This window comes from Lichenibacterium dinghuense (assembly GCF_021730615.1).
Taxonomy (GTDB): Bacteria; Pseudomonadota; Alphaproteobacteria; order Rhizobiales; family Beijerinckiaceae; genus Lichenihabitans; species Lichenihabitans dinghuensis.
In genome coordinates this window covers 1-112,124 of sequence record NZ_JAJLMN010000001.1, presented here as the reverse complement: position 1 = coordinate 112,124, position 112,124 = coordinate 1, and the positions used below count along the sequence as shown (strand labels likewise).

109 protein-coding genes and 2 tRNA genes (1 of these 111 running past the window's edge) are annotated in these 112,124 nt (G+C 73.0%); 52 read left to right on the top strand and 59 right to left on the bottom strand.

Annotated elements, in window-relative coordinates; all coding sequences use genetic code 11:
* The 8 genes from L7N97_RS30095 to L7N97_RS00520 form a co-directional block, all read right to left on the bottom strand.
* On the bottom strand, positions 1-24 hold the 5' portion of the coding sequence (locus tag L7N97_RS30095; protein ID WP_237476439.1) for a glycosyltransferase family 9 protein. The gene continues 1,527 nt to the left of window position 1, outside the view; 24 of the gene's 1,551 nt are visible here — the first part of the coding sequence; it begins with the start codon at positions 22-24; its stop codon lies off the left edge, out of view.
* Positions 25-66: 42 nt separating this feature from the next.
* Positions 67-900, bottom strand: a complete 834-nt coding sequence (locus L7N97_RS00550; protein ID WP_237476438.1) for an ABC transporter ATP-binding protein — start codon at positions 898-900, stop codon at positions 67-69.
* Positions 901-915: 15 nt separating this feature from the next.
* Positions 916-1,767: an ABC transporter permease gene (locus L7N97_RS00545; RefSeq protein WP_237476437.1), complete on the bottom strand. Its 852-nt coding sequence runs from the start codon at positions 1,765-1,767 to the stop codon at positions 916-918.
* Positions 1,768-2,005: 238 nt separating this feature from the next.
* Positions 2,006-2,371, bottom strand: a complete 366-nt coding sequence (locus L7N97_RS00540) for a tRNA-binding protein (protein WP_237476436.1) — start codon at positions 2,369-2,371, stop codon at positions 2,006-2,008.
* Positions 2,368-3,099 (bottom strand): TetR/AcrR family transcriptional regulator, encoded by a 732-nt coding sequence (locus L7N97_RS00535; RefSeq protein WP_237476435.1) that lies wholly within the window; start codon positions 3,097-3,099, stop codon positions 2,368-2,370. Before L7N97_RS00535 ends, L7N97_RS00540 begins: the two co-directional genes overlap by 4 nt.
* Positions 3,100-3,271: 172 nt before the next feature.
* Complete coding sequence (gene proC / locus L7N97_RS00530) at positions 3,272-4,099, bottom strand: pyrroline-5-carboxylate reductase (RefSeq protein ID WP_237476434.1); 828 nt, start codon at positions 4,097-4,099, stop codon at positions 3,272-3,274.
* Positions 4,096-4,596, bottom strand: a complete 501-nt coding sequence (locus tag L7N97_RS00525) for a type III secretion system chaperone family protein (protein WP_237476433.1) — start codon at positions 4,594-4,596, stop codon at positions 4,096-4,098. Before L7N97_RS00525 ends, proC begins: the two co-directional genes overlap by 4 nt.
* A gap of 213 nt (positions 4,597-4,809) precedes the next feature.
* Positions 4,810-5,634 (bottom strand): response regulator, encoded by an 825-nt coding sequence (locus L7N97_RS00520; RefSeq protein ID WP_237476432.1) that lies wholly within the window; start codon positions 5,632-5,634, stop codon positions 4,810-4,812.
* 252 nt (positions 5,635-5,886) lie between these two features.
* On the opposite strand from L7N97_RS00520, the gene L7N97_RS00515 reads away from it, so the two are divergent.
* Positions 5,887-6,090 (top strand): NepR family anti-sigma factor, encoded by a 204-nt coding sequence (locus L7N97_RS00515; RefSeq protein ID WP_237476431.1) that lies wholly within the window; start codon positions 5,887-5,889, stop codon positions 6,088-6,090.
* 139 nt (positions 6,091-6,229) lie between these two features.
* A complete protein-coding gene (locus L7N97_RS00510; protein ID WP_237476430.1) occupies positions 6,230-6,847 on the top strand; it encodes a DUF2939 domain-containing protein in 618 nt (205 codons plus the stop codon).
* Positions 6,848-6,863: 16 nt separating this feature from the next.
* Here L7N97_RS00510 and L7N97_RS00505 read toward each other — a convergent pair whose 3' ends face one another.
* The 5 genes from L7N97_RS00505 to L7N97_RS00485 form a co-directional block, all read right to left on the bottom strand.
* On the bottom strand, positions 6,864-8,183 hold the full coding sequence (locus tag L7N97_RS00505) for an ATP-binding protein (protein ID WP_237476429.1): 1,320 nt from the start codon (positions 8,181-8,183) through the stop codon (positions 6,864-6,866).
* A gap of 103 nt (positions 8,184-8,286) precedes the next feature.
* On the bottom strand, positions 8,287-9,018 hold the full coding sequence (locus L7N97_RS00500) for a response regulator transcription factor (protein ID WP_237476428.1): 732 nt from the start codon (positions 9,016-9,018) through the stop codon (positions 8,287-8,289).
* Positions 9,015-9,581: a MarR family winged helix-turn-helix transcriptional regulator gene (locus L7N97_RS00495; RefSeq protein WP_237476427.1), complete on the bottom strand. Its 567-nt coding sequence runs from the start codon at positions 9,579-9,581 to the stop codon at positions 9,015-9,017. The genes L7N97_RS00500 and L7N97_RS00495 overlap by 4 nt, the downstream gene beginning before the upstream one ends.
* A 98-nt stretch (positions 9,582-9,679) precedes the next feature.
* Positions 9,680-10,375, bottom strand: a complete 696-nt coding sequence (locus L7N97_RS00490) for a GNAT family N-acetyltransferase (protein WP_237476426.1) — start codon at positions 10,373-10,375, stop codon at positions 9,680-9,682.
* An 8-nt stretch (positions 10,376-10,383) separates the two neighbouring features.
* A complete protein-coding gene (locus tag L7N97_RS00485) occupies positions 10,384-11,940 on the bottom strand; it encodes a helicase HerA domain-containing protein (RefSeq protein WP_237476425.1) in 1,557 nt (518 codons plus the stop codon).
* Positions 11,941-12,080: 140 nt separating this feature from the next.
* On the opposite strand from L7N97_RS00485, the gene L7N97_RS00480 reads away from it, so the two are divergent.
* Complete coding sequence (locus L7N97_RS00480) at positions 12,081-12,281, top strand: hypothetical protein (protein ID WP_237476424.1); 201 nt, start codon at positions 12,081-12,083, stop codon at positions 12,279-12,281.
* Here the strand turns inward: L7N97_RS00480 and L7N97_RS00475 are convergent.
* Positions 12,230-12,529 (bottom strand): hypothetical protein, encoded by a 300-nt coding sequence (locus L7N97_RS00475; protein WP_237476423.1) that lies wholly within the window; start codon positions 12,527-12,529, stop codon positions 12,230-12,232. The two genes, L7N97_RS00480 and L7N97_RS00475, sit on opposite strands and share 52 nt — an antisense overlap.
* 171 nt (positions 12,530-12,700) lie before the next feature.
* Complete coding sequence (locus L7N97_RS00470) at positions 12,701-13,804, bottom strand: extracellular catalytic domain type 1 short-chain-length polyhydroxyalkanoate depolymerase (RefSeq protein ID WP_237476422.1); 1,104 nt, start codon at positions 13,802-13,804, stop codon at positions 12,701-12,703.
* A 320-nt stretch (positions 13,805-14,124) separates the two neighbouring features.
* Between L7N97_RS00470 and L7N97_RS00465 the strand changes: the two genes are divergently transcribed.
* On the top strand, positions 14,125-14,985 hold the full coding sequence (locus L7N97_RS00465; protein ID WP_237476421.1) for an SDR family NAD(P)-dependent oxidoreductase: 861 nt from the start codon (positions 14,125-14,127) through the stop codon (positions 14,983-14,985).
* Positions 14,982-16,685 (top strand): hypothetical protein, encoded by a 1,704-nt coding sequence (locus L7N97_RS00460; protein ID WP_237476420.1) that lies wholly within the window; start codon positions 14,982-14,984, stop codon positions 16,683-16,685. The genes L7N97_RS00465 and L7N97_RS00460 overlap by 4 nt, the downstream gene beginning before the upstream one ends.
* Before the next feature lie 16 nt (positions 16,686-16,701).
* On the opposite strand, the gene L7N97_RS00455 is transcribed toward L7N97_RS00460, so the two are convergent.
* The 6 genes from L7N97_RS00455 to L7N97_RS00430 form a co-directional block, all read right to left on the bottom strand.
* On the bottom strand, positions 16,702-17,721 hold the full coding sequence (locus L7N97_RS00455) for an alpha/beta fold hydrolase (protein WP_237476419.1): 1,020 nt from the start codon (positions 17,719-17,721) through the stop codon (positions 16,702-16,704).
* A gap of 37 nt (positions 17,722-17,758) precedes the next feature.
* Positions 17,759-18,514 carry a hypothetical protein gene (locus L7N97_RS00450; protein ID WP_237476418.1) on the bottom strand — a complete coding sequence of 252 codons (756 nt, stop codon included), beginning with the start codon at positions 18,512-18,514 and terminating at the stop codon, positions 17,759-17,761.
* 120 nt (positions 18,515-18,634) lie between these two features.
* Positions 18,635-18,760, bottom strand: a complete 126-nt coding sequence (ykgO, locus tag L7N97_RS00445; protein ID WP_012590802.1) for a type B 50S ribosomal protein L36 — start codon at positions 18,758-18,760, stop codon at positions 18,635-18,637.
* A gap of 110 nt (positions 18,761-18,870) precedes the next feature.
* Positions 18,871-19,488: a 2,3-bisphosphoglycerate-dependent phosphoglycerate mutase gene (locus tag L7N97_RS00440; RefSeq protein WP_237476417.1), complete on the bottom strand. Its 618-nt coding sequence runs from the start codon at positions 19,486-19,488 to the stop codon at positions 18,871-18,873.
* Between the two features lie 22 nt (positions 19,489-19,510).
* The gene (gene dapB / locus L7N97_RS00435) at positions 19,511-20,317 is read right to left on the bottom strand and encodes a 4-hydroxy-tetrahydrodipicolinate reductase (protein ID WP_428981040.1); all 807 of its coding nucleotides are present in this window, start codon (positions 20,315-20,317) and stop codon (positions 19,511-19,513) included.
* Between the two features lie 107 nt (positions 20,318-20,424).
* The gene (locus L7N97_RS00430) at positions 20,425-20,703 is read right to left on the bottom strand and encodes a BolA family protein (protein ID WP_237476415.1); all 279 of its coding nucleotides are present in this window, start codon (positions 20,701-20,703) and stop codon (positions 20,425-20,427) included.
* A gap of 103 nt (positions 20,704-20,806) precedes the next feature.
* On the opposite strand from L7N97_RS00430, the gene L7N97_RS00425 reads away from it, so the two are divergent.
* The 5 genes from L7N97_RS00425 to L7N97_RS00405 all read left to right on the top strand — a co-directional run bounded on the left by L7N97_RS00425 (position 20,807) and on the right by L7N97_RS00405 (position 25,957).
* On the top strand, positions 20,807-21,436 hold the full coding sequence (locus L7N97_RS00425; RefSeq protein ID WP_237476414.1) for a J domain-containing protein: 630 nt from the start codon (positions 20,807-20,809) through the stop codon (positions 21,434-21,436).
* 106 nt (positions 21,437-21,542) lie between these two features.
* Positions 21,543-22,520, top strand: a complete 978-nt coding sequence (gene cobS, locus L7N97_RS00420) for a cobaltochelatase subunit CobS (RefSeq protein WP_428980941.1) — start codon at positions 21,543-21,545, stop codon at positions 22,518-22,520.
* Between the two features lie 47 nt (positions 22,521-22,567).
* On the top strand, positions 22,568-23,062 hold the full coding sequence (locus L7N97_RS00415; RefSeq protein ID WP_237476412.1) for a DUF29 domain-containing protein: 495 nt from the start codon (positions 22,568-22,570) through the stop codon (positions 23,060-23,062).
* Between the two features lie 40 nt (positions 23,063-23,102).
* Positions 23,103-25,001: a cobaltochelatase subunit CobT gene (gene cobT / locus L7N97_RS00410; RefSeq protein WP_237476411.1), complete on the top strand. Its 1,899-nt coding sequence runs from the start codon at positions 23,103-23,105 to the stop codon at positions 24,999-25,001.
* A gap of 11 nt (positions 25,002-25,012) precedes the next feature.
* Positions 25,013-25,957, top strand: coding sequence for a glutathione S-transferase family protein (locus tag L7N97_RS00405; protein ID WP_237476410.1), 945 nt, complete (start codon positions 25,013-25,015; stop codon positions 25,955-25,957).
* Between the two features lie 107 nt (positions 25,958-26,064).
* On the opposite strand, the gene L7N97_RS00400 is transcribed toward L7N97_RS00405, so the two are convergent.
* From L7N97_RS00400 to L7N97_RS00390, 3 genes are read right to left on the bottom strand one after another with little or no spacing between them, the layout of a single operon-like run.
* Positions 26,065-27,993 carry a pilus assembly protein gene (locus L7N97_RS00400; protein ID WP_237476409.1) on the bottom strand — a complete coding sequence of 643 codons (1,929 nt, stop codon included), beginning with the start codon at positions 27,991-27,993 and terminating at the stop codon, positions 26,065-26,067.
* The gene (locus L7N97_RS00395) at positions 27,990-28,649 is read right to left on the bottom strand and encodes a TadE/TadG family type IV pilus assembly protein (RefSeq protein WP_237476408.1); all 660 of its coding nucleotides are present in this window, start codon (positions 28,647-28,649) and stop codon (positions 27,990-27,992) included. Before L7N97_RS00395 ends, L7N97_RS00400 begins: the two co-directional genes overlap by 4 nt.
* Positions 28,643-29,251, bottom strand: a complete 609-nt coding sequence (locus L7N97_RS00390; protein WP_237476407.1) for a TadE/TadG family type IV pilus assembly protein — start codon at positions 29,249-29,251, stop codon at positions 28,643-28,645. Before L7N97_RS00390 ends, L7N97_RS00395 begins: the two co-directional genes overlap by 7 nt.
* Before the next feature lie 497 nt (positions 29,252-29,748).
* On the opposite strand from L7N97_RS00390, the gene L7N97_RS00385 reads away from it, so the two are divergent.
* Complete coding sequence (locus L7N97_RS00385; RefSeq protein ID WP_237476406.1) at positions 29,749-31,605, top strand: ABC transporter ATP-binding protein; 1,857 nt, start codon at positions 29,749-29,751, stop codon at positions 31,603-31,605.
* A gap of 6 nt (positions 31,606-31,611) precedes the next feature.
* On the opposite strand, the gene L7N97_RS00380 is transcribed toward L7N97_RS00385, so the two are convergent.
* The 9 genes from L7N97_RS00380 to L7N97_RS00340 all read right to left on the bottom strand — a co-directional run bounded on the left by L7N97_RS00380 (position 31,612) and on the right by L7N97_RS00340 (position 41,215).
* On the bottom strand, positions 31,612-32,745 hold the full coding sequence (locus tag L7N97_RS00380; RefSeq protein ID WP_237476405.1) for an NAD(P)/FAD-dependent oxidoreductase: 1,134 nt from the start codon (positions 32,743-32,745) through the stop codon (positions 31,612-31,614).
* Between the two features lie 61 nt (positions 32,746-32,806).
* Positions 32,807-33,982 (bottom strand): NAD(P)/FAD-dependent oxidoreductase, encoded by a 1,176-nt coding sequence (locus tag L7N97_RS00375; RefSeq protein WP_237476404.1) that lies wholly within the window; start codon positions 33,980-33,982, stop codon positions 32,807-32,809.
* Between the two features lie 9 nt (positions 33,983-33,991).
* Positions 33,992-35,545: an FAD-dependent oxidoreductase gene (locus L7N97_RS00370; RefSeq protein ID WP_237476403.1), complete on the bottom strand. Its 1,554-nt coding sequence runs from the start codon at positions 35,543-35,545 to the stop codon at positions 33,992-33,994.
* Positions 35,542-36,801: a cystathionine gamma-synthase family protein gene (locus L7N97_RS00365; RefSeq protein ID WP_237476402.1), complete on the bottom strand. Its 1,260-nt coding sequence runs from the start codon at positions 36,799-36,801 to the stop codon at positions 35,542-35,544. Before L7N97_RS00365 ends, L7N97_RS00370 begins: the two co-directional genes overlap by 4 nt.
* A 4-nt stretch (positions 36,802-36,805) precedes the next feature.
* Positions 36,806-38,041: an aromatic ring-hydroxylating oxygenase subunit alpha gene (locus tag L7N97_RS00360; RefSeq protein WP_237476401.1), complete on the bottom strand. Its 1,236-nt coding sequence runs from the start codon at positions 38,039-38,041 to the stop codon at positions 36,806-36,808.
* Between the two features lie 192 nt (positions 38,042-38,233).
* Complete coding sequence (gene trxA, locus L7N97_RS00355) at positions 38,234-38,569, bottom strand: thioredoxin (RefSeq protein ID WP_237476400.1); 336 nt, start codon at positions 38,567-38,569, stop codon at positions 38,234-38,236.
* Between the two features lie 79 nt (positions 38,570-38,648).
* The gene (locus L7N97_RS00350) at positions 38,649-39,329 is read right to left on the bottom strand and encodes a CoA transferase subunit B (RefSeq protein ID WP_237476399.1); all 681 of its coding nucleotides are present in this window, start codon (positions 39,327-39,329) and stop codon (positions 38,649-38,651) included.
* Between the two features lie 52 nt (positions 39,330-39,381).
* Positions 39,382-40,119: a CoA transferase subunit A gene (locus L7N97_RS00345; RefSeq protein ID WP_237476398.1), complete on the bottom strand. Its 738-nt coding sequence runs from the start codon at positions 40,117-40,119 to the stop codon at positions 39,382-39,384.
* A gap of 100 nt (positions 40,120-40,219) precedes the next feature.
* Positions 40,220-41,215: a DMT family transporter gene (locus tag L7N97_RS00340; protein ID WP_237476397.1), complete on the bottom strand. Its 996-nt coding sequence runs from the start codon at positions 41,213-41,215 to the stop codon at positions 40,220-40,222.
* A gap of 226 nt (positions 41,216-41,441) precedes the next feature.
* Between L7N97_RS00340 and L7N97_RS00335 the strand changes: the two genes are divergently transcribed.
* The 4 genes from L7N97_RS00335 to L7N97_RS00320 all read left to right on the top strand — a co-directional run bounded on the left by L7N97_RS00335 (position 41,442) and on the right by L7N97_RS00320 (position 44,780).
* On the top strand, positions 41,442-42,377 hold the full coding sequence (locus L7N97_RS00335) for an aminotransferase class IV (protein WP_237476396.1): 936 nt from the start codon (positions 41,442-41,444) through the stop codon (positions 42,375-42,377).
* Positions 42,377-43,123, top strand: coding sequence for a sulfotransferase-like domain-containing protein (locus L7N97_RS00330; RefSeq protein ID WP_237476395.1), 747 nt, complete (start codon positions 42,377-42,379; stop codon positions 43,121-43,123). Before L7N97_RS00335 ends, L7N97_RS00330 begins: the two co-directional genes overlap by 1 nt.
* Before the next feature lie 74 nt (positions 43,124-43,197).
* Positions 43,198-43,836: a nucleoside triphosphate hydrolase gene (locus L7N97_RS00325; RefSeq protein WP_237476394.1), complete on the top strand. Its 639-nt coding sequence runs from the start codon at positions 43,198-43,200 to the stop codon at positions 43,834-43,836.
* A gap of 134 nt (positions 43,837-43,970) precedes the next feature.
* Complete coding sequence (locus tag L7N97_RS00320; protein WP_237476393.1) at positions 43,971-44,780, top strand: HpcH/HpaI aldolase/citrate lyase family protein; 810 nt, start codon at positions 43,971-43,973, stop codon at positions 44,778-44,780.
* Positions 44,781-44,793: 13 nt separating this feature from the next.
* Here L7N97_RS00320 and L7N97_RS00315 read toward each other — a convergent pair whose 3' ends face one another.
* On the bottom strand, positions 44,794-45,030 hold the full coding sequence (locus L7N97_RS00315) for a hypothetical protein (protein ID WP_237476392.1): 237 nt from the start codon (positions 45,028-45,030) through the stop codon (positions 44,794-44,796).
* A 104-nt stretch (positions 45,031-45,134) separates the two neighbouring features.
* Here L7N97_RS00315 and pucL point away from each other — a divergent pair, with 104 nt between their 5' ends.
* A complete protein-coding gene (pucL, locus tag L7N97_RS00310; protein WP_237476391.1) occupies positions 45,135-45,971 on the top strand; it encodes a factor-independent urate hydroxylase in 837 nt (278 codons plus the stop codon).
* A gap of 96 nt (positions 45,972-46,067) precedes the next feature.
* Here pucL and L7N97_RS00305 read toward each other — a convergent pair whose 3' ends face one another.
* Positions 46,068-47,651 carry a gamma-glutamyltransferase gene (locus L7N97_RS00305; protein WP_237476390.1) on the bottom strand — a complete coding sequence of 528 codons (1,584 nt, stop codon included), beginning with the start codon at positions 47,649-47,651 and terminating at the stop codon, positions 46,068-46,070.
* 395 nt (positions 47,652-48,046) lie between these two features.
* Here L7N97_RS00305 and L7N97_RS00300 point away from each other — a divergent pair.
* Positions 48,047-48,136: transfer RNA gene (locus L7N97_RS00300), tRNA-Ser, on the top strand.
* A 30-nt stretch (positions 48,137-48,166) separates the two neighbouring features.
* Here L7N97_RS00300 and L7N97_RS00295 read toward each other — a convergent pair.
* The gene (locus L7N97_RS00295; RefSeq protein ID WP_237476389.1) at positions 48,167-49,303 is read right to left on the bottom strand and encodes an OpgC family protein; all 1,137 of its coding nucleotides are present in this window, start codon (positions 49,301-49,303) and stop codon (positions 48,167-48,169) included.
* 181 nt (positions 49,304-49,484) lie between these two features.
* Between L7N97_RS00295 and L7N97_RS00290 the strand changes: the two genes are divergently transcribed.
* The 5 genes from L7N97_RS00290 (at position 49,485) to queF (ending at position 53,170) form a co-directional block, all read left to right on the top strand.
* Complete coding sequence (locus tag L7N97_RS00290) at positions 49,485-49,727, top strand: hypothetical protein (protein ID WP_237476388.1); 243 nt, start codon at positions 49,485-49,487, stop codon at positions 49,725-49,727.
* 58 nt (positions 49,728-49,785) lie between these two features.
* Entirely contained in the window at positions 49,786-50,745 is a 960-nt protein-coding gene (locus L7N97_RS00285) for an aldo/keto reductase (protein ID WP_237476387.1), read from the top strand.
* Positions 50,742-51,494, top strand: coding sequence for a sulfite exporter TauE/SafE family protein (locus tag L7N97_RS00280; protein WP_237476386.1), 753 nt, complete (start codon positions 50,742-50,744; stop codon positions 51,492-51,494). The genes L7N97_RS00285 and L7N97_RS00280 overlap by 4 nt, the downstream gene beginning before the upstream one ends.
* A gap of 252 nt (positions 51,495-51,746) precedes the next feature.
* Positions 51,747-52,625, top strand: coding sequence for a glucosamine kinase nucleotide-binding domain-containing protein (locus L7N97_RS00275; RefSeq protein WP_237476385.1), 879 nt, complete (start codon positions 51,747-51,749; stop codon positions 52,623-52,625).
* 86 nt (positions 52,626-52,711) lie between these two features.
* Positions 52,712-53,170 carry a preQ(1) synthase gene (gene queF / locus L7N97_RS00270; protein ID WP_237476384.1) on the top strand — a complete coding sequence of 153 codons (459 nt, stop codon included), beginning with the start codon at positions 52,712-52,714 and terminating at the stop codon, positions 53,168-53,170.
* Here the strand turns inward: queF and L7N97_RS00265 are convergent.
* The 5 genes from L7N97_RS00265 to tpiA all read right to left on the bottom strand — a co-directional run bounded on the left by L7N97_RS00265 (position 53,152) and on the right by tpiA (position 58,144).
* Complete coding sequence (locus L7N97_RS00265; protein WP_237476383.1) at positions 53,152-54,099, bottom strand: lysophospholipid acyltransferase family protein; 948 nt, start codon at positions 54,097-54,099, stop codon at positions 53,152-53,154. The genes queF and L7N97_RS00265 overlap by 19 nt on opposite strands.
* A gap of 53 nt (positions 54,100-54,152) precedes the next feature.
* Positions 54,153-54,995, bottom strand: a complete 843-nt coding sequence (gene kdsA / locus L7N97_RS00260) for a 3-deoxy-8-phosphooctulonate synthase (protein ID WP_237476382.1) — start codon at positions 54,993-54,995, stop codon at positions 54,153-54,155.
* 73 nt (positions 54,996-55,068) lie between these two features.
* Complete coding sequence (gene pyrG / locus L7N97_RS00255; protein WP_237476381.1) at positions 55,069-56,697, bottom strand: CTP synthase; 1,629 nt, start codon at positions 56,695-56,697, stop codon at positions 55,069-55,071.
* A 159-nt stretch (positions 56,698-56,856) separates the two neighbouring features.
* Positions 56,857-57,264 (bottom strand): preprotein translocase subunit SecG, encoded by a 408-nt coding sequence (secG, locus tag L7N97_RS00250; protein WP_237476380.1) that lies wholly within the window; start codon positions 57,262-57,264, stop codon positions 56,857-56,859.
* Positions 57,265-57,388: 124 nt separating this feature from the next.
* The gene (gene tpiA, locus L7N97_RS00245) at positions 57,389-58,144 is read right to left on the bottom strand and encodes a triose-phosphate isomerase (RefSeq protein WP_237476379.1); all 756 of its coding nucleotides are present in this window, start codon (positions 58,142-58,144) and stop codon (positions 57,389-57,391) included.
* Positions 58,145-58,255: 111 nt separating this feature from the next.
* Between tpiA and L7N97_RS00240 the strand changes: the two genes are divergently transcribed.
* The 3 genes from L7N97_RS00240 (at position 58,256) to trpE (ending at position 63,438) form a co-directional block, all read left to right on the top strand.
* The gene (locus tag L7N97_RS00240; RefSeq protein WP_237476378.1) at positions 58,256-59,884 is read left to right on the top strand and encodes an adenylate/guanylate cyclase domain-containing protein; all 1,629 of its coding nucleotides are present in this window, start codon (positions 58,256-58,258) and stop codon (positions 59,882-59,884) included.
* A 114-nt stretch (positions 59,885-59,998) separates the two neighbouring features.
* Entirely contained in the window at positions 59,999-61,906 is a 1,908-nt protein-coding gene (locus tag L7N97_RS00235) for a peptidylprolyl isomerase (protein WP_237476377.1), read from the top strand.
* Complete coding sequence (gene trpE, locus L7N97_RS00230; RefSeq protein ID WP_237476376.1) at positions 61,906-63,438, top strand: anthranilate synthase component I; 1,533 nt, start codon at positions 61,906-61,908, stop codon at positions 63,436-63,438. The genes L7N97_RS00235 and trpE overlap by 1 nt, the downstream gene beginning before the upstream one ends.
* Positions 63,439-63,555: 117 nt before the next feature.
* On the opposite strand, the gene L7N97_RS00225 is transcribed toward trpE, so the two are convergent.
* Together L7N97_RS00225 and L7N97_RS00220 are read right to left on the bottom strand one after the other, a co-directional pair.
* A complete protein-coding gene (locus L7N97_RS00225; RefSeq protein WP_237476375.1) occupies positions 63,556-63,849 on the bottom strand; it encodes a hypothetical protein in 294 nt (97 codons plus the stop codon).
* Positions 63,846-66,422 carry an HWE histidine kinase domain-containing protein gene (locus L7N97_RS00220; RefSeq protein WP_237476374.1) on the bottom strand — a complete coding sequence of 859 codons (2,577 nt, stop codon included), beginning with the start codon at positions 66,420-66,422 and terminating at the stop codon, positions 63,846-63,848. Before L7N97_RS00220 ends, L7N97_RS00225 begins: the two co-directional genes overlap by 4 nt.
* A 157-nt stretch (positions 66,423-66,579) precedes the next feature.
* Here L7N97_RS00220 and L7N97_RS00215 point away from each other — a divergent pair, with 157 nt between their 5' ends.
* From L7N97_RS00215 to L7N97_RS00190, 6 genes are read left to right on the top strand one after another with little or no spacing between them, the layout of a single operon-like run.
* Positions 66,580-67,203, top strand: a complete 624-nt coding sequence (locus L7N97_RS00215; RefSeq protein WP_237476373.1) for an anthranilate synthase component II — start codon at positions 66,580-66,582, stop codon at positions 67,201-67,203.
* Entirely contained in the window at positions 67,203-68,237 is a 1,035-nt protein-coding gene (gene trpD / locus L7N97_RS00210; protein WP_237476372.1) for an anthranilate phosphoribosyltransferase, read from the top strand. The genes L7N97_RS00215 and trpD overlap by 1 nt, the downstream gene beginning before the upstream one ends.
* 3 nt (positions 68,238-68,240) lie before the next feature.
* The gene (trpC, locus tag L7N97_RS00205; protein WP_237476371.1) at positions 68,241-69,038 is read left to right on the top strand and encodes an indole-3-glycerol phosphate synthase TrpC; all 798 of its coding nucleotides are present in this window, start codon (positions 68,241-68,243) and stop codon (positions 69,036-69,038) included.
* Complete coding sequence (gene moaC, locus L7N97_RS00200; protein WP_237476370.1) at positions 69,035-69,514, top strand: cyclic pyranopterin monophosphate synthase MoaC; 480 nt, start codon at positions 69,035-69,037, stop codon at positions 69,512-69,514. The genes trpC and moaC overlap by 4 nt, the downstream gene beginning before the upstream one ends.
* Complete coding sequence (locus L7N97_RS00195; protein WP_237476369.1) at positions 69,514-70,764, top strand: molybdopterin molybdotransferase MoeA; 1,251 nt, start codon at positions 69,514-69,516, stop codon at positions 70,762-70,764. Before moaC ends, L7N97_RS00195 begins: the two co-directional genes overlap by 1 nt.
* Before the next feature lie 43 nt (positions 70,765-70,807).
* Positions 70,808-71,584 (top strand): SDR family NAD(P)-dependent oxidoreductase, encoded by a 777-nt coding sequence (locus L7N97_RS00190; RefSeq protein ID WP_237476368.1) that lies wholly within the window; start codon positions 70,808-70,810, stop codon positions 71,582-71,584.
* A 14-nt stretch (positions 71,585-71,598) separates the two neighbouring features.
* Here L7N97_RS00190 and L7N97_RS00185 read toward each other — a convergent pair whose 3' ends face one another.
* Positions 71,599-72,027 (bottom strand): MarR family winged helix-turn-helix transcriptional regulator, encoded by a 429-nt coding sequence (locus tag L7N97_RS00185; RefSeq protein WP_237476367.1) that lies wholly within the window; start codon positions 72,025-72,027, stop codon positions 71,599-71,601.
* Positions 72,028-72,102: 75 nt separating this feature from the next.
* Between L7N97_RS00185 and L7N97_RS00180 the strand changes: the two genes are divergently transcribed.
* Complete coding sequence (locus L7N97_RS00180) at positions 72,103-73,902, top strand: chloride channel protein (protein WP_237476366.1); 1,800 nt, start codon at positions 72,103-72,105, stop codon at positions 73,900-73,902.
* Here L7N97_RS00180 and L7N97_RS00175 read toward each other — a convergent pair.
* The 3 genes from L7N97_RS00175 to L7N97_RS00165 all read right to left on the bottom strand — a co-directional run bounded on the left by L7N97_RS00175 (position 73,872) and on the right by L7N97_RS00165 (position 76,664).
* Complete coding sequence (locus L7N97_RS00175; RefSeq protein WP_237476365.1) at positions 73,872-74,366, bottom strand: MaoC family dehydratase; 495 nt, start codon at positions 74,364-74,366, stop codon at positions 73,872-73,874. The genes L7N97_RS00180 and L7N97_RS00175 overlap by 31 nt on opposite strands.
* A 64-nt stretch (positions 74,367-74,430) precedes the next feature.
* Positions 74,431-75,642, bottom strand: coding sequence for an FMNH2-dependent alkanesulfonate monooxygenase (gene ssuD, locus L7N97_RS00170; protein ID WP_237476364.1), 1,212 nt, complete (start codon positions 75,640-75,642; stop codon positions 74,431-74,433).
* Positions 75,643-75,728: 86 nt separating this feature from the next.
* Positions 75,729-76,664 (bottom strand): sulfonate ABC transporter substrate-binding protein, encoded by a 936-nt coding sequence (locus L7N97_RS00165; protein ID WP_237476363.1) that lies wholly within the window; start codon positions 76,662-76,664, stop codon positions 75,729-75,731.
* Between the two features lie 137 nt (positions 76,665-76,801).
* On the opposite strand from L7N97_RS00165, the gene ssuC reads away from it, so the two are divergent.
* Together ssuC and L7N97_RS00155 are read left to right on the top strand one after the other, a co-directional pair.
* Positions 76,802-77,647, top strand: coding sequence for an aliphatic sulfonate ABC transporter permease SsuC (gene ssuC / locus L7N97_RS00160; protein ID WP_237476362.1), 846 nt, complete (start codon positions 76,802-76,804; stop codon positions 77,645-77,647).
* Between the two features lie 56 nt (positions 77,648-77,703).
* Positions 77,704-78,420, top strand: coding sequence for an ATP-binding cassette domain-containing protein (locus L7N97_RS00155; protein ID WP_237481973.1), 717 nt, complete (start codon positions 77,704-77,706; stop codon positions 78,418-78,420).
* Positions 78,421-78,445: 25 nt separating this feature from the next.
* Here L7N97_RS00155 and L7N97_RS00150 read toward each other — a convergent pair whose 3' ends face one another.
* The 6 genes from L7N97_RS00150 to L7N97_RS00125 form a co-directional block, all read right to left on the bottom strand.
* Positions 78,446-79,039: an IS630 family transposase gene (locus L7N97_RS00150; RefSeq protein WP_237476361.1), complete on the bottom strand. Its 594-nt coding sequence runs from the start codon at positions 79,037-79,039 to the stop codon at positions 78,446-78,448.
* Positions 79,040-79,062: 23 nt separating this feature from the next.
* Positions 79,063-79,506, bottom strand: a complete 444-nt coding sequence (locus tag L7N97_RS00145; RefSeq protein ID WP_255721583.1) for a helix-turn-helix domain-containing protein — start codon at positions 79,504-79,506, stop codon at positions 79,063-79,065.
* Positions 79,507-79,569: 63 nt separating this feature from the next.
* Positions 79,570-81,555: an acetyl-CoA carboxylase biotin carboxylase subunit gene (locus tag L7N97_RS00140; protein ID WP_237476359.1), complete on the bottom strand. Its 1,986-nt coding sequence runs from the start codon at positions 81,553-81,555 to the stop codon at positions 79,570-79,572.
* Positions 81,556-81,560: 5 nt separating this feature from the next.
* Positions 81,561-83,168, bottom strand: coding sequence for a carboxyl transferase domain-containing protein (locus tag L7N97_RS00135; RefSeq protein WP_237476358.1), 1,608 nt, complete (start codon positions 83,166-83,168; stop codon positions 81,561-81,563).
* A gap of 68 nt (positions 83,169-83,236) precedes the next feature.
* Positions 83,237-83,620 carry a HesB/IscA family protein gene (locus L7N97_RS00130; RefSeq protein ID WP_237476357.1) on the bottom strand — a complete coding sequence of 128 codons (384 nt, stop codon included), beginning with the start codon at positions 83,618-83,620 and terminating at the stop codon, positions 83,237-83,239.
* A gap of 77 nt (positions 83,621-83,697) precedes the next feature.
* The gene (locus L7N97_RS00125; protein ID WP_237476356.1) at positions 83,698-85,998 is read right to left on the bottom strand and encodes a ComEC/Rec2 family competence protein; all 2,301 of its coding nucleotides are present in this window, start codon (positions 85,996-85,998) and stop codon (positions 83,698-83,700) included.
* A 114-nt stretch (positions 85,999-86,112) separates the two neighbouring features.
* Here L7N97_RS00125 and gltX point away from each other — a divergent pair, with 114 nt between their 5' ends.
* The 4 genes from gltX to L7N97_RS00105 all read left to right on the top strand — a co-directional run bounded on the left by gltX (position 86,113) and on the right by L7N97_RS00105 (position 90,148).
* Positions 86,113-87,540 carry a glutamate--tRNA ligase gene (gene gltX / locus L7N97_RS00120; protein WP_237476355.1) on the top strand — a complete coding sequence of 476 codons (1,428 nt, stop codon included), beginning with the start codon at positions 86,113-86,115 and terminating at the stop codon, positions 87,538-87,540.
* A gap of 145 nt (positions 87,541-87,685) precedes the next feature.
* The gene (gltA, locus tag L7N97_RS00115) at positions 87,686-88,975 is read left to right on the top strand and encodes a citrate synthase (RefSeq protein ID WP_237476354.1); all 1,290 of its coding nucleotides are present in this window, start codon (positions 87,686-87,688) and stop codon (positions 88,973-88,975) included.
* Between the two features lie 52 nt (positions 88,976-89,027).
* A complete protein-coding gene (locus L7N97_RS00110) occupies positions 89,028-89,450 on the top strand; it encodes an HIT family protein (protein WP_237476353.1) in 423 nt (140 codons plus the stop codon).
* Positions 89,451-89,491: 41 nt separating this feature from the next.
* Complete coding sequence (locus L7N97_RS00105) at positions 89,492-90,148, top strand: HAD family hydrolase (protein ID WP_237476352.1); 657 nt, start codon at positions 89,492-89,494, stop codon at positions 90,146-90,148.
* Between the two features lie 8 nt (positions 90,149-90,156).
* Here L7N97_RS00105 and L7N97_RS00100 read toward each other — a convergent pair whose 3' ends face one another.
* Both L7N97_RS00100 and rsmI read right to left on the bottom strand, forming a co-directional pair.
* A complete protein-coding gene (locus L7N97_RS00100) occupies positions 90,157-90,537 on the bottom strand; it encodes a YraN family protein (RefSeq protein ID WP_237476351.1) in 381 nt (126 codons plus the stop codon).
* The gene (gene rsmI / locus L7N97_RS00095) at positions 90,534-91,481 is read right to left on the bottom strand and encodes a 16S rRNA (cytidine(1402)-2'-O)-methyltransferase (RefSeq protein ID WP_237476350.1); all 948 of its coding nucleotides are present in this window, start codon (positions 91,479-91,481) and stop codon (positions 90,534-90,536) included. Before rsmI ends, L7N97_RS00100 begins: the two co-directional genes overlap by 4 nt.
* A 138-nt stretch (positions 91,482-91,619) precedes the next feature.
* On the opposite strand from rsmI, the gene L7N97_RS00090 reads away from it, so the two are divergent.
* A complete protein-coding gene (locus tag L7N97_RS00090; protein WP_237476349.1) occupies positions 91,620-92,843 on the top strand; it encodes a penicillin-binding protein activator in 1,224 nt (407 codons plus the stop codon).
* A 256-nt stretch (positions 92,844-93,099) separates the two neighbouring features.
* Here the strand turns inward: L7N97_RS00090 and cpdR are convergent, their stop codons facing one another.
* On the bottom strand, positions 93,100-93,480 hold the full coding sequence (gene cpdR, locus L7N97_RS00085; RefSeq protein WP_129227240.1) for a cell cycle two-component system response regulator CpdR: 381 nt from the start codon (positions 93,478-93,480) through the stop codon (positions 93,100-93,102).
* A 289-nt stretch (positions 93,481-93,769) separates the two neighbouring features.
* Here cpdR and L7N97_RS00080 point away from each other — a divergent pair, with 289 nt between their 5' ends.
* From L7N97_RS00080 to uvsE, 6 genes are all read left to right on the top strand, one after another.
* Positions 93,770-94,696: an N-formylglutamate amidohydrolase gene (locus tag L7N97_RS00080; protein ID WP_237476348.1), complete on the top strand. Its 927-nt coding sequence runs from the start codon at positions 93,770-93,772 to the stop codon at positions 94,694-94,696.
* 242 nt (positions 94,697-94,938) lie between these two features.
* Positions 94,939-95,748, top strand: a complete 810-nt coding sequence (gene hisN / locus L7N97_RS00075) for a histidinol-phosphatase (RefSeq protein WP_237476347.1) — start codon at positions 94,939-94,941, stop codon at positions 95,746-95,748.
* Between the two features lie 39 nt (positions 95,749-95,787).
* On the top strand, positions 95,788-98,646 hold the full coding sequence (locus L7N97_RS00070; RefSeq protein ID WP_237476346.1) for a rhamnan synthesis F family protein: 2,859 nt from the start codon (positions 95,788-95,790) through the stop codon (positions 98,644-98,646).
* 55 nt (positions 98,647-98,701) lie between these two features.
* On the top strand, positions 98,702-99,583 hold the full coding sequence (locus tag L7N97_RS00065; protein ID WP_237476345.1) for an SDR family NAD(P)-dependent oxidoreductase: 882 nt from the start codon (positions 98,702-98,704) through the stop codon (positions 99,581-99,583).
* A gap of 124 nt (positions 99,584-99,707) precedes the next feature.
* Complete coding sequence (locus L7N97_RS00060; RefSeq protein WP_237476344.1) at positions 99,708-101,042, top strand: MFS transporter; 1,335 nt, start codon at positions 99,708-99,710, stop codon at positions 101,040-101,042.
* Between the two features lie 105 nt (positions 101,043-101,147).
* Complete coding sequence (uvsE, locus tag L7N97_RS00055) at positions 101,148-102,272, top strand: UV DNA damage repair endonuclease UvsE (RefSeq protein WP_237476343.1); 1,125 nt, start codon at positions 101,148-101,150, stop codon at positions 102,270-102,272.
* 24 nt (positions 102,273-102,296) lie between these two features.
* Here the strand turns inward: uvsE and L7N97_RS00050 are convergent, their stop codons facing one another.
* Positions 102,297-102,764: a Fur family transcriptional regulator gene (locus tag L7N97_RS00050; RefSeq protein ID WP_237476342.1), complete on the bottom strand. Its 468-nt coding sequence runs from the start codon at positions 102,762-102,764 to the stop codon at positions 102,297-102,299.
* Between the two features lie 147 nt (positions 102,765-102,911).
* On the opposite strand from L7N97_RS00050, the gene L7N97_RS00045 reads away from it, so the two are divergent.
* From L7N97_RS00045 to L7N97_RS00020, 6 genes are all read left to right on the top strand, one after another.
* Positions 102,912-103,787, top strand: a complete 876-nt coding sequence (locus L7N97_RS00045; protein ID WP_237476341.1) for a metal ABC transporter solute-binding protein, Zn/Mn family — start codon at positions 102,912-102,914, stop codon at positions 103,785-103,787.
* A gap of 14 nt (positions 103,788-103,801) precedes the next feature.
* A complete protein-coding gene (locus L7N97_RS00040; protein ID WP_237476340.1) occupies positions 103,802-104,626 on the top strand; it encodes a metal ABC transporter ATP-binding protein in 825 nt (274 codons plus the stop codon).
* Complete coding sequence (locus L7N97_RS00035; RefSeq protein WP_237476339.1) at positions 104,613-105,476, top strand: metal ABC transporter permease; 864 nt, start codon at positions 104,613-104,615, stop codon at positions 105,474-105,476. Before L7N97_RS00040 ends, L7N97_RS00035 begins: the two co-directional genes overlap by 14 nt.
* An 88-nt stretch (positions 105,477-105,564) precedes the next feature.
* A complete protein-coding gene (locus tag L7N97_RS00030) occupies positions 105,565-106,692 on the top strand; it encodes an ATP phosphoribosyltransferase regulatory subunit (protein ID WP_428981039.1) in 1,128 nt (375 codons plus the stop codon).
* Entirely contained in the window at positions 106,689-107,660 is a 972-nt protein-coding gene (gene hisG, locus L7N97_RS00025; protein WP_237476337.1) for an ATP phosphoribosyltransferase, read from the top strand. Before L7N97_RS00030 ends, hisG begins: the two co-directional genes overlap by 4 nt.
* Before the next feature lie 71 nt (positions 107,661-107,731).
* On the top strand, positions 107,732-108,499 hold the full coding sequence (locus L7N97_RS00020) for an endonuclease III domain-containing protein (RefSeq protein WP_237476336.1): 768 nt from the start codon (positions 107,732-107,734) through the stop codon (positions 108,497-108,499).
* 127 nt (positions 108,500-108,626) lie between these two features.
* Here the strand turns inward: L7N97_RS00020 and L7N97_RS00015 are convergent, their stop codons facing one another.
* Entirely contained in the window at positions 108,627-109,739 is a 1,113-nt protein-coding gene (locus tag L7N97_RS00015) for a 2'-deoxycytidine 5'-triphosphate deaminase (RefSeq protein WP_237476335.1), read from the bottom strand.
* A 1,028-nt stretch (positions 109,740-110,767) separates the two neighbouring features.
* On the opposite strand from L7N97_RS00015, the gene L7N97_RS00010 reads away from it, so the two are divergent.
* Positions 110,768-110,854, top strand: a tRNA-Leu gene (locus L7N97_RS00010).
* Positions 110,855-111,190: 336 nt separating this feature from the next.
* Here the strand turns inward: L7N97_RS00010 and L7N97_RS00005 are convergent.
* Positions 111,191-112,124: DEAD/DEAH box helicase (locus L7N97_RS00005; RefSeq protein ID WP_255721581.1), on the bottom strand; the 934-nt coding region annotated here is incomplete at its 5' end.

Below are 112,124 nucleotides of genomic sequence, written 5' to 3'. Positions count from 1 at the left end.
CAGGCTGTCCAGGAGGTGGAGCACCGGAGACCTCCATCCGGCACGGGTCGCACGGGCCGCCCTCGCTCAGTCCGCGAGGGCGGCGGGCACGATCTCCCCGGCTTCGGCCGGCTCGACACCGTCCTCTCCCGCCGACGCAGTGCGCTCGGCGACCCGCTCGACGCCGTCGATGTAACGCGACCAGACGTCATCGACCGAGCCCTCGCCCACGATCGTTCCGGCCTCGAGCATCACGGCGCGATTGCAGTAGGATCGCAGCGAGCCGACATCGTGGGATGCAAGCACGAGGATCTTGGCTTTGTCCAGCATGGCGTCGAGGCGGGCCTTGGCGCGCGCGGCGAACCCCGCGTCCCCGAAGGAGATCATCTCGTCGAAGAGCAGGATGTCCGGGTGGCGCGTCGTCGAGGTCGCGAAGGCGAGCCGCATGCGCATGCCGGACGAGTAGGTCCTCATCGGCAGGTGGAGGTAGGGGCCGAGTTCGGAGAATTCCGCGATCTGGGGGATGGCGCTGCGCGCCTCCTTCAGCGACATGCCGATGAACACGCCGCGCTGGATGATGTTGTCGGCGCCGGTCAGCTCCGGATCCATCCCCATCTCCATGTCGATGAGCGACGAGACGGTGCCGTGGATGTCGGCATAGCCGCTCGACGGCTCGTAGGAGCCGGCGAGGACGCGCAGCAGCGTGGACTTGCCGGCGCCGTTGTGCCCGATGAGGCCGAGACGGTCGCCGGGCCTGAGCGACAGGTTGAGGTGCCTCAGCGCCTTGACCGTCACCGTATCGTTGACGTCGGTCTCGACCTGGCCGCCGACGCGGCGGATCAGCGTCGTCTTGAGCGAACGGCCGCGGGAGTTGAAGATCGGGATCTCGACCGATGCGTCGACGAGTTCGATGGAAGCCACGTCAGTCGCCTCAGCTCACAGCCAGTAAACGATACGGGAGCGGTACTTGGCGAAGCACGGCCAAGCCACGACGGCGAGCACGCCGAGGGCGATGAAGACCGAGAGGTAGGTCTGCGGTTCCGGCGTTCGGCCGAGCAGCGGTTCCGACACGACCCGCAGGAAAGAAGCGAACGGGTTCAACACCTCAATGTAGACCTTGTTGGCCCCGAGCTGCTCGATGTGCCACATGATCGGCGTGACGAAGAACGCGAGCTGCAGGAGGTTGCCGATGATCTGCGGCATGTCGCGGAAGCGCGTGCAGAGCAGGGCGAGGCACACGGAGGCGAGGAAGACGCCGACCAGCACCAGCACGAGGCCCGGGATGGCGAGAAAGGCCACGGGGCTCGGCGCGTAGAGGAAGATCAGGAAGATCAACGGGATGATGATGAGGTTGTGGGCGAAGGCCATCAGGTTGCGCACCATCACGCGCATGATGAAGGTAGACTTCGGCAACGCTTCCTGGCGGAGGTAGGGCGCGGCTTCGATGAAGGCCTGGCAGCTCTCGGAGATCGACGTCGAGATCAGCGTCCAGATCGTCATGTTGACGGCGAGATACGGGATGTAGTCGCGGATCTCCTGATGGAACAGGCCGCCGTAGACCGCACCGATGCCGCCGACGAAGAAGGCCATCGACAGGGTGATCCAGAACTGGCCGAAGCGGGAACGCTTGTAGCGCAGGCGGATGTCGCTGACGCCCAGCAGCGCCCAAACCTGCCAGCCCCTGAAGCAGCGGCTGAGATCCTGTCCGGCCAGGCGCCACTCTCGGACCCAGGCCCGCTCCGGCGAGGGCGCGGTCTGAAGGGCCGGCAGGGCTTCTGTACTACGCATCCTGGCTCCGCGACGTGATCGACCCGACGCGTTCCGGCGGCCCGATGGCGCGCGCAGGACTATCGGAACTGAACTCGGAGCGTCAAGGCGAGCCCGGGACGGGCCGATCCTCGCGTCCGGGATGAGGCCCCGTCATCCGCGATGAATGGCTCGGAATCAAGGCGGTGACCCGCCCGCCGACCTATGGACCGCTTCGATCGACCGGCCCGCGGGCCGGTTCTGCCGGCCGAGGATCGCGTCAGAACAGGCGACCGCCGTTCGGGACCGGCCCGGCTGGCACGGCCAGGACCACCTCGCCGTCCGCGTCGGGGAAGCCGAGCGTCAGCACCTCCGACATGAAGGGACCGATCTGCCGCGGCGGGAAATTGAGCACGGCGCAGACTTGCCGGCCGACGAGGTCGGCCGGATCATAGTGCCGGGTGATCTGCGCCGATGACTTCCGCGAGCCGATCGCGGGGCCGAAGTCGATCACCAGCTTGATCGCCGGCTTGCGCGCCTCCGGAAAGGGGGCGGCCTCGACGATCGTGCCGACCCGGATGTCGAGGCGGCGGAAGTCGTCGTAGGCGACGGGCGGCTCGAGGGGCTCGCCGCCCTCCGCGCTCAAAGCGCCGTCTCGGCGTCGATGTCGCGGGCGCGCCCCGGGCCGCGCGATTTCGTCGATCGGCGGCGGGCGTCCATCATCGCGCGGCCCACGATCCGCAGGGGCGACACGAGACGGTCGAGGTCGTCGAGCCGGGCCACCCAGGTCTCGCCCTTGCTGAGCTCGCGGTCGAGCGCCGCCATGGTCTTCGCCAGGCCCGGATCTTCGTCCTCGAACCAGGCATCGAGCACCCGGCTCCAGGACACGGCCATCCCTTGCAGCTTCAGGGCCGCCATGTTGCCCTCGACGTCGACGCCGGCAGCGGCCAGCATGAAGCGCATCGAGTTCACGACCACCCCGTTGAGCGCCGCCGCGGTGAGCGGGTCGCGCCGCACGTGGTCCATCACGCCCTGCAGCCCGAGCTTGTAGGGCGCGAGAGCGTCGAGGCGACGCATCAGGACGTCGAAGACGCGCTCGCGCGGCGCCTCGTCGGCGAGGACCTGGCTCTCCTGCTTGAGCACGATGTGGTCGATCTTGCGAGCCAGCCCGGCCAGCACGGCGCCCTTCGACGGAAAGGCGTCGCGGAATTCCGACAGGGACACGCCCGCGCGGGTCGCGACGTCGGTCAGGCCGAAGTCGTCCCATTCCCGCTCGGCCGACAGCTCCATCAGCGCCTCGATGATGCGATCCTTGGTCGACGGCTTGGCGGGCTTGGGCGTCGCGTCGGGGCTGACGGAATCGTCGGCGGTCATGACCATCTCCTTCTCGCCCCTTCGGGGCGGCGGGCGTGAACGCGCCGGACGGCGCGCGGGTCCCATCGCGGCCTTAACTGGGGTCGACCGCGGCTTTCGGGAGGGGGAACGGCCGGCGACCAATGCGCGCGACACCCGCGGGGCCCGACCGGGGCCGGCCGCGTCTCCGGGTTCAGCCCGCGAGTTCCCGCGCGCGGCGGTGGGCGGCTTCGGCGGCGCGGACGAGCAGCGGTTCCAGCGCGCCATCCGCCATCAGCACGGCCAGGGCCGCCGCGGTGGTGCCGCCCGGCGAGGTCACGTTCTGCCGAAACGCGGCCGGCTCGACGTCCGGGCTGCGATGGAGGAGTTCGCCCGCGCCTTCCACCGTGGCGCGGCCGAGACGGGCGGCGAGGCCGGGGGCGAGCCCGAGGCTCTCGCCCGCCTTGGCCAGCGCCTCGGCGAGCAGGAACACGTAGGCCGGCCCGGAGCCCGAGATCGCCGTGACGACGTCGATCTGGTCCTCGCATTCCAGCCGCTCGACCGCGCCGACGGCGCCGAGCCAGCGCTCGACCCGCGCCACCGCGGCTTCGGACAGCCGCCCGTCGCCGGCGAGGCCCGTGATGCCGCGGCCCACGGAGGCGGGCAGGTTCGGCATGGCGCGGAGGCACCCCGCGGCGCGGGGGAACTTCGCCGCGAGATCGGCGAGCGTCCGCCCGGCGAGGATCGAGACGACCGCCGTCCCGGGACCCGCCCAAGGTTCGATGGCCGGCGCGGCGCCGTCGAGCGCCTGCGGCTTGACGGCCAGCACCAGCGTGTCGACCGGCCGCACGTCCGTGACGTTCAGGGCCACGCCGCGGTCGCGGCACAGCGCCGCGAGGGCCTCGGACGGGGCGGGGTCCAGCACCGCGATGCGCGAGCCCGCGACGCCCTGGGCCAGCCAGCCGTCCAGCATGGAGCCGCCCATGCGGCCGGCGCCGACGAGCAGAACGGTGTCGGCCGCGCTCTGCTGGCCGGCGCTCATGCTTCGCCCTGGGTTTCGAACATCGCGCCGTCCAGCGCTTCGCGGGCCGATCGCCCGGCCCAGAGCACGAACTGGAAGGCCTGGAAGTACCGGTCGCAGGCCGTCACGGCCATCTTGAGGATGGCTTCGCACTGGCGGCCGTCGGGATCGGCACCGCCGGACATCAGCAGCGAGTGCCGGAACATGACGACGTTCTCGCGGCTCCAAAGGTCGAAGTGGCCGATCCAGAGCTGTTCGTTGATCATGGCGACGAGCGCCTGGATCTCGGGCCGCCGGCGATCCGGCACCTTCAGGTCGAAGGCGCAGCCGACGTGCAGCACTTCGAGGTCCGACAGCCAGGTGAAGGCGACGTGGTAGTCGGCGGACTTGCCCTCGACCGAGATGGAGATCTCGTCCTCGTCCTCACGGTCGAAGGACCACTCGCGCGACGAGGCCAGACGTTCCACGACGTCCACAGGGTGCTCGTCGCGGGATGGCTCGAAGGGCAGAAGCGACATGCGGCGGACTCATCGGCTTTGGGCATCGAGGATGACGGCGCTGGCTTGCCCCGCGCTATCCCCTTCCGTCCGACCGGTGCCGCCTCGAAGGGCGGGATGTTCGGTCGAATCACCCTCCTCCCGACTATAGACGCGGGGGCTGGCCAGATGAACCTGGGGGGCGCCGCGGCGCCCGACATGCCTGCGGATAAGCGACGCAGCCTGTGGAGAAGGTCAGGCCCGCGCGGAAGCGGCAGGCGCGCTCGCCCGGCGGTGCGACTTGCGGTCGAAGAACAGCACTTGGCTGATGACCGCGCGGAGCGTCTCCACGGAGAAGGGCTTGGCGATCAGGAACGCCGGCTCGGGCGGCGCGCCCGTCAGGAAGCGCTCGGGGTAGGCCGTGATGAAGATCACCGGCACTTCGAAGGCGCCGAGGATCTCGTTCACCGCTTCGAGGCCGGAGGAGCCGTCCGCCAGCTGGATGTCGGCGAGGATCAGGCCGGGCTGATGATGCTGCACCGCCTTCAGCGCCTCGCGATGCGTCCGGGCGACGTCCACGACCTTGTGGCCCAGGTCCTCGACGACGTTCTGAAGGTCGAGGGCGATCAGCGGCTCGTCCTCGATGATGAGGACGTCGGTCGAGATCTGGGCGGCGATCTCGGAATTGGCCTCGTCGAGCAGCGCGCGGGCTTCCTCGGCCGTGCAGCCGACGGTGCGGGAAACCTCGGCGAGGTCGAAGCCTTCGAGCGCGGTGAGCAGCAGCACGACGCGCGGCATGATGGAGATGGCTTCGAGACGGCGGGTGGTGCCGATCTCGTCCGTCGACACGGCCGCGGCGTCGGTCAGCGTGTTGACCGACACGGAACGCCACAGGTTCAGGAACAGCTTGTAGAGGCTGCAGCGCACGTCCGCGCCGGCATCGAGGTTGCTGGGGTCGGCGACGATCGCTTCGAGCGTCTCCACGACGTAGGCGTCGCCGCCCTTCTGGCTGCCCGTCAGAGCCCGCGCGAAGCGCCGCAACTGCGGGAGGTGCGGGGCGATCGCCTGGGAAATTGACATTCTCACCTCAGTCCAAAAGCACGGCGTAGACCGCTGCGCGGGATAACGCGTGGCGTCTAATTCAGTTTCCGGAGCGGGAACATTAATTTTGGTAAGGCGTTCTCGATCCGCGGCGGCGGCGGCAGGCACTCAGTCCGGCCGTGCTTTCTGCGGGCCGGAGACTATTCCGCGACATGCGGGATCGCAAGCCGGAGGGCATCATGGGCCAGGGCGAGTAAATCGACGATGAAGCGAGACGAAGACGAAGGTGCCATGACGTCGAGCGACGATCCCGTCGACCCCGCGAAGGTCGGCCCCGAGGGCGCGGCCGCGGCGGGCCGGCCCGGCACGACCGACGTCCAGGCCTACATCGGTCGGCAGCTTCGGGCCGTGTACGACGACGTCGTGAAGCAGCCGATTCCCGACCGCTTCCTCGCCCTGATGAAGCAGCTCGAAGAGGGCTCCACCGAGACGTGACGGCCGGCGCCGTCGCCCGCGCGTCGCAGCCGGGCCGGGGGCGCCGTGACGATCGGCCCGGCGCATCGCGGGCCCGGGCCTTGTTTCTTCCACATCCGTCCTGCACGGCGTCGGGCCCTGGATGATGGAAGGACGCGCGATGCGGCGTTGGCTGGCGGTGATGGGGCTCGTGGTGTCGATCGGCCTCGCCTATTGGGCGTGGCCGCTGGTGGGGGCGGCGCAGCTCGCCCGCACGGCGCGCAGCGGCGACGCCGCTGCGGTGTTCGACCGCGTCGACGTGGACGCGCTCCGGCGATCACTGGCCCGGCAGATCGCGAACGCCTACCTCGACGTCTCCGGCAAGGGCAAGAAGATGGGCGCCTTCGGGCGCAGCCTCGCCGGTTCCGCCGTCACCACCGTGGCCGACCCCTACGTAGCGCAACTGCTCACCCCCGAGAACGTGATGGCGCTGCTGGCCAAGGGGCACGTGAACGAGGTGAACCTCGGCGGACGCCCGGTGTCGATCAAGGGCGACCTGCCCGACTTCTCGAGCCTGCTCGACGACCATCTGCTGTCCGCCGTGACGGGGTCCTACTTCGACCAGCTCAAGGACTTCGTGATCCCGGTCGACGGCGGCCACGGGGCCGACGACCAGTACGGGGTGCACATGCACCTCGTCGGGCTGACCTGGAAGCTCGGCGGCCTCGACCTGCCGACGCCGCTGCTCGACCAGATGGCCCGCTCCATCCTGGCCGGGGAGCCGCCGGCCGCGCTCTGAAGCGGTGGGGCGACTCTCAGACCGGAACCCGCACCGTCGCGCGCAGGCCGCCGAGCGGGCTCTCGCCGAGCTGGATGTCGCCGCCGTGCGAGCGCGCGATGTCGCGCGCGATGGCGAGGCCGAGGCCCGTGCCGCCCCGGTCCTGGTTGCGCGCCGCGTCGAGCCGGAAGAAGGGACGGAAAACGTCCTCGCGCTTGTCGGCTGGGATGCCCGGCCCGTCGTCGTCGATGTGGACCGTGAAGAAGCGGTCGTCGCGCCGCGCCGTGATCTCGATGCGGTCCCCGTGGCGGCCGGCGTTGCCGACGAGGTTGGCGAGGCAGCGCTTGAAGCTGTCCGGCCGCACGATCACCCCGGTCTCGCCGGAGATCGTGACGCCCGTCGCGTGGCCGTGCCGCTCGGCGTCCGAGCGGAGCTCCTCGAGCAGGCCCCGCATGTCGCTCATCACCGAGGCTTCGCCCGCGTCGCCGCGCGCGAAGGCGAGGTAGGCTTCGAGCATGCGGCCCATCTCGTCGATGTCGCGGTGCATGGCCTCGGCGTCCGGCCCGTCGTCGAACAGCTCCAGGCTCAGCTTGAAGCGCGTCAGCACGGTCCTGAGGTCGTGGCTCACCCCGTTCAGCATGGTGGTGCGCTGCTCCACCGCCCGCTCGATGCGCCGCCGCATCTCCAGGAAGGCGTAGCCGGCGCGGCGGACCTCCGTGGCGCCGTTCGGCCGATAGTCGATGAAGCGGCCCTTGCCGAGATTCTCGGCCGCCACCGCGAGGCGCAGGATCGGTCGGATCTGGTTGCGGAGGAAGGCCGTCGCGACCACGATCAGCACCGCCGAGGTGCCGACCATCCAAAGGATGAAGATGTAGGAGTTCGACGCGTAGGCGGCCGACCGCCGGGCGATGACGCGCAACACCGCGCTTCCGAGCTGCACGCGAATCTCGATGAAGTTCGAGCGCCCCACCGTGTCGATCCAGAAGGGCAGGCCGATCTGCTTGCGGATCTCGCCGGACAGCGAGCGGTCGAGGAGCTGCAGGAAGGGCTTGGGCAGCGCCGGCGGCAGCGGCTGCGGCGGCAGGAAGTCGACGTCGAGCCCGAGGCGGTTCGAGGCGACGCGCTCCAGCGCCTCGGTGCTCTCGCCCTTGGGCAGGGCCTGATACAGGTCGATGGTGGCGGCGACGTCCTGCACCAGCGCCTGGCTCAGGCGGAACGTCACCGACTGCCAATGCCGCTCCAGGAAGAAGTAGCTCATCACGCACTGCAGCAGCAGCATGGGCACGATGAGGATGAGGAGGGCGCGGGAGTAGAGGCGCTTCGGCAGGGCATCCGCGACGGCCCGCGCGGCCCGCACGCTCCAGCGCCGGCGCTTCGGTTCGGGCCTCGACGACGGCGTCGCTGGCCCGGCGGCGGGCGCGGGGGCGGCCTCGCTGTCCGAGAAGCGCGCCGCCGTCAGATCACGGATCGAGGAGGAGGCGATAGCCGAGTCCCCTCACGGTTTGAAGGTAGGCGGGGTTGGCGGGGTCGCTCTCGATCTTGCGCCGGAGCCGGTTCACCTGCACGTCGACGGTCCGCTCGTTGCCGCCCTCGGCCGCGGCGAGGCCCGCCAGGTCCTCGCGCGACACGGTGGCGCCCGCGGCGGCGCTGAGCAGGTTCAGCATGTCGCGCTCGCGCTCGGTCAGGCGGATCTGCTCATCGCCCTGGCGCAGCTCGCCGCGCTCGGGGTGGAAGGCGAAGGGGCCGAAGCGCGCGACGTTGCCCGGCCGCGGCGCGCGGGGCGCCGCCCGCCTCAGGATCGACGCGATGCGCAGCAGCAGCTCGCGCGGCTCGTAGGGCTTGGCGAGGTAGTCGTCGGCCCCGGCCTCCAACCCGCGCACGCGGTCGTCGGCGCCGTCGAGCGCGGTCAGCATCAGGATCGGGACCTCGGAGGTGCGGCGGACGTCGCTCGCGAAGTCGACGCCCGTCTCGCCCGGCATCATCACGTCGACGATCAGGAGGTCGAAGGCGAGCGAGCGCAGGTGCCCGCGCGCCTCGGCGGCCGTCCCGGCGAGGGTGACGCGGTAGCCGTTCCGCCCGAGCACGCGCGACAGGAGTTCCCGGATGCGCCGGTCGTCGTCGACGAGCAGGAGGTGAGCGGCGTCGTCGGCCAGCGGCGCGGCATCGCGCCCGTCGGGCGGAGCGCCGGTCACGCCGCGCGCTCCCGCTGGACGGGAAGGGCCCCGGCGTCGCGCGGGGCCTCGTCCGGACCCCGCCCTCCACCGAACACCAACCCGACCACGCGGTCGCGCTCGGCGGCGTCGATCATGCCGAGCAGGAACTGCACCGCCTGGCCGCGCACCTCGGGGGGCAGGGGCGACAGGGCGCGCTCGAAGCGCGCCGAATGGAGGTGGGCGAGGTCGACGGCGAGGCGTCCGCCCTTCGGCGTGACGTGGAGCGTGCGCCGCCGGCGGTCGCTCGTGCCCGTGCGGACCTCGATGAAGGCGCCGTCGATGAGGTCCTTCATCACGCGGTTGAGGCTCTGCTTGGTGATCTTCAGAATGTCGAGCAGCGTCGCCACGGTCAGGCCGGGGTTGCGATCGACGAAGTGGAGCACGCGGTGGTGCGCGCGGCCGAAGCCCAGCCCTTCGAGCTGGCGATCGGCGTCGGCGGTGAAGTCGCGGTAGGCGAAGAAGAACAGCTCGATGAGGTCGTAGAGCGGCGGCGTTTCCGCGTCCGCCTCGATCGCCGCCCTCCTCACCTTCTTGTCAGCCAAGGGATGGCCCCCGCGCGGCGCGATACGTCAGCATCTATGACTGATTCCAGGCCAGACCTCGTCCGTCAAGCGGATCGGACCCGGGCCGGGTGAGGGCGTCAGGCCGACGCCTGCCGCCTCAGCTCCGCCAGGCCCCGGCGCTGCCGCGCCGCGCCGTCGAAATTGTCGGGCGAGAGCCACAGCGCGAAGGCGCGGCGCGCCGCGGGCCACTCGCCGTCCGTCATCGCGTACCAGGCTGTGTCGCGGCTGCGGCCCTTCACGATCATGTGCTGGCGGAACACGCCCTCGAAGGTGAAGCCGAGCCGCTCGGCCGCGGCGCGCGAGGGCGCGTTCAGCGCGTTGCACTTCCACTCGTAGCGCCGGTAGCCGAGGGCGTCGAAGGCGTATACGGCCAGCAGCGCCATGGCTTCCGTGGCGGCCGGCCGGCGCTGCAGCGCCGGCGCGAACAGGACGTTGCCGACCTCGATCGCGCGGTGGACGAGGTCGTGCCGCATCAGCGACGCGTAGCCGACCGCCTCGCCCGCCGCGCGGTCGACGATGGCCCAGAACAGGGGGTCGGCGGAGGCGGCCTTGGCGGCGATCTCGGCAACCAGGCTCGCCTCGTCGGGGTAGGGGCCGTCGAACAGGTAGTCCCAGACCGCGTCCGCCCCGTCCACGGCCCGCCACAGCGCGGGGCCGTGGCGGGCGGCGTCGAGGGGCTCCAGCCGCACGAAGCGGCCCTCGAGCACCTTCCGCTCCGGGCGGCGGGCCGGGGAAGCGTCGACCTCGGGGCCGATCGGGCGGGCGTCGGTCATCGGGGTCCCTATTCGGCTGCGGAGCGTTCGGGGAGGCCGAACAGGTCGGGCGCGGCGGGCGCCTCGTCGGGCACGCGGGCCGGCGCGTTCGGGTCGCCGGGGGCGGTCTCCCACCCGAGCTCGGCCACCACGGCGACGCGGTTGCCGGACATGTCGCTGCGCGTCACCACGAGGTCGCCCTTGTCGAGGTGCTTGACCCGCGAGCGTGCCCGGCCGGCGGAATGCATGCCGCAGCGGCGCGCGACCTCGTTGTCGGAAGGGCAGGGGGCGCCGGTGAGCGCGGCGCCCGCCATGATGAGGTAGACGGCCTGCAGGTCGTCCGGGATCGCGCGGGCGATCGCCAGGGCGCGGTCCCATTCGGCGTTCTCGGCCGTCTCCGCGTCGAGCCCGGCGCGCGCCGCGTTGATGTGGAGGCGGAACTCCGCGGGCGCGACGGCGCCGAGCTTGCCGATGCGGCACCGCACTTGGAAGTCGCCGAACAGCACCGGCTCGGGGCGGAAGAAGCTGTCCCCGTCCGCCATGATCTCGCGCGCGATGGCCTTGAGGGCCCGCTCGCGCTCCTCGGGCGGCAGGGCCGGGACCTCCTCGGCCGGCGCGGGCGCGGGCCGGTTGCGCACGATCTCCTCGAGGATCTGGTTGACGGAGGGCGGCGGCGGGGCCGCGGCGCGGCGCTCGGCCGCGTTGGCGCGCGCCGGCCCGACCGGCACCGGCGCGAGGATGAGGTCGCGCGCGTCGGCCCCGGCGGGCTCGGGCAGGGGGGTCAGCTTCGGCGTGCCGCCGCGCGGCGCCGTCTCGACGCCGCCGACCTTGATGGGCAGCGGACGGCGCGACAGCGCCGGGCCGAGCGCCACGAAATGCCCGCGCTGCAGCTCGCGGAACACCTCGGCCTGCCGCCGCTCCAGCCCGAGCAGGTCGGCGGCGCGGGCCATGTCGATGTCGAGGAAGGTGCGGCCCATCAGGAAGTTGGTGGCCTCGGCGGCGACGTTCTTGGCGAGCTTGGCCAGACGCTGCGTGGCGATGACGCCGGCGAGGCCGCGCTTTCGGCCGCGGCACATCAGGTTGGTCATGGCGCCGAGCGACAGCTTGCGCGCCTCCTCCGACACGTCGCCCGACACCGCGGGGGCGAAGAGCTGCGCCTCGTCGACGATGATCAGCGCCGGGAACCAGTGGTCGCGGTCGGCGTCGAACAGCGCGTTGAGAAAGACCGCCGCGGCGCGCATCTGCATCTCGGCGTCGAGCTTCTCCAGCGTCAGCACGGCCGAGATGCGGTGCTGGCGGACGCGGGCCGCGATGGTTTCGAGCTCCGCCACGGAGCGGTCGCCGTCCACCACCACGTGGCCGAAGCGTTCGGCGAGGCCGACGAAGTCGCCCTCGGGGTCGACCACGACCTGCTGCACGTACGGCGCGCTCTGCTCCAGCAGGCGGCGCAGAAGGTGCGACTTGCCCGAGCCGGAGTTGCCCTGGACGAGGAGGCGGGTCGCGAGCAGCTCTTCGAGGTCGAGCAGGGCGGGCCCGGGGACGGCGCCCGACGCGGCCGTGGCGCCCATGTCGATTTCGATCTTCATCGCCGTCAGTCTAGCGCGAATCCGCCGCGCCGGGCAGGGTGCGGCGCGACGCGTCCCCAGGTGCCGGATGTCGCCGGCATCGCCCCGTCAACGCTCCATTAAAATCTCATCCGCAATCTGCCTTCCAGGAGGGCGCGCCGATGAGCCTGTTGACCAGCATCCTCGCCTCGGGTCTGCACCCCGCACCGTCCACGCTCGCCGCCGGCTTCGCGCTGCTGCTCGGGCTCTGGCTCTTGGTGGCCGAGGAGGCCGAATTCCGGCGGGGACGCGCGGACAAGGCGGACCCCGGTCATCCGGCCGCGGCGGCCAGCGCGCCGCGCATGTCGTCCAGCACGGCCTGACCCGAGCGCGCCGCCTCGCCGGGATCCAGAAAGACGTCGCTGCTGGAGCGCACGGGGTCGACGTGCCCGAACCGCCGGATCTGCCAGGTGAAGGCCCGCGGCGCGGCCACGGCGCGGACCACGACCATGACGAGCTGATGGAGTTCCGGGAACTGCGCCCGGTGCTCCCGCTTGCGCCGGCGCGCGACGGCGGCAGCCTCCCGCGCGGCTTCGGTGAAGTGGCGCTGGGTCTTATCGATGACCGGCATGTCCTCAGCCCCTCGTGTCTGGCGTCGCTCGGGCCGAGCCCGGCCGGGACCGCCATCCCCGCGGCGACGCGAGCCGCCCCGCCGCCCATTGGAGCCGGTCCGGCGGGGCGCCTCATTAACATGTGATCAGGGGGCGGGGCGCCCGGCGCGCCGCGGCGCTCGGGCGGATCGTCAGCTCGCGGAGGGGACCGCCGTCCCGACGTGTTCCGAGAAGAAGCGCAGCATCTCGCCGGACGCGTCGGGCCCCTGCGGGTCCGTGTAGGACCCCGCCGAGCTGCCGCCCGACCACACGTGGCCGACGCCGTGCACCGTCCACTGTTCCGCGAGGGCACGTCCCGCCGCGTCGAGATACCGCGCGCGACGATAGGCGCGGCCGCCCGGCACCGCCCCGGTCTCGACCTCCACGTCGACGCGGGCCGCGTGGAGCGCCTGGCGGGCGACCTCGTCGGCGTTGACGGGATGGACCGTGGAGTCGTGGTCGCCGTGGAACACGATCACGGGCACCGCCGCCGAGCCTCCCACGCCGAGCGGCCCCGTGCCCGCTCGCATCGCGGCAAAGGCCGAGTTGACGTCGTGCGCGGCCCCGCAGGCCAGGCCCGAATGGACGCCGACCGCGGCGAAGAGGTCGGGGTAGCGCTGGCCCATCGTGGCGGCGAGTGCGCCGCCGGCCGACAGCCCGGCCACGTAGACCCGGTCGAGATCGACGGCGTGGCGGTCCATCACGTCGCGGGTGATGCCCGCGATCAGGGCCGGCTCGCCGCGGCCGCGCTGCTGATCCTCGTCCTTGAACCAGTTCCAGCACCGCTGCCCGTTGGCGGCGGACGACTGCGCCGGGTAGCAGACCAGGAAGCCGTCGCGCTCCGCCCAGTCGTTCATGCGCGTCCCGACGGCGAAATCCTCCGGCGATTGCGAGCAGCCGTGCAGCATGACGACGAGCGGCAGCGGCACGCCGGCCTCGGCGCAGGCCGGCACGTAGAGCCTGAAGCTGCGGCTGCCCGCCGGCCCGGCATGGCGCGACTCAGCGAAGCTGCCGCGGGCCGGAGGAGGCAGGACCGGTGCAGCGGCCGTGAAGGGGTTGAAGGCGCCGAGGTTCTCCAACGCGTCCTGGAAGTCGGACATGAAACCGTCGAACAGGTTCGCCGGACCCTGGCGGCGCGCCGGCGCGGCGGCGTCCCCCGCGAGGGTGCGCGTGGTCGCGGTCGCAGCCTCGCCGGCCCGGCCGGCCCGCATCGACCGCGCGGCACCGATCATCCCGGCCCGAAACAGCTGCGCCATGGGTCCTCGTTCCGTTGCTCCATCCTGGCGGACGGACGATGGGCCGCATCCGGCGCCCGGCCGCATGCGATGGGTCCGCGCCTGAGCGGCCGTCCTCCGCACCGCCGCGACCGATCGCGGTCCGGCGCGGGACAAGAGTTCTTGCTGCACTGCACAATGGCTGGAGGAGGGCGGCATTGCAATGAGGCTAAAGGGGGGTGGTTACCAGCTCTTCCCGGACGGCAGGGCTCGGCCCGGCTCGATCCAGCGCACTTGACGCGCCGTCCCGCCTTTCCCAAACGGGTCGGCAGGACGCGACGTCCGCTTCCGAGGAGGCCGCCATGCAGCATCACCCCGCCATCGCGCCCGGGCGCACCGCCGTCGTCACGGGCGGGGCCAGCGGCATCGGCCTGGCGGCCGGCAAGCGGCTGGCGGGTCTCGGCATGAACGTTGTGCTGGCCGACCTCGGCGGCGACCGCCTCGACGCGGCGCGGAGCGCCGTGGCCGAAGCGGCCGCCGCCGCGGGCGCGGTCGACCCGTCGGTTTCCGTGCGCGCCGTGCCGACCGACGTGGGCCGCATGGACGACGTCCGCGCCCTTCGAGACGCGGTCCACGCGGCCTTCGGCGACGTGGCGCTGCTGATGAACAACGCCGCGATCAGCCCCGTCGGCAAGCCTTGGGAGGACTACGGCAACTGGCAGCGCCTCCTCGCCACCAACCTGTGGGGCGTGATCAACGGCGTTCAGGCCTTCGCGCCCGCCATGGTGGCGGCCGACCACCCGGCCGCCATCGTCAACACGGGCTCGAAGCAGGGCATCACCACCCCGCCCGGCAACGCCGCCTACAACGTCAGCAAGGCGGGCGTGAAGGCCTTCACCGAGGCCACGGCCTACGAGCTCCGCCAGGCGCGGAACCCGGCCGTGACGGCGCACCTGCTCATCCCCGGCTTCACCTACACGGGGCTGACCGGCGCGCCCGAGAAGCCGGCCGCGGCCTGGACCGCCGAGCAGGTCGTCGACTTCATGCTCGACGCGATGGCGAGCGGCGACTTCTACATCCTGTGCCCCGACAACGACGTCGACCGGGCCACCGACGAGAAGCGCATGGCCTGGGCCATCGGCGACATCATCGAGAACCGGCCGGCCCTGTCGCGCTGGCATCCCGACTTCGAGGACGCTTTCGCGCGCCACATGGCGGAGTGAGCACCTCGTCCGTCTCGGGCCGCCGGGGTCCGGCAGGCCTGATCGCCGCCGCCGTCCTGCTCTGCGCGGCCGGCGCCGGCACGGCGGCCTTCACGCTGCTGACGGTCTACCGCCTCCACGTACCGCTGCCCTACTGGGACGAGTGGTACACCGTGATCCCGTTCCGCCGCTATGCGGAGGGGACCTACGGGCTGGCGGACCTCGCGGCGCAGCACAACGAGCACAGGATCCTCTTCCCGCGCCTGTTCTTCTTCGCCGACGAGCTGCTGTTCGGGCTGTCCGGCCTGCTGAACGCCACCGTCACCCTGCTGCTGCAGGCCATCAACGCCGCGCTGCTGATCGCCTGGATGGCGCGCAACGTGCGCTCGCCCCTGCACCGCGCGCTGCTGTCCGGCTTCGTGGTGCTGGCCCTGTTCACGCTGCGGCAGGAGCAGAACTTCACCAACGGATTCCAGCTCCAGTTCGTCGGCGTCTTCACCGCGGCGGCCCTGGCGGGCTCGGCCTACGCGGCGGCGCTGGACCGCCTGGGGGACGGACGCCGCGGGAGCGCGCCCTTCTTCGCCCTGGCGGCGCTCGGCTGCACCGTCGCGGCCTACACCATGGCCAACGGCGTGCTGGCCGGCGGGGTACTGGCCGCCGCGGCGGTGCTGCGGCGCGCGCCCTGGCGGGTGCCGGTCGCCACTGCGGTGCTGGCGGCGGCCCTCGGGGCGCTCTTTTTCCACGGCTACCAGCCCGGCGGCGACAGCCAGCCGCTGTCGCAGGCGCTCGCCCATCCGATCCCCTACCTGCGATACCTCGCGGCCTACCTGGGCAACCCTCTGGGCGAGCAGATCGGCGCCGACCAGTGGCTCGGCGCGGCGGGGCTGCTGCTCGCCGCCGGCGCCGCGTGGCGGACCTGGTCCGGGCGCGCGCGGGACGGAGCCAGCCTGAAGCTGCTCATCCTGGCGGGCTTCGTGCTGGCGAGCGCGGGCGCGACGGCCTACGGCCGCATCGCGCTCGGCACCGACCAGGCCACCGAGAGCCGCTACGCCACGCCCGCGCTGCTGTTCTGGTGCGCGATCGTGCTGTTCTGGTTCCCGGTCGCGTTTCCCCCGGCCGGGCCGGTGCGCCGGCGCGCCGCGGCCGTCGGCCTCGGCGGGATCGTCGCCGTGCTGGCCGCGGCGTCGCTGTTCTTCGAGGCGACCGCGTGGCCGGCGCTGGCCGAGCGCTCGACCGCCCTGCGCCGCATGTCGGACAGCCTCGTCTCCGGGCTCTACGACGCGGATGCCGCCGGCACCTACGAGATCACCCCGGCGGACGAGATCGCGCGCGACGCTGCGTTCCTGCGCCAGCATCGGCTCGCCGCCTTCGCCGACCCGGACACGGCCGCGCTGGGGCGACCGCTCGCCGTGCTCGGACGCGTCGCGGCGCCGGGCGGCTGCGCGGGCTCGGTCTCGGCGCGGGCCGACGCAGCGCTCGGCGCGGGCGGCGTGAGGCTGCAGGGGACGGCGCGGGACGAGTCGACGCGCCGCGCCCCGCGCCGCGTCATCGTGGCGGACGCCGCCGGCACCGTGGTCGGTTTCGGCTCGGCGTCGCTCCCCTCGGAGCCCTCGCGCCTTTGGTGGGCTGACGCCCGCGGCGCGGCGGGCGAGGACCTCCAGGTCTACGTGCGCCTCGCGGACGGCGCGCTCTGCCGGCTCGGCGCGGCGACGGTGCAGTGACGGACGGGCGGCGCGGTCACCGCGCCGCGACGGGCGAGGGCTCGACCGCCGCCGCGCGCGCCCTCATGCGGTCGGCCACCGCCTCGATCGCCGCGATCACCACGTCGGGGTCCGACCATTGCGGCGAATGTCCGCGGCCCTTCAGCAGCGCGATCGTCGCGCCGGGCACCTCGCGCGCCATCCGCTCGCCGTGGAAGTAGGCCGGCGCGATCGTGTCGCTGTCGCCCGCCACGATGGCGGTCGGCACCGCGATGCCGGGGAGCCGCGGCCCGAGCCCGGTCACGAAGGCGTGGAGGTGGAACACGTCGGAGGCGTTGTTCTCGAACTCCTCGGGGCGCAGCACCAATTCGACGCCCGTCCGCTCGGCGAAGTGCGGCGGCACCGGCTCCGGCGCGAAGACGGACGCGATGCCGGCCTGGAGGAGGAGCTGTCCCACCGGCAGCGTGACGATGCGGGTGAAGGCCGGCCCGAGCCAGCGCGACGCGGCCGGGGCGTAGTACCACTCGATCCCGGTCGGCCAGGGATAGACGACGGGCGACAGCAGCACGATCCCGCCCGTGACGTCGCGGTGGTCGAGCGCGAAGACGGCCGCGAGCGAGCCGCTCCAGCTGTGGCCCACCACCACGGCGTCGCGCACGCCGAGGCGGTGCAGCGCGTCGGCGATGATCTCGGCCTGGCGGGCCGGGGATGAGTCGCCCTCCTCGCCGTCCGGCCGGTCGCTCCAGCCGTGGCCCGGCCGGTCGAAGGCCAGCACGCGGAACCCCGCCGCGGCGAGCGGGTCGCCGAGCGGCACCATCAGGTCGGCCTGATTGCCGCTGGCGCCGTGCAGCAGCACCACGGTGCCGCGCGGCGCCCCGCGCGGGAGCCGCTCCGTGTAATGGAGGCGGGCGCCGCCCGCGACCTCGACGAAGGCGCCGCGCGGCGGAAAGCGCCGCGAGATCACGCCCGTTTGCCACCAGGTGTAGGCCCAGCCGACGAGGGCGAGCAGGCCGACCAGCGCGAGGAGGGCGCCGGCCGATCCCCAGGCGTACCTCATCCTTGCGCCGTCCCACAGCTCGCCCGACGTCCGACCCTCAAAGGTCCTGTCCTTCCACGCTCGGCGCGAGCTTGTCGACGGCCTTCCGGAGTTCGGCGTCGCCGGGATAGACCGCGAGCGCCCGGCGCAGCGCGCGCAGGGCCGCAGCGTTCTCGCCGTGGCGCGCCAGGATGAACCCCATGCCGCTGAGCGCGCCGAAGTGGCGCGGCTCCAGCGCCAGCACGTGGCTGATGTCCTCCATCGACCCCGTGTCGTCGCCGTCGAGGTAGCGCAGCGTGGCGCGCCGGTTCCAGGCCTCGGCCCATCCGGGGCGGAGCTCGATGATCTTGTCGAGCAGGGCCGCGGCGACGTCCGTGCGCTTGCCCTCCATCGCCACGAGGGCCCGCGCCATCAGGAGATCGGCGGTGTCCGAGCCCGATTCCATCCACGTCCGCTGGACCAGGGCCGCGATGCCGCTCGCCTCCTCCGGGTCCTGCGCCTTGGCGAGGCGGTCCATCAGCCGATCGAGGCGCTCGGCACGGGTCGGCGGTTTGGGGGGCGCCGCCTCGGGTGCGCCGGGCTTCCCGTCCGGCGCCGCCTCGGCGGCCGGCGCGGGGCGATTCGGCAGCGGCGGCGCCTTCAGCCCCGGGAAGCCCGGAAAGGCGTCGAGGTCGCCGTCCGGCCCGCGATGGAAGAACGGCTGCGGCCCGCGCGACGGCGCGTCCGCGTCGGCCGGCGCCGCGCCGAACGCGGGTGCTGCCCACGAGGGGGCCGTGAGGGCGAGGGCCGCCGCCAATGCCGCGGCGGAAGGCATGACGATCCGCATCGCCCCTAGATAGGCCGCGGTGGACCACCCGTCAAAGCGGCCGGCCACGCCAAAAGCCCCGGGACGGGGTCCCGGGGCTCTGCATCATCGAGATGTGGCGCGGAAGGCTCAGCCCTGGCGAGCCTTGTAGCGCTTCTGGGTCTTGTTGATGATGTAGACCCGGCCCTTGCGGCGGACGAGCTGGTTGTCGCGGTGGCGTCCGCGGAGCGACTTCAACGAATTGCGGACCTTCATCACAGCACCCGATCAAAAGAAAGGCGGCGGGATGACCCGCCGCGTCGAAGCGTCCTATGCCCCATCGGGCCGCCGGGATCAACCCCTCGACGCGACCCCGGGCCGGACCGTCACGGCTTCAGCACCTCCTTGCTGTCCACCGTCGAGTCCGCCTTAAGGCGGTACACGATCGGCACGCCGGTCTCGAGCTCGACGCCGACGATCCCCTCCGGCGACAGGCCGTCGAGCACCATGATGAGCGAGCGCAGCGAGTTGCCGTGGGCCGCAACCAGCACCTTCTGCCCGCCGAGCACGCGCGGCAGGATGCGCTGGTTGTAGAACGGCAGGGCGCGGGCCACCGTGTCGCGCAGCGACTCGCCGCCGGGCGGGTTCACCGCGTAGGAGCGGCGCCACACGTGGACCTGGTCGGCGCCCCACTTCTCGCGCGCCTCGTCCTTGTTGAGGCCGGACAGGTCGCCGTAGTCGCGCTCGTTCAGCGCCTCGTCGCGTATGGTGTCGAGGTTCTCCTGGCCGACCTCGCCGAGCACGAGGCGGCAGGTGTGCTGGGCCCGCGTGAGGGCGGAGGTGAAGGCCACGTCGAAGGGCCCGACGCCCTTCAGCGCCCGCCCCGCCGCCCGGGCCTCCTCGACGCCCTTCGGCGACAGGTCCGGGTCCTTCCAGCCGGTGAACAGGTTCTTCAGGTTCCAGTCGGACTGGCCGTGGCGGATCAGGACGAGCAGGCGGTCCATGCGGGGAGCTCTCGGTGTTGGATCAGGATGCGGCAAGGTCGAGCACGTCGGCCATGCTGTAAAGGCCGGGGCGGCGCCCGCGCGCCCACAGGGCCGCCTTCACGGCGCCGCGGGCGAAGAGCGCGCGATCCTCGGCGCGATGGCTGAGCTCGATGCGCTCGCCGTCGCCGGCGAAGATCACCGAATGCTCGCCCACCACGGTGCCGCCGCGCAGGGACGCGAAGCCGATGGTGCCGGGCTCGCGCGCGCCGGTGATGCCGTCGCGCGCCCGCACGGCGGCCTCGGCGAGCGCCACGCCCCGGCCATCGGCGGCGGCCTCGCCCAGCAGCAGCGCCGTGCCGGAGGGCGCGTCCACCTTCATGCGGTGATGCGTCTCGACGACCTCGATGTCCCAGTCGGACCCGAGCGCCCGCGCGGCGCGGCGCACCAGCGCGGCGAGGAGGTTGACGCCGAGGCTCATGTTGCCCGAGCGCACGATCGGCGCGTGGCGTGACGCCGCCTCGATGCCGGCCAGCACCGCCTCGTCGAGGCCCGTGGTGCCGATCACGTGGGCGATGCGGGCCTGGGCGGCGAGCGCGGCGAACTGCGCCGTGGCGGCCGGGCCCGTGAAGTCGAGCACGCCTTCGGCGCCCACGAAGGCTTCGAGCGCGTCCTCGGTCACGGCCACGCCGATCGGGCCGAGGCCCGCCAGCGTGCCGGCGTCCGCGCCGAGCGCGGGCGAGCCTTCGCGCTCCAGCGCGGCCGACAGGGTCACGCCCGGCGTGGACTGCACGGCCGCGATGAGCATGCGCCCCATCCGCCCGCCCGCGCCGGTGACGACGAGCCTCATGTCCGACATCGATCGCCCCTCCGCCGTGCCGCCGCGCGGGGATCGGTCCCGCGGCTTCCGCGGAGCCTCCTAGCCGATCTCGCGGCTCCGCGGAACGGCGTCGGGCGTCAACGGCCCGCTTCGCCCGGCGCCCGCGCCTCGATCGCGAGGGCGTGGACCCCGTTCGGCTGCAGTTCGTCGGCCAGGAGCGCGTTCACGGCGCGGTGGCGGTCGACCCGGCTCTTGTTCGCGAAGGCTTCCGCGGTGATCCGCACGCGGAAATGCGTCTCGCCCGACGGCCGCGAGCCCATGTGGCCGGCGTGGTGGTGCGACTCGTCGATCACGTCGAGCGATTGCGGGCGCAGCCCCTCGGTCAGGGCGGCGACGATGCGGTCTTTGGCGCTCATGGCGAGGGTCCTTCGGGGGTCGGGAAGCCGGGTCGTCGTCGGGGCAGGGATGCGCCCCGGGCTGCCTTGCGACGACCGCGTTCTCCCCCATAATAGGCCCGTGATGAACCTCAACTCGCACCATTTCGACCGCATCCGCTCCAAAAGCGCGGGCAAGAGCGGCAAGGCGGCCGCAGTGCCGTCGACGACGCCGTGCGATCATCCGGGGTGCACCAACGCCGGAGACTATCGGGCTCCGCAGGGCCGCGACCGGGAGGGGCAGTATTTCTGTTTCTGCATCGACCACGTGAGGGAATACAACGCCACATACGATTATTTCAGCGGCATGAGCGACGATGCCGTGCAGAAGTACCAGAAGGAGGCGCTGGTCGGCCACCGCCCGACCTGGAACATGGGCGTCAACCGCGCCGCCGGCGAAGCCTCCTCGCCCGACGACCTCCACCCGGACTCGCTCGGCATCTTCCGCGCCCGGGCCCGCCAGGGCCATCCGGCTTCGCCCCGCCGCGCCCACTATTCCATCGCCACCACCAAGGCCCTGACCACCATGGGCCTCGACGAGACGGCGGATGCCGCGGCCGTCAAGGCGCGCTACAAGCGGCTGGTCAAGCAATTGCATCCGGACGCCAACGGCGGCGACCGGTCCAACGAGGACAAATTGCGCGACATCATCCGCGCCTATAACTTCCTCAAGACGATCAAGCTTTCCCCGCCGGCCGCCGGCGCGGCCCGTTGACCGAAGATTCCGGCCGCCCCGCGGCCTTGTGACACCACGACAGCCCAGAGGAGCGGGCGCCGCCCCGCTCCCCGGGGTCGGGCCCGAAGGATCGATGCAGAACGCCATGACAGACACGCAGTCCCTTCCCGACACGAGGATCTCCGTGCGGGACGTCTTCGGCATCGACTCCGACCTGCTCGTGCCGGCCTATTCGCGGCCCGAGGAGCACGTGCCGGACCGCGATCCCGATTACCTGTTCGACCGCGACACCACGCTGGCCATCCTGGCCGGCTTCGCCCGCAACCGCCGCGTGATGATCACCGGCTATCACGGCACCGGCAAGTCGAGCCACGTCGAGCAGGTGGCGGCGCGGCTGAACTGGCCCTGCATCCGCATCAACCTCGACAGCCACGTGTCCCGCGTCGACCTCGTCGGCAAGGACGCGATCGTGCTGCAGGACGGCAAGCAGGTCACCGAGTTCCGCGACGGCATGCTGCCCTGGGCGCTGCAGAACAACGTGGCGATCTGCTTCGACGAGTACGACGCCGGGCGCCCCGACGTGATGTTCGTGATCCAGCGCGTGCTGGAACAGTCGGGCCGCCTCACGCTGCTCGACCAGAAGCGCGTGATCAAGCCGCACCCGGCCTTCCGCCTCTTCGCGACCGCCAACACGGTGGGGCTCGGCGACACGTCCGGCCTGTATCACGGCACGCAGCAGATCAACCAGGGCCAGATGGACCGCTGGTCGATCGTGACGACGCTGAACTACCTGTCGCACGACCGCGAGGTCGACATCGTGCAGGCCAAGGCGCCGCACTACCAGGGCTCCAAGGAGGGGCGCGACACCGTCAACAAGATGGTGCGCGTGGCCGACCTCACCCGCAACGCCTTCACGGCCGGCGATCTTTCCACGGTGATGAGCCCCCGCACGGTCATCACCTGGGCCGAGAACGCCGACATCTTCGGCGACATCGGCTTCGCCTTCCGCCTGACGTTCCTGAACAAGTGCGACGAGCTGGAGCGTTCGCTGGTGGCGGAGTTCTATCAGCGCAGCTTCGGCAAGGAGCTGCCGGAGAGCGCCGTCAACGTCGCGCTGAGCTGACGCCGCGGGGCGGCGCGCAGCGGCGCACGGCCGGAAGGAGACGAGCCGTGGAGCACGCGATCTCGGCGTCGATGACGGGCGATGGTGAAGCGCTGACGTCGCGTGCCCGGGCGTCCTATGACGTCGACGTCCACGCCTGGGCGATGCAACAGGCCGAGTTGATCAAGCTCGGTCGCTTCCAGGAGTTGGATGTCGACAATCTCGTCGACGAGGTCGAGGACATGGCCCGCCGCGTGCGCCAGGAGTTCGTCAGCCGCCTCAGCCTCGTTCTAGCCCACGTCCTGAAGTGGGAACACCAACCGCAGCGGCGAAGCGGGAGTTGGGCTCGGACGATCCGAGAACAGCGTCGCCAACTCGACGCACTGCTCGCTGAAGCACCATCCCTCGGCGCGCGGCTCCCGCAGATGTTCGAAGAGGCGTTCAAACAGGGCCGGGTCGCTGCGCTCAACGAGACCGGTCTCGAGGATGGAGACATTCCGGAGGTGACCACGCTCACCTATCGAGAGGCTATGACGCGCCCCATCGTCTGGCCCGAACCGTGACGCTTCGCCCCGCATGCCGCCCAAACCCGCCCGAGATCCCATGAGCCCGCTGTCCAACCGTAAGCCCGGCGTCCCGGCCGAGAGCCCGCAGGAGCCGTTCAAGCGCTCCGTCGCCGCCTGCATGCGGGCCATGTCGCGGACGCCCGAGCTCGAAGTCACCTACGCGCCCGACAAGCCCAGCGTGATCGGCCATGGCGAGAGCGCCAAGGCGCGCCTGCCCGAGCCCGCCCGCAAGCTCAGCCCGCGCGAGGCCGCCATCGTGCGCGGCCACGCCGACTCGATGGCGCTGAAGCTCGCCTGCCACGACGCCGCGACCCATCGCCGCCTCCTGCCCGAGGCGCAGGCCGCGCGCACGGTGTTCGAGGCCGTCGAGCAGGTGCGGGTCGAGTCGATCGGCGCACGCCGCATGGAGGGTGTGGGCGTCAACCTCGCCGCCATGCTGGAGGACCGCTACCACCGCGGCAACTACGCCGAGATCACCGACCGCGCCGACGCGCCCATCGAGGACGCGGTGGCGCTGATGGTGCGCGAGCGGCTGACCGGCCGCGCCCCGCCGCCGAACGCCCAGACCATCGTCGACCTGTGGCGTCCCTGGATCGAGGAGCGCGCCGGCTCCGACCTCGACCGGCTCGACACGCTGCTGGAGGACCAGCGCGCCTTCGGCCGCTCCATCCACAAGCTGCTTCAGTCCCTCGACATGGCCGACCCGTCGTCCTTCGACCGCGAGGAGGAGAACGACGAGGAGAACGAGGACCAGGCGCAGGACGACGCCGACCAGTCCGAGGGTGAGGGCCAGGAGGCCGAGACCGGCCAGACGCTGGAGATGGACACCGCCGAATCCTCCGCCGACGACATGGAGGAGGGGGCGATGGAGAGCCCCGACGCGCCGGCCGGCGAGACCCTGGAGGAGCAGGACGACGGCGAGGCCGAGGAGGCCGCCGAGAGCCGCCGCCCCGCGCCGCCCGCCACCGAGAGCAAGGGCCCTGACTACAAGGCCTTCACGACCAAGTTCGACGAGGTCGTGGCGGCCGAGCAGCTCTGCGACGCCGAGGAGTTGGAGCGGCTGCGCGCCTACCTCGACAAGCAGCTCAACAACCTGTCCTCCGTCGTGGCGCGGCTCGCCAACCGGCTGCAGCGGCGGCTGATGGCGCAGCAGAGCCGCGCCTGGGAGTTCGACCTCGAGGAGGGCATGCTCGACCCCGCGCGCCTGTCGCGCGTGGTGATCGACCCGCAGCAGCCGCTGTCCTTCAAGCGCGAGAAGGACACCGACTTCCGCGACACGGTGGTGACGCTGCTGCTCGACAATTCCGGCTCGATGCGCGGGCGCCCCATCACGGTCGCGGCGACCTGCGCCGACATCCTGGCGCGGACGCTGGAGCGCTGCGGCGTCAAGGTCGAGATCCTGGGCTTCACCACCAAGGCCTGGAAGGGCGGGCAGTCGCGCGAGGCGTGGCTGCAGGGCGGCAAGCCCGCCACCCCGGGCCGCCTCAACGACCTGCGCCACGTCATCTACAAGGCCGCGGACGCGCCCTGGCGGCGCGCACGGCGCAACCTCGGCCTGATGATGCGCGAGGGCCTGCTCAAGGAGAACATCGACGGGGAGGCGCTCGACTGGGCGCACAAGCGCCTGCTCGGCCGCCCCGAGCAGCGCAAGATCCTGATGATGATCTCGGACGGCGCGCCGGTCGACGACTCGACCCTGTCGGTCAACGCCGGCAACTACCTGGAGAAGCACCTCCGGGCGATGATCGAGGAGATCGAGACGCGCTCGCCCGTCGAGCTCATCGCTATCGGCATCGGCCACGATGTGACGCGCTACTACCGCCGCGCAGTCACCATCGTCGACGCGGAGGAACTCGGCGGCGCGATGACGGAGAAGCTGGCGGAGCTGTTCGCCGAGACCGGCGGCGCGCCCGCCGGCCGCCGCCGCGCGGCCTGAGGGAGCGGGCCATGGGCGAGATGGTGGACGGCGCCTGGCGCAGCGACGAGGACCTCGCCCACGCGAAGGACGGGCGCTTCGAGCGGCCGCCGACGCGCTTCCGCGGCACGGTCGAGGCGGGGGGCCCGCACCCGCCCGCGGCCGGCCGTTACCACCTCTACGTCTCGCTCGCCTGTCCCTGGGCGCATCGCGCGCTGATCGTCCGGCGCCTGAAGGGGCTGGAGGGTATCGTCGGCCTGTCCGTGGTCCACTGGCTGATGCGCGAGGACGGCTGGACCTTCGCGCCCGGCCCCGGCGTCGTGCCGGACCCGGACGGGGCGCGCCTCCTCCACGAGGTCTACCACCGCGCCGACCCGCGCTACACGGGCCGGGTGACCGTGCCGGTGCTGTGGGACCGCGAGGCCGGCACGATCGTCAACAACGAGTCGTCCGAGGTCATCCGCATCTTCAACACCGCCTTCGATGCGGTGGGCGCGGCGCCGGGCGACTTCTACCCCGAGGCGTTGCGGGCCGAGATCGACGCCGTCAACGAGCGCGTCTACGCGACGCTGAACAGCGGCGTGTACCGCGCCGGCTTCGCCACGGCACAGGCCGCCTACGAGGCCGCCGTCGGGCCGCTGTTCGACACGATGGACTGGCTGGAGGAACGGCTGTCGGACCGGACCTACCTCTGCGGCGACGCGGCGACGGAGGCCGACTGGCGGCTGTTCACGACGCTGGTGCGGTTCGACGCCGTGTATCACGGTCACTTCAAGTGCAACCTGCGCCGCCTCGTCGACTTTCCGGCGCTGTGGGACTACGCGCGGCACCTGTACCAACGGCCGGGCGTGGCCGAAACGGTCGACTTCGATCACATCAAGGGCCACTATTACGGCAGCCACCGCGCCATCAACCCGACCGGCATCGTGCCGCTCGGCCCGGTGATGGACTGGAGCGCGCCGAGCCGGCGCGGCTGAGCTCCGCCGCGGAGGCTCACGGCGGCGACGCCGGCCGCCGTGGTTCCGCGTCGACGAGATCGGAAGCGGTCATCCGCCGGGGACCAGCCGCTCCTGCGCGGCGCGGTTCATTGGCTGATCCGTAGCGCGCCGATGCTGTTGGCGATCTTGCTGAAGGCCGAGATGAGGCCGTTCGAGTCGTTGGCGAGGAAATACTGACCGGCCGACGAGGCACAGGTCTTGAGCAGGTTCTGCCCGGTCTGATCGATGGGGTCGCCCGGGATGCTGAAGGCGATCGTGTAGATCGACAGCTTCGGGGGGTCGTTCGGACTCGGTGAGGCTTTGGCGTTCGTGCAGGCCTCGGCGAAGAGGCCGTCGATCGCGCTTCTGCCCGAGGACGAGGACGGGTCCCAGATGTTGTTGGTGCCCTGTTCGATCTGCGGCGTCTGGTGGTTGGATTGCAGGCGCGGGTTGGGCGACGTGCCCGCGGGATCGGTCGACGTGCTCGGCGCGTTCACGGCGGAGTTCGTCGGGTAGCCCAGCGCGTTGTACATCGCCCCGTTGCCCGTGCTGGACGAGTTGGACAGGAGGTTGAGCCAGTCGTCCATGCCGTCCGTCATGAGGATGAGCACCTTGGTCACGGCCGAGGCCGCCGGCGTCGAAGCGGTGTTGTAGCTGGCGCCGTCCTGGAAGACGCTGAAGGGCGAGAGCGCGCGCCACCCCCACATGAAGCCCTCGTGGATGTTGGTCGACCCGCGCGCCGTCATGACGGAGATCAGGTTCTCCAGGGTGGCCTTGTTGGTGCCCGTGCGGAGCGGGAGGAGCCGCTGCATCGGCGCGCTGGCGCAGCCCCAGTTCGGCCCGTTCTGCCCGAGGTCGCCCGTTTCCCCCGTGGGGAGGCCGATCGGGGTGGAGTTCCTCGTCGCGATGTTGTTCTGGGTCGCGGACTTGTACTTGCAGCCCCGGCTTTCCACGTCGCGGTATGCCGTCGAACTCTGGTTCTGGCAGGTGGTGTCGGGCAGGTAGTCGTTCCAGACGGAGTTGCTCGGGCCGTTGTTCGTGTCCTTGTAGGTCGATGCGCCCCCGTTGTTGCCCTGCACGGGGGTGCCCGGTCCGGGTTCGTCAGGCGCGAAATATTGTTGATAGAGCGAGTCGGGATTCTTGGGGTCCGGGGCGACGTCCTGGACGTTCTGGGGATAGGGCGGCGTCTCGAAGCATCCACCCCAGTTCCAGTCGTAGTAGGGGTAGCCTACTGAGGTCGACGGGTTCACGGAGCTCAGGTAGGTGAAGATGTCGTTGCGGGTCGGCAGCCCCGACGCGACGGCGAGGTTCTTGTTGATGTTCTTCCAATGATACGCGGATTGTCCCGTCCAGTCGATCCAGTTCGCGTTCTTGGCGGTGTAGTCTGTCGCTGATTTCGGGTCCTTGACCGCGACCGCGCCCGAGAAGGGGACGATGGCGATCTTGGTCTGGTCTGAGAACGCGCCGTTGTTGTAGACGTATTCGACGAAGTTCTTGGCGGCGGATTTCAGGGCCGTGAGCTTGGACTGGCCGTTGCTCGACTCGCCCATCGAGCCCGTGTTGTCGAGCACCAGCGCGATTTCGAAGGTCTTCGGCACCGGCGTCGCGCATTGCGACGTCGCCGAGACCACCGGCGAGGTCACCTTGGTGTAGCGCGAAAGATAGGTCCCAGAGTTGATGTGGCTCGTCACCGTGATCTGCCGGGCGACGCCGGTGCTCGGCGCGATGTAGCCGAGCGGGCTGTCCACCCGCGGCGCGGCGGGGGCCATGTAGCCGGCCAGGATGGCCTGTGCCTGCGTGTACAGCGCAGAAGGATCGGTGTTGGACGCGGTCTGGCACAGCATCAGGGCGGTGGCGTCGTTCGCCGCCTGCAGCTTGCTCTGCAGACGGGTCGCCAGGCCGTAGTCGATCGCGGCCCCCGTGAAGGCCAGCAGCGGGAGGCTCGACAGGGCGAAGATGATCGCGACGTTGCCGCCGGGCGCGGCGCGGAAGCGCGACGACAGCGAGGTGAGCCGGGAGATCCGCGGGTCGGTCATGAGCAGAAAGCCCCGTTCGGCATGGTGACTTCGGGCGAGGCGGGCGTGCTGGTCGAGTTGTGGACGGTGCCGTTGCGCACGGGCCAGGCGAAGCTCGCCTTGATCGGGATGGTCCCGCCGGCCCAGCCGAGGATCTTGATCACCGAGCCGCCGATCATCGGCGCGTAGGACATGCTGACCTCGGCGAGGAGGTAGCGGTCGCCCGCCACCGCGAAGACCGTCGGGATCAGCAGGTCGGTGGCGACGCCGGTGCTGCGCGCCGTGGTGTTGCTGGAGGCGCTGCTCGAACAGACCTTGGGGTTGACGAGGTTCGTCGCGTAGACACCCAGGGAGCTGACGACGATCTTGGCGCTCGACCCCGACAGGGGGCGCAGGACGGCAGTCGAAGCCGCCAGGATGTCGGCCATCGTCGCCGGCGCCATCGGATCGACGGTGTCGCCCTGCGCCGTCAGGTCCGCCACCGTGCGGGCCAGCAGGGTCATCTTGCGCCAGACCCCGATGGCGTGGCTCGTCTCCGCCATGCCGCCCCAGAGGACGAGGACGAGGGGCAGGATCGCCGCGAACTCGATCGCCGACGTGGCGTTGCGCGCTCGGGCGAACCGCGCCGCGATGGCGCGGAGGCGGCGGCTCGCCGCGCGGAATGGCCCGGTCAGCACGGGCTGGCCCCGGACGTGCGGTACGGCTCCGTGCGGAACACGGCCGTCGACTGAAGGAGCACTCCGCCGTCCGAGAAGGACGACAGGCCGAGATCCCACAGCCGGAAGAACAGCGGAAACTCGACGGCCGCCGTTGCGATCACGATCGCGCCCGGTGCCGCGCAGGTGTAGTTGGTCCCAAAGCCCGTCGCCCAGGCCCTCGTGTTCGGGTTGACGGGGGCTTGGAAGGTTGTGTTCGCGAAGTTCGTCCCGATCTTCAGGTCGACCTTCGCACCCGCGCAGTTGTAGACCGTCGACTTGCCGTTGGACGAGGACGGGCCGCACATCTGGTCGTGGATCGCCTGCAGCAGCGTCGTCGTCGTCGCGCCGCTGTTGGCGGGATCCGTCTGGAACTGGCCGGTGAAGACGCTGCGGGCCGCCTTCTGGAACGTGAAGTCCAGGTTCTCCTGGGCCCAGGTCATGAAGGCGATCTGCAGGATCGCGCCGAGCAGGGCGAAGAACGGGATGGAGACGAGGCCGAACTCGACCGCCGTCGCGCCGCTCGCGTCACCGAGGAATCGCGGCAGGGGAAAGGGACGGGGAGGGGCGGCGGAACTCTGCATCGCGGCGGCGTGTGCTCTCGGACAGGCCGCCAGACTGTCGCCTGAGTCGTTGCTGAACTCTTACAACTTTCACGGGAGTCAACTTCTCGGTCGAGACGGCGCTGCTTCACGAGGTGGGCGACCTGGACGGCTCGGTCGAACGGCGCCGCAAGCGCGCCGTCGATGTCGGCCGGCGGATCGTCGGCGGAGAAGAATCCCGACATGGCGCAGGTCTGCAGTGCTCTCGGGATGGATGCCCCTGTCATCGTTCATGCTGCCGCGACACCGCGTGTTCTGACCGCCGTCGCCGGGGCTGGACTCGATGCCGGTCATCGAAGGCGTCTCCGGCGGTGCCGGCGCGACGGATCCGCGTCGGCCTGCGATGAGACCGTTCCACGCCCTCGGAGACGAGCGGGACGGGCGTGGAATCCCGCGTCGGCGCCCGACGCCGCCGCACCGTGCTCTCCGCTTCCTCGAACCGCATTCGGGACGGGTCGGAGAATTCGCTATACGGCCGCATGACATCTGACTCGACAGGGCTGCTGCCCGCGATCCGCGACCGGCTCGGCACGCTGCGCAACCTGCCGCGCCTGTTCGGCCTCGTGTGGCGCGCGAGCCCGGCCCTGGCGCTGCTCACCGTGGCGCTGCGGCTCGTCCGCGCGCTGCTCCCGACCGCGGCCCTCTACGTCGGCAAGCTGATCCTCGACGCCGTGGTGGCCGAGGCGCGGCTGCCGCACCCCGGCCCGTCCCTCGGCGACTGGATCGCGGCGGGCCGCCTCACCCACGTCGGGCTGCTGGTCCTCGCCGAGGCGGCGCTCGGAATCCTGTCCGACCTGCTCGGCCGCGCGTCGTCGCTCGTCGGCGACCTCCTGGCCCAGCGCTACAGCGACAACGCCAGCCTGGCGCTGATGCGCCACGCCGCGACGCTCGACCTCGAGCAGTTCGAGTCCTCAGACCAGCAGGACCGGCTCGACCGCGCTCGACGGCAGGTGACGGGCCGCTCGTCCGTGCTCGCCCTCGTGTTCGGGCAGGCGCAGGACGTGGTGACGGTCGCGGCCCTGGCGGCGGGCTTCGCCGCCTACGCGCCCTGGCTGCTGGTGCTGCTGGCGGTGGCGCTGGTGCCGGCCGCCTACGGCGAGCTCCACTTCAACCGCGAGGGCTACCGCTTGAACTTCTGGCGGACGCCGGAGCGGCGCCAGGTCGACTACCTGCGCTACCTCGGCGCCAGCGTCGAGACCGCCAAGGAGGTCAAGCTGTTCGGCCTCGAAGGCTTCCTCGCGTCCCGCTTCGCCGCCCTGTCGGAGCTGATGTACGGGGACACGCGCCGGCTCGGCCTGCGCCGCGCGCTGTGGGGCGGGCTCTTCGCGACGGTCAGCGCGCTGTCCTACTACGCCGGCTACGCCGTGATCCTGTGGCGGGCGCTCGACGGGCAGGTGACGATCGGCGACCTCGGCTTCCTGGCCGGCTCGCTGCTGCGGCTGCGCTCGCTGCTGGAGGGATTGCTGCTCGGCCTGTCGCAGCTCGCCTCGCAGGCCGCCTACCTCGACGACCTGTTCTCGTTCCTCGACATCGCGCCGCTCGTCGCCTCGCCGCCCGACCCCGTGCCGTTCCCGTCGCCGATCCGCAGCGGCATCCGCTTCGAGAACGTCGGCTTCCGCTATCCCGAGAGCGAGCGCTGGGCCGTGCGGGGCCTCGACCTCGCGATCGGGCCGGCCGAGGTGGTGGCGCTGGTGGGCGAGAACGGCGCCGGCAAGACCACGATCGTGAAGCTGCTGTCGCGCCTCTACGACCCCACGGAAGGGCGCATCACCGTCGACGGCATCGACCTGCGCCGCTTCGCGCTCGACGACCTCAGGACCCGGATCGCGCTGATCCTCCAGGACTTCGTGCGCTATTCCTTCACGGCGGCCGAGAACATCGAGGTCGGGCTGATCTCGGCCTCCGGCGAGCGCGAGCGGGTCGTCGACGCGGCCGAGCGCGCGCTGGCGGACCGCGTGGTGGCGCGCCTGCCGCAGGGCTACGAGCAGCCGCTCGGCCGCCGCTTCAAGGACGGCGTCGAGCTGTCGGGCGGCGAATGGCAGAAGGTCGCCATCGCCCGCGCCTACATGCGCGATGGGGCCGTGCTGGTGCTCGACGAGCCGACCGCGGCCCTCGACGCCCGCGCCGAATACGAGGTGTTCCGGCGCTTCCGCGACCTCAGCCTCGGGCGCGCCTGCCTGATCATCTCGCACCGCTTCTCGACGGTGCGGATGGCGGACCGCATCCTGGTGCTGGAGGAGGGCCGCGTCGCCGAGAGCGGCTCGCACGCCGAGCTGCTGGCGCGGGGCGGCCGCTACGCCGCGCTGTTCGAGCTGCAGGCGGCCGGCTACAGGTGAGGGCTCTCAGGCGGCGGCGCGCCGATCGCGCCCCGCTGCCCAATGGGGCAGCTCGTCGCGCGGACGCTCGCCGGCGATGACGCGGGCCACGCCCTCGCCCATCAGCGCGCCGAGCTTGAAGCCGTGGCCCGAACAGGCGCTGAGCACGTAACCGCGCGCGCCGATCGCCTCCGCGATGAAGCTCTCGTCCTCGGTGACGGTGTAGAAGCAGGCCTTGCGCTCCAGCACCGTGTAGCGGTCGAAGTCGCGGTAGGAGAGCGCGGCGGCGCGGAACAGGCGCTCCACGTCCGCGTCGGTGGCGAGGCGGTCGCCGTCCGGGTCGCCGCGCCGGGTGAACTCGTGGTCTCCGACCTTGAGCCGCGTGCCGGGGCGCGGCGGCAGCGTGTAAGTGCCGGACTCCAGCCCGAGGTCGATGAACACCGGCGCGCGCCGCCACGCCTCGGCGAGGTCGGGCGGGGGCGCCACGAAGGCCACGGCCTGGCGCGACGGCACGGCGACGCCCCTGAGCCGCGGCACCAGCCGATCGACCCAGGCGCCGGCCGCCACCACGACGGCGTCGCCGGCGTGGGTGCGGGCGCCGACCCGCACGGTCGCGGCCTCGGGGTCGACGGCGTCGACGCGGGCGCCGGCGTGGAAGCGCACGCCGCGGGAGGCGAGGTGCACCACCAGGTCGGTGAGGATGCGGATGGGGAACAGCACGCCCGCGCCCTCGGCCTCGTAGGCGCCGGTGAGCCCGCCCGGCTCCAGCATCGGATAGCGGGACGCGACCTCGCCGAGCGGGATGTCGCGGTGGGCGACGTCGAGCTCGTCCATGGAGGCGCGGCTGGCCGCGTACCAGGGCACGTCCTCGCGCTTCAGCACCACGAGGGGCAGCGGCTCGAAGTGTCGTGCACCGAGGTCGGCCCACAGGTCTTCGTAGACCCGGAAGGCGTCCGGCATCAGCCGGGCGTAGCCGTCGAAGGTGCCGTAGGCGTGCCGGGTGATGCGGTGCTCGTCGTAGGACGAGGCCTTGGCGTTGGGCACCTGTCCCTGCTCGAACACCTCGACCGCGAAGCCGCGGCGCACGAGCGCCCAGGCGGTCGACAGGCCGGCGATGCCCGAGCCGACGACGAGGACGCGGGGCGGGGAGGCGTGTGTCATGGGAGGGTCCTGGTTCGACGTCGCGGGGGTGTCGCCCTCCCCCATTCGGGAGACGGGCTCGTCACGCCGCCGCCGGCGTGAACCAGCCCTGGCGCTCGCGCCAGTCGAGCGGCAGGTCGTTGAAGCGGTCGAGGCCGAGCTTGCCGATCTCGGCGAAGGAGCAGCGCCCGTCGAGCACGAGGTCGCGCACCGCGTGGCCGCTGGCCGGCGACAGGCCGAAGCCCACGCCCGACATGGTGCAGACCGTAAGGTTGCCGGGATCGGCCGGGCGGTCGATGACGGGTCGGCCGTCGGGCGTGTTCTCGACGATGCCGGCCCAGGAGCGGATCACGCGGGCGTGCGCGGCCTTCGGGAACAGCTCGGCCAGGCGCCGCGACAGGTTGGCGAGCAGCGGCGAGCCCGGCCGGGCGCGCGGGCCCGCGGCCTCGGTCGCCAGCCACTCGTGCGGGCCGCCCCCGTAGGCGAGGTTGCCGCGCAGCGTCTGCCGTCCGTAGAGGCCGTTGCCGTCCGTGCCGCCGACCCGCATGGGGGGCAGGGGCTCGGTGACGATCATCTCGGCGCGGGCCGCGGCGAGCGGCAGCCGCACGCCGGCGGGCGCGAGCAGCGCCTCGGCCTGCGGGCCGGCCGCCACGACCAGGTGGTCGCAGCCGATCACGCCCGCCGCCGTCTCGACCCCCGCGACGCGCCCGCCGCGCAGGACGACGCGAACCGCCGGCGTGTGCTGGAGGATGCGGCCGCCGAGGTCCTGCAGCGCCCAGGCGTAGGCCTGCACGGTGCGCTGCGGGTTGGCGTGGCCGCCGGTGCGGACGTGGATGGCCCCGACGGCGTTGCCGCCCGCCAGCGGCACCGCCTCGCGGGCCGCCGCGGGGTCGAGCTCGTCGACCGCGAAGCCCTGCGCGCGGATGATCGCGGCGATGCGGCGGTAGCCCTCCCATTGCCCTTCCGTCACGGCCAGGATGATGCGCTCGGGCCGGTGCTCGGTCGGGTAGCCCAGCAGGGCGTCCATCTGCGGCCACAGCCGCTGCTCTTCGAGGAACAGCGGGCTCTGGTAGTGCGAGCAGCCGCCGCCGTTGCGGCCCGACGCCTCCCAGCCGACCACGCCCTTGTCGAGCACCAGCACGTCGACGCCGGAGCGGGCCAGCCACCAGGCGGCGCTGAGCCCGCTGACGCCCCCGCCCACCACCACGACCTCCGCGCCGTTCGGGGCGGCCTCGCCCCTCGCCACCGTCCCGGACATCTCACGCCCTCACAGGTGCATGTTGCCGCGCAGGTGCTCGGCCTCGCGCTCCGTGCCGATGTCGTCGTAGGGCACCCACTGGGTCGGGATGCCGAACCACACGTCCCAGCCGTCGCGCATGGCCTGCGCCTCGTCGAGCCCGCCGAGCAGGCCGAGCGGCAGGGGCCGCACCGGGGCTCGGTAGCCGGCGAGCGGCACGGATTCGAGCGGCACGCCGGCGCCGAGCGCCAGCACCATCGCGACCTGCTCGCGGCAGCGGCGCGCCTGGCAGGCGCCCATACAGGCGCGGGTGAGGCGCTTGATCTGGTCCTGGTTGACGGGGCCGTCGCCCAGCAGCGTGCCGAGGTCGCGCGGGTTCGCCGGTGCCCCGAGGTAGCGCGGCGGGCGCACGCCGAGGAGGTCGCCGCGCGTCACGCCCTCGCACTGGCAGGCCAGCACGTCGGGCGATCCCGCCGCGAGCAGCATGCGCATCCAGTCGAGCCTGTAGGCGTGGCGGTCCGGACCGGCGGCGGGCGCCGACGGCTCGGCTTCGTGGCCGAGGGCCGCGCGGGCCGCGGCGGTCCCCGAGGCGCGCGCGGCCGCCGGGTCCGCCGCCGTGCCGGGGACGAGGCCGGCCGCGTCGCCCGCGACGGAGACGTTCGGCAGCGTCGAGGCCGCCCCGTCGAGCCGCGGCACGTGGCCGCCGCGCGTCCCGTCGATCGTGAGGCCGCCGCCGGCCGCCTCCAACAGCTCGACGCTCGGCACGCGATCGATCGCGAGGCAGACCGTGTCGCAGGCGATCCGCCGCCCGGCGCCGTCGGGGCCGAGCAGCACCGCCGCAGTCACACCGAATGGTCCTCGCTCGGCCGCGCGGATCACCGTGCCGGTGAGCACCTCGACGCCGCGCGCTTCGAGCGCGGACACGTCGGCCTCGGGCGCGTCGCGCACCTCCACCATCGCCGCCACGTCGAGGCCGCGGTCGAGCGCCTCCGCCGCCGCCGCGACCGCGAGGTCGCCCGAGCCGAGCACGACGAGGCGGCGTCCGTCGAAGCTGTCGTAGGTCGAGAGCAGGGCGTGCAACGCCTGCGCGCCCATGACGCCGGGCTGGTCGGCGCCCTCGAAGAACAGCGCGAGGTCGCGCGCCCCGGTGGCGAGGATGAGCCTGTCGTAGCCGCAGAGCCAGGCCTCGGCGCCGTCGGCGAGGCCCACCACGGGGCCGGGCAGGGTCTGCAGGCCGGGGCCGTGGGTGAACAGGCCCCAGGCCGCCGTGCCGAGCGCGAGGTCGACGCCGGCCTCGTAACATTCGGCGAGGGCGGGGTCGGAGCCTAGCACCTGTTCCAGCATCCGGCGCTCGTCGTTGAGCGCGGCGCCGGCCCGGCCGCCGAAGAACAACGGAACGTCGAGGCCCGCGAGCGCGCCGGCGACCGGGTTCTCGTCGACGAGCTTCACGCGGGCGCCGAGGCGGGCCGCCTCGAGCGCCGCCGCGGTGCCGGCCGGGCCGGCGCCGACCACCAGCACCTCGGCGTGCTCGCGCGGGGCCGGAAACTTGCCGACCAGGGATCTGGGATCGACGGGGTGGGTCACACCGCCTCCAGGGCCTGCCGGAGGTCGGCGATCAGGTCGTCGGGGTGCTCGATGCCGACCGACAGCCGCAGCGTGCCATCGTCGACCCCGCCGGCCTCGCGCCGCTCGCGCGGCACGGCGTAGTGGGTGGTGGAGGCCGAATGGCAGATCAGGGTCTCGGTCCCGCCGAGGCTCACCGCCATGCGGATCACACGCAGCCGGTCGAGCATGCGGAAGCACTCGGCCTCGCCGCCGCGCACCCGCACCGAGAAGGTCGAGCCGGTGCCGGAGCACTGGCGGGCCAGCAGCGCGCCCGCGCGGCTTTCGGGGTCGACGTGGCCGAGGAACGAGGTCGAGCGCACCTTGGGGTGGGCGGCGAGGAAGTCCGCCACGGCGCGCGCGTTGGCGCAGGCGCGCTCCGTGCGCAGACCCATGGTCTCGAAGGAGCGCAGCAGCGTCGCCGACACCCCCGGGTCGAGGCTGGTGCCGAGAAAGGTGCGCAGGAGCTTGAGCGGCCCGACGCGTTCGGCGTCGCCACTGACGCCGCCGGCCAGCAGGTCCGAGTGGCCCCCGGCATATTTGGTCAGCGACGTCACGGTGAGGTCGGCGCCGTGCTCGCCCGGGCACTGCAGGAAAGGCCCGAGGAAGGTGTTGTCGACCACGACGAGCGGCCTGCGCCCCTGGCGCGCCCCGATCTCCTCGGCCACCGAGGCCACGAGCGCGATGTCCGTGATGGCGCCGGTCGGGTTGGCGGGCGTCTCGAGGTGGATCAGCGCCAGCGGCCCGGCCGCCGCGGCCTCGCGCGCGGCGCCCATCACGGCGTCGCGGTCGAGCCCGTCCGTGAAGCCGAAGTTCCGCACGCCCAACCCGGCCAGGAGGCCCGTGATCAGCCCGTCGGTGCCGCCGTAGATCGGCCGGCCGTGCAGCACGGCGTCGCCGGGCCTGAGCGCCGACAGCATCACGGCCGAGATCGCCGCCATGCCGCTGTTGAACGCGGCCGCGTCCTCGGCGCGGTCGAGGGCCGCGAGGCGCCGCTCCACCATGTCGAGGTTGGGGTGGCCGAGGCGCGAGTAGATGTGACCCGGCGCCTCGCCGCCCGGCATCGGCACGCCGTCGAAATAGGCCCGGTGCACGTCCTTCGCGTGGCTGGCCGAGCGGTACATGTAGGTGGTCGACGGATAGACCGGCGGCTTGGCGGCGCCGTGGTGCGCGTGCGGGTCGTAGCCGTGGCTGACCGCGAGCGTGTCGGGGTGGAGGCCTTGGGGATGGTCGGTCACGGCGTCACTCCGCGGCTTCGAGGCGGCGCGCGGGGGCGACCGCGTCGAGGTAGTCGCGCGCCTTGCGGCAGTACCAGTCGGTGAAGCGCGCGCAGAGCGCCTCGCCCTCGGGCGAGTAGGGGCCGGGCCGGTATCCGGCGCCGTCGACGCCGCGCTGGTTGTTCTCGACGAGGTCGCGGTCCTGGAGGTTCGTGGCGGTCCACAGGGCCGTGAGGGTGCCGAGGTCGTAGTCGACGCCCTCGACCGCGTCGCGGTGCACCAGCCACTTCGACGTCACCACCGTCTCGCGCGGGCCGGTCGGCATGGCCGAGAACAGGAACGCGAAGTCGCCGACCGCATGGGCGAAGGAATGCGGCTCCAGCGCCCAGCGCAGCGAGCCGACGTCGCCTTCGGTCAGCGCCGCCAGGGGCCGCGCCACGCAGGCGCGCCCGTCCTCCGTCATCGAGGCGCAGCCGTCGTTCAGGGCGAAGCGCGCCGCCTGATACCAGTCGCCGTCGACCGGGCCGACCGGCAGGCCCCGCGCCGCCATGCGGTCGTCGAAGGCGATGCGCGCGGGGTCGCCTTCGGACTCGAAGTTGCCGCGCGCGCCCGTCGGGAAGGTGAAGGACAGCTCCGGATGCTTCGCGTCGCAGTGATAGCACTCGCGCGCGTTCTCCATCACGAGCTTCCAGTTGCCGCGCTCGACCAGCGTGTCGACATGCGCGACCTTCGCGTCCTGGAGGGCGAGCGGCGCCAGCAGGGGCTCGACCTCGCGGCGGAAGGGCGCGAAATCCGGCGCGTCCTCGGCCAGGCAGGCGTAGAGCGTGCCCGCCACGGCCTCGACGCGCACCGGCACGAGGCCGTGCTCGGCGGGATCGAAGTTCTCGCCCATGCGAGCCGCGCGGACGAGGCGCCCGTCGAGCCCGTAGGACCATTGGTGGTAGGGGCACACCAGCAGCGAGCGGCGCCCGGCGCCCTCGGCGCAGAGCTGGGCGCCGCGGTGCCGGCAGGCGTTGTGGAAGCCGCGCAGGGCGCCGTCGCGCGCCCGCGTGATCACGATCGGGGAGGCGCCGATGCGGGCCGCGAGGTAGGAGCCGGGCTCGGCCACCTCGCATTCGAAGCCGACCGCGATCCAGGAGCGCGCGAAGACCGCGTCGAGGTCGAAGCGGTACAGGTCCGGGTCGGTGTAGAACGGCTGCGGCAGCGTGTGGCCGGGGCGGCGGGCGTCGAGCAGGGCGCGGATGCGGTGGTGGTCGTGCACGGGCGGCTCCGGAGAGGCCGCCAGGATGCACGGCGCCGCTCACGGTCGCGACCGCAAAAAACCGGGGCCGGCATCACATAAAGAGATGCCTCCCCGGCGCCGCCGCGAGGGCCCGCGGCGGCGGCGCGCCGAAACGCAAACGGCCCCGGCGCGGGTGCGCCGGGGCCGTTCGGGGCGTCAGGGGCCGGCCGATCAGATCGCGCCGTTGATCCACTGCTGGAGCGCGCCCTTGGGCTTCGCGCCGACCATCTTGGCGGCGACCTGTCCGTCCTTGAACAGGAGCAGGGTGGGGATCGACTGGATGCCGAGCTTGCCCGGCACGCCGGGGTTCTCGTCGATGTTGAACTTCACCACCTTCACCTTGCCGCTCATATCCTTGGCGATCTCTTCGAGCGCCGGGGCGATCATGCGGCAGGGGCCGCACCACTCGGCCCAGAAGTCGACGACGACCGGCTCGGAGGATTTGAGCACATCCTGCTCGAAGCTCTGGTCGGTGACCTTGAGGGTGGCGGAACCGGCATCGGCCATGGCGTTGAACCCTTTCCAGAGCGCCGGCCATGTGCCCGCGCTGCGTTGCGGCAGGAGGTGGTGGCGGGGCGCCGCGGCGTCAAGCCGTCGCGGCCTCGCCGACCAGCGCGGGCGACACCGCGTAGTGCGCCTCGGTCTTCGCCTTGATGTCGGCGACCGTGACGCCCGGCGCGAGCTCCGTCAGCACCATGCCGCCGCCGTGCCGGTCGACGGTGAAGACGCCGAGGTCGGTGATCACCATGTCGACCACGCCCGAGCCGGTCAGCGGCAGCGTGCAGGCGCGCAGCAGCTTCGGGTCCTCGCCGCCGGTCTTCGACTTGGCGGTGTGCTCCATCAGCACGACGACCTTCTTGACGCCGGCCACGAGGTCCATGGCGCCGCCCATCCCCTTCACCATCTTGCCAGGGATCATCCAGTTGGCGAGGTCGCCGTTCTCGGCCACCTGCATGGCGCCGAGGATCGACAGGTCGATGTGGCCGCCGCGGATCATGCCGAAGCTGTCGGCCGACGAGAAGAAGCTCGTGGTCGGCAGGGCCGTGACGGTCTGCTTGCCGGCGTTGATGAGGTCGGCGTCCTCCTCGCCCTCGTAGGGGAAGGCGCCCATGCCGAGCATGCCGTTCTCGCTCTGGAGCTGAACGCTCATGCCTTCGGGGATGTAGTTCGACACCAGCGTCGGAATGCCGATGCCGAGGTTGACGTAGAAGCCGTCGCGCAGCTCGCGCGCGGCGCGCTCCGCCATCTGGTTCCGATCCCAGGCCATCAGTTCACTCCCTCGAAGGCGGTGCCGACCACGAAAGACCGATCCCGGGCCATCAGACTTCCTCCCCCGCGGCGGCCGGCGTGGCCGGCGCGGGGCGCTTGCGCGTGGTGCGCTGCTCGATCTTCTTCTCGTGGTTCGGCACGTGGACGATGCGCTTCACGAAGATGCCGGGCGTGACGATGCTGTCGGGGTCGAGCTCGCCGGGCTCGACGAGGTGCTCGACCTGGGCGATCGTCATGCGCGAGGCCGTGGCCATCATCGGGTTGAAGTTGCGCGCCGTCTTCCGGTAGACGAGGTTGCCCTCCGTGTCGCCCTTCCAGGCGTGGACCAGCGCGATGTCGCCGAAGATGCCGCGCTCCATGACGTAGCGCTCGCCGTCGAACTCGCGGATCTCCTTGCCCTCGGCCACCTGCGTGCCGACGCCGGTCTTGGTGAAGAAGGCCGGGATGCCGGCGCCGCCGGCGCGGCAGCGCTCCGCCAGCGTGCCCTGCGGGGTGAACTCGACCTTGAGCTTGCCGGCCAGGAACTGCTGGGCGAAGAGCTTGTTCTCGCCGACGTAGGACGAGATCATCTTGGCGATCTGTCCCGTCTCCAGCAGGAGGCCGAGGCCCTCGCCGTCGATGCCGGCGTTGTTGCTCACGCAGGTGAGGTCGGTGACGCCCGTGTCGCGCAGCGCCTCGATGAGGCTCGACGGGATGCCGCAGAGGCCGAACCCCCCCGCGAGGACCGTCATGCCGTCCCGGCACAGGCCGTGAAGGGCCGAAGTGGCGTCCTCGTAGACTTTTCTCATGTCGTGCCCGGAGCTTGTGATCGCTGGTGGCGGCACCATGCCCCAGGGCGGGGGATCCTGGAAAGGGGCCGGGCGGGGTTTTCACCGCCCGGCCGCGTGCTCAGGCCGCGCGGGCGTCCCTGGCCCGCACGGTCTCGCGCCACGCCGTGTAGATGCCGCTGGCGGCGATGATGGCCGCGCCGCCGATCATGGACGGGCCCGGCACCGTGCCGAAGGCGAGGAAGCCCAGGCCCGCCGCCCACATCAGCTGCGTGTAGGTGAAGGGCGCCAGCAGCGAGGCCGGTGCGTGGCGGTAGGCGAAGACCTGCATCAGGCTCGCCACGGTGGCGAAGAAGCCGGAGATGCAGCCCACCGCGACCTCGCTCCAGGTCGGCACGTGGAATTCGAACGCCGCGAGCGCCGTCACGACGACGAAGCCCACCACGGCCTGGAACAGCATGGTGGTCTCGGGCCGCTCGTCCTTGGCGAGGCGCGTGCCGATGACCGCCGTGGCCGAGGCCACGCTGCCGCAGAGCGGCACGAGGCTCGCGAGCGTGAAGGAGGAGCCGCCCGGCTGCACGATCACCATCACGCCGGCGAGCCCGACGAAGGAGGCCGCCCAGCGCCGCAGCCCGACCTTCTCGCGCAGGAACAGCGCCGCCATGCCGGTGACAACCACGGGGGCGAGGAAGCCGATCGCCGTGGCGTCGGCCACCGGCATCATGCCGAAGGCGACGATGAACAGCGCGGTCGACAGGGCGCTCGCCACGGCCCGGCCGGCGAGCAGGCCGGGGCGGGCGGTGCGGATCAGCGACGGGTCGCGAGCCAACAGCGGCACCGTCATCACCACGAAGACGAGGTAGCGCATCCACGCCACCTCGATGCCGGGCAGCGTCGCCGTGAGCATCTTCGACGCGACGTCGGACACGGGGAACAGCGCCGTCGAGGCGAGCAGCGCCAGGATGCCGACGAGGGTGCGCTCCGGCTTCGTGGCCGAACCCGCGGCCTGCGCCGGCACGGCCCGCGCGGGCGCCGGGCGCAGGCGGGCGACGGTCTGGACGGGGTCCGCGGACGCGCGGCGGGTGCCGCGCTTCGGCTGGTGGAGGGCGAAGGCCAAGGCCGGTTCCTGAACGAAAGTTTGAATTGTCAGGCCAGGGCTAGACCATCGTGGTTCACGGGTCCTTAAAGAAACCGAGCTGCAGCTCTGCCGTGGGCGGCGTGCATGGCGGGATGGGAACTTTCGATCGTGCCGCGAAAGCGCCGCTTTTGGCGACCCGCCCCGCATCGACAAGGATCGGCGCATGCGCCATCGTGGTCCGACGATTCAGCGCGGCGGGGCATGGATGAGCACGGGAACGCAGGACTACGTGGGCGACCCCCGCAATGACGACGTCCTGGTGTCGGTCGACGGCGACCTCGTCCACCGCGACCGCGCGATGGTGTCCGTGTTCGATTCCGGCTTCGTGCTCGGCGACGGCGTCTGGGAGGGGCTGAGGCTGATCGAGGGCCGGATCGCCTTCCTCGACGCCCACCTCGACCGGCTCTACGACGGCGCCCGCATGCTGATGATCGAGATCGGCCTCTCGCGGGACGAACTGGTCGAGCGGCTGTTCGGGTGCCTCGAAGCCAACGGCATGCGGGACGGCGTGCACGTCCGCCTGATGATGACGCGGGGCAGGAAGCGCTCGCCCTACCAGGACCCGCGCCTCACCGTCGGGCCCGCCACTGTGGTCATCGTGCCGGAATGGAAGCAGCCCAAGCCCGACGTGTACCGCCGCGGCATCTCGCTCTTCACCGCCCACGTGCGCCGCACCGGTCCGGCCGACCAGGACCCGAAGCTCAACTCGCATTCCAAGATCAACGACATCCTGGCCTGCATCCAGGCGACCGCGGCCGGCGCCGACGAGGCGCTGATGCTGGACGACCGCGGCTTCGTCGCGACCTGCAACTCGACGCATTTCTTCGTCGTGCGCCGCGGCGAACTGTGGACCTCGGGCGGCGGCTTCTGCCTGCGCGGCATCACGCGCGACGCGGTGATCCGCGCGGCGCGGGCCGCGGGCGTGCCGGTGTTCGAGCGCGACTTCTCGCTCTTCGACGTCTACGCGGCCGACGAGGCCTTCGTGACCGGCACCTTCGCGGGGCTGACGCCGGTCCGGAGCGTCGACGGGCGGACCCTGCCGGCGCTCGGCACCGCCGACGACCTGTCCGGCCCCGTCACCCGGCGGCTGCGCGACAGCTACTTCGCCCTGCGGGACGCCGAAGCGCGGGGGCGCGCGTGATGGAGGGTCCGCTCCGCATCGCCATGTGGTCGGGCCCGCGCAACATCTCGACCGCGATGATGCGCGCCTTCGAGAACCGGCCGGACTGCGCCGTGTCGGACGAGCCCTTCTACGCCGCCTACCTGGCCGCGACGGGCCTGGTGCACCCGCAGCGCGACGAGATCCTCGCCTCCCAGCCCACGGACCCCGCGGCCGTGGTGGCGCAGGTGACAGGCCCATCGCCGGGCGGCTCCCCGCTCTGGTACCAGAAGCACATGACGCACCACATGCTGGCGGGCTTCGACCGGGGCTGGATCGACGGCGTCGCCAACGCCTTCCTGATCCGCGCGCCGGAGGCGGTGCTTCTGTCCTACGTCGAGAAGCGCACGGACGTGACGCTCGACGAGATCGGCCTGCCGCAGCAGGTCGAGCTCTTCGACCGCGTGGCCGACCGGCTCGGCCGCGCCCCGCCGGTGGTCGAGTCCCGCCGCGTGCTGCTCGACCCGCGCGGCACCCTGTCGGGGCTCTGCGCCGCGCTCGGCATCGGCTTCGACGAGGCGATGCTGCGCTGGCCTCCGGGGCGCCGCGACACCGACGGCGTCTGGGCGCCGTCCTGGTACGACGGCGTCGAGCGCTCGACGGGCTTCGCGCCGCCCGGCCCCGAGCGTGGCTTCGACGACCTGCCCGACCGCCTGAAGCCCCTCGCCGCGGCCGGGCGGCCGCTCTACGAGCGCCTGGCCGAGCACGTGCTGCCCTCCACGCCCTAGCGGTGCCGCGAGCCGGCGACGGCGCATCCCCGTTGGGGCATCCCGCGAGGCTGCAATCCCATGAGGCTGTGAACATGACCCCGAGCGCGTCGACCGACCTGGAAGCCCTCGCCCGCCTCCTCGGCGGGCGCACCGGGGCGGGTCGGACCATCACGGCGATCGTCGGCGCGCCCGGCTCGGGCAAGTCGACCCTCGCCGAGCGGCTGGTGGCCCGCCTCGACGAGGCGACCCCCGGCACCGCCGCCGTGCTGCCGATGGACGGCTTCCACTACGACGACGGCCTCCTCGTCGCGCGCGGCCTCCTCGCCCGGAAGGGCGCGCCAGACACATTCGACGTCGGCGGGCTGCTGCACATGCTCGGCCGCCTCCGGCGCAACGACGAGGACGAGGTCGCGGTGCCGGTGTTCGACCGGAGCCTGGAGATCTCCCGCGCCGGCGCGCGGACGATCCCGCGGGCCGTCCGGCACGTGGTCGTCGAGGGCAACTACCTCCTGCTCGGGATGGCGCCCTGGGCGGCGCTGCGCGAACTCTTCGACGTCACCGTGGCGGCCGTCGTGCCCGAGGAGGTGCTGCGGGACAGGCTGGCCGCGCGCTGGCGCGGCTATGGCCTGAGCGCCGACGCGATCGAAGCGAAGGTCGAGGGCAACGACCTGCCGAACGGCCGCTTCGTGGCCGCGAACAGCGTGCCGGCCGGCTTCACCATCCCCAATTGAGCCCGGCCGGTGGGCGGATCGCGCCGCGCAGGGGAGCGAGCCCGTCGCGCGCGAGGGCGCGCGGGACGCGATTGTGATTGCGGCGGGGCCGTCCCGGGTGGCATCAGGCGGTCAGATCCACCAGGACCGCCCCGATGTCCTCATCCCTCGACGCCGTCGTGCTGCCGCTGTTCGTCCCGGCTGACAGGCCCGATCGGTTCGCCAAGGCCTTCGCGGCCGGGGCCGACGCCGTCATCCTCGACCTCGAGGACGCCGTGTCGCCGGGCGCGAAAACCGCGGCGCGGTCCGCCCTGGGCGCCGCGCGGGACGCCGTCGCCGCCGCGGGCTGCCCGGTCCTGGTGCGCGTCAACGCGCCCGGCACGCCCTGGCACGGCGACGACCTCGCGGCGGCCGCGGCCCTGCCGCTCGCCGGCATCGTCCTGCCGAAGGCCGAGACCGCGGACGCCGTGGCGGCGGCGGCGCGGGCCGCCGGCGTGCCCGTCGTGGCGCTGATCGAGAGCGCGCGAGGCGTCGCCGGCGCGCGCGAGGTCGCGGGGGCGGCGGCGCGGCTTCTGTTCGGCTCGATCGACCTCGCCGCCGACCTCGGCTGCGCGGAGGAGCGCGACAGCCTGCTCTTCGCGCGGTCCGAGGTCGTGCTGGCGAGCCGCCTCGCCGGGCGCCCCGCGCCGATCGACGGCGTGACGCCGGGCTACCGCGACCCCGCCCCGATCGAGGACGACGCGCGATACGCGGCCCGGCTCGGCTTCGGCGGCAAACTGCTGATCCACCCGGCCCAGATCGCCCCCGCGCGCGCGGGCTTCGCGCCCACCGAGGCCGAGGTCGCCTGGGCGCGGCGCGTGCTCGCCGCCGCCGAGGACGGGCGGGCCGTCGCGGTCGACGGCGCCATGGTGGACGCGCCCGTGCGGATGCGCGCCGAGCGCATTCTCGCGCGGGCGCCCGCCTGATGCGCAGCCCCTTTCACGGCTTCGGAGGCCAGGGCGGGGTGCTCGGGGTGCGCAGGCACTGGCCGGAATAGCTGTGCTCCCCCGACGCCACCCAGGCGCCGCCGGCGTCGTGGCAGCGGTCGACCGCGAGCCGGTGCACGCGGCCCGCCTGATCGAACACGACGTAGACCGTGCCGCCCACCAGGGCGGCGATCGCCGCCAGCCCCGCGAACAGCACGCCCCGCACGGCGAACCACTTCTCGACGTCCATGCCGGCACACTACACGGCCCCGGCCGGCTCCGCATCGGCGGTATCGCGCGCCGGCCCGCTTCTTGTATCCTCCGCCGCGACCAACCATCGCGCGAGGCCCGGCCATGACGCTTCTGAGCAGCACCTACGGCAAGGGCCGCGTCCGCGTGATGCGGCTGGCGGGCGAGGGCGACCACCGCGACGTGCGCGAGCTCGAGATCCGCGCCATGCTGACGGGCGACATCGACCGCGCCTTCACGGAGGCCGACAACTCGACCACCGTGTCGACCGACACGATCAAGAACGTCGTGAACATCGTGGCGCGCGAGGAGCTGGAGCTCGGGGCCGAGCTGTTCTGCCGCGCCGTGGCCCGCCGCCTGCTCGACAGCTATCCGGGCATGCGCTCCGCCACCGTGTCGGCGCGCGAGACGCGCTGGAGCCGCCTCGCCTTCGACGGCACGCCGCAGCCGCACGCCTTCACCAGGGACGGGAACGGCTTCGGCACCGCCGAGGCCGTGACCGACCGCTCGGGCGGGCGCATGTCGTCCGGCCTGTCCGGCTTCACCTTCCTCAAGGCGACGGCCTCGGGCTGGGCCAACTACCTCAAGGACCCCTACACGACGATCCCGGAGACGCACGACCGCATCGCCGCCACCGCCATGGAGGCGCGCTGGGCCTGGGAGCGCGACCCCGCCGACTTCGCGGAGGCCAACGGCCGCGTGCTCGACGCCATGCTGCGCGTCTTCGCCACGACCTATTCCCACAGCGTGCAGGACAGCCTGTACCGCATGGGCGAGGCGGCGCTGGCCGCCGTGCCGGAGCTCGACACGATCAGCCTCGCCTGTCCCAACAAGCACTACCTCCCGGTCAACCTCGCGCCCTTCGGCCTCGACAACCCGAACCGCGTCTTCGTCGCCACCGACGAGCCGCACGGGCAGATCGAGTGCACGATCGGGCGGTGATCGCCCACCGGACGCCGCCGGGCGTGGCGCGTCCGGCCGCGGACGCCGCGGTGCGCGACAGGGTTCGGCTGGTCGAGCGGGCCGCGCGCCGCCGATTCAGATCCCCTCGGCCGCGCCGCCGTCCGCCGCCGCGGTGACGCGGCCCGCGCCGTCCCGCAGCGCGACTCCGGCCGTCCAGACCGCGCTCTCGCCCTCGACGATCGTGTGCCCCGCCGCGCGGAGCGGCCTCCGGGGACCGGGCTCGCGCTCCGCCTTGACCAGCACCGCGGCCTCGCGCCCGTCCGGCGCGGCGCCGAGCGCGAAGCGCGGCGCCGCCAGGGCCTCGCCGGGGCCGGCGCCCCGCATCGCGCGGTCCGCGAGCTGCGCCACGGCCGCGGGCGCGGCCGCGCCGAGGGCGCCGATCGCCGCCACACGCCCGTCGCGGGCGTTCGACACCAGCGCCGGCAGGCTCGCGAGCGGCACGCGCCGGCCGGGGCGCAGGATCGGGCCGAGGTCCGGGTCGAGCGCCAGACCCGCGCCGCGGTTCCCCATGAGGACGCCCGTGCGCCCGCACACGATGCCGGAGCCGAAGGCGCTCCCCAGCGTCTGCACGACCGACACCGCCGACCCGTCGCGGCCCACCGCGACGATCGCGGAGGCCGCCTCGTCCAGCGGAGCGCGCGCGGGCGCCCCGGCGCGGCTCGCCCGCGCGCGGTCGAGCTTGAGGGCGAAGCGGGCGAGGCGCGCGCCGTCGAGCAGGTCCGCGGGATCGCGGTCCCTCGTTTCGGCGTCGTCCACCACGGCGTCGGCGGCCCGGCAGCTCTCGATCAGCCCGTGCCACCGGCCGAAGCCGTCCGCTTCCGCGGCATCGAAGCCCGCCGCGGCGAGCGCGCCGGCGAGGCCCAGCGCCACGGCGGCGCGCAGCCCGGAGCGGGTCGGCGGCACCGCGAGCGCGTGGCGCCCGAGGTCGAGGGTCTGCGGCTCGCGCCAGCGCGCCTCCGTCCGCCGCAGGTCGAGGCGGCCGAGCGGGCAGGACAGGGCGTCGAGGTCGGCGGCGAGCTCGCGCGCCACGTCGCCCGTGTAGAAGTCGTCGAGTCCGGCCTCGGCGAGGTGGGCGAGCGCCGCCGCCAGGGCCGGCGCGAAACGCCGCTCGTTCGGCGCGGGAGCCCGGCCCTCGACGAGGAAGGCCGTGTCGAAGCCGGGCACCGCCGAGAGGGACGGCCCGCCGGCGGCGAGGGCTTCGGCGTCGGGCGGGGAGGGGGCGAAGCCGTGCCGGGCCGCGGCGACGGCGGGCTCCAGCAGGCGCGCCACCGGCAGGCGCCCGCCGGTGGCCGTCGACAGCGCGTGGACCTCGATCCAGCCCGCGACGACGCCCGGCGAAGCCAGGGCGGCCTCGGCCCCCCGGCGGGGCACCGCCTCGTGCCCCCGCTCGCGGTAGAAGGAGAGGCGCGCCGCGGCGGCGACCGTGCCCCGCGCGTCGAGGACCCGCACGCGGCCGCGCGGGCCGGGCTCGCGGATCATCCACAGCGCGTCCCCGCCGAGGCCGGCGCACCCCGGCGCCGCGACGGCGGACACCATGGCGGCGGCGAGCGCCGCCTCGACGACGGTGCCGCCCTCGACCAGCACGTCGCGGGCCGCCGCCCCGGCGAGCGGGTGTGGCGCGGCGAGCGCCGCGATGGCGTAAGTTTCGGCGTCGTCCATGCAGCACCTCGGCGTGAGCCGCCCTTCTACGCCGGGACCGACGGCTCCGACACCGCCCGTCGATCACGCGGGGGACGAGGCCGGCGACCTCCCTTCGGTCGGCGATCCCCGTGCCGCCCGCTCGAGCTCCGCTCGTCCGTCCGCGAGCCCGGCGAGGCGAACGGGCCCGGGATGACGGCGGCCGAAGCGCATGCCGGGGACCGTGCCAGCGGCGAATGACCCACCACCCGGAGCTGTCCGAAGGGGCTGCTCCTCCGTCAGCACAGCGAACACGGTGGCGGAGACCCGCGCTTGCGCGTATCATGCGGCGTCGCGCGTCGTCGGGCCGTCGAGGACGGTCCGGCGGGGCATCGATCCCGGCGCCTCGGAGACGAGGGCTGGGCGCCGTCGCGATCGGAAGGGTGGCCGAGTGGTTTAAGGCAGCGGTCTTGAAAACCGCCGTAGGTGAAAGCCTGCCGTGGGTTCGAATCCCACCCCTTCCGCCAAGGACGCGCGGGTGCGAGGCGTCCGCAGGATCACGGCGCGGCGACAGCCAGGGGCAGCGGGACGCTTCTGCGGCTCAGGGCCTGGGCCGCGCAGATCATGACGGCGAGGCCGCCCCCGGTGATCGCGACGTCGAGGAGCGGCGGGTGGCCGTAGCTCTCGACCACGACCTGCCCGATCGCCGACAGGATCGCGGTGAGGCCGAACATCGGCAGGCCGTGCTGCCCGATCAGCAGGAGCGGCTTGTAGACGAAGGTCGACTGAACGAGCTTCGCCACGCCAAGGCCGTAGACGCACAGGGCGAGGCTCAGGGCGTGGACGAGGCGTCCCAGGCCGAGCATCGTCTTGTCCGTGTCGACGAGCGCGCGCACGGTCTCGTCGAGCCCGGGGCAGGTGCCGAGCCCGTCCGTCGTGCAGAAGGCCGCGGCCGCGACCACCAGCCCCGCACAGGCGAGCGGCAGCCGGCCCACGGCGAGGCCGCCCCGCCTCAGCCGGAACCCGATCGCGATGCCGATCGCGACCAGCACCTGCCACGCGAAGGGGTCGAAGAACCAGGAGCCGCTCATCGGCCAGGTCGGGACGTTGAGCGGCGCGGCGCGGGACAGGGCGTAGAGGCCGAAGGAGCCGGCGAGCATGAGCCGCGGGCGGCTCCGCCCCACGAACAGCATCGCGGGGGCCAGCCCCATGAGGACCACGTACATGGGGAGGATGTTGAAGTAGCCGAACTGGTGGCCGAGCGAGAACAGCCCCACCAGCGCCCCGACGGGATCGTCGACCACGAGGTCGCGGCCCTGCTCCTGCATGAGGTCTGCGTTGCCGGTCGCCATCGCGCCGGCCGCGAAGATGGCGGCGCCGGCCAGCGACAGCCCGACATGCGTCCCGTAGAGCTTGACCGCCCGCCGGGCGAGGCTCGTCACCACCGCGGCGCGCTCCCCCGCGAACACGCGCCGGCCGTAGGCGAGGGCCAGCGACAGGCCGGCGATGAACACGAAGGCCTCGGAGGAGTCGGAAAGGCCGAAGTTCTTGAACGTCAGCCGCTCGAACAGCGTCCCGGGGACGTGGTTGACGAAGATCGTGCAGAGGATCACCCCCCGCCAAAAGTCGATGCCGTGCAGCCGGCCGGCCGCGGCCGGGGTCGCCTCGCCGGAGCCTGTTCGCTGGTCGCCCATGCCGGTCCCGCCCCGTATCGCCCACTGCCGATGAGCCGCGAGTTTGCAGCGCTTGTGTGGCGCCGGACTTGCGCCGGCGCCGATTGACGCTCCACGGGGCGGGTGCAAGGCTCGCGCCGGGCGGCGTTCTGCCGCCCCGCAACCGAATCGCCGGCCCTGACCGTCACGCGAGGATGACACCATGAGAGCCGTTCTGATCGCCTTCACCCTGTGCGCCGGCCTGTCCGCCGCCCACGCCGACGGCACCTGCACCGCCAACGCCGCCGACAAGAAGTTGGCAGGGGCCGCGAAGACCTCGTTCATGGGCAAGTGCCAGCGCGACGCGGCCGCCTCCTGCGACGCCGCCGCAGCGAGCAAGAAGCTGGCGGGCGCCGCGAAGACCTCCTTCACCACCAAATGCGTGAAGGACGCCGTCGGCGGCTGACAAGGCGCCCGCCGGGCGATCGGGGCGCCGCCGCGCGGCGGCATCGGGAGGACACGACATGACCAAGCGCAGGCTCGGACGCTCCGACATCGCCGTGGCGCCCTGGTGCTTCGGCGGCAACGTGTTCGGCTGGACGGCCGACCGCGACACCTCCTTCGCCCTGCTCGACGCCTTCGTGGGCGCGGGCTTCGACTTCGTCGACACGGCCGACGTGTATTCGCGATGGGCGCCGGGCCACAGCGGCGGCGAATCCGAGACGGTGATCGGCGACTGGCTCGCCGCCCGCGGGGGGCGCGACCGGCTGGTGATCGCCACCAAGGTCGGCATGGGGCAGCCGAACCGCGCCGGCCGGCTCGACCGCGCCCACATCGAGGCTTCGATCGACGCCTCGCTGAAGCGCCTGCGTACCGACTACGTCGACCTCTACCAGTCGCACGCCGACGATCCCGACACACCGATTGAGGAGACCCTGTCGGCCTATGCGGGGCTGGTGAAGGCCGGCAAGGTGCGGATCATCGGCGCCTCGAACTTCTCGGCCGAACGGCTCGCGGCCTCGCTCGCCGCCAGCCGCGACGGCGGGCTGCCGCGCTACGAGACGCTCCAGCCGGAATACAACCTGTCGGCCCGCTCCGGCTTCGAGGGCGCGCTGCGGGACCTCTGCGCCGCCGAGGAGGTCGGGGTCATCCCCTTCTACGCCCTGGCGGCGGGGTTCCTCACCGGCAAGTACAGGTCCGAGGCCGACTTCGGGAAGAGCCCGCGCGGCGCCAGCATGGCGAAGCGGCTCGACGCGCGCGGCCGGCGCATCCTCGACGCGCTCGACGCCGTGTCGGCGCATCACCGGACCACGCAGGCCGCGGTGGCCGTGGCCTGGCTGATGCAACAGCCGACCATCGACGCGCCCATCGCCAGCGCGACCACGCTCGACCAGTTCGGCGACCTCGCCGCCGCGGCGGCGCTCGACCTCACCGCCGATGACCTCGCGGCGCTCGACGCCGCCTCGGCGCCGGACGCGGCGTGACCGGCTCGGCCCTGCTCCTGCTGTTTGCCGCCGGGCTCTGGGCCGGCACGCAGAACGCGCTGGCGGGGGGCGGCTCCTTCGTGACCCTGCCGGCGCTGATCCTGAGCGGCCTCGACGCGCGGGCCGCCAACATCACCTCGACGATCGCGCTGTTCCCCGGGCAGCTGTCGACGGGCTTCGCGGGCCGCGCGCACGTGCGCGGCGCGCAGAACCTGTCGTTCCGGGCGCTGCTCGGCATCAGCCTCGTCGGTGGCGCCGCGGGCGGCGTGCTGCTGCTCGTCACGCCCGCCTCGTTCTTCGCGCGGCTGGTGCCCTGGCTGGTGCTCTTCGCCACCGCGGTCTTCGCCTACGGATCCTTCGGGCGTCGGCGGGCCGCCGAGGCCGCCGTGCACCTCACGGCCCTGCAGGCCGCGGCGGCGCAGTTCCTGATCGCGGTCTACGGCGGCTATTTCGGCGGCGGCATCGGCTTCCTGATGCTGGCCGCGCTGACGATGGCGGGCCTGCCGACCCGCAACGCCGGCGCCTCCAAGAACGTGCTGGCCGGGGTGATGAACGCCGCCGCGGTGGCGATCTTCGCCTTCTCCGGCGCCGTGGCCTGGCTGTCGGCCCTGGTGCTCGGCGTCGGCGCCGTGCTGGGCGGCCTCGCCGGCGCCTGGATGCTGAGCCGCGTCGAGGAGCGCCTGCTGCGCCTCGGCGTCGTCGCCATCGGCGTGGCCCTGACGATCGGGCTCTTCCTCTACCCCGTCTGATCCTCCCCCGCTCCTGACGCAGCCCGGCCCGGCCCGGCATCGTCCCCGCCCGCGCCGGACGCGCGGGCGGGGTGCGTCGCCGCGCGGGCAGACGGTCGTGTTCGTTTCACGGAACGGCGTTCGACATAGCGAACAGAGGTTTGTGAAACGATCGGCCGTCCGTCGCGACGAACGCCGACGCCGCCGCTCGACGCTCCTCCGTGGTCGCGCTATGGCCGGGCGACCTTGGAGGCGGCGGGAGCGGTGGCCGGGATGGAAGCGGAGGCCGGGGCCCTGGTCATGGGCATCGACGGCGGCGGCTCGACCTGCCGGGCGCGGCTGCGCGACGGCGCGGGCCGCCTGCTCGCCGAGGCCGTGGGCGGCAGCGCCAACGTGTACCTCGACTTCGCCGGCGCGCTCGGCGCCATCCGGGCCTGCGTCGCCTCGACGCTCGACCGCGCCGGGCTAGCGACTGGCGCCGGCCCGACCGTCCGGCTCGGCCTCGGGCTCGCCGGCGTCTCGTCCCCCGCCATCGCGGCCGAGGTCGCGGCGGCGCTGCCGGGCTTCGCCGCCGTCCGCGTGTCGAACGACGCCGTCACGGCCTGCCTCGGCGCCCACGGCGGCGCGGACGGCGGGCTCGTCATCGCCGGCACGGGCAGCGCCGGCCTGGCGCTGATCGGGGGGCGCGAAACCTTCGTGGGCGGCCGCGGCTTCGTGCTCGGCGACGACGGCTCGGGGGCGCGCATCGGCCTCGACGCGTGGCGCCGCGCGCTCCGCGCCCACGACGGCCTGGAGCCCCACACGGCCTTCACGCGGGGCCTCATGGCGCGGTTCGGCGACGACCCGGCTGCCGTCATCCGCTGGGGCCTCACGGCGCGCTCGGCCGACTTCGGCGCCGAGGCGCCCGCCTGCTTCGCGGCGGCGGCGGCGGGCGACGCCGTCGCGCTGTCGATCGTGCGCGGGGCCGCGGCCGCGCTGGCCGAGCTCGTCGCGGCGGTGCGGGCGCTCGGCGCCCCGCGGGTGGCGATGGTCGGCGGCGGCGCCGCGGCCGCGCGGCCCTACCTGCCGACCGCGGTCGCGGAGAACCTGTCTGAGCCGGTCGCCGACGCGCGCGACGGCGCCATCCTGCTGGCGGGCGGGCGCCTGCCCTGAGGCGCGGGGCGCTTGTGACGCGGGCGCCCCCGGCCTAACTCGACGGAGAAGGCCGAACCGTTGGCCGCCCCTCGCGCGAGTGCCCCTTGTCCGATCCCCTCACGCCGACGCTGCTCGGCCAATCCGTCGCCCAGCCCGCCTCGCCCGAGGAGGCGCGGCTCGACCGCGTGCCGAACCCGCATCCCGGCACGCTCTACCTCGCCCGCTTCACCGCGCCCGAGTTCACGTCGCTCTGCCCCGTCACGGCGCAGCCCGACTTCGCCCACATCGTCATCGACTACGTGCCGGACGGCTGGCTCGTCGAGTCCAAGTCGCTGAAGATGTATCTCACGTCCTTCCGCAACCACGGCGCCTTCCACGAGGACTGCACGGTGCGGATCGGCAAGGACCTGGCGGGCCTGCTGGAGCCGCGCTGGCTGCGGATCGGCGGCTACTGGTACCCGCGCGGCGGCATCCCGATCGACGTGTTCTTCCAGACCGGCGCCCCGCCGGAGGGCCTGTGGCTGCCCGACCAGGGCGTGCCGACCTACCGCGGCCGCGGCTGACGGCGCGGGGCGGCGAGCCGCGACGCGAGGGCGCTGCGGCCGCTCGCCATCCGCCGCTTGAGCGTCGCGATCGGCCTGACCGGGCGCGCCCCGGCCGCCTCGGCGCGGCCGGAACGCGCCGGGGCGAGCCCGTAGGTCAGGCCGCGGAGGTGGTCGGCGAGCCCCTGGCGGTCGAGCCCCGCCGGCAGGGTCGCGAAGGGCACGGGCCGCCCGACCGCGACCGGCATGGCCGTGCCGATGCGGCACCTCACCTCGCGGAAGATCAGCGACAGGCGCAGCGCCGGGCTCAGGTGGCTCGCGATCTGGAACAGGCGGCTGTTCTGCCCCTCGAAGCAGATCGGCACCACGGTGGCGCGCGAGCGCTGCACGAGCTGGCCCGTGAAGGGCTGCCAGGGCGCGTCGACGGCGCGGTGGCGGCCGAGCCGGTCCGGCGCGGTCGAGATGCCGCCGGCCGGGAACACCACCACGCAGCCGCCTGCGTCGAGGTGGCGGCGGGCGGCGGCGCGCGAGGCGACGTTGGTCCGCGTGGCCTCGTCGGTCGGCGCGAAGTCGATCGGCAGCACGTGGGCGGCGATCTCGGGCGCGCGCAGCAGCACCGCGTTGGTGAGCACCAGGAAATCCGAGCGCACCTGCCCGACCAGCCAGGAGACGACGATGCCGTCGAGCACGCCGTAGGGGTGGTTCGCCACGACCACGACCGGCCCCGTGCGCGGCATGGCGTCGAGCGCCGCGCGATCGAAGCGCACGTCGAGCCTGAGGCTCCGCACCGCGGCGGCGAAGAAGCTTTCCCCCGCCACGCCGTGGTGCCGGTTGTGCAAGTAGAGCCGGCGCAGCTCGCGCTGGCCCGTGGCGGCCTCGACGAGGCGGATCAGCCCACGCTTCACGGCCGGCATCGCGTCGTCGGCGTAGCTGAAGTTCGGCTCGCTCATGGGGTTTCGGGTAGCAGGCCCGCGTGAAGCCGCGATGACGGCCGGCCGCGGGCTCAGAGCGCCTTGGCGAGCCGGTCGAAGCGCTGCAGCGTCGCCACCAGGGCCTCCATCTCGCCGAGCGGCACCATGTTGGGGCCGTCCGACGGCGCCGAGGCGGGGTCTTGGTGCGTCTCGATGAAGACGGCCGCGACACCCACCGCAACGGCGGCGCGCGCCAGAACGGGCACGAACTCGCGCTGGCCGCCGGAGGTCTTGCCCTGGCCGCCCGGCTGCTGGACCGAATGCGTGGCGTCGAACACCACCGGCGCGCCCGTCGCGGCCAGCACCGGCAGGGCCCGCATGTCCGACACCAGGGTGTTGTAGCCGAAGGAGGCGCCGCGCTCCGTCACGAGCACGTCGCCGCCGCCGCCGCGGGCCAGCTTGTCGACGACGTTGCCCATGTCCCACGGCGCCAGGAACTGGCCCTTCTTGACGTTGACGGCGCGGCCGGTCGCCGCGGCGGCGAGCAGGAGGTCGGTCTGCCGGCACAGGAAGGCGGGGATCTGCAGCACGTCGACCACCTCGGCCACGGGCGCGCATTGGGCGGCGTCGTGCACGTCGGTCAGCACCGGCAGGCCGGTGGCGGCCTTCACGGCGGCGAAGACCTCCAGCGCTGCGTCGAGGCCGATGCCGCGCGCGCTGTCGGCCGAGGAGCGGTTGGCCTTGTCGAAGGACGACTTGTAGACGAGGCCGATGCCGAGCCGCTCCGCGATGCCGGCCAGCGCCTCGGCGGTGCGCAGCGCGTGGTCGCGGTTCTCCATGGCGCAGGGGCCCGCGATCAGCGCCAGCGGCAGGCCGTTGCCGAACCGCACCGCGCGGGCGCCCCGGCCCACCAACACTTCGCCGTTCACCGCCATGCCGTCGTCCCCCGTCTCGGCCCACCGCATGGCATGCGGCGGGCCCGAAGGCCAGCCTGCCCGCCGTTCGCCGTCACACCAGCCGCGACTGCGTCAGCGCCGCCGCCACGAAACTCGCGAAGAGCGGGTGCGGCTCGAAGGGCCGCGACTTCAGCTCGGGATGGTACTGCACGCCGATGAACCAGGGATGGTCGGCGAGCTCCACCGTCTCGGGCAGCAGCCCGTCCGGCGACAGGCCGGAGAACACCATGCCGCTCGCCTCCAGCTTCTCGCGGTAGTCGGTGTTGACCTCGTAGCGGTGGCGGTGGCGCTCGCTGATCTCCGTGTCGCCGTAGATGGCGGCGATGCGCGTGCCCTTCTTCAGGGTCGTCGCGTAGGCGCCGAGCCGCATGGTGCCGCCGAGGTCGCCGTCGTGCAGGCGCTGCTCCAGGGCGTTGCCGCGCATCCACTCGGTCAGGAGGCCCACCACGGGCTCGTCGGTGGGGCCGAACTCGGTGGAGTTCGCGGCCGGAACGCCGGCCAGCGACCGCGCGGCCTCGATCACCGCCATCTGCATGCCGAAGCAGATGCCGAAATACGGCACGCGGCGCTCGCGCGCGAAGCGGGCCGCGGCGATCTTGCCCTCGGCGCCGCGCTGGCCGAAGCCGCCCGGCACGAGGATCGCGTGGACGTCCTCGAGCTGCGTCGCGGGCTCGTCGCCCTCGAACACCTCGGACTCGATCCAGTCGAGCCGGACCTTGACGCGGTTGGCGAGGCCGCCGTGCATGAGCGCCTCGATGAGGGATTTATAGGCGTCCTTCATGCCCGTGTACTTGCCGACGACCGCGATGCGGACCTCGCCCTCGGGGTTCAGCGCCCGCTCGGTCACGGCGTTCCAGCGCGTCATGTCGGGCTTGGGCGCCGGCGCGATGTCGAAGGCGGCCAGCAGCGCGCGGTCGAGCCCCGCCTCATGATAGGCGCGCGGCACGTCGTAGATGGAGGCGACGTCGCGCGCCTCGATGACGGCGTCCTCGCGCACGTTGCAGAACAGGCCGAGCTTGCGGCGCTCCTCGACCGGGATCGGCCGGTCGGAGCGGCAGAGCAGGATGTCGGGCTGGATGCCGATCGAGCGCAGCTCCTTCACGGAATGCTGCGTCGGCTTGGTCTTCAGCTCGCCCGCCGTCGGGATGTAGGGCAGCAGCGTCAGGTGCACGTAGACGGCGTGGCCGCGCGGCAGGTCGTTGCCGAGCTGGCGGATGGCCTCGAAGAAGGGCAGCCCCTCGATGTCGCCCACCGTGCCGCCGATCTCGACCAGCACGAAGTCGATGTCGTCGTTGCCCTCCAGCACGAAGTCCTTGATGTGGTTCGTGACGTGCGGGATCACCTGCACGGTGGCGCCCAGGAAGTCGCCGCGCCGCTCCTTGGCGATGATGTCCTGGTAGATCTGCCCCGTGGTGATGTTGTCGGCCCGCGTGGCCGGGCGCCCGGTGAAGCGCTCGTAGTGGCCGAGGTCGAGGTCGGTCTCGGCGCCGTCGTCGGTCACGAAGACCTCGCCGTGCTGGTAGGGGCTCATCGTGCCGGGGTCGACGTTGAGGTAGGGGTCGAGCTTGCGCAAGCGCACCGTGTAGCCGCGCGCCTGCAGCAGCGCACCCAGCGCCGCCGAGGCCAGGCCCTTGCCCAGCGACGACACCACGCCGCCGGTGATGAAGACGTAGCGTGCCATCGGTTCAAACACCTGTTCCAAAGCGGAGCGTCGCGGCGGCGGGGGCTGCCGCCACGGTTCGTCCGTCCTGCCGATCGCCGACCCGGAAAGCCGGCGCCATGAAAACGAGGAAGGGGCGGCCTCGCCGGCCGCCCCTCCGATCCTGTCAGGCCGTCGCCGTCACTGCGACTTCGGCACCTCGGGCTGGGCCGGCGCCGCCGGCGCCGCGCCGGACTTCCGCTTCTCGAGGTCGTTCAACTGGTCCAGCAGGGTCGCGCCGGGCTGCACCGGCACCGCGCCGGGCGGCACCGCGCCGGCCGGGGCCGTGCCGCTCGCCGCGGGCGTGTCGAGCAGCGACTTAGGCGCGCGGTTGTAGTGAGCCAGCAGCGTCAGGGCGAGGCTGGTCACGAAGAACAGCGTGCCGAGGATCGCGGTGGCGCGCGTCAGCGCATTGGCCTGGCCGCGGCCCGTCATGAAGCCGCCGCCGCCGCCGACCCCGAGGGCGCCACCCTCGGACCGCTGCAGCAGCACGGTGGCCACGAGCGCGATCACGATCATCAGGTGGAACACGATCAGGACGGTTTGCATCGATGGCACTCGGGGGGCGGCCGGCTGGCGCGCGCGGCGGGTCGAAGGGGTCCGGCTCCCCATACACCATGGGTCGGACGATGCAAAACCCGTGGCGGGCGCGGGCCTCGGCGGTGATTTCGCTTCAGCGCTTGGCTTCGACGATGGCGAGGAACTCGTCCGCCGTCAGGCTCGCGCCGCCGACCAGCACGCCGTCGACGTCCGCGATCCCCATCACCTCGGCGGCGTTGTCGGGCTTGACCGAGCCGCCGTAGAGGAGCCGCACGCCGGCCCCCTCGGGGCCGAGCAGCGAGGCGAGCCGCCGCCGCATGAAGGCGTGCACCTCGCCGATGGCCTCGGGGGAGGGCACGAGGCCGGTGCCGATGGCCCACACGGGCTCGTAGGCCAGCGCCAGCCCGGCCGCCCGGGCGCCGGGCGGCACCGATTCGTCGATCTGCCGGCCAATCACCCGCAGCGTCTCGCCGCGGTCGTGCTCGGCGCGGGTTTCGCCGACGCAGAGCACCGCCATCAGCCCCGCCCGCGCGGCCGCCTCGGCCTTGGCGCGGACGGTCTCGTCGGTCTCGCCGTGGTTGGCGCGCCGCTCGGAATGGCCGACGATCACGGCGCCCGCGCCGGCGTCGCGCAGCATCTCGGCCGACACGTCGCCGGTGGCGGCGCCGGACGGCTGCGGGTCGCAGTCCTGTCCGCCGATCGTGAGGCCCGTCCCGGCGCAGAGCTCGGCGGCCGCCATCACCAGCGTGAAGGGCGGGCAGACCAGGACGTCGGTGCCGCGCGTCCGCCCGGCCGTCACGGCGTCGCGCAGCGCGGCGATCTCGCCCAGCGACCCGCGCGTGCCGTGCATCTTCCAGTTGCCGGCGAGCAGGGGGCGCGGTCTGGCCATGGTCGGGTCCTGCCTGGAGCATTGAGGGGACGGCCCGCACGGGGTATCATCGCGGCGGCGGCTTGCAAAGTCCGGCGCGGCAGCGGCCGCAGAGCCCGCCGAGGAATGAGTTTGGTCGACCCAGAGGCCAACGCGACCGACGGCCGGGACACCGCCGCCGAGGCCCTTCCCCGGCTGCTGGCCGTCTTCGCGCGCGCCGAGTTCCAGGCGCCGGTCGAGGCCATCAGCGGCCTCGTGGCCCTGCTGGCCGAGGACTGGCCGGACGACCCCTCGCGCGGCGACCTCGACAAGCTCGCCGCCGCGGCGTCGCGGCTCGACGGCATGGTCCGCGCCCTGCTCGACCCCTCGGCCACAGAAGGGCTGATGCAGGGGCGGGACGCCGCGGCCGCCTCGAGCCACCTCCGCCACGAGCTGCGCACGCCCATCACCGCGATCCTCGGCTACGGCGAGCTGCTGGCCGAGGAGATCGAGGCCGTGCCCGACAACGCGCAGACCGGCATCATCGGCGACGTGCTGGACGCCGCGCGCCGCCTGCTGGCGCAGATCGACGCCATGGTGGAGTTCATGCGGCTCGAAGCCCAGGGCCGGGGCGAGGAGGCGCAGCGCCTGCTCGACGCCGACGCGGCCCTGCACGAGCCCATGGAGGCGATCCGCTCCGTGCTGAAGGAACCGGCCGTCACGGGGCCGCGCGCGCTCGGCCGCGTGCTCGTGGTCGACGACAACGCCTCGACGCTCGACCTCCTGTCGCGCCGGCTCCGGCGCGACGGCCACGAGGTGACGAGCTGCGACAACGGCGAGGGCGCGCTGGAGCTGCTCGCCGGCACCGACTTCGACCTCGTGCTGCTCGACCTCCTCATGCCTGGCCTCAGCGGCATCGAGGTGCTGCACCGCATCAAGAACGCGCCCGAGACCGCGGCGCTGCCCGTCATCATCGTGTCGGCGCTCGACGAGATCGAGAGCGCGGTGCACTGCATCGAGTCGGGCGCCGACGACTACCTGACGAAGCCCATCAACCCCGTGCTGCTGCGCGCCCGCATGACGGCCTCGCTGGAGCGCAAGTTCCTGCGCGACCGCGACCAGGCCACCACGCAGAAGCTGCGCCACGAGCAGGAACGCTCGGAGGGGCTGCTGCTCAACGTGCTGCCGCGCAGCGTGGTGGAGCGCTTCCGCAACGGGGAATCGGTGATCGCCGACAGCTTCGCCTGCGCCACCATCCTGTTCAGCGACCTCGTCGACTTCACCCAGACCACCGCGACCCTGCCGCCCGACGTGGTGCTGGAGCTGCTCAACGGCATCTTCTCGCGCTTCGACCGGCTCACCGCCGAGCACGGGCTGGAGAAGATCAAGACGATCGGCGACGCCTACATGGCGGCGGGCGGCCTGCCCGAGGCCTGCCGCGACCATGCCGCGCGGGCCGCCGCCATGGCGCTGCGCATGCCCGCCGAGGTCGCGGCGGCGAGCCGGGCGCTGGGGCAGGACCTCCGCATCCGCATCGGCCTGCACACCGGGCCCGTGGCGGCCGGCATCATCGGCAAGGACAAGTTCATCTACGACGTGTGGGGCGACACGGTGAACGTCGCGAGCCGCATGGAGGCGCTCGGCGAGCCCGGCCGAGTCCATGTCACGGGCGAAACGCTGGCGGCGCTCGGCGGCCGGTTCGGCGCCGAGGCGCGGACGCCCGTGCAGGTGAAGGGGCGCGGGGTGATGTCGACGTATCTCCTCGATGCGCTGCCGGACTGAGCAGCGGGGGAGTGCGGGCGGAGCCGCCCCGCGTTGCGCTCCCCCGCCGCCGTCTATAGACCTGCGCCCCATCGCGCACCCCCGCGCCGCCCCCATCCGCGAGACCCATCCCCCATGCTCGGAGGCATCCGCGCCGCACAATCGACCTGGATCGGCAAGGCGCTGACCACGCTCGTCTTCGGCGTCATCCTGATCGCCTTCGTGATCTGGGGCATCGGCGACCCGTTCCGCGGCGGCAGCGCCAACGCCGTGGCGCAGGTGGGCGACGTCACCATCACCACGGCGGCCTACCGCCAGGCCTATCAGGCCGACCTCCGGCAGTTCCAGCAGCGCGCGCGCCGCGCGGTCACCAACGAGGAGGCGCACCGCCTCGGCCTCGACGTGCGCGTGCTGTCGCGGATGATGTCCAACGCCGCGCTCGACGACCGCGCCCAGTCCATGGGCCTCGCCATCTCGGACCGGCAGATCGCCAAGGGCATCCTGGCCGATCCGAACTTCGCGGCGCCCGGCGGCGGCTTCGACAAGGCCCGCTTCGACGAGCTCCTGCGCGAGAACGGCCTGTCGGAGACGGGCTTCATCCGCGAGCAGCGCGGCGACTACCTGCGCCGGGAGCTGGTGGAGGCGCTGATCGGCGGCATCGAGGCGCCGACGGCGGCCGTCGACGCGCTCCACCGCTACGAGGACGAGACGCGCAGCCTCGACCTCGTCGGCCTGCCGGCCGCCGCGGCCGGCCCGGTGCCGCCGCCGGACGAGGCGGCGCTGCGCGCCTACTACGACGCCCACAGGCAGGCCTTCGCGGCCCCGCAGTACCGCAAGCTCGTCGTGCTGGCCGTGACGCCCGCGACGCAGGCCAAGCCCGGCGACGTGTCGGACGCCGACGCGCAGGCGGTCTACGACCGCGACAAGGCGGCGCGCTTCTCGACGCCCGAGACGCGCCACGTGAACCAGGTCGTGTTCCCGACCGAGGAGGCCGCCGCGGCCTTCGTGCGGCGGGTGCGCGCCGGCGAGCCCTTCGCCGACGCGGTCAAGGCCGACGGGCTCGGCGACAAGCTCGTCGACCTCGGCACGGTGACGCGCGACGCGATCTTCGATCGCGCGGTGGCGGACGCCGCCTTCGGCCTGCCCGGCGTCGGCGTGACCGACCCCGTGCACGGCACGTTCGGCACGGTGGTGGCCGAGGTCGACGCCGTCGCGCCCGGGACGGTGAAGCCCTTCGCCGAGGTGGCGCCCGCCCTCAAGGACGAGATCGCGACGCAGCGCGCGAAATCTTCGGTCGCGTCGCTGCACGACCGCATCGAGGACGCCCGCTCCTCCGGCAAGACGCTGGCCGACGCCGCGGCCGCGGTCGGGCTCCAGGTGCGCACGGTCGACGCCGTCGACGCCGCCGGCCAGGGCCGCGACGGCAAGCCGGTCGAGGGGCTCGTGGATGCGCGCGACCTGCTGAAGGCCGCCTTCGCGTCCGACGTCGGCGTCGACAACGACACGCTGTCGACGCCGGGCGGCGGATACGAGTGGTTCGAGGTGGCGGGCGTCGACCAGGCCCGGCCGCTGAGCTTCGACGAGGCGAAAGCGAAGGTCGCGGCGGTGTGGACCGAGGAGGAGACCTCGCGGCGGCTCGACGCCAAGGCGGCCGAACTCGTGCGCGACATCGACGCCGGCACCACGACGGTCGAGGCCGCCGCGGCCTCGCTCGGCCTCCAGGTGCAGCACGTCGGCGACGCCAAGCGCGCGGGCGCGACCGGCCTGCCCCAGATCGTGGCCGCCAAGGCCTTCGACGTGGCGGTGGGCCGCGCCGGTTCGGCGCCGACGGGGCCGAACGCGCGCACGCTGTTCAAGGTGCTCGACAGCGTGACGCCGCCCCTCGATCCGGACAGCGACGCCGGCAAGCAGCTGGCGCAGCGCTACGGCACGGCGCTTCAGGACGCGACGATCAACGACTACCTCGGCACGCTCGGCGCCAAGCTCGGCACCAAGGTGAACCAGGCCGCCGTGCAGCAGGCCACCTCCGGGGCGAACTACTGATGGCGCAGCACGGCTCGACGCATCTCGGCTTCGACGCCCTCCCGGCCGCCTACGAGGCCGGCCGCGCCACCGTGGTGTGGTCGGCGCTGGTCGCTGACCTCGAGACACCGGTCTCGGCCTACCTCAAGCTCGCCGCGGCGCGGGCCGGCAACCTGTTCCTGCTCGAATCCGTCGAGGGCAACGCCGCGCGCGGCCGCTACTCGATGATCGGTCTCGACCCGGACGCGGTGTGGCGCTGCACGGGACCGCGCGCCGAGCTGAACCGCGACGCCCTCACCGACGCCGACGCCTTCCGCCCGGTGGACGGCGCGCCGCTCGACGCGCTGCGGTCCTTCCTCGCCGAATCGGCGATCCCGATGCCGGCCGGCCTTCCGCCCATGTCGGCAGGGGTGTTCGGCTACCTCGGCTATGACATGGTGCGACACATGGAGCGGCTGGCGCCCGCCAAGCCCGACCCGATCGGCGTGCCCGAGGCAACCCTGATCCGCCCGACCGTCATGGTGGTGTTCGACTCCGTCCGGGACGAGATGATCGTGGTGACGCCCGTGCGCCCGCGGCCGGGCGTCACGGCGTTGCAGGCCGCCGAGGCCGCTGCGGCGCGGCTCGACCGCGTCATCGGCGAGCTCGAGGCGCCGCTCGCCCACCCGAGCGCGCCGGCCGACCCGCTGATGCTGGCCGAGCGCCCGACCTCGAACACGCCCGCGGCCGACTACCTCCGCATGGTCGCGCGCGCGCAGGAGTACATCCGCGCCGGCGACGTGTTCCAGGTGGTGCTGTCGCAGCGCTTCTCCGGGCCCTTCGCGTTGCCGCCCTTCGCGCTCTACCGCGCGCTGCGCCGCATCAACCCGGCGCCCTACCTCAGCTTCCTCGACTTCGGCGCCTTCCAGATCTGCTGCTCGTCGCCGGAGATCCTCGTGCGCGTGCGCGACGGCGCCGTCACGGTGCGGCCCATCGCCGGGACGCGGCGACGCGGCGCCACGCCGGCCGAGGACGAGGCGCTGGCGGCCGAGCTGCTGGCCGACCCGAAGGAGTGTTCCGAACACCTGATGCTGCTCGACCTCGGCCGCAACGACGCCGGCCGCGTGTCGGAGATCGGCTCGGTGACGGTGACGGACCGCTTCTTCATCGAGCGCTACAGCCACGTCATGCACATCGTGTCCAACGTCGAGGGGCGGCTGCGGCCGGACCGCGACATCATCGACGCGCTGGCGGCGGGCTTCCCGGCCGGCACCGTGTCGGGCGCCCCCAAGGTGCGGGCGATGGAGATCATCGACGAGCTGGAGCGCGACAAGCGCGGCATCTACGCCGGCTGCATCGGCTATTTCGGCGCGGACGGCACCATGGACACCTGCATCGTGCTGCGCACCTCCGTGATCAAGGATGGCACGATGCACATCCAGTCGGGCGCCGGCATCGTCTTCGACTCGGTGCCGGAATCCGAGAACCAGGAATGCGCCAACAAGGCGGAAGCGCTGGTGCGTGCCGCCGAGGAGGCCGTGCGCTTCGCCAGCGCCGGGGCACGAGGGCAGTGACGGACGGTTTTCGAAAGGGCCTCGGCCCTTTCGCGGGTTTCAGGGCAGAGTCCTGAACAGGCTCTCGGGGCTCCGCCCCGGACCTCGCCGAGGGCCGGAAGTCTCCGGGAGCCCCGTTCAGCCGAGCAGCGCGGCGGCGATCTCGTCCCACTCGGCGTCGAGGGCCGCCGTGGACGACGGCCGCCCGGCGCGCCGGTACCAGTAGTGCGCGTTGCCGGCGTCGCCCTCCAGCCGGTGTAGGTGGGCGTGGACCCAGGCAGCCTCGCGGCCGTCCTCGTCGGCCTGGACGATCGCGTGCGCCCGCTCCCAGTCGCCGCGGCGCGTCCACCATAGCGCCTGGAGCGCCGGCGCGAGCGAGGCCGGCGGCGCCGGGTCGGCCGCGGCCGAGCGCGCGAGCTCCGCCGGGGTCACGCCGCCTCCAGGGCCTGCGCGGCCTGCACGCCGCCGAGCGCGAGCCGGAGCGCCGCCCCGTCGTAGGGCTTCGACACCACCGGGACGCCGCGGAAGCGCTCCGGCATGACGATGCTCTCGCCATAGCCGGTGGCGAAGACGAAGGGCATCCGCAGCGAGAACAGCCTGTCGGCGACGCCGAAGCTCGTCTCGCCCGACAGGTTCACGTCGAGCACCGCGACGTCGAAGCTGTCGACGGTGAGCAGCCGCTCCGCGTCCGCGATGGTGCCCGCCACCTCGACGTCGAGCCCTTCCTCGGCCAGCATGGCCTGGGCGTCGAGAGCGATCATCATGCTGTCCTCGACGAGGAGCAGCCGCTTGGCGTCGAGCGTGATCGGCTCGACGGGCTGCGACGGCGCGTCCTCCTCGACCTCCTGAAGGTCGCCGATGTGCAGCGCCGGGATGCGGAACGTCCCGTGGACGCCCTGGGTGAGGTACTGCACCTGCGACTCGCCGCGCAGCTCGAACGGCACGGTCTGCTCCACGATGACGCTGCCGAAGCCTCGCCGCTGCGGCGGCTTCACCGGCGGGCCGCCGAGCTCCCGCCATTCGATGCGCAGATCCCCGGAGGCTTCGCGGGACCACGTCACCGTCAGCCGCCCCGAGGGCTGGCTCAGCGCGCCGTATTTGGCGGCGTTGGTCATCAGCTCGTGGAACACCAGCGCCAGGGCCTGGTAGGCGCGGGAATCCAGCGTCACCCCCGGCCCGACCAGCGCCACGCGGTCGGGCGAATGCGTCCAGGCGCGCGCCTCGGCCTCGAGGAGGCGGCGGAACGGCGCCTTGGCCCAGCCGGTCTGGGTGAGCTGGTCGTGGGCCAGCGCCAGCGCGCGGATGCGGTGTTCGAGGTCGCCGGCGAAGCCCTCCATCGACACGGCGTTCTGGCGGCTCTGGCGCACCAGCGAGCGGATCAGCGCCAGGATGTTCTTCACCCGGTGGTTCAGCTCCGCCACCAGGATGGCCTGGCTTTCCTGCGCGGCCCGCCGCTCGTTGTTGACGATGTCGGCCCGGGTGAGGATCACCTCGAGCAGCGAGATCCGCAGCGTTTCGGCGATCTGAACCTCGGCCGGCCGCCACGGCAGCGACTGGCCGTGCACGACCTCCTTCCAGGCGTCGAAGCTCTTGCGCGGCCCGATGCGGGCCCCGCCGTTCTCGATCACCACGGGCTTGTTGGGGTCGCCGCCCCAGGTCACCGTCTGGGCGACCTCGCGGCGGAAGAAGATGAGATACTCGCGCGGCGTGCGCGAGAAGGGGATGCACAGGACGCCGCTTGCCTCCGCGGTGTAGGCGGCGGCCGACGGCAGCTCGCGCGCGAGCGCGCCCGTGGCGTAGGGCGCGTGGGTGTCGCGCTCGCCGAGATGGCGGATCAGGTCCGGCATGGCCTCGATCGGGGGCACCGAACCCACCCCCTTGAAGCCGTGCTCCGACCAGACGCCGAAGCCGTCGCAGGGGATCATGGCCTTGACGGCGTCCTCGAAGCGCCCGGGCTCGTCGAAGATCGACACCTGGGCCGACATGGCCCCCATCAGCCGGTCGTGGGCGCGGCGGAGTTCCTCCACGAGCAGGAGCTCGCGCGCCTGCTCCTTGGCCTCGATCTGCAGCGAGAAGATCTGCCCGAAGAGTTCTGCCGCCGCGCAGGTTGAGGACGAGATGCGGCGCGGCGAGGAATGGTGGCAGGCGATGAGGCCCCACAGCGCGTCGCCCGCCATCAGCGAGATGGTCAGCGTCGCGTGGCTGTCCATGTTGCGGAGATATTCGATATGCACCGGCGACACGCTGCGCAGCGTCGCGAGGCTGAGGTCGGCGTCGGCCGTCGTCCCGGAGGCGGCCAGGAGCGGGACGGGCTCGTAGGCGACGTCGGGGATCAGGCGCAGCCATTGCCGGCGGTACAGGGCGCGGGCCTGGGCGGGGATGTCGGAGGTCGGGTAGCGCAGACCCAGGAAGGGCGGCAGGCCGGAGCGCAGCGCCTCGGCCTTCACCTCGCCCGAGCCGTCGGGCAGGAACTTGTACACCATCACGCGGTCGAAGCCCGTGACGGCGCGGACCTGGTTGGCGGCGAGCTGCAGGAAGCGCTCCAGCGTGGGGGCGCGCTTCAGGCGGCCCACCATGCTCTTGACGAGCGTGATCGGGTCGGTGGCGAGCGTGTCGGCGCCCCGGCGCGGCACGATCTCGACGACCGCGTTGGAGGCCGACATGTGCACGGTGATGTCGTAGCGCTCGGGCCCGCCGTCGATCGGCTGGTCGAGCAGCCGCTCCGCCCCGCCGGACACCATGGAGGCCTGGAGCACGTTGCGCAGGTCGTGCAGCGTCTTGCCGGGCAGGATCGTGTCGAGCGTGGCGTCGAGCATGGATGCGGCGTCGCGCCCGAGAAACGCGCCGGCGTTGGCCGACACCGCCCGCACGACCCAGGACGGCAATGCGCAGAACAGCAGGCAGCCATGGGGCTGGATCGCGCCCGGCATGTGGATGCGCTCGCGCTCGCAGGCCGACAGGTCGGGCATCGGGGGAGCGGCGGTCGGCGTCTCGGAGGCGTCCATGATGTCCCGTGGGGCGGCACCGCTGGTGCGTGCGCCGACGATATAGCCTGTTTCCGACTCGGTGCCAAAGCGGGGCGCGACCGGCGACGGGCGGCCTCGCCTTGACGGCAGAGGCGAGCCGCTTACAAGCGGGACCAGCATGAAAGGGCGCCTCCCCGTGCCGACAGTCACACTCGTCGACAACTACGACAGCTTCACCTGGAACCTGTTCCACGACCTCGGCGCGCTCGGCGCCGACGTGACGGTGGTGCGCAACGACGACCTGTCGGCCGCCGAGATCCTCCGGTCCCGCCCGGACGCCATCGTGCTGTCGCCCGGCCCCTGCACGCCGCGCGAGGCGGGCGTGTGCTGCGACCTTCTGCGCGAGGCCGGCACGGAGGTCCCCGTGCTCGGCGTGTGCCTCGGCCATCAGGCGATCGGCGACGTGTTCGGCGGCGACGTGGTGCGCGCCGCCGTGCCCATGCACGGCAAGGTGTCCACCGTCGACCACGCCGGGCGGGGCGTGTTCCGCGGCATCAACGGCGCCTTCAAGGCGACGCGCTACCATTCGCTGGTGGTCGACGAGGCGACGCTGCCTTCGGACCTCGAGGTGACGGCCCGCTCCGAGGACGGCGCCATCATGGGCCTGTCCCACCGCGACAGGCCCGTCCACGGCGTGCAGTTCCACCCCGAGTCGATCGCCTCCGAGAACGGCCGCGTCATCCTCAAGAACTTCCTCGACATCGCCGAGGCCTGGAACGCCGCGCATCCCCGGCGCGAGCCCGCCGGGGCCGCCCGCTGATGGACGGGTTCAAGCCGCTGCTGGGCAAGGTCGCGACCGGAGCCGCGCTGACCCGCGCCGAGGCCGAGGCCGCCTTCGACCACCTCCTGTCCGGCGAGGTCACACCCGCCCAGGCCGGCGCCTTCCTCATGGGGCTGCGCGTGCGCGGCGAGGCCGTGGACGAGATCACCGGCGCGGTCGCGGCCATGCGGCGGCGCATGCTGCCTGTGCGGGCGCCGGAGGGCGCAGTGGACATCGTCGGCACGGGCGGCGATGGTTCGGGCTCCTACAACGTGTCGACGCTGGCCGCGATCATCGTGGCGGCCTGCGGCGTGCCGGTCGCCAAGCACGGCAACCGCGCCGCCTCGTCGCGCTCGGGCGCGTCCGACGTGCTGTCGGCGCTGGGCGTCGAGGTCGGCGGCCCGCCCGCCGCCGTGGAGCACTGCTTGGCCGAGGCCGGCATCGGCTTCATGATGGCTTCCGCCCACCACGCCGCCATGCGCCACGTCGCGGCGGCGCGCGTCGAGCTCGGCACCCGCACGATCTTCAACCTGCTCGGCCCCCTGTCGAACCCCGCCGGCGTGCGCCGCCAACTGCTCGGGGTCTTCTCGCGCGCCTGGCTGGAGCCGCTGGCCGAGGTGCTGCGCATCCTCGGCGCCGAGCGCGTCTGGGTGGTGCACGGCTCGGACGGGCTCGACGAGATGACCATCACCGGGCCGACCGGCGTGGCCGAGCTGCGGGACGGCGCCGTTCGCATGTTCGAGGTGACGCCCGAGGACGCCGGCCTCGCGCGGGGCAGGGCGGACGACCTGCGCGGCGGCGACCCCGCCCACAACGCCCTCGCGCTCACGGCCGTTCTCGGCGGCGCCCGCACGCCCTACCGCGACATCGCCGTGTTGAACGCCGCCGGCGCCCTCGTGGTGGCGGGCCGCGCCGACACGCTGCGCGACGGCGCTGCCCTCGCCGCCCGCGCGCTCGACGACGGGCGCGCCGCCGACACGCTCCGGCGCCTCGTCGCGGCGTCGAACGCCGTCCCCGCCGCTCGGAGCGCCTGACCCGTGGCCGACATCCTCGACCGCATCGAAGCCTACAAGCGCCGCGAGATCGCCGACGCCAAGGAGCGCGCGCCGCTCCCCGAGCTCCGCCGCCGCGCCGCCGCCGCCCCCGCCCCGCGCGGCTTCGCCGCGGCGATCCGCGCCAAACACGCCGCGGGCCGGCTCGCGCTGATCGCCGAGATCAAGAAGGCCAGCCCGTCGAAGGGGCTGATCCGCCCCGACTTCGTGCCCGCCGACCTCGCCCGCGCCTACGCCGAGGGCGGCGCCGCCTGCCTGTCGGTGCTGACCGACGCGCCCTCGTTCCAGGGCGCCCCGGAGTTCCTCGGGCAGGCCCGCGACGCCTGCGCGCTGCCGGTCCTGCGCAAGGACTTCATGTTCGACACCTACCAGTGCGTGGAAGCGCGCGCCTGGGGCGCCGACTGCATCCTGGTGATCATGGCGGCGCTCGACGACGCCGCGGCGCGCGACATCGCCGCCGCGGCCGGCGACCTCGGCATGGACGTGCTGGTTGAGGTCCACACCGCCGAGGAGCTCGACCGCGCGCTGGAGCTGCCGTGCCGCCTCATCGGCGTCAACAACCGCGACCTCCGCTCCTTCGCGACCGACCTCGCCGTCTCCGAGCGGCTGGCGCCGCGCATCCCGGCCGACCGCGTCGCCGTGGGCGAGAGCGGCATCTTCACGGCGGCCGACTGCGCGCGCCTCGCCCGCGTCGGGATGCGCACCGTGCTGGTCGGCGAGAGCCTGATGCGGCAGGACGACGTCGCGGCGGCCACCCGCGCGCTCCTGGCGGACCCGGCGTGAGCGGCCTCACCCACATCGACGCCGCGGGCGAGGCCCGCATGGTCGACGTCGGCGACAAGGACGTGACCGAGCGGGTCGGCGTCGCGGAAGGCACGGTGCTGATGGCGCCGGAAACGCTGGCGCTGATCCGCTCCGGCGACGCCAAGAAGGGCGACGTGCTCGGCACCGCGCGCATCGCCGGCATCATGGCGGCCAAGCGCACCCACGACCTCATCCCGCTGTGCCACCCGCTGGCGTTTTCCTCCGTCAAGGTCGACCTCCGCGCCGAGGACGGGCCGCCGCGCGTCGCGGTGCGGGCCACCGTCAAGGTGGCGGGGCGCACCGGCGTCGAGATGGAGGCGCTGACCGCCGTGTCGGTGGCCTGTCTCACCGTCTACGACATGGTCAAGGCGGTCGACCGCGGCATCCGCATCACGGACATCCGCCTCGTCGAAAAGCGCGGCGGCAAGTCGGGCGACTTCCTGGCGGACCGCTGATGGGCTCCGCCCCGCTCACCCCCGTCGCCGACGCGCTCGCGGCGATCCTCGGCTCCGCCCGCCGGCCGGAGGCGGTTGAGACGGTGCCGCTGCGCGGCGCAGCCGGCCGCACGCTGGCGCAGGACCTGGCCGCGCTGCGGACGCAGCCGCCCTGCGACGTGTCGGCGATGGACGGCTACGCGGTGCGCGCGGCCGACCTCGCAACGCTGCCGGCGGTGCTCGCGGTGCTGGGCGAGAGCGCGGCCGGCCGCGCCTTCCCGGGGCACGTCGGGCCGGGGCAGGCGGCGCGCATCTTCACCGGCGCGCCGGTGCCGCCCGGCGCCGACGCGGTGGTGCTCCAGGAGAACACCGAGGGCGGCACGGTGGGCGGCGAGACCGGAACAGTCCGCGTGCTCGGGGCCGAGCCGCTCGGCCGCCACATCCGCCGCGCCGGCCAGGACTTCCGCGAGGGCGAGGTTCTGCTGCGGGCTGGGAAAAGGCTCGGCGCCGCCGACGTCGCGCTGGCGGCCGCGATGAACCACGCGGCGCTGCCCGTGTTCCGCCGGCCGCGCGTCGCCGTGCTGGCCACCGGCGACGAGCTGGTGCAGCCCGGCGGCGCGCCCGGCCCCGGCCAGATCGTGGCCTCGAACAGCTTCGCCGTGATGGCGCTGGCCGAGGCGGCCGGCGCCGAGGCGATCGACCTCGGCATCGCTCCAGACGACATGGGGGCACTGGCCGGCGCCTTGGCGCGGGCCCGCGACGGCGGCGCCGACCTCCTGGTCACGCTCGGCGGCGCCTCGGTCGGCGACCACGACCTCGTGCAGCGGGCGCTGGTGGCCGAGGGCATGGAACTCGGCTTCTGGCGCATCGCCATGCGGCCCGGCAAGCCGCTGATGCACGGGCACCTCGGCCCCATCCAGGTCCTGGGCCTGCCCGGCAACCCGGTCTCGGCCATCGTCTGCGGCATGCTCTTCGTCGCGCCGCTGGTGCGCGCGCTCGCGGGCGACCGCCACGCCGGCGACGACCCGACCGAGGCGGCCGTGCTGGCCGAGCCGATGGGGGCCAACGACGGCCGGCAGGACTACGTGCGCAGCCGCATCCTTCCCTCGCCGGACGGCGTGGCGCGCGTGGCCGCCGGCAGCCGCCAGGACTCGTCGTTGCTGAAGGCGCTGTCCGACGCGGACTGCCTGATCGTCCGCCCGCCCAACGCGCCCCCGGCCCCGGCCGGGACGCCGTGCCGCATCATCAGGCTCGCCGCCCTCGGCGCCTGAGGACGGGGCTCGCGCGTCTCCCTCCCGAGCGGGAGGGGCCGGCATGGCGCGGGTGTTGGTGACGGGATCGTCGGACGGGCTCGGGCTCGCGGCGGCGCGGCTTCTCGTCGAGGACGGGCACGCCGTCGTGCTGCACGGGCGGAGCCCGGCCCGCGCGGCCGACGCCCTGGCGGCCGTGCCGGGCGCCGAGCGCGCGCTCGTGGCCGATTTCGCGAGCCTCGCGCAGGTGCGGCGCATGGCCGATGAGGCGAACGCGCTCGGCCGCTTCGACGCCGTGATCCACAACGCCGCCGTGGGCTACCGCGAGAAGCACCGGCTCGCGACCGGCGACGGCTTCAGCCACGTCTTTCAGGTCAACACGCTGGCGCCGTACCTGCTCACCGCCCTGATGACCCCGCCGAAGCGGCTGGTCTACGTGTCGTCCGAGCTGCATCGCCGCGGCCGGGCCGACCTCGACGACCTCGATTGGCGGCGCCGAAGCTGGAACGGGACGCAGGCCTATTCGGACACCAAGCTCCACGACGCGCAGATCGCCTTCGCGGCGGCGCGGCTGTGGCCCGGCACGCTGTCGAACGCGCTGGAGCCCGGCTGGGTCGCGACCAAGATGGGCGGCCCCCGCGCGACCGGCGACCTCGACGCCGCGCACCGCACGCAGGTGTGGCTCGCCGTGAGCGACGACCCCGCCGCGACCGGCACCGGCGGCTACTTCTTCCACCGCAGGCCGAAGCCGGCCAGCGGCGCGGCCCGCGACGTCGCCCTGCAGGACGGGCTGCTCGCCGCCTGCGGGCGCATGACGGGCACGCCCTTCCCCGGCGCCTGATCGCCGCGCTCCCGCTACCTCGGCGGGTCCGCCCGCCCGAGCGCCCGCGCCAGCGCCGGTTCCAGCTGCTCCAGCTCGCGCAGGTGCACCTCGGTCAACCCGGCCAGCAGCGCCTCGGCCTTCGCGGTCAGGGCCAGCTCCGTGCGGCGGCGGTCGGCCGCGGGATGCGCCTTCACGATCAGCCCCGCCTCGGCCATGCGCGAGGCGAGCTCGGCCGCGGTGTGGGGCGCCACGACGAGGCGCTCGGCCAGCGTGCCGACGCTCGGGCGCCCCGCGCCCTCGTGCCCCGCGATGGCCAGCAATGCCTGGTGCTGCTGGACCGGCAGGCCCGCCGCCGCGGCGGCGGCCTCGCTGAAGGACAGGAAGCGCCTCAGCTCGTGCCGGAAGCGCGCGAGCGCCCGGTACTGGTCGGGACCGATCGACCGCTCTCCATTCGCCATCATGCCCGCTCCCCGTCGTGACTAGAATATATCGTATCACGACACATATAGCGGGGTATCACGGGGCGAGGGCTGGACATGGCGGGATCGGACGGAGCGGAGGCGAAGGCCGCGCCGGCGCGGGTGGACGAGCGGCGGCTGGCGGACTTCAAGGCGGACCCGAGGCTGCTCATGCTCGCCGCCATGGCGCTGCTGATCGGCTCCGGCGGCGCCTTCGCGGCCTGGGTGCTGGTGAAGCTCATCGTGCTCATCACCAACGTGGTGTGGTTCGGCGCGCTCGACACGGTCGTGCGCCCGATGGGCGCGATCCACCGCGGCGCCTGGACGGTCGCGGCCCCGGTGATCGGCGGGCTCGTCGTCGGCCTGATGGCGCGCTTCGGCTCGGAGAAGATCCGCGGCCACGGCATCCCCGAGGCGATCGAGGCGATCCTGATCGGCGGCAGCCGCATGTCGCCGAAGGTGGCGGTGCTGAAGCCGATCTCCTCGGCGGTGTCGATCGGCACCGGCGGACCGTTCGGCGCGGAAGGGCCGATCATCATGACGGGCGGCGCCATCGGCTCGCTCTTCGCGCAGTTCTTCGACCTCAGCGCCGCCGAGCGCAAGACGCTGCTCGTCGCGGGCGCCGCCGCCGGCATGACGGGCATCTTCGGCACGCCGGTCGCGGCCGTGCTGCTCGCGGTCGAGCTCCTGCTGTTCGAGTGGCGGCCGCGCTCCTTCGTTCCCGTGGTGGCGGCCGCCATGGCGGCGATCTGCTGGCGCCCGCTGCTGTTCGGGGCTGGGCCGCTCTTTCCCTTCGCGGCCGACCCCGCGCAGGGCGCCTGGGGCATCGGCGCCGCGGCGCTGATCGGCCTCGCGGCCGGCCTCGTCGCCACGCTGCTGACGAAGCTGCTCTACGCCTGCGAGGACCTGTTCGAGCGCCTGCCGATCCACTGGATGTGGTGGCCGGCGATCGGCGGGATCGCGGTCGGCATCGGCGGCCTCATCGAGCCGCGCGCGCTCGGCGTCGGCTACGACGTGATCGGCGACCTCCTCGGCGGGCACATGCTGGTCGGCGCGGTGGCGCTCATCCTCGCCGTCAAGGCGGCGATCTGGCTCGTCGCGCTGTCGTCCGGCACCTCGGGCGGCGTGCTCGCGCCGCTGCTCATCCTCGGCGGCGCCGTGGGCTGGCTGATCGGCCTCCTCCTGCCGGGCGAGCCGGGCTTCTGGGCGATGGTCGGCATGGCGGCGATGCTGGGCGGCACCATGCGGGCGCCGCTCACCGGCGCGCTCTTCGCCGTGGAGCTGACCGGCGACTTTAAAGCCCTGCCGGCGCTGCTGGCCGCCACGGCGGCGGGCTATGCCGTGACGGTGCTGCTGCTGCGCCGCTCCATGCTGACGGAGAAGATCGCCCGGCGCGGCCAACACATCACCCGCGAATACGGCGTCGACCCCTACGAGCTGACGCGCGTCGCCGACATCATGGAGCGCCGCGTCGATTCCCTGCCGGCCGACATGCCCGTCGCCCGCGCCCTGGAGACCGTCGGCGCGGGCCGCTTCCGCGCCTATCCGGTGCTCGACGCGGCGGGCCGGCCCGTCGGCATGGCGACGCGCGCCGACGCGCTGCGCTGGTCGAGCGAGGGCGTGGACGAGGGCGCGACGCTGGGCGGCGTGCTGTCGGACGCGTCCCTGGCCGTGCTGCATCCCGACGACGTCGCGTCCCACGCCATCGACGCCATGCTGTCGGCCGGAAGCGCCCGTCTCGCGGTGACCGACCCCGGCTCCGGCCGCCTCGTCGGCATCGTCACCCGCCACGACCTCCTGCAGGTCAGGGCCGGCGTGGTGAAGGGCGAGCGGGACAGGAGCCGGCCCTACGGGCCTCGGCGGGCCTCGGCCGCATGACCCTCCGCCGTGCCCGGCCTGCGGAGCTGGAGCCCGGAGCGGCGGCAATGCGCGACGAGCTCGTCGCGCTGGTTGTAGGCCCGGTGGAGGAAGGTGACGATGCCGGCGTTGGGCCGCGACCTGGAGAGGCGCAGCTCCACGACCTCGGTCTCGACGCGGAGCGTGTCGCCGTGGAACACGGGCAGGGGGAAGCGCACCTCGTCCCACCCGAGGTTGGCCACCGCGGTGCCGAGCGTCGTGTCGCCGACCGAGATGCCGACCATGAGGCCGAGCGTGAAGGCGCTGTTGACGATGCGCCGGCCGAACTCGGTCTCGGTCCGGCAGTATTCCTCGTCGAGGTGGAGCGCGGCCGGGTTGTGGGTCAGCGCGCTGAACCACACGTTGTCGGCCTCGGTGACGGTGCGGCGGATCGCGTGGTTGAAGCGCTGCCCGACAGCGAGCTCGTCGAAATACAGTCCCGCCACGCCCCGCCTCCCCGCTCTGTCTCGCCGAGATAGCGCGAAGGGCGGCGCGGGCGAGGCCGGAGCCTCAGCCGGCCGCCACCTTGGAGGGCGCGCGCAGCTCGGCCGCGGTGAAGCTGTTCGCCACCGTCTCGCCGAAGGGGCCGGCGTTGCGGGCCGCACCGCGGTCGATCCCCGTGGTGGCGCGCAGCGGCAGCTTCGGGAAGACCAGCTCGGCGAAACGGTAGCATTCCTCCAGGTGCGGGTAGCCCGACAGGATGAAGCGGTCGATGCCGAGGTCCATGTACTGGCGCATCAGGGCCGCGACCTCGTCAGGGCTCCCGACCAGCGCCGTGCCGGCGCCGCCCCGCACGAGGCCCACGCCGGCCCACAGGTTCGGGTAGATCTCGAGCTTGTCGCGCCGACCGCCGTGCAGCTCCGCCATGCGGCGCTGGCCCACCGAATCGTAGCGCGCGAAGATCTTCTGCGCCTTGGCCACCGCGGCGTCGTCGACGTAGCGGATCAGGTCCTCGGCGGCCGCCCAGGCCTCGCGCGAGGTTTCCCGCACGATGACGTGGAGGCGGATGCCGTAGGAGAATGACCGTCCCCGCGCGTCCGCGGCGCGCTTGGCGTCGGCGATCTTCTTCGCCACGTCGGCGGGCGGCTCGCCCCAGGTCAGGTAGGTGTCGACGTGCTCGCCCGCGACCCGCATGCCGGCCTCGGACGAGCCGCCGAAGTAGAGCGGCGGGTGGGGCGTCTGCACGGGCTGGAACAGCAGGCGACCGTTCTCGATCCGCAGGTGCTCGCCCTCGAAGCTCACCGTCTCCATGCTCAGCAGGCGGCGGTAGATGGTGAGGAACTCGTCCGTCACGGCGTAGCGGGCGTCGTGGGGCAGGAAGATGCCGTCGCCGCGCGCCTCGACGGGATCGCCGCCGGTGACGACGTTGATGAGCAGGCGCCCGTTCGAGACGCGGTCGAGCGTGGCCGTCATGCGGGCCGCGACCGCGGGCTCCTGAAGGCCCGGCCTGACCGCCACGAGGAAGCGCAGGCGCTCGGTCAGGGGCGCCAGCGACGATGCGACGACCCAGGAATCCTCGCAGGACTGCCCGGTGGGCAGCAGGACGCCGAAATAGCCGAGCTCGTCGGCGGCACGCGCCACTTGGCTGAGGTAGCGGTGGGTGACGTGGCGGCCGCCGACCTCCGTCGCGAGGTAGCGGCCGTCGCCGTGGGTGGGAAGGAACCACAGCACGTCTGTTTCGGCGGCGGGCGCGGGCAGGTCGAGGGCGGGGAAGGCGGTCATCAGGATCTCGGTTCAGGCTGGGATCGAAGGGGCGAGCCCCTTCGCGGGGCCGGGGTGGAGCCCCGGATCGGGTTCGACGGCGCCGCTCAGCTGCCCGGCTTCCACACGACGTCGGCCACGTCGAGCTTCTTCGGGATGAGATGGAGCGCCAGGAAGGTGTCGGCCACCGCCTGCTGGCCGGCCGTCACAGCGGGCGACAAGGGGGCGACGCCGTGGGCCTGCCGCCCGAGCGCGGTGGCGACGACAGGCGCCGGAAGCTTGATCGCGTCGGCGAGCTCGGCCGCGGCCTCCGCCGGGTGGTCCGCCTCCCAGTCGTCGACCTCCCGCACGGCGTCGATCAGGGCCGAGACGGCCTTCGGGTTGGCGTCCGCGAAGGAGCGGCTGGCGAGGTAGAACTGGAGATTGCCGGCGAGCCCCTCCGCGGTCGACAGCGTCCGGGCGCCCGTGGCCGCCTGGGCGGAGGCGAGATAGGGGTCCCAGATCGCCCAGGCGTCGACGGCGCCGCTCTCGAAGGCCGCGCGGGCGTCGGCGGGTGCGAGGAACACCGGCGTGATGTCGCCGTAGGGCACGCCGGCCTTCTCCAGCGCCTTCACCAGAAAATAGTGGACGTTCGAGCCCTTGTTCAGCGCGACGCGCTTGCCCTTGAGGTCGGCCAGCGAGCGGATCGCGCTGTCCTTGGGCACGAGGATCGCCTCGCCCTGCGGGGCCGCCGGCTCGGCCGCGACGTAGACGAGATCGGTGCGGCCGGCCTGCGCGAAGATCGGCGGGGCGTCGCCGGTCTGGCCGAAGTCGATGGCGCCGGCCCGCATCGCCTCCAGGATCGGCGGCCCGGAGGGGAACTCGCTCCATTCCGCCGTCAGTCCAAGCGACTTCAGGTGCGCGTCGAGGGTGCCGTGCTGCTTCAAGAGGAGCAGGTTGCCGTATTTCTGGTAGCCGATCCGCACCACGCGGTCGGCCGCGTCGGCCAGGGTCGGTGGCAGCAGGAGCAGGGAGGCCAGCAGGGCCGATCTCAGGATTCGCATGGGGAGGTGGCACTCGCGTGGAACCGCGGCGGAGCCGCGGCTGTTCGTCCGACAACGAACTTGATTTCGTCTACAGAATTAGTCAACTTCGTTGTGACTGATTGGTTCGGCGCGCCGCGCCGGGCGGGAGACCGGGAATGCAGGGCAGCTTGACGGAAGCGGGTCGGCGGGCCGGGCCGGGCCGGGCACCGGCGTGGTCGCTGGCGGGCGGAGCCTTCCGTCGGATCGGCGGATCGCGCCAGGCGGGGTGGCTGGTCCCGGTCGCGCTCGTGGCACTGTGGCAGGCCGCGAGCAGCGCGGGCTGGATGTCGGACGCCGTGCTGCCCTCGCCCGCCGCCGTGGTCGAGGCGGGATGGACGCTGACGCTGTCGGGCGAGCTGCCCCACCACATGGGCGTGAGCTTCCTGCGCGCGATGGCGGGCCTCGTCGTGGGCGGCGGCATCGGCTTCGCGCTCGGCCTCGCCAACGGCCTGTCGGCGCTCAGCGACCGGCTGACCGACACGACGCTGCAGATGGCGCGCAACGTGCCGCACCTCGCCCTGATCCCGCTGGTGATCCTGTGGTTCGGCATCGGCGAGGAGGCCAAGCTGTTCCTGGTCGCGCTCGGCGTGTTCTTCCCCGTCTACGTCAACACGCTGCACGGCATCCGCACGGTGGACCCGCAGCTCGTCGAGATGGGCCGCTGCTACGGCATGGGCCGCGCGGCGCTGTTCCGCCGCGTGGTGCTGCCCGGCGCGCTGCCGTCCGTCTTCGTGGGCCTGCGCTTCGCGCTCGGCATCATGTGGCTGACGCTGATCGTGGCCGAGACGATCGCGGCGCAGTCCGGCATCGGCTACATGGCCATGCAGGCCCGCGACTTCCTGCAGACGGACGTGATCGTCCTCGCGATCCTGATCTATGCGGCGCTCGGCAAGCTCGCCGACACGGTGACGCGGGCGCTGGAGCGCCGCTGCCTCGCCTGGCACCCGGCGTTCCGGGCGTGAGCGCCGTGATCGAGCGGGCCGCGGCCGGGGCGCCCGGCGCGGTCCCGGCGCGCGGCATGGCCGTGACGGCGCGCGGTCTCACGCGCGGCTTCGGCGGCGCCCCCGTGCTGAGCGGCCTCGACCTCCACGTGCCGGCGGGGCAGTTCCTGGCCGTGGTGGGGCGCAGCGGCTCCGGCAAGAGCACGCTGCTGCGCCTGCTCGGCGCGCCCGACGCGCCCGACGCCGGGCGGGTCACCCTCGGCGGCGGCACGGCGGCCGACGCCCGCATCATGTTCCAGGAGCCGCGGCTGCTGCCCTGGGCCAGCGTGCTCGACAACGTCGCCGTGGGGCTCGGCCCGTCGCCGGGGCCGGACGGGCCGGAGCGCGCCCGCGCGACGCTGGAGCGCGTGGGCCTCGGCGCGCGCGCGGCCGAGTGGCCGGCGGGCCTGTCCGGCAGCCAGAAGAGCCGCGTCGCCCTGGCGCGCGCGCTCGTCAGCCGGCCGCGCATGCTGATGCTCGACGAGCCGCTCGGCGCGCTCGACGCCCTGACCCGCATCGAGATGCAGGACTTCCTGCGCGCCACCCGGCAGCAGGACGGCTTCACGGCCCTGCTGGTCACCCACGACGTGGCCGAGGCGGTGGCGCTCGCCGACCGCATCGTGGTGATCGAGGACGGCGTCCTGTCGATGGACGTCGCCGTCGACCTCGCGCCCGGGGACCGGCGCGGCTCGGCCGGCGCCGCCGCGATCGAGGGGGCCATCCTCCGGCGCCTGCTCGGGCACCGCGAGGGGTGAGGCGCGGGGCGCGGCCGCCGGCGCCCTAAGCAGCGATTCGTAATTTGTCACACGGATGACTGATCCGTCGCTCGGCATTGAGGCTGTTTACGGCTTGGTGGATGGCGGCATCGAGGTGAGCGGCATCCGCGAAGGTGCGATGAGCGAGGTGATGGCGCTTGAGATCACGCCATTTCAACTCGATGTCGTTCAACTCGGGCGCGTAGCGCGGCAGCCACTCCACGGTGAGCCAGGGCCGCGCCGCGATGGCGGCGGTGGTGGCCTTGCTGGTGTGGATGGGGCCGTTGTCGAGCACCAGCACGACGGGCTTGGCGGGGCGTCCCGGTTGCGGGCCGTCACGGCCGTCCAACACGGTCAGCAGGGCGATGAAGTCGGTGCTGCGCTTTGTTGTCGACGTGTGGACGATGAGGTCGCGGGTTGCGGCGTCGAGCACGCCCATGATGGCGACCTTGCGGGCCTGGCCTGGGGCGGCGACGCGCAGGTCCGCGCCCCGTGGCGCCCAGGCATGGGCCAGATAGGGATGGGTCAGGGCTTCGCTCTCGTCGCCGTACAACAGCACCACGTCGCCCGCCTCGGCCTGCGCCCGGCGGATCCTGAGGCGCAGGCCCACGCGCTCCACCTCCTGCGCATCCTGCCGACCCTTCAGCGTGTGCCGGGGGCGGCGCCAGCAGAACCCCCCTTTTCCCGGAGCAGGATGCTCAGCCGAGACTTGGAAATACTCAGGCCCGTCCGCCGCTCGATCTCGGCCTGCAGGCGCGGCAGCGTCCAATTGGGCCGGTTCTCCACGGGCTCGCGCAAAAGGGCCGCCGCCACCGCGAGCGCCTGTTCGCCCTTGGCCGCCGGGCGACCCGAGGCCAGCGTCGAGCGCAGGGCCTCGACCCCGCCTTCGCAAAACCACTGCCGCCAGTGGCGGACCGCATCGGCCGTCACCCCGAACGCTTCTGCCACCTCGACGCTCGTCCAACCCGACAAGGTGAGCAGCATCGCCCGCGCACGATCGGCCTCGCCCCGAACGTCAGATCGCGCCAACGTCTCGAGGTCGGCGCGCTGCGCCGGCGTCGCTGCCAAACGGGACCGACCAGCCATGATACTCACCCGAGCACTTGAGCGCTCGACATACCATCCGTGTGACAGTCAGCGGAATCCTGCTTAGGGGGCCGCGCCCGCGAGGTCGACGAGGTCGTCGCCCTCGTCGACGAGGTCGCCGGCCGACACGCGCACCGCCGCCACCACGCCGTCGCGCGGCGCGCTGAGCCGCATCTGAACCTTCATGGCTTCGAGCACCGCGAGCACCTGGCCGCGGCTCACGCTGTCGCCCGCGGCGCAGGCGACCGACACGATGCGCCCCGGCATGGGGGCCGAGAGGTTCCCGCCCGCGCCGCCCGCCAGGGCCGGAGGCGCCAGCGGGTCGACGATGTCGAAACGCCAGGCCGTGCCGTCGACGATCGCCCAGAGCGCGTCCCCGTCGCGGACCACCGGCATGCTCCGCCGCGCGCCGTCGATCCACAGCGCGTCGCCCTCGGCCGGTTCGATCCGGGCCGGGCCGTCGGGGAGCTCCAGCCGGAACGCGCCGCCGCCGAGCGCCGCGGCCCGCAGCCCGTGCAGCGCGTCGCCGCAGCGCAGCGGGACGGCCTGCGTGCCGCCGCCGCCGAGCCGCCACGCGTCGCCCGCCGACCAGGGCGACCAGGGGTCCTCCGACCCGGCCGCGGCCTCGCGCGCCGCGTCGGCCCGCCCCCGCAGCACCGCCGCGGCCGCGGCCAGGAGGGCGTCGCGCGGCGCCTCGGCGGCGTATGCGCGCAACTCCGGCCGGCGGCCCAGGAAGCCCGTGTCGACCCCGCCCGCGCCGAACTCCGCGTCCCCGACGATGCGGCGCAGCAGCGGCAGGTTGGTGGCGACGCCGGCGATCTCGGTCGCCCGCAGCCCCGCCGCGAGCCGCGCCAGGGCCTCGGCGCGCGTCTCGCCCCAGGCGATCACCTTGGCCAGCATCGGGTCGTAGTGGACCGTCACGGCGTCGCCGTCGCGCACCCCGGCGTCGATCCTGAGCTGCGCACCGGTCTCCGGCCAGCGCAGGCGGCGGAGCCGGCCTGTGGCGGGCCGGTCGTCGCGGGACGGGTCCTCGGCGCAGAGCCGCACCTCCACGGCGTGGCCGTGGATCGCCAGCTCGTCCTGCCGCCGGGGCAGGGGCTCGCCGCGGGCGACGCGGATCTGCCATTCCACGAGGTCGAGGCCGGTCACCATCTCGGTGACGGGGTGCTCCACCTGGAGGCGGGTGTTCATCTCCATGAAGAAGAAGTCCTCGCCCTCCGCGATGAACTCCACCGTGCCGGCGCCCTCGTAGCCCACGGCGCGCGCGGCCGCGCAGGCGGCGCGGCCCATGGCGGCGCGGCGCTCCGCGCTCAGGCCCGGGGCCGGCGCCTCCTCGACGACCTTCTGATGGCGGCGCTGGACCGAGCAGTCGCGCTCGAAGAGGTGCACGACCTCCCCGTGCCGGTCGGCGAAGACCTGGACCTCGATGTGGCGCGGACGGGCGAGGTAGCGCTCGACCAGCACGCGGTCGTCGCCGAACGAGGCCCGCGCCTCGCCGCGCGCCGCCTCCAGCGCCTCGGCGAAGGCGGGCGCGCCCTCGACGATCCGCATGCCCTTGCCGCCGCCGCCCGCCGAGGCCTTGATCAGCACCGGATAGCCGAGCCGATCCGCTTCCCGCGCCAGCGCGGCCGGCGACTGTTCCCCGCCGTGGTAGCCGGGCACGACGGGCACGCCGGCCGCGGCCATGAGCGCCTTGGCGGCGGCCTTGGACCCCATGGCGCGGATGGCGGCGGCGGGCGGCCCGACGAAGGCGAGGCCGGCGCCCGCGCAGGCCTCCGCGAAATCCGCGTTCTCGCTGAGGAAGCCGTAGCCGGGGTGGACCGCGTCGGCGCCGGACCGGCGCGCCGCCTCCAGGATCGCGGGAACGTTCAGGTAGCTGTCCCGCGCCGGAGCCGGGCCGATCGGCCGAGCCTCGTCGGCGAGCTCGACATGGAGCGCGCCGCGGTCCGCCTCGGAGAAGACCGCGACGGTGCGGATCCCCATGCGCCGCGCGGTGCGGACGATCCGGACCGCGATCTCGCCGCGGTTGGCGATGAGCAGCGTCCGCATCGCCGTCACATCCGGAACAGGCCGAAGCGCGTCGGCTCCGGGGGCGCGTTGAGCGAGGCGGAGATCGCCAGCGCCAGGACCGTGCGGGTGTCCTCGGGCGCGATGATGCCGTCGTCCCACAGGCGCGCGGAGGCGTAGTAGGGGTGGCCCTGCGCCTCGTACTGGCCCTCGATCGGGGCTTTGAACGCGGCCTCGTCCTCCGCGGACCAGGTGCCGCCGCGCGCCTCGATGCCGTCGCGGCGGACCTGCGCCAGCACGCTCGCGGCCTGCGTGCCGCCCATCACGGAGATGCGGGCGTTGGGCCACATCCACAGGAAGCGCGGCGAATAGGCACGGCCGCACATGCCGTAATTGCCGGCCCCGAAGGAGCCGCCGACCACGACGGTGAACTTCGGCACCGCCGCGGTGGCGACGGCCGTGACCATCTTGGCGCCGTCGCGCGCGATGCCGCCGGCCTCGTATTTCCGGCCCACCATGAAGCCGGTGATGTTCTGCAGAAACACGAGCGGCGTGCCGCGCTGGGCGCAGAGCTCGACGAAGTGGGCGCCCTTGCGCGCCGACTCGCCGAACAGGATGCCGTTGTTGGCCACGATGCCGACCGGGTAGCCCCAGATGCGCGCGAAGCCGGTCACCAGCGTCGTGCCGTAGGCGCGCTTGAACTCGTCGAACTCGGAGGCGTCGATAAGGCGGGCGATGATCTCGCGCGCGTCGTAGGGCTCGCGGGCGTCGCGCGGCACGGCGGCGCCGATCGTCGCGGGATCGAGCAGCGGCGCGCGCGGCGGCGCGATGTCGAGCGCCACGCGCTTCGGCCGGTTGAAGGTGCCGACGATGCGGCGGGCGATCCCCAGCGCGTGGGCGTCGGACTCGGCGAGATGGTCGACGACGCCCGACGTGCGGGCGTGGAGGTCGCCGCCGCCGAGCTCCTCGGCCGACACGACCTCGCCCGTGGCGGCCTTCACCAGCGGCGGGCCGCCGAGGAAGATCGTGCCCTGTCCGCGCACGATCACCGATTCGTCCGCCATGGCGGGCACGTAGGCGCCCCCCGCCGTGCACGACCCCATGACGACGGCGACCTGCGGGATGCCGGCGGCGGACATGCGGGCCTGGTTGAAGAAGATGCGGCCGAAATGGTCGCGGTCCGGGAACACCTCGTCCTGGTTGGGCAGGTTCGCGCCGCCGGAATCGACGAGGTAGAGGCAGGGCAGCCGGTTCTCGGCCGCGATTTCCTGGGCGCGGAGGTGCTTCTTCACCGTGAGCGGGAAGTAGGTGCCGCCCTTCACGGTGGCGTCGTTGGCCGCCACCATGCACTCGCGGCCCATCACGCGGCCGACGCCGGCGATGAGCCCCGCGGCTGGCACCTCGCCGCCGTAGAGGCCGTGGGCGGCGAGCGGCCCGATCTCCAGGAAGGGCGAGCCGGGGTCGAGCAGGGCCTCGACGCGGTCGCGCGGCAGCATCTTGCCCCGCGCCGCGTGGCGCGCGCGGGCCGCTTCGCCCCCCCCCTCGCGAGCGCGCTCCATCGTGGCGCGGAGGTCGGCCACGAGCGCGGCCATGTGGTCGGCGTTGGCCCGGGCCTCGGGGGACCGGGGATCGACCGCGGTCGTCAGCGTCGTCATCTCGGCCTCCCGTCGCGGCCGAGACTAACGCGTGCTTCGGAGCCCGTCGACGCCCCGCGGAGCGGGCCTCAGGCGGCCCCGGCGAGCGCTTCCGGGCTCGCCGGCGTGATGGCGACGCTCTCGCCGCAGCCGCAGGCCGAGGTCTGGTTCGGGTTGCGGAAGGTGAAGCCGGACGACAGCTTCGTGGTCTCGAAGTCCATCTCGGTGCCGAGCAGGAACAGCACGGCCTTGGGGTCGATGAGGATGCGCACGCCCTTGTCCTCGACGACTTCGTCGGCCGGCGCGGGCGCGTCCGCCATCTCCATCGTGTAGGACATGCCAGCGCAGCCGCCGTTCTTCACGCCCACCCGCAGGCCGAAGGGCTTGGTCGCGGCGTTGCCCATGATCTCCTGGACGCGCGCCGCCGCCGACTCGGTCAGCGACATCACCTGATAACGTTTCCGGACAGCCATCGGACCCTCTCCCACCGGCGATCGAGCACGGGGCATCGCCCCCAATGTAGCGTCTCGCCCGCCGGTCCGAAAGGTCGTCACGGGATGCGGACCGCCTCGGCTTCACCGTCGGGCGGGGTTCCGGCGTCGTTCGCGGGCTCGGCGCCGGGGCGGATCCGGGGTTCGGAGCGCCGACGCAGGGGCGGCGCCGGCGACCAGGGCCGGTCCTCGCCGGGCGAGCGCGCGTCCCGCCGCGCCCAGCCGTCCGCGGTCCGCCGCAGCGCGACGGCGCCGCTCGATTCCAGGCTGAGGCGGTCGATCACGATCCCGGCCGCGCAGGGGAGGGGCGCGACGAGCGGGCTGACCACGATCGCGGCGCGCCGGCAGTCCTCCGCGAAGCCCCCCGCGTCCGCGACCAGCGCCACCGCGCCGCCGCCGGGCAGCGGCGCCGTGCAGCCGAGCCGGTCGCAGCGCGCCCCGGGTGCGACCAGCGCCGCCTTGCCGAGCGCCTCGGCGTCGCGGGCGTCTCCGTCCGCGCGCAGCCACTGCGCGGCCGTGAAGCCGGAGGCGCGCCCGAGCGTGCCGAGCGTGCCGTCGGGCCCCCGGACCGCCAGGGCGTCGCCGGTCGGCGCCACGATCAGGTCGGCGCTCGGCCCGCAGGCGGCGCCGGTCAGCCCGAGGGCGAGGAGCGGCACGGCGGTGAGGCGCAGGAGCGCCGTCCGCCAGATCACGACCGACAGCAGCGCCAGCGCGAGGCAGGGCAGGGCCCAGGGCACGAAGGCGGGCAGGTGCAGCGTCGACATCGGGGCCGCGCCGAGGATGCGCGCGACCCACAGCACGGCTCGGATGCCCCAGCCGACCCAGTGCCACACCGGCGCGTCGAGCCCGAGCGGGTAGAGCAGGGTGCCGAGCAGCGCGCCCGGCACGGCGAAGAACTCGATCATCGCCAGCGTCAGCGGGTTGCCGACGAAGACGTAGGGGCTCAGCTCGTGGAACTCCGCCGCCATGAAGGAGGCCGTCGCCAGCGTGGCGAAGACCGTCGCGGTCAGGAGGTGCAGCACCGAGGCCGCGGCGCGGCCGGCGCGCCCGCGCCAGGGCGGCGCCCGCGGGGCGCGGGGCTTCGGCTCGGCGAAGAGGTCGTCCGGCGCGCGGCGGGTGCGCGCCTCCTGCACGGCGATGAGCGCCGACACGGCCGCGAAGGACAATTGGAAGCTCGCGCCCGCGACCTGCTCGGGCTCGATGGCGACGACGAGGAGCGCCGCGAAGCCGAGGTTGCGCATGGTCAGCGCCCGGCGCCCGGCGATGGCGGCGGCGAGCATGATCGCCGTCATGAACAGCGCCCGCTGCGTGCCGACGCGCGAGCCCGTGCCGATGTCGTAGGCGACGGCGCCCAGAAGCGCGACCCCGGCCGCCCAGGCCTTGATGGGACGGCGCAGCGCCAGCTCGGGGCTCAGCGCCAGCAGGCGGCGGACGGCGCCGAAGAGCAGCCCCGCCACCAGCGTCATCTGCACGCCCGCGATCGTGATGATGTGGAAGATGCCGGCCTCGCGGATCACCTCGCGCCCTTCCGCGGACAGGAGGTCGCGCTTGCCCGTCACCATGGCGGCCGCGATCGCGCCGGTGTCGCCGTCGCCCACCACCGCGCTGACCCTGATGGCCAGCGCGTTGCGGGCGCGGTCCACCGCGCGGTGGAGCCGCGCGGCCCAGCCGGAGTCGTCCCCGGCCGCGGTCGGCGCTATCCGTCCCAGCGCCGTGCCGACCGCGCCGATCCCGGAGAAGAAGGCGTCGCGGGCGAAGTCGTACTCGTCGGGGGCCGCGGCGCGGGCCGGCGGCAGCAGCCGCGCCGTGACGGCGACGGCGGAGCCGGCCGCGAGGTCGCCGAGGCGCTTCGTCGTCAGGCGCACCCGGCGCGGCACGCGGGCGGCGTCGATGCCGTCGGCGCCCGTCACGGCGAGCAGGACGCGCGCCCCGGCCGGGCGGAGGTCCACCTCCTCGATCGTGCCGGTGAGCTTGAGGATGCGGACGCGGTCCAGCATGGGCGTTGCGACCGCGCGGGCCCGAAGCTCGGCCGACACGAAGCCGCCGACCAGCGCCAGCGCCAGCAGGGCCGCGCCGAGCGGCCCCGGCCGGCCGCGCAGGGCCACGCAGGCGCCCACGCACAGCGCCAGGGCCGCGAGCGGCAGCCACAGCACGGGCTCGCGCTCGGCGGCGAGATACAGGAAGACGCCGGCGCCGGCCGCGACGGGAAGCCACAGGAAGGGGCGGCGCTCGTCCCACTCCTCCGCCCAGGACCGGGCCAGCGACAGGCCGCCGAGCCGCGCCGACAGGGCGGCGGCCCGGCGCGGCCAGGCGCCCTGCGCCACCCCGGCCGAACCGCCACCCCGGAACGCGTTCGGCACGGCGGCCTCCCGCCCTTTGTGGTGATCGAACCTTCATGTTAGAGCGCGGCCGCCCGGGCAAGGGTCACGGCCCCCCGGTTCCCGATCCGTTCCAACTATAAGTTGCTTCCGCCCATGTCCGAGCCCGTGATCACGCGCTTCGCGCCGTCGCCGACGGGCTTCCTCCACATCGGCGGCGCCCGCACGGCCCTGTTCAACTGGCTCCATGCCCGCCGCCACGGCGGCACGATGCTGCTGCGCATCGAGGACACCGATCGCGAGCGCTCGACGACGGCCGCCATCGACGCGATCCTGGACGGCCTCAGGTGGCTCGGCCTCGATTGGGTCGGCGAGGTCGTCTATCAGGCGAGCCGCGCCGAGCGGCACCGCGAGGCCGTGGAGGCGCTGCTGGAGCAGGGCCGCGCCTACCGCTGCTACGCCACGCCCGCCGAGCTCGACGAGATGCGCGAGCTCGCCCGCGCCGAGAAGAGGCCGCCGCGCTACGACGGCCGCTGGCGCGACCGCGACCCGGCCGAGGCGCCCGCCGGCGTCAGGCCGGTGGTCCGGCTGCGCGCGCCGCAGGACGGCTCCACCGTGCTGCACGACGGCGTGCAGGGCACCGTCACCTGGGCCAACAAGGACCTCGACGACCTCGTGCTGCTGCGCTCGGACGGCTCGCCGACCTACATGCTGGCCGTGGTGGTGGACGATCACGACATGGGCGTGACGCAGATCATCCGCGGCGACGACCACCTGACCAACGCGGCCCGCCAGATGCAGATCTACGAGGCGCTCGGTTGGTCCGTGCCCGCCATGGCGCACATCCCGCTCATCCACGGGGCCGACGGCGCCAAGCTGTCGAAGCGCCACGGCGCGCTCGGCGTCGAGCAGTACCGCGCCATGGGCTACCTGCCGGAAGCGCTGCGCAACTACCTCCTGCGCCTCGGCTGGAGCCAGGGCGACCGCGAGTTCTTCACCACCGACGAGATGGTCTCGGCCTTCGACCTCGGCGGCGTCGGGCGCTCCCCGTCGCGCTTCGACTTCGCCAAGCTCGAGAACATGGACGGCCACTACATCCGCGGCGCCGACGACGCGCATCTCGTGGAGGCGCTGATCGCCACGCTGCCGCACCTGCCGGGCGGGGACGCGATCGCGGCCAAGCTCGACGGCGCGATGCGGTCCAAGCTGCTCGCCGCCATGCCGGGGCTGAAGGAGCGCGCGAAGACCCTGGTGGAACTGCTCGACGGCGCCATGTTCCTGTTCGCCGAGCGCCCCCTCGCCATGGACGCCAAGGCGACCGACATCCTCGCCAAGGGCGCCGGCGTGCTGCGCGGCCTGCTGCCCCGCCTGGAAGGGCTGAACGATTGGAGCGCCGCCGCGACCGAGGGCGCCGTCCGGGCCGAGGCGGAGGCCACCGGCGCCAAGCTCGGGCAGGTGGCGCAGCCGCTGCGGGCGGCGCTGACCGGCCGCTCGACCTCGCCCGGCATCTTCGACGTGCTCGACGTGCTGGGCCGCGACGAGAGCCTCGGCCGCCTGCGGGACGCGGCCGGCACGGCCCCATGATGCGGTGCACCAGCGACGGGCCCGCCGGCGGCGCGGCTTGACGCAAGGTGCCGATCATTTAGCTTTGGTGCAACGCACAAGGCCACCCGGGGCCCCACGCGACTCGTCCCCTCCGGCCTGCCCCCTCCCTCGCTGAGGCTCCCCCATGACGCAGAATCCTGGCAAACTGCTGGTCGACACCAAGGCGATCGACCTGCCCCTCAAGGAGGGCACGATCGGGCCTGCCGTGCTCGACATCGGCAAGATGTACGGCCAGACCGGCATGTTCACCTACGATCCGGGATTCACCTCGACGGCGAGCTGCGAGTCCAAGATCACCTACATCGACGGCGATGAGGGCGTGCTGCTGTACCGCGGCTACCCGATCGAGCAGCTGGCCGAGCACGGCGACTTCCTCGAAAGCTGCTACCTGCTGCTCTACGGCGAGCTGCCCACCAAGGCCCAGAAGGCCGAGTTCGACTACAACGTCACGCGCCACACGATGGTGCACGAGCAGATGGCGCGCTTCTTCGCCGGCTTCCGCCGCGACGCCCATCCGATGGCGGTCATGACGGGCTGCGTCGGCGCGCTGTCGGCCTTCTACCACGATTCGACCGACATCTCGGACCCGCAGCAGCGGATGATCGCGTCGATCCGGCTGATCTCCAAGATGCCGACGCTGGCCGCCATGGCCTACAAGTACACGGTGGGCCAGCCCTTCGTTTACCCGAAGAACGACCTCGACTACACGTCGAACTTCCTGCGCATGTGCTTCGCGGTGCCGTGCGAGGAGTACAAGGTCAATCCGGTGCTGTCGCGCGCGCTCGACCGCATCTTCATCCTGCACGCCGACCACGAGCAGAACGCCTCCACCTCGACGGTGCGGCTCGCCGGCTCGTCGGGGGCGAACCCCTTCGCCTGCATCGCGGCCGGCATCGCCTGCCTGTGGGGGCCGGCGCACGGCGGCGCCAACGAGGCGGCGCTGAAGATGCTGGCCGAGATCGGCACGGTCGACCGCATCCCCGAGTTCGTGAAGCGCGCCAAGGACAAGAACGACCCGTTCCGTCTGATGGGCTTCGGCCACCGCGTCTACAAGAACTACGATCCCCGCGCCAAGATCATGCAGAAGACCTGCCACGAGGTCTTGAGCGAGATGGGCATCAAGGACGACCCGCTGCTCGACGTCGCCGTCGAGCTGGAGCGCATCGCCCTGTCGGACGAGTACTTCATCGAGAAGAAGCTCTACCCGAACGTCGACTTCTACTCCGGCATCACGCTGAAGGCGCTCGGCTTCCCGGTGTCGATGTTCACCGTGCTGTTCGCCGTGGCGCGCACGGTGGGCTGGATCTCCCAGTGGAAGGAGATGATCGAGGATCCGGGCCAGCGCATCGGCCGCCCCCGCCAGCTCTACACGGGCTACGCCCAGCGCGACTACGGCCCGATCAGCGAGCGCTGATCGCAGGCAGGCGGACCCTGACGCCGGGCCCGCCGCACGACGGGGAGGACCGATGCCGGCCTACGACGACGCCAACATCTTCGCCAGGATCCTGCGCGGCGAGATCCCCTGCACGAAGGTCTACGAGGACGAGGTGTGCCTCGCCTTCATGGACATCATGCCCCAGGTCGAGGGTCACGTCCTCGTCATCGCCAAGTCGCCCTCGCGCACCCTGCTCGATGCGGACCCCGCCGCCCTGTCGGCGCTGATGCCGCGCGTGCAGCGGATCGGGCGCGCCGCCGTCGCGGCGCTGAAGGCCGACGGCCTCACGCTGATGCAGTTCAGCGAGGCCACGGCCGGGCAGACGGTGTTCCACCTTCACTTCCACCTCCTGCCGCGCCGCGAGGGCGTGCCGATGCGCCCCCACGAGGGGCCGACGGCGAAGCCCGAGGTGCTGGGCGCGCTGGCGGAGCGCATCCGCGCGGAACTCCCGTAAGCGGGCCTCCGTTCGCCCTCGTCACACGAGGGTCGCAGTACATGATCGAGGCCGTCATCTTCGACGTCGACGGGACGCTGGTCGACAGCGTCGACTTCCACGCCGAAGCCTGGGAGCGCGCCTTCGCGCGCCACGGCCACGACATCGCCTTCGCGGCGCTCCGCTCGCAGATCGGCAAGGGCGGCGACCAGCTGATGCCGGAGTTCCTCGACCAAGCGCAATTGAAGAAAATCGGTCCGAAGATCGAGCGCGACCGCGGCGACATCTTCCGCGCCGACTACCTCGACCGCGTGAAGGGCTTTCCGGGCTGCGGCGACCTGTTCCGCGCGCTGCGGGCGCGCGGCCTCCGCATCGCGCTCGCCTCCTCGTCGCCCAGCGCGGACCTGAAGGTGTTCAAGAAGGCGGCCGGCGTCGACGGCCTCACCGACGTCGAGACGTCGTCGGACGACGCCGAGCGGTCGAAGCCACATCCCGACATCTTTCAGGCGGCGCTCGACAAGCTGAAGCTCGCGCCCGGCCGCGTCGTGGTGGTGGGCGACACGCCCTACGACGCCGACGCGGCGCGCAAGGCCGGCGTGCGGTCAGTCGGCGTGCTCTGCGGCGGCTTCGCCGAGGCCGACATTTGCGCCGGCGGCGCCGCGCAAGTGTATCGCGATCCGGCCGACCTCCTGGCCCACCTCGAGGACTGGGCCGCCTGAGGGTTGGTTCAGCCGATCGGCACCGGAAAGGCGTCGGCGACGTGGCTCGGCCAGCGGCGGGGGGCGACCAGGACGGCGTCGCCGCGGAAGGTGGATCCCGCCGCCCAGGCGTTGCGCGAGAGCCAGACCGCGGCGGCCCGCGCGATGCGGCGGCGCTTCACTGCGTCGATGGCGTCGAGCGCCGCGCCGCGGTCGGCCCGCGCCTTGACCTCGACGAACGCCAACGTGCCGCCGCGCGTCGCCACGATGTCGATCTCGCCGCCCGAGACGGTGAAGCCGCGCGCGAGGATGCGGTAGCCCTTGCACGTCAGCCACGCCGCCGCGAGCCATTCGGCGCGCCGGCCGGCGCGCCCGGCGCGGCGCCGCTCCTCCGCGCCGCGGCGCCTCACCGCCCGCCGCGCCGGGCGGCGGCCAGCGCCACGGCGCGGCCGTAGACGTCGCGCCGGGGCAGGCCGGTCGCGCCCGCCACGGCGGCGGCGGCGTCCTTCACCGACAGCGTGTCGAGCGCCGCCGCGATGCGGGCGTCGAGGTCCTCGGCGCTCGGCGGCGCTTCCGCGGCGGGGCGGGACACCAGCACCACGCATTCGCCGCGCGGCGCGCCCTCGGCCGCGTAACGGGCCGCGAGCGCGTCGGCGGTGCCGCGGCGCACCTCCTCGAACTTCTTGGTCAGCTCGCGCGCCACCGCGGCCGGGCGCGGCCCGAGCACGGCGGCGACGTCCGCCAGCGCGTCCGCGAGGCGGCGCGCCGATTCGAAGAACACCAGCGTGCCCGGCACGGCCGCGAGCTCGGCGAGGCGGGTCCGCCGCGCGCCGGATTTCTCCGGCAGGAAGCCCTCGAAGAAGAAGCGGTCGGTCGGCAGCCCGCCGAGCACCAGCGCGGCCATCACGGCGGAGGCGCCCGGCACCGCGCTCACGGCCGCCTCGGCCTCAACGGCGTCGAGCACCAGCTTGTATCCGGGGTCGGACACGAGCGGCGTGCCGGCGTCCGAGATCAGCGCCAGCGCCTGCCCGGCCGCGAGCCGGGCCAGCACCTGCGGGCGCATCGCTGCGGCGTTGTGCTCGTGGTAGGGGATGAGCGGCGCGTCGATGCCGTAGTGGTCGAGCAGCACGCGCGACACCCGCGTGTCCTCCGCCAGCACGGCGTCCGCGCCGGCGAGCGTGTGGAGCGCCCGGAGCGTGATGTCGCCGAGGTTGCCGATCGGCGTCGCGACGACGTGGAGGCCCGGCGGCAGCGCCGACGCCGGCACGCGCGCCCCGAAGGCCGAGAAGCTCCGGTCGCGCCGGCGCTCTCCGCCGCCGTCCGCCCGATCTCGATCGCTGCCGTGGATATCCATGGCTCCTGTGTGGCGCGGCCGTCACGCCCTGGCAAGCGCGGGTGGTTCGCCGGGGACGAAGGTGTTAAGCTCCGGTTTCGGCGTCGTGCCGGGGATCGGGATTCGGCGCGCGGGCGCGCAGCGGGGAGACGCGGTTTGGTGTCGGCACGATCCATCAGGGCTCCCGCCGTGGCTCTCGCATCGGCGGCCCTGCTGTCGGCCTGCGGGCAGTTCGGCGGCGGCGACCGCCCGCGCGTCGCCGCCGCCCCACCGCCCAAGCTGTCCGCGCCGGTGTCCCCCGTCGAGTCGAAGCCCCTCACCCCCGCGACGCCGATCGGCGCCATCGGCAGCGGACCGGTGAAGGTCGCGCTGATCCTGCCGCTCACGCAGAGCAACGGCGGCGCCTCGGCTGTCGGCGTGTCGCTGCGCAACGCGGCCGACCTCGCCTACGCGGACGCCGGCACGAACGACCTCACCATCCTGGTCAAGGACGACCATTCCACGCCGGACGGCGCGCGCGAGGCCGCGCAGAGCGCCGTCGCGGACGGGGCCGAGCTCATCATCGGGCCGGTCTTCGCGCCCGATCTGCGCGAGGCCGCAAAGGTCGCCAAGGCGGCCGACAAGCCCCTGATCGGCTTCTCCACCGACACCTCGACCGCCACCAGGGGCGTCTATCTCCTGTCGTTCCTGATCGAGAGCTACGTCGACCGCGTGGTCGACTATGCCGCCGCGCACGGCAAGCGGAGCCTCGGCGCCCTCGTGCCGGACACGGACTACGGCAACGTCGCCCTCGCCGCCTATCAGCAGGCGGCCGCGCGGCTCGGCGTGCGGGTCGAGGCCATCGAGCGCTACAAGCCCGACGCGCCGGCCGAGGCCGTGGCCCGCATGGCCGCGGCCCTGCCGCGCATCGACGCGCTGTTCATCCCCGGCGCCGCCAACGAGATGCCGGCCGTCGCGGCGGCCCTCACGGCCAACGGCATCGACAGCTCCAAGGTGCAGATCCTCGGCACCGGCCTGTGGGCGGACCCCAAGGTGCTGAAGCTGCCGGCGCTTCAGGGCGCCTGGTTCGCGGCGCCCGAGAACGCCGGCTTCGCCGGCTTCGCGCAGAAGTACCGCGCGAAATACGGCACCGACCCCTCGCGCATCGCGACGCTGTCCTACGACGCGGTGTCGCTCGCCGCGGCGCTGGCCCACCAGCCCGGCTCGCCGCACTTCACGCAGGACAACCTGACCAGCAGCTCGGGCTTCAACGGCGCCGACGGCGTGTTCCGCTTCCGTGCTGACGGCCCGAACGAGCGCGGCCTCGCCGTGCTGCAGATCGCGAACGGCACGACGACCGTGCTCAGCGCCGCGCCGCGCTCGTTCTCGGCCAACCCGTCGTAGGAGGGGCGGGCCGGTTCGTGGCGTCGGCGCCGAGTCCAGGACGCGCGCGCGATCTCGCGGAACTCGTCGGCCGAACGACGTCGAACACCGGCGGTCAGCCTCGACGGCCCGTCCATGCCGGTGGTCGGGGTCGACGACGTCGTGAGCCTCGTCACACGAAGCCGCGACCGCGCACCTCGGCACCACCTCGCGGCGGAGCCGCCGCGCGGTCACGCCGCAGCCTCGCCCTGACTCGACGGAGCGCCAGGCTCCCGCGTCAGGCCGCCAGAAGCCGCTGCACCTCGCCGACGAGGTCCTTCAGGTGGAACGGCTTCGACAGGATCTTGGCCTCGCGGGGGGCGTTGTTGTCGGGGTTCAGCGCGACGGCGGCGAAGCCCGTGATGAACATGACCTTGATGTCGGGGTCGAGTTCGGTCGCGCGCCGGGCGAGTTCGATGCCGTCCATCTCGGGCATCACGATGTCGGTGAGCAGGAGCTCGAAGGGCTCCTCGCGCAGGCGGTGGTAGGCGGACAGGCCGTTGTCGAAGGACGTCACCACGAATCCGGCGTTCTGCAGCGCCTTGACGAGAAAACGACGCATGTCGTTGTCGTCCTCGGCGAGCAGGATCTTCGTGGCCTGGTCGGCGTCTGCGTCCATCATCCCTTCCTCGACTTCCCCGGCGATCCGGACCGACGTTAGCCATCAATTCGTATAATGGTTAAAGCGGGGTTAAATCCAACCACGCCCACGCCCTGCGGCGAGATCGCATCCAGGGCTCGGCCGGACGGTCGCACCGCGACATGAAAAAGCCGTCAACCGGCGCGGCTCTGCCGCGTCCCGCCCATCCGACGGATCGCGGCTCCGGGCCGCGGCCGCGCGGGTTTGGCCGTGGACAGCGGGGCACCCCTGTAGGCAGAGTGAGACGGTGGCACGACGAGGACGGCGGATGGCGCGGACGGGTGCGGAGGGCGGCGATGCGGGCCCGGAGTTCGATCCGCCCTTCGAGGTGATCGAGCCCGCGACGCTGACGAGCCCGGTCGTGCTGTCCTCGCCGCATTCGGGCCGGGTGTACCCCGAAAGGTTCCTGCGCAGCGCCCGCCTCGACGCGGCGAGCCTGCGCCGCTCGGAGGACGCCTTCGTCGACGACCTGTTCGAGCCCGCCGTGTCGCTCGGTCTGCCGCTCCTGAAGGCCCACTTCCCGCGCGCGTATCTCGACCTCAATCGCGAGCCCTACGAGCTCGACCCCCGCATGTTCGACGGGCGCCTGCCCGCCTACGTCAACACGCGCTCGATCCGCGTCGCGGGCGGCCTCGGCACCATCGCCCGCGTGGTGGGCGACAGCCAGGAGATCTACGCCCGGCGCCTGCCCGTCGAGGAGGGGCTCCGGCGCATCGACGAGCTGCACAAGCCCTACCACGCGATGCTCCAGGAGCTGCTGCACCGGGCGCTGAAGCGGTTCGGGGTCGCCGTGCTGGTCGACTGCCATTCCATGCCGTCCTCCTCCATCACCGGCACGGCCGACCCCGCGACGTGGCGGGACGAGAAGACCAAGGCCGACTTCGTGCTCGGCGACCGCTACGGCACGAGCTGCTCCCGGCTCTTCATCGACGTCGCCGAGGCCGCGCTCCGCGGGTTCGGCTACCTGGTCGAGCGCAACAAGCCCTACGCGGGCGGCTTCATCACGGAGCACTACGGCCGGCCGGCCGGCGGCTTCCACGCCCTGCAGATCGAGATCAACCGCGGCCTCTACATGGACGAGAAGCTGATCGCGCGGGCGCCCGGCTTCGACGCGCTGTCGCGCCACCTCCACGCCGTCGTGGCGGCCGTGTCCGAGATGGCCGGCGCGCGGCCGGACCGCATGGCGGCCGAATAGGCCCCGACAAGAAAGAGGCCGCTCAGCCTTTCGGCGAGCGGCCCAAGTCTAGGGAGGAAACGCCCAAGAAGGGCATACGGCATCTCTGCCGCGTCGCAACATAAGCATGTGCGCCGCACAAAAGCAAGGGGCTCTGCCGGCATTCGTCGGACGAGCGGCTTCGCGCTTCATCCCCTCGGGCCGGGGTGATATGAGGGCGCCGCGCCGAGAGCCCGGACGGGCTCGCCTCCCGCGGAGCCCGCATGACGATCGTCGATTTCGAACCCTTCGTCGCCGAACTCGCGGCCGTGGCCGGCGAGGCGATCCTGCCATTCTTCCGGACGGCGCTGCACGCCCAGGACAAGGGCGGCCCCGGCACGGGGCGCAGCCAGTTCGACCCCGTGACGGAGGCCGACCGTGCGGCCGAGACCGCGATGCGTCGCCTGATCCAGGCGACTTTCCCGGCCCACGGCATCGTCGGGGAGGAGTTCGGCGACCACCAGGCCGACGCCGAATACGTCTGGGTGCTCGACCCGATCGACGGCACCAAGAGCTTCATCTCGGGCCTGCCGACCTGGGGAACGCTGGTGGCGCTGGAGCACCGCGGCGTGCCGGTCTACGGCATGATGCATCAGCCCTTCACGCGTGAGAAGTTCTTCGGCGACAACGCGCGCGCGACCTGGTCGGGCCGCAACGGCCACGGCACCGAGATCGTGCACCACCTCCGGGCGCGGAGCTGCGCGGCGCTGGCCGACGCCACGGTGATGACGACCAGCCCGGCGCTGATGGACGGTGCGGAGCGCGCCAGCTTCGAGCGCGTGGCCGCGCAGGCCCGGCTCGTGCGGTTTGGCGGCGACTGCTACAGCTACTGCATGGTGGCGGCCGGCCACGTCGACCTCGTGATCGAGAGCGGGCTGCAGCCCTACGACATCGCGGCGCTGATCCCGATCATCAAGGGGGCGGGCGGGGTCGTGACGACCTGGACCGGCGAGGATGCCGAGCGCGGCGGCGCCGTCGTGGCGGCGGGGGACCCGCGCGTCCACGAGGCGGCGCTGAAGCTGCTCGCGGGCTGAGGCCGCCGTAACACCTCCTCGGGATCAGCGCGGGACGAGATGACCGACGACACGAACAGCGACGGGGAACGCCGTCCGTCCGCGGGCGAGAGCGAGGCCCTGCTGACCCAGCGTCTCGCCGAGCGGCTGGCCGAGCGCGTCGCCGCGCTGGAAGGCGAGAACCAGGGACTGCGCGAGCAGGTCGCCGCGATGCTCGGATCGACCTCCTGGCGCGTCACCCGCCCGGTGCGCGGCGTGGCGCAAGCGCTGCGGCGCCGGCCGGCGGGCGCCGGGCGGCGCGGGCAGACGGCGCCGCACACGCCCCTCGCGCGGCCCGCGCCGACCCACGGGCAGTATACGATCGCGCCCGGCGAGGCCCCGTCCGACCCGAGGAGCGTGTGGACGCTGGAGACCGGGCTCTTCGACGCGTCCGCCTACCGGGCGGCGGCCGGGCTCGGCGCGGTCAGCGACCTCGCGGCCGCGGAGCATTACGTGATCGAGGGCGAGCGCCGCGGCATCCCGCCCAACGGCTTCTTCGACCCCGCCGTCTACGCGGAGTTGCATCGCGAGGTCGTGGGCGCCGATATCGGGCTGCTGATCCACTACGCGCGCTACGGCCGTGCCGAGGGCCGGATCGCGAGTTTCGACGCCGATGCCGACATCCGGCCCGGCCGGCGGCCCTTCGACCCGAGCCTGCCGACCGCGCTCCTCGTCTGCCACGAGGCCAGCCGCACCGGCGCGCCGATCCTCGGCTGGAACCTCGCGCGCGAGCTCAACCGTGGCCGCAACCTCGTCGTGGCGCTGGTCAACCCCGGCGGCGACCTCGGCTCTATCTTCTACGACGAGGCGAGCGCCGTTGTGGGGCCGTTCCGCAAGGGGCAGCTCACCTGGTTCTACATGGCGCGCTTCGGCCGGGAACTCGCTCGGCGCTTCCCCATCGACTTCGCGGTCGCCAACAGCATCGAGTGCCAGCCGGTGCTGATCGGCCTCGCCGCGGCCGGCCTGCCGACGGTGACGCTCGTCCACGAATACCCCACCGGCCCTGAATCGCGGGCGCGGATGCAGAGCGGCATAATGCTGTCGCAGCAGGTCGTGTTCGACGCGCGGAGCCAGCACGAGGCGGCGCTCGCCTGCTGGCCCGGCATCACGCCGCGCAACACCCACGTGTTCCACCAGGGCGCCAGCGAGGTGCCGGCCGACCCGAAGGCGCCCGCGCCCTCGCCCGCAGCCCTGGCGGCGAAGCGCGACGCCGTGTTCCGCGCCGTGCGGGGCGACGGCACGAAGCCGGTCGTGCTCGGGCTCGGCACCGTGTCGATGCGCAAGGGTCCGGACCTCTTCGTGTCCTGCGCCGCGGCGGCGGCGCGGCGCCTGGGGCCGGGCGCGATGCGCTTCGTGTGGATCGGCCACACCCCCGCGAAGCCGCCCGAGGGCGATTTCCCGAACTGGCTCGCCGACCAGGTGAAGCGCTCCGGCCTCGGCTCGGACCTCGTGTTCCTCGACGCGGTCGACGACCTCGCCGGCGCCTATGCGGCGGCCGACGCCGCCATGATCTCGTCGCGGCTCGACCCCTTCCCCAACGTCGCCATGGACGCCGCGGCGGCCGGCGTGCCCCCCGTCTGCTTCGCCGAGGCCAACGGCTTCGCGGACTGGCTCGCCGCCGACCCGCGCACCGCCGCCCTGTCGGTGCCCTACCTCGACGCCGATGCGGCGGGCGCCATCCTGGCGGGGCTCGCGCGCGATCCCGAGCGCCGGCGCGCCCTCGGCGAAGCGCTGCGGGAGCGCAGCGCGCGCGACTTTCCCATGGAGCGCTACGTCGCGCGGCTGATGCCCCTCGTCGCCGAGGCGGAGCGCATCGCCGCGCAGGAACGGGAGGACGTGGCGCTGCTGCTCGCCGACGACACGTTCCGCGCCGACCTGTGGCAGAACCCGCACGAGAGCTTCACCCGCGACGAGGCGGTGCGGCTGCACGTGCGCAAGGCCGCCTCGGGCCAGGAGGCGAACCAGTATTGCCGGCGGCCGGCGCTGGGCTTCGTGCCGCAGACCTACGCCGACCATCACCCCGCGCTCGACGCGGCGCCCTATCCGAACCCGCTGGCGCACTGGATCCGCGCCGGCAAGCCGGCCGGCCCCTGGTCGCACCCGGTGCTGGTGGCGGGCGAGGGGGAGGCGGCGGGGCGGGGAGCCTCGCTGCGCGCGGCGCTGCACCTCCACCTCCACTATCCGGAGCTCGCCGACGACATGCTGTCGGCCCTCGCCGCCAACGCGGCGCGGCTCGACCTCTTCGTGTCGACGACCTCCGACGACAAGGCGGCGGCGCTGCGCGAGCGCTTCGCCGGATGGGACCGCGGGACCGTCGCGGTGGAGAGCTGCCCGAACCGCGGGCGGGACGTCGGGCCGATGCTGACGCTCTTCGCCGAGCGGCTGCGCGGCTACGACGTCGTCGGCCACCTCCACGGCAAGCGCAGCCTCGCGCTGACCGAGGTCGGGCTGAGCCTCGACCTCGGCGTGCGCTGGCAGGCCTTCCTGCTCGGCCACCTGCTCGGCGGCGCCTTCCCGATGGCCGACCTGATCCTCGACCGCTTCGCCGCCGACGAGCGGCTCGGCCTCGCGTTCCCCGAGGATCCCAACCTCACGGGGTGGAGCCTCGACCGCGAGATCGCGAGCGACCTCGCGCGCCGCATGGACCCCGCGATGGCGGTGCCGCACTCCATCGACTTCCCGATCGGCACGATGTTCTGGGCGCGGCCGGCCGCGCTGAAGCCGCTGTTCGACCTGCGCCTCGGCTGGGACGACTACCCCGCCGAGCCCGTGCCGATCGACGGCACGATGCTGCACGCGATCGAGCGGCTGCTGCCGGTGGTGGCGACACACGCAGGATTCGGGCTGACGACCACCCACGTGCCGGGCCTCACGCGATAGACGGCAACTCTCCTGAGCCTCCGCTCATTGTCGCGCCATCGGACGGGAGACGGCGATGAGCGGGAACGGCGGACGGCAGGGCAGGGGGCGCCTCGACGGCAAGGTGGCGATCATCACGGGCGCGGCGCGCGGCATCGGCCGCTCCACCGCCGTGCTGTTCGCGCGCGAGGGCGCGGCGGTGGTGGGCATCGACATCGCCGGGCCGGTGTCCACGGCCATCACGGTCGAGCCCGCGACGGAGGACGAGCTCGCCGAGACGGGGCGGCTCGTCGAGGCCGAGGGCGGGCGCTGGCTCGCCGAAACGCTGGACCAGCGGAACATCGGAGCGCTCCGCGCGGCGGCCGACAGGGCGGCGACCACCTTCGGAGGCGTCGACATCCTGTTCGCCAACGCCGGCATCCAGGACTTCAAGCCGATCCTGGAGATGGACGACGCCGACTGGCACGACCAGATCGACGTCAACCTCAACGGCACCGCCAACGCCGTGCGGGCCGTGGCGCCCCACATCGTGCGCCGCGGCGGCGGGCGCATCATCCTCACCTCGTCGACGCAGGGGCAGCACGGCACCAAGTTCGGCGCCAGCTACTCGGCCTCGAAGTGGGGCATCCTCGGCCTGATGAAGTCGGCCGCGCTGGAACTCGGCCAGCACAGGATCACCGTCAACGCGGTCGTGCCCGGCCTCATCGACACGCCGCTGACGCGCCACCGCTCGCGCTACGCCCAGGCCGTGGGCGACCTCGACAGCGACAGGCCCACCGAGGAGCTGGAGGCCGAGGCGAAGAAGAAGCTGACGGAGAAGTCGCCGCTCGGCGTGCCGTGGATTTCGCCGGACGACATCGCCCCCGTGGTGCTGTTCCTGGCCTCCGACGAGGCCCGCATGGTGTCGGGCGCCGCCTACGACGCCACCGGCGGCGACAGCGCCAACAACGTCGCGTGAGGCGCGCACGGGCGCGCGGATCCGCCCGACTTTCGCCTGCACGCCCCGCCGAACCGTCTGGCGCGGCGGGCCCGCGCCTGTATGATCCCGCCCAACGGCTGCGAAAGTCGATGGGGTGGGAAACATGGTCGATCAGACGGCGCGCACCGACGTCGAGATGCGCACGATGGCGAAGGTCACGCGGCGCCTGCTGCCCTTCCTGATGCTGTGCTACTTCATCGCCTACCTCGACCGCGTGAACGTCGGCTTCGCCGGCGTGACCATGCGGGGCGACCTCGGGCTCTCGGCGGCGGCCTTCGGCGGCGCGGCCGGCATCTTCTTCATCGCCTATTTCCTGCTGGAGGTGCCGAGCAACCTCGCGCTCGACCGCTTCGGCGCGCGGGTCTGGATCGCCCGCATCATGTTCACCTGGGGCCTGATCTCGGGCGCTCAGGCCTTCGTGGTGGGCGAGACGAGCTTCGACGTGGTGCGCTTCCTGCTCGGTTGCGCCGAGGCGGGCTTCTTCCCCGGCATCATCTTCTTCCTGACGCTGTGGTTCCCCTCGGCCTACCGCGCCCGCATCGTCGGCATGTTCATGGTGGCCATCCCGATCTCGACCGTGATCGGCGCGCCGATCTCCGGCTGGCTGCTGCGCAACCTCGACGGGGCCATGGGCCTGCACGGCTGGCAGTGGGTCTTCATCGTCGAGGCGCTGCCGGCGCTGGTCCTGGCCTTCGCGGTCTACTTCTACCTGACGGACCGCCCGCGCGAGGCCGCCTGGCTCACCCCGGAGGAGAGCGGCTGGCTGCAGGCGCGGCTCGACGCCGAGCGCGCCCACCGCGAGAGCCGCCACAGCATCTCCTGGCGGCGCGCCGTCGTCGACCGGCGGGTGTGGGGCTTCGGCTTCGTCTACATGGGGCTCAACATCCCGCAATACGGTCTGAGCTTCTTCCTGCCGCAGATCGTCAAGGCCTTCGGCCTGTCGGACGTCGAGACCGGGTTCGTCACAGCCATCCCCTACGCGGTCGGCGCCGTCGGCATGATCCTGTGGTCGCGCTCGTCGGACCGCACGGGCGAGCGCAAGTGGCACACCGTGATCCCGCTGCTCTGCATCACGGTGGGCATGCTGGCCGCCGCCGCGCTCCCGAACCCAGCGCTGCGCATGGCCTGCTTCTGCCTCGCGGGCTTCGGCTTCTTCGCCGTCTACGCCTCGTTCTGGGCCATGCCGACCGCGATCCTGTCCGGCACGGGCGCCGCGGCCGGCATCGCGGCCATCAACTCCATCGGCAACCTCGGCGGCTATTTCGGCCCGCAGGTCTTCGGCATCGTCAAGGACCGCACCGGCGGTGACGCGGGCGGCCTGCTGTTCTTCGCCGCCTGCGCGCTGGTGGGCGCCGGCATCGTGCTGCTGCTCGGCCACGACGCTTCTCTGGAGCGGGCGCCGACGCAAGCCGCCGCGCGGGCCCCCACCAGGGCGTGACGTAGCCCTGACGCTGCGGCGACCCGTCCACAGCCGGGCGGGCGGCCGCGCGCAACTTCCCGCGGCGCGGATGGTTGCCCCGCATCGGACGGGGGTGTGGGCGCGATGGCGAGGACGGCGAAGCGGAGGCACGAGGCGCCGGTGGAGCGGCCCGAGGGGCGGCTCAGGCTCGGGTTCCCGGTCAAGGTCATGGGCCGGCCCGACCTCAAGAGCAACGACACCCGCCGCTGGCAGGCCGACCCGCATCTGCGCGTCAGCCTCGAACACCTCGACAACATCCTCGCCTACCTCGGCCGGCACGGCATCGACATGTACCGCATGTCGTCCGACATCGCGCCCTACGCGACCCACCCCGACATGCCCCAATTCCACTCCATGGTGCGGGACTGCGCCTCCGACCTCGCGGCCTTCGGGGCACGGGCGAAGGGGCAGGGCATCCGCCTGTCCTTCCATCCCTCGCAATACGTCGTGCTGAACAGCCCCGACCCGGAGCTGGTGAAGAAGAGCGTCGCCGACCTCACCAGCCAGGCCGAGATGCTCGACCTGATGGAGCTCGGCCCCGAGGCCGTGATGGTGATCCACGTCGGCGGCACCTACGGCGACATCCCGGCCAGCAACGCCCGCTGGGTCGAGAACTGGCCGACCATGCCGGAGCCGGTCCGGCGCCGCCTCGTGCTGGAGCACGACGACATCCGCTTCAGCGCCTCCGACACGCTGTGGATTCACGAGCACACGGGCGTGCGGCTGATCTTCGACCACCAGCACTTCCTGTGCCTCAACCCCGACCGGCTCGACATGGGCGACACGGTGCGGCGCATGCTCGACACCTGGCCGGACGGCGTGCGGCCGAAGATCCACTTCTCATCGCCGCGCACCGAATTGCGCGAGCTGAAGCGCAAGGACAAGAAGACCAAGAAGGTCAAGACCGTCCACGTCGCGCCGATCTGGACCGGCCACGCCGACTACGTGCACCCGTTCGAGTTCATGGGCTTCATGCGCTCTGTCACGGACCGCGACTTCGACGTGATGATCGAGGCCAAGGCCAAGGACCTCGCCCTGATCCGCCTGCGCCCCGACATGCTGCGCTACGCGCCGGACGTGGCGGCGCGCTTCGGGCTCAGCGAGGCCGAGCGCGACCGGCTCGACGCCGAGGAGGAGATGGTGATCGCCGAGAGCACCGCGGTGCCGGTGCCGGCCGAAGGCGACGCCCTGGCCGACGAGGCGGCGTGAGCGCGACCGACGGCTTGGCTCGGATCACGCCGCCCCGCACCGCCCGCAGATCCCCGCCAGCTCCACCATCTGCTTCTCGATCCTGAAGCCCGAAGCCTTGGCGCGGCGCGCCAGGGTGGCGTCGACGTCGTGGTCATCGACCTCGTCGGTGACGCCGCAGCGGGTGCAGATCAGCAGGAGGCCGTGGTGGTGGTGGCCGGGCGAATCGCAGACCGCGAAGGCGTTGCGGCTCTCGATCTTGATGACGAAGCCGTTTTCGACCAGGAAATCCAGCGTCCGATACACCGTGGGCGGCGCAACCTGGCGGTCCTGCAGCTTCGCCAGCCCGTCGATCAGCGCGTAGGCGGTCAGCGGGGCGGGGCTGTCCGCGATGAGGCCGAGCACCTGCCGGCGCAGCGCGGTGAGCTGGACGTTGCGTTCGCCGCACAGCGCCTCGACGCGCCGCAGCCACGCAGCCCGCCCTTCGTCAGCCGTCCCGTGAGCATGGTTCATCGCACCTCTCCGGCCCTTATCTGAGCCGATCCACCGGGCGCTTCAACCCTCCCCACACGGCGATCCCCTGGGTATGTTGTAACCGCAGAAGTTATAACGTAACCATAGGCCAACGCCGCTCCGGCGCTGTTCCACGGGGTCCGCACGATGTCGCTCAAGTCTGCCCTCCTGATCGGCGCGCTCGCCGCCGTCGCGCTGCCCGCGGCCGCCTCTGCGGCCGGCATCGACGTCGTCGCGGCCGAGAACTTCTACGGCGACCTCGCCCGCCAGGTCGGCGGAAAGTACGTCAACGTCACCTCGATCCTGTCGAACCCGGACCAGGACCCGCACCTGTTCGAGGCCGACCCGTCGACGGCCCGCAAGCTGAAGGCCGCCAAGGTCACGATCCAGAACGGCGCCGACTACGATCCCTGGATGGAGAAGCTGCTGAAGGCCGACCCGTCGCCGGGCCGCGTCGAGATCGTGGCCGCAGACCTCGTGGGCAAGAAGGCTGGCGACAACCCCCACCTGTGGTACGACCCCGCCACCATGGAGGCGGTCGCCAAGGACCTCGCGGCGAAGCTGTCCGCGATCGAGCCCGCCCACAAGGCCGAGTTCGAGCACAACGCCGAGGCCTTCGACGCCTCCATCAAGCCGCTCGACGCCAAGATCGCCGCCATGAAGGGCAAGTTCTCCGGCACGCCCGTCACGGCCTCCGAGCCGGTGTTCGGCTACATGGCCGGGCTCCTCGGCCTCGACATGCACAACGAGGCCTTCCAATTGGCGGTGATGAACAACACCGAGCCCTCGGCCTCCGACGTCGCCAAGTTCGAGGACGACCTCAAGGACCACAAGGTCAAGGTGATGATCTACAACGGTCAGGCCGACGACAAGGCGGTGAAGCGGCTCGTCGGCATCGCCAAGGAGGATCACATCCCCGTGGTGGCCGTGTCCGAGACCGAGCCGGCCGGCACGACCTACCAGAGCTGGATGCTGAAGCAGCTCGACGCGCTCGACCGCGCGCTGTCGGCGAAGAGCTCCTGAGGCGCGACCGACCCTTGGACCTCGTCGCCTTCGAGCGCGTCACGCTGGAACTCGGCGGCCGGACGATCCTGTCCGACGCCGGCTTCGCGATCGCGCCCGGCGAGTTCGTCGGGCTGCTCGGCCCCAACGGGGCCGGCAAGACGACGCTGATGCGCGCCGTGCTGGGCCTCGTGCGGCCCCGCGCGGGCCGCGTGCTGGTCGACGGGCGCCCGGCCGCGCCGGGCAGTTCGGCCGTCGGCTACATGCCGCAGGTGCGCGGCTCCACCGACCTGCGCTGGACCGGCTGGGATTTCGTCGCCGGCGCGGCCGGCGGCCATCGCTGGGGTCTGCCGCGCCTCGACGCCGCCGCCCGGGCCGAGGTCGCCTGGGCGCTCGACGCGGTTGGCGCCTCGGCGCTCGCGCGCCGCCCGCTCGGCGAACTCAGCGGCGGCGAGCGCCAGCGCCTGCTGCTCAGCCAGGCGCTGCTCGGCCGCCCCAAGCTCCTGCTGCTCGACGAGCCGCTGATCTCGCTCGACCCCGCGCATCAGCGCGGCGTGGTGGAGCTCGTGGCGCGGCTCTCGCGCGAGCTCGGGTTCGGCGTGATCTTCTCCGCCCACGAGCTCAACCCGCTGATGGGCGCGGTTCACCGCGTGCTCTACGTCGGCCGCGGCCGCGCGGTGCTCGGCACCGTCGACGAGGTCATCACCGGCCCGGTGCTGTCGCGGCTCTACGGCTCGCCCATCGAGGTGCTGCGCATGGGCAAGCGCATCTTCGTCATGGCGGGCGACGCGGAGGCCGAGGCGGAGGCGCACCGCCACGAGGGACACGCCTGCGGAGGGCACGACCATGCTGGCCTATGACTTCATGCGCACGGCCTTCGCGGCCAGCGGCGTCGTGGCGCTGCTGGCCGGCCTCGTCGGCTACTTCCTGGTGCTGCGCAACCAGACCTTCGCGGGCCACGCCTTGGCCCACGTCGGCTTCACCGGGGCGACGGGCGCCATCATGGTCGGCATCGCGCCGCTCTGGGGCCTCGTCGGCTTCACGCTCGCGGCCGGGCTCGCCATGGGGGCGCTCGGCGAGAGGCTCAGCGCGCGCGACGTCGCCATCGGCATGACGCTGTCGCTGGCGCTCGGCTTCGGCCTCCTGTTCCTGCATTTCTACACCGCCTTCGCCACGCAGGCGACGGCGCTGCTGTTCGGCAACGTGCTCGGCGTCGACCCCGAATCGCTGCTGTCGCTCGTGGTCCTGTCCGCGCTGTCGCTCGCCGTGCTGGCCGCCGTGTCGCGGCCGCTGCTCTTCGCGAGCCTCCAGCCGGAGCTGGCGGAGGCCCGCGGCGTGCCGGTGCGGCGCGTGTCGGTGATCTTCCTCGGCATCGTGGCCGTGGCGGTGTCGGAAGCGTCGCAGATCGTCGGCGTGCTCCTGGTCTTCACGCTGATGGTCGGCCCCGCCGCGGCGGCCCGCAACCTGTCGCCGCGCTTCGGCGTCGGCGTCGCGCTCTCGGCCGCGCTGGCGCTCGCGGAAGCGTGGGGCGGGCTCGTGCTGGCCTGGCAGACCGACTGGCCGGTGAGCTTCTGGATCACCGCGCTGTCGGCCGCCGCCTACGGGCTGAGCTTCGCCCCGATGGCCGCGCGGGCGTCGCGCGCCCTGTCGCGCCGGCGCGCGGCGTCGGCGGGGCCGGGCGGAGCGCCGGCTCCGCGGGCCTCCGCCTGACGGCCGTGTTCACCCTCGCGCGCGAAACGGGTCGCCTCGCCGGGCCGGGGTCGCTAAGGGTGGCGGCGTCGATGAACCGCGGGATGGGATCGTGACCACAGAAGGGCCGGGGCCGGCGCGCGCACGAGCGGGAGCGGCCCTCCTCCAGCACCTCGTCGCGGCGGGCTACGACCCGATCGATCCGCCGCTCCTGCACGACGCCGGCACGTTCCTCGACCTCGGCGGCGAGGACATCCGCGCGCGCTTGTACCTCACGGCGGACGCCGCGGGCCGCGAGCTGTGCCTCCGCCCCGAATTCACGATCCCCGCGGCCCGCGCCTACCTGGCCTCCGCGGCCGCCGGCCGCCCGGCGGCCTACAGCTACTTCGGCCCGGTGTTCCGCATGCGGGCGGGCGGGCCCGGCGAGCTCCGCCAGGCGGGGTTGGAGAGCTTCGGCCGCACCGACCTCGCCGCCGCCGACGCCGAGGTGCTGGCCCTGTCGCTCGACGCGGTCGAGCGCTCGGGCACGCGGCTCGAGACCGTGTCGCTCGGCGACGCCGGGCTCGTCGCGGCGGTGCTCGACGCGGTGGACCTGCCGCCGCTGTGGCAGCGGCGCGTGAAGCGCGGGCTGGAACGCGGGCAGGGGCTCGACGCCGCCCTGCGCGGCGCCCCGGCGCGGCGCGGCGAACATTCCGGCCTGCTCGCCGCCCTGGCCGGCGCCGACAACAAGGACGCCCACGCGCTCGTCACCGACCTCCTGTCGATCGCCGGCATCACGGCGGTGGGCGGGCGCTCCGTCGGCGAGATCGCCGACCGCTTCCTCAGCCAAGTGGCGCAGGGCGCCGCCCCGGACGTCGGCGACGAGCGCCGGCAGCTGCTCGACGCCTTCTTCGCCGTCGCGGGCGACCCGGACCGCGCGTCCGGCCAGCTCCGCGCCCTGGCCGACGACGCCGGGCTCGACCTCGGCGCCGCGCTCGACCTCCTCGACGAGCGCATCGGCTTCATCGCGGCGCAGGGCGTGGACCTGTCGCGCCTCGGCTTCAGCACCGCCTTCGCGCGCAACCTCGACTATTACACGGGCTTCGTCTTCGAGGCGCACGGGGCGCATGCCGACGGGCCGGTGATCGGCGGCGGGCGCTACGACCGGCTGTGCGGCGCGCTCGGCAGCCCGGCGCCGATCCCCGCCGTGGGTGCGGCGATCTGGATCGACCGCCTGGATTCGGAGACGGAAGCGTGAGCGCCGCCAAACCCTTCGTCCTCGCCGTGCCGTCCAAGGGGCGGCTGCAGGAGAACGCCTTCGCGTTCTTCGCGCGCGCAGGCCTGAAGCTCGTCCAGGGCGGCGGCAGCCGCGACTATCGCGGCCGGCTCGCGGGCGTCGACGGGCTGGAGGTGGCCTTCCTGCCCGTGTCCGAGATCGTGTCCCACGTGGCCGACGGCTCCGCCCACCTCGGCGTGGCCGGCGAGGACGTGCTGCGCGAGTCGATCCCGGACGCCGACGCCTCTGTGGCCTTCCTGTCGCGGCTCGGCTTCGGCAACGCCGACGTCGTGGTGGCCGTGCCGCGCGCCTGGATCGACGTGCGCACGGTGGCGGACCTCGAGGACGTGGCGGCGAGCTTCCACGCACGGCGCGGCCGGCGCATGCGCGTCGCCACCAAATACGTGAACCTCACGCGCCGCTTCTTCGCCGAGCGCGGCGTCACCGACTACCGCATCGTGGAAAGCCTCGGCGCCACCGAGGGCGCGCCGGCGGCCGGCGGCGCGGAGCTGATCGTCGACATCACCACGACGGGCGCGACCCTGCAGGCCAACGCCCTCAAGGTGCTCGACGACGGCGTGATGCTGCGCTCGGAAGCCAACTTGGTCGCGTCGCTCGCCGCCGACTGGAGCGACGAGCACCGGGCCATCGCGCGGGCCCTCCTCGGCCGCATCGCCGCCGAGGAGCGGGCGCGCACGACGCGCGAGCTGCGCGCGGCCTTTCCGGACGGCGCGCCCGCCATCGAGGCCGGCGCTCTGGACGCGTTCGGCGCCGCGCTGGTCGGCCGCGAGGACGGGCGCCTCGTCCTGCACGGGCCCAAGGCCCGCGTGCCGGACATCGCCGACTGGCTCATCGGGCAGGGCGCCGCCGAGGTGGCGGTGCTGCCGCTCGACTACGTGTTCGCGGCGAGGAACCCGCTCTACGAGGCGCTGGCGGGCCGGCTCGGATAGCTGTCCCCGGTCCGTCCTGAGTCGGTGAGTCGCAGGGTGGAACCGGCCGGGGCGGGGCGGATTCGCTCCCCATGCCGCAGCTCTTCGACCACGCCCCCGTCGCCGCGCGCCCGAGCCGGGCCAAGCCCGCCCGCCGCGGCCTGCCGCGACCGTCGGACGAGCTGCGCCTGAAAGCACTGGAGGTCCATCGGCGGCTCGGCGAGGTGTTCGGCCTGCCGATCCCCTATTTCCACAGCCTCGACCCGCTGAGCGAGCTCGTGTCCTCGCTGCTGTCGCACCGCACCCGCAACGCGGAATCGGGGCGGGCCTTCAAGGCGCTGCGGGGGCGCTTCCCGGACTGGGCGGAGTTGATCGACGCCGACACCGCCGAGGTCGAGGCGCTGATCGCCGGCGTCACCTGGCCCGAGGCCAAAGCTCCCCGGATCCAGCAGGTGCTGCGCGACGTGCGGGATCGCCACGGCGCCCTGACGCTCGATTTCCTGGCCGACATGGAGCCGGAAGCCGCGCGGGCGTGGCTGGCCGCCATCCCCGGCGTCGGGCCGAAGACCAGCGCGGCCGTGCTGTCCTTCTCGACGCTGCGCATGCCGGCGCTCCCCGTCGACAGCCACCACCACCGCGTCGCGCAGCGGCTCGGGCTGATCGGCCCCAAGGTCGACGTCGGCCCGGCCCACGACGCGCTCCGCGCGCTGCTGCCCGCCGACTATTCGGCGCAGGACCTGTACGACGACCACGAACTGCTGATGCTGCACGGGCAGAAGACCTGCCGCTTCCGCTCACCCGCCTGCGGCCGCTGCCCGCTGCTCGACCTGTGCCCGGCCGGGCACGCGCGAGGGGCGTGACCCGCTGCTCCGCACCGTGAGCGGAGCGACGCGATCCGGCCGTGGTGCGGGACCACCTGCGTCCCGCTCGGCCGAGCCGTCGCCCTGGATCGCGTCGCCGCGCTCGCGCTGACGGAGGGCGGGGCTGTCACCCCTTCCTGAAGTGCTTCGACAGCTTCAGCCCCTGTGCCTGATAGTTCGACCCCGCCACGGCGCCGTAGAGCGTGCGCGGCGGCTCGGACATGCGCTCGTAGACGAGGCGGCCCACGATCTGCCCGTCCTCCAGCACGAAGGGCACGTCGCGCGAGCGCACCTCCAGCACGGCGCGCGAACCCGCGCCGCCGACCTCCGCGCAGCCGAAGCCGGGATCGAAGAAGCCGGCGTAGTGGACGCGGAACTCGCCGACGAGCGGGTCGAAGGGCGTCATCTCGGCGGCGTGGCCCGGCGGCACGCGCACGGCCTCCTTCGACGCCAGGAGATAGAACTCGCCGGGGTCGAGGATCAGCTCGCGCCTCGCCCGGACATGGATCGCCTCCCAATAGTCGGAGGGGTCGAGCGCGTCGACGAGGTCGACGTCGATGACGCCCGTGTGGCGCTTGGCGCGGTAACCGACGAGGCCCGACGCGTCGAAGCCGGCGAGGTCGATCGACACCGCGACGCCTTCCGCGATCACCGGCTCGGCCCCGGCGACCAGCGGCTCGGCGGCGTGGAGGGCGCGGTGGCCGGCGTCGTCGAGGCGGGCGTCGCCCGCCGTGAAGCGGATCTGCGACAGGCGCGAGCCCGCCCGCACCCGCACCGGGAAGGTGCGCGGCGACACTTCGGCGTAGAGCGGCCCCGCGTAGCCCGGCTCGATCGTGTCGAAGCGGCGCGCCCGGTCGGCGATCACGCGGGTGAAGACGTCGATGCGCCCGGTCGAGCTCTTCGGGTTGGCCGAGGCGCGCAGGCCGGGGGGCAGGGCGAGCCGGTCGTCGAGCTCCACCACCGTCACGGTGCCGGGCTCCAGGATCACGCCGCGTTCGAGGTCGAGTTCGTCGGCCTGCTGCGCCGCCATGCCGTCGAGCACCGTGCGGCTCCGCCCCGGCAGGAAGCTCGCCCGCACCCGCCAGGCGCGGCGGCCGAGTCTCAGGTCGAGGCTCGCCGGCTGCAGCACGGGAGCGGCACCGTCCGCGGGCAGCGCGGAGCGGATCGCGCCCGCGTCGCGCAAGGCCTGGATCTGGTGGGCGGCGAGGAGGCCCGGCGCGGGATCCGCGGGTGAGGACATCGGGGCGAATCCGGGGCTGGGCTGGGTCAGTCGATCCACGGACCTACGCCGAACGCGGCGGCGCGCCAAGGCGCCGCACGACGCTTCTCTGGGCCATTCGAAGATTGCCTCTTCGAGCGACGATAAGGGCGCGAGCCTGTCCTCGGCGAAAGCCTCGCGGATCTGGGTGGTCGGGTCGGCGGTGTCACGGACGACGTCGAGCAACGCGTTCCCGAGGATCGGCATGGTGCGGGGGGCCGCCCTGATCGATCGGGGCTGCGGTCGTCGAGCCAAGTGACGGGCCGTCGCCAGTGCAGGCTGTTCTCCATCATCCAGTGACCGCGCCAAAGGGCCAGCGAGGCGTCGGGGTCGGCCTGCTCGGGCGACAGGCTCGCGATCGCAGAGCCGATCTCGTGCCTGATCGGACCGGCGCACACACGGGTCCGCTCGATCCGGCATACCTGGGCCGTGCCGAGCCAGCCGAGATGGGCCACGCATTCGCGGCTGACGGCGAGCTGTCGCGTCTCGATGCGGCCACGATCCGGTCCCGCAGGGCTTCCCCCCGTACAGCCGATCTTGAAGGCGAGCGACCGGATGGCCGCGTGTCGAGCGCTGTGCTCTCGCCCTGATGCTCCTGCACCATCCAGACCTCGCGCTCGCGGATCTCGGGGGGAATGGGTGGCGCTTCGTCATGGCTCCAGCCTCGCAAGATCAGGCGTATCGTCAGTATCCGGCGCGGTTCACCCCTACGTCTGCCGCCACACGTGCGCGTCCCGCATCATCCAGAAAGGGGGCGCCCTCCCCATCGTCATGCGCTACCCGGCGTCGGTCCTGGACGCTGCGGCGTGATCCGGGCCTACTTCGAATCTTGGGGAAGCGGTCGGGCAGATCGCCGGCATCGTCTTCGCCCTCGTCGGGGCGGGGCTCCCCGTCCCCGCCGGCTTCGACGACGGGTCGGGCCGGTAGACACAAAGTGTCCTCCGGTCTACCACTCGTGACCGGCTGTGACGGGGCCCGGACACTGTGACCGAAACCGCCACGTCGTGACCGCGGGCGTGGCGGAATTGGCATACGCATTGGACTTAAAATCCAACGTCTGTAGAGACTTACGGGTTCGACCCCCGTCGCCCGCACCACATGCCACGAGACTCGAAATGCCCCGCTCGCGAGGGCGTGGGGGATCGAACACTCCCAGCGCGCACCAGCCACAGTGATCTGAACCGGGTCGACCCGTTCTGCCTTCCATGGGTCGTACGCCGCGGGATGCCCAGATCCGCGGGGGGAGCACATCCGTCAAGGTGGTGAGGGTCGATGGGTGCTCACCGCAATCTTCTGACGGGCGTCAGGCGGCGTCGGGGGTCAGAGTGGCGGCCTGCTCGTCGATGCGGTCGGCGATCGTTTTGAGCGTCATGTCGCGGCGCCGTGAGGGTGCCCCGCACGGCGATGCCGGGACATCACGCCGCGTATGTTCCTCATCCCGCCCGGCGCAAGTCCGCGAACACCCGCCCGTCCGGCCAGCGGCACTCGACCTGCTCGGATAGGCCGGCGGCGCGAACCCGAACGGCGCTCGGTCGCACGAGTTCCTGGCTGCGCTCGACGAGTTCCACCGCGGTCATCGGCGCGTCCCCGCCCCCGCCGAGCCCGCGCCACCAGCCCACCGCCTTCTGGCGCAGGTAGCCGCTTTCCTCCGGGTGGAGCCGCACCCGCACGGCGCCCCCCTCGCAGGCGAAGACGAGGTCGATGCCGCTCCGCCCGGAGCCGGGCGCGGCGAATTCGAAGCGCCAGTCCGGCACCGGGTGCCACACGGGTCGGCGCTCGGGCGGCAGCTGGTCGGACAGGATCGGCAGCGCGTCCTCGGCTTCCTCGCCGTGCGGCGGCTCGCCCGCCTCGGGCTCCACCCAGCAGGCCTCGCAGGTCGAGGCGTTCATGGGGATCAGCACGCCGCAGTCCGGGCAGGGCTTGGCCCGCACCTCGTCCTCGCGCCCGCGCACCGCCGCGGCCGTGCGCGCCGTGACGATGTCGACCGGACCGTGCATCCGCACGAGGCCCGCGTAGTCGAGCACCAGCGCGTCCGCCTTGCCGGGCGCGCGGCGGAGCGCGCGTCCGACCTGCTGAACGTAGAGCCCCGTGCTCTGCGTCGGGCGCAGCAGCGCCACGAGGTCGACTTCGGGCACGTTGAAGCCGGTCGCCAGCACGCCGACCGAGGTGAGGCAGCGCAGTTTGCCCGCCCGGAACTCCGCCACGATGCGGGTGCGTTCGCGCTTCGGCGTGCCGCCCGACACGCTCTCGCAGGTGAAGCCTCGGCGCCGCACGGCGTCGCGCACAGCCTCGGCATGGGCCACGCCGGCGCAGAAGGCCAGCCAGGCGCGGCGCTCGCGCCCGTAGGCCACGAGTTCCGCGACGGCG

Coding starts and splice junctions, on each gene's coding strand:
- L7N97_RS00545 (WP_237476437.1), bottom strand. CDS start 1,767: ATGCGTAGTACAGAAGCCCTGCCGGCCCTTCAGACCGCGCCCTCGCCG.
- L7N97_RS00535 (WP_237476435.1), bottom strand. CDS start 3,099: ATGACCGCCGACGATTCCGTCAGCCCCGACGCGACGCCCAAGCCCGCC.
- proC (WP_237476434.1), bottom strand. CDS start 4,099: ATGAGCGCCGGCCAGCAGAGCGCGGCCGACACCGTTCTGCTCGTCGGC.
- L7N97_RS00525 (WP_237476433.1), bottom strand. CDS start 4,596: ATGTCGCTTCTGCCCTTCGAGCCATCCCGCGACGAGCACCCTGTGGAC.
- L7N97_RS00520 (WP_237476432.1), bottom strand. CDS start 5,634: ATGTCAATTTCCCAGGCGATCGCCCCGCACCTCCCGCAGTTGCGGCGC.
- L7N97_RS00515 (WP_237476431.1), top strand. CDS start 5,887: ATGACGTCGAGCGACGATCCCGTCGACCCCGCGAAGGTCGGCCCCGAG.
- L7N97_RS00510 (WP_237476430.1), top strand. CDS start 6,230: ATGCGGCGTTGGCTGGCGGTGATGGGGCTCGTGGTGTCGATCGGCCTC.
- L7N97_RS00490 (WP_237476426.1), bottom strand. CDS start 10,375: ATGACCGACGCCCGCCCGATCGGCCCCGAGGTCGACGCTTCCCCGGCC.
- L7N97_RS00485 (WP_237476425.1), bottom strand. CDS start 11,940: ATGAAGATCGAAATCGACATGGGCGCCACGGCCGCGTCGGGCGCCGTC.
- L7N97_RS00480 (WP_237476424.1), top strand. CDS start 12,081: ATGAGCCTGTTGACCAGCATCCTCGCCTCGGGTCTGCACCCCGCACCG.
- L7N97_RS00475 (WP_237476423.1), bottom strand. CDS start 12,529: ATGCCGGTCATCGATAAGACCCAGCGCCACTTCACCGAAGCCGCGCGG.
- L7N97_RS00470 (WP_237476422.1), bottom strand. CDS start 13,804: ATGGCGCAGCTGTTTCGGGCCGGGATGATCGGTGCCGCGCGGTCGATG.
- L7N97_RS00465 (WP_237476421.1), top strand. CDS start 14,125: ATGCAGCATCACCCCGCCATCGCGCCCGGGCGCACCGCCGTCGTCACG.
- L7N97_RS00455 (WP_237476419.1), bottom strand. CDS start 17,721: ATGAGGTACGCCTGGGGATCGGCCGGCGCCCTCCTCGCGCTGGTCGGC.
- L7N97_RS00450 (WP_237476418.1), bottom strand. CDS start 18,514: ATGCCTTCCGCCGCGGCATTGGCGGCGGCCCTCGCCCTCACGGCCCCC.
- ykgO (WP_012590802.1), bottom strand. CDS start 18,760: ATGAAGGTCCGCAATTCGTTGAAGTCGCTCCGCGGACGCCACCGCGAC.
- L7N97_RS00440 (WP_237476417.1), bottom strand. CDS start 19,488: ATGGACCGCCTGCTCGTCCTGATCCGCCACGGCCAGTCCGACTGGAAC.
- dapB (WP_428981040.1), bottom strand. CDS start 20,317: ATGAGGCTCGTCGTCACCGGCGCGGGCGGGCGGATGGGGCGCATGCTC.
- L7N97_RS00430 (WP_237476415.1), bottom strand. CDS start 20,703: ATGAGCGCCAAAGACCGCATCGTCGCCGCCCTGACCGAGGGGCTGCGC.
- L7N97_RS00425 (WP_237476414.1), top strand. CDS start 20,807: ATGAACCTCAACTCGCACCATTTCGACCGCATCCGCTCCAAAAGCGCG.
- cobS (WP_428980941.1), top strand. CDS start 21,543: ATGACAGACACGCAGTCCCTTCCCGACACGAGGATCTCCGTGCGGGAC.
- cobT (WP_237476411.1), top strand. CDS start 23,103: ATGAGCCCGCTGTCCAACCGTAAGCCCGGCGTCCCGGCCGAGAGCCCG.
- L7N97_RS00405 (WP_237476410.1), top strand. CDS start 25,013: ATGGGCGAGATGGTGGACGGCGCCTGGCGCAGCGACGAGGACCTCGCC.
- L7N97_RS00400 (WP_237476409.1), bottom strand. CDS start 27,993: ATGACCGACCCGCGGATCTCCCGGCTCACCTCGCTGTCGTCGCGCTTC.
- L7N97_RS00390 (WP_237476407.1), bottom strand. CDS start 29,251: ATGCAGAGTTCCGCCGCCCCTCCCCGTCCCTTTCCCCTGCCGCGATTC.
- L7N97_RS00385 (WP_237476406.1), top strand. CDS start 29,749: ATGACATCTGACTCGACAGGGCTGCTGCCCGCGATCCGCGACCGGCTC.
- L7N97_RS00380 (WP_237476405.1), bottom strand. CDS start 32,745: ATGACACACGCCTCCCCGCCCCGCGTCCTCGTCGTCGGCTCGGGCATC.
- L7N97_RS00375 (WP_237476404.1), bottom strand. CDS start 33,982: ATGTCCGGGACGGTGGCGAGGGGCGAGGCCGCCCCGAACGGCGCGGAG.
- trxA (WP_237476400.1), bottom strand. CDS start 38,569: ATGGCCGATGCCGGTTCCGCCACCCTCAAGGTCACCGACCAGAGCTTC.
- L7N97_RS00350 (WP_237476399.1), bottom strand. CDS start 39,329: ATGGCCTGGGATCGGAACCAGATGGCGGAGCGCGCCGCGCGCGAGCTG.
- L7N97_RS00345 (WP_237476398.1), bottom strand. CDS start 40,119: ATGAGAAAAGTCTACGAGGACGCCACTTCGGCCCTTCACGGCCTGTGC.
- L7N97_RS00335 (WP_237476396.1), top strand. CDS start 41,442: ATGAGCACGGGAACGCAGGACTACGTGGGCGACCCCCGCAATGACGAC.
- L7N97_RS00330 (WP_237476395.1), top strand. CDS start 42,377: ATGGAGGGTCCGCTCCGCATCGCCATGTGGTCGGGCCCGCGCAACATC.
- L7N97_RS00325 (WP_237476394.1), top strand. CDS start 43,198: ATGACCCCGAGCGCGTCGACCGACCTGGAAGCCCTCGCCCGCCTCCTC.
- L7N97_RS00320 (WP_237476393.1), top strand. CDS start 43,971: ATGTCCTCATCCCTCGACGCCGTCGTGCTGCCGCTGTTCGTCCCGGCT.
- L7N97_RS00315 (WP_237476392.1), bottom strand. CDS start 45,030: ATGGACGTCGAGAAGTGGTTCGCCGTGCGGGGCGTGCTGTTCGCGGGG.
- pucL (WP_237476391.1), top strand. CDS start 45,135: ATGACGCTTCTGAGCAGCACCTACGGCAAGGGCCGCGTCCGCGTGATG.
- L7N97_RS00305 (WP_237476390.1), bottom strand. CDS start 47,651: ATGGACGACGCCGAAACTTACGCCATCGCGGCGCTCGCCGCGCCACAC.
- L7N97_RS00295 (WP_237476389.1), bottom strand. CDS start 49,303: ATGGGCGACCAGCGAACAGGCTCCGGCGAGGCGACCCCGGCCGCGGCC.
- L7N97_RS00290 (WP_237476388.1), top strand. CDS start 49,485: ATGAGAGCCGTTCTGATCGCCTTCACCCTGTGCGCCGGCCTGTCCGCC.
- L7N97_RS00285 (WP_237476387.1), top strand. CDS start 49,786: ATGACCAAGCGCAGGCTCGGACGCTCCGACATCGCCGTGGCGCCCTGG.
- L7N97_RS00275 (WP_237476385.1), top strand. CDS start 51,747: ATGGAAGCGGAGGCCGGGGCCCTGGTCATGGGCATCGACGGCGGCGGC.
- L7N97_RS00265 (WP_237476383.1), bottom strand. CDS start 54,099: ATGAGCGAGCCGAACTTCAGCTACGCCGACGACGCGATGCCGGCCGTG.
- kdsA (WP_237476382.1), bottom strand. CDS start 54,995: ATGGCGGTGAACGGCGAAGTGTTGGTGGGCCGGGGCGCCCGCGCGGTG.
- pyrG (WP_237476381.1), bottom strand. CDS start 56,697: ATGGCACGCTACGTCTTCATCACCGGCGGCGTGGTGTCGTCGCTGGGC.
- secG (WP_237476380.1), bottom strand. CDS start 57,264: ATGCAAACCGTCCTGATCGTGTTCCACCTGATGATCGTGATCGCGCTC.
- tpiA (WP_237476379.1), bottom strand. CDS start 58,144: ATGGCCAGACCGCGCCCCCTGCTCGCCGGCAACTGGAAGATGCACGGC.
- L7N97_RS00235 (WP_237476377.1), top strand. CDS start 59,999: ATGCTCGGAGGCATCCGCGCCGCACAATCGACCTGGATCGGCAAGGCG.
- trpE (WP_237476376.1), top strand. CDS start 61,906: ATGGCGCAGCACGGCTCGACGCATCTCGGCTTCGACGCCCTCCCGGCC.
- L7N97_RS00220 (WP_237476374.1), bottom strand. CDS start 66,422: ATGGACGCCTCCGAGACGCCGACCGCCGCTCCCCCGATGCCCGACCTG.
- trpD (WP_237476372.1), top strand. CDS start 67,203: ATGGACGGGTTCAAGCCGCTGCTGGGCAAGGTCGCGACCGGAGCCGCG.
- L7N97_RS00195 (WP_237476369.1), top strand. CDS start 69,514: ATGGGCTCCGCCCCGCTCACCCCCGTCGCCGACGCGCTCGCGGCGATC.
- L7N97_RS00190 (WP_237476368.1), top strand. CDS start 70,808: ATGGCGCGGGTGTTGGTGACGGGATCGTCGGACGGGCTCGGGCTCGCG.
- L7N97_RS00185 (WP_237476367.1), bottom strand. CDS start 72,027: ATGATGGCGAATGGAGAGCGGTCGATCGGTCCCGACCAGTACCGGGCG.
- L7N97_RS00180 (WP_237476366.1), top strand. CDS start 72,103: ATGGCGGGATCGGACGGAGCGGAGGCGAAGGCCGCGCCGGCGCGGGTG.
- ssuD (WP_237476364.1), bottom strand. CDS start 75,642: ATGACCGCCTTCCCCGCCCTCGACCTGCCCGCGCCCGCCGCCGAAACA.
- L7N97_RS00165 (WP_237476363.1), bottom strand. CDS start 76,664: ATGCGAATCCTGAGATCGGCCCTGCTGGCCTCCCTGCTCCTGCTGCCA.
- ssuC (WP_237476362.1), top strand. CDS start 76,802: ATGCAGGGCAGCTTGACGGAAGCGGGTCGGCGGGCCGGGCCGGGCCGG.
- L7N97_RS00155 (WP_237481973.1), top strand. CDS start 77,704: ATGGCCGTGACGGCGCGCGGTCTCACGCGCGGCTTCGGCGGCGCCCCC.
- L7N97_RS00145 (WP_255721583.1), bottom strand. CDS start 79,506: ATGGCTGGTCGGTCCCGTTTGGCAGCGACGCCGGCGCAGCGCGCCGAC.
- L7N97_RS00140 (WP_237476359.1), bottom strand. CDS start 81,555: ATGCGGACGCTGCTCATCGCCAACCGCGGCGAGATCGCGGTCCGGATC.
- L7N97_RS00135 (WP_237476358.1), bottom strand. CDS start 83,168: ATGACGACGCTGACGACCGCGGTCGATCCCCGGTCCCCCGAGGCCCGG.
- L7N97_RS00130 (WP_237476357.1), bottom strand. CDS start 83,620: ATGGCTGTCCGGAAACGTTATCAGGTGATGTCGCTGACCGAGTCGGCG.
- gltX (WP_237476355.1), top strand. CDS start 86,113: ATGTCCGAGCCCGTGATCACGCGCTTCGCGCCGTCGCCGACGGGCTTC.
- gltA (WP_237476354.1), top strand. CDS start 87,686: ATGACGCAGAATCCTGGCAAACTGCTGGTCGACACCAAGGCGATCGAC.
- L7N97_RS00110 (WP_237476353.1), top strand. CDS start 89,028: ATGCCGGCCTACGACGACGCCAACATCTTCGCCAGGATCCTGCGCGGC.
- L7N97_RS00105 (WP_237476352.1), top strand. CDS start 89,492: ATGATCGAGGCCGTCATCTTCGACGTCGACGGGACGCTGGTCGACAGC.
- rsmI (WP_237476350.1), bottom strand. CDS start 91,481: ATGGATATCCACGGCAGCGATCGAGATCGGGCGGACGGCGGCGGAGAG.
- cpdR (WP_129227240.1), bottom strand. CDS start 93,480: ATGGACGCAGACGCCGACCAGGCCACGAAGATCCTGCTCGCCGAGGAC.
- L7N97_RS00080 (WP_237476348.1), top strand. CDS start 93,770: ATGGCGCGGACGGGTGCGGAGGGCGGCGATGCGGGCCCGGAGTTCGAT.
- hisN (WP_237476347.1), top strand. CDS start 94,939: ATGACGATCGTCGATTTCGAACCCTTCGTCGCCGAACTCGCGGCCGTG.
- L7N97_RS00070 (WP_237476346.1), top strand. CDS start 95,788: ATGACCGACGACACGAACAGCGACGGGGAACGCCGTCCGTCCGCGGGC.
- L7N97_RS00065 (WP_237476345.1), top strand. CDS start 98,702: ATGAGCGGGAACGGCGGACGGCAGGGCAGGGGGCGCCTCGACGGCAAG.
- L7N97_RS00060 (WP_237476344.1), top strand. CDS start 99,708: ATGGTCGATCAGACGGCGCGCACCGACGTCGAGATGCGCACGATGGCG.
- uvsE (WP_237476343.1), top strand. CDS start 101,148: ATGGCGAGGACGGCGAAGCGGAGGCACGAGGCGCCGGTGGAGCGGCCC.
- L7N97_RS00050 (WP_237476342.1), bottom strand. CDS start 102,764: ATGAACCATGCTCACGGGACGGCTGACGAAGGGCGGGCTGCGTGGCTG.
- L7N97_RS00045 (WP_237476341.1), top strand. CDS start 102,912: ATGTCGCTCAAGTCTGCCCTCCTGATCGGCGCGCTCGCCGCCGTCGCG.
- L7N97_RS00035 (WP_237476339.1), top strand. CDS start 104,613: ATGCTGGCCTATGACTTCATGCGCACGGCCTTCGCGGCCAGCGGCGTC.
- L7N97_RS00020 (WP_237476336.1), top strand. CDS start 107,732: ATGCCGCAGCTCTTCGACCACGCCCCCGTCGCCGCGCGCCCGAGCCGG.
- L7N97_RS00015 (WP_237476335.1), bottom strand. CDS start 109,739: ATGTCCTCACCCGCGGATCCCGCGCCGGGCCTCCTCGCCGCCCACCAG.